The following is an 88,807-nucleotide window of genomic DNA, read 5'->3' on the forward strand; positions in this document are numbered from 1 at the left end:
GTGTCGGTCTGCTCATGCAGCCCAGCTACCACGCTGGTTTCACGAGATGAATCCCTCAAGGGATTTGTGCAACAGAGCCCCTATCCGACCAAATCATCGATGTAGCCATCGTTGAGGTGAAGACGAACATGCCGTGTACGCTGAACGGCCCTTAGTCTAACCCAGACCGAGGCAATCTTCAAAGGGTGCTTGCCGCAATCGGATGCGTGCCGCTGGATGAGATCCGCAACGTGGCTGCAGAGGTCTACAAGACAGGTGAATTTATTGGTGATGCACCTCCGATAAGAGTGCGCTTGATTGCCTTAGGTCGCGACCTCAATTCCGACCTTGAGGCAAGCCATCCCGGCGCAGCTCAGGTGACGTGGGAGCAGGCTCTAACCTTCATCGGCAATCGGTTTTATGAATTCCGTACGCACAAGAGGGACGTCAATCAATGGGACGAGCCGGGCAAGCTTCTTCATTCGCTTACGGACACCCACACTAGTCACGGTGAATTTGATCTCGACCAGTTTTTAACGTCAGCTACCGCGCATATGGGCATTCGAGAAGAGTAGCTCTCGCCATTGTCTTTACTCGTCCCAGATCCGGTCGCAGAGGCCAGCGACTTCCGGGTGGTCTGACCAGCGGTGGACGTCTATGGGGCGGGAATGCCAAGGGTCCTCAATGTTTCCCATCGCTTACCTTCCTTCTCCTCTCTCTTCTTCTGGGGGGGGAGGAACTGGGTAACTCAGGTCCGTCTATCCTCCGGTTTCTATTCATTACTTATACCTATTCCCCCTCCCCATAGAGCCCCGCTAACTGAGGTAACCTGGAGGGGGTGTCGTTAGTTCAGAAAGGAAGGGGAAAGCTCACGCTCCCGGTGCGACCCAGCTGGGGCACTAAAAGGGGGCATTCCCGTCACCGGCTCTCGACAACGGTCTTATTGCGATGTTCAGGAGTTGGTGGCTGGGATGGTAGGATTCGAACCTACGGTACACTGTACCAAAAACAGTTGCCTTACCACTTGGCTACATCCCAACACTGTCTGTGTGGGGCCTTCTAATGAGAGTTTCGGAGGGCTGCAAGTGGTTTTTCACAAAAAAGTCCCGACGCGCGAAATTTCATCAAATTTCTGAAATAAAACAGCGTACTATCCGAGGGCAAACGACCCGAACCTCACTGCGCCCGAGAGCGCTCTGCTCATAAGAAAGAGAGCCCGTAGGCTCCCCCTAAATTGCAGTGGCTGGTTGTGGCATCCAGCCGAGACTGAACTACTCCGGCACACCCGCCTCGCGCAACGCGCTGGCCCAATCCGGCCCAGACGGCGTAAAGGCGGCGGCGTGTTCTTGCATGTAACGGGACAGACTGAAATCCGGGGTCACCCGCATCAGGGACTCGACAACATCGCGGGCTTCGTCGCCCCGCCCCGACATTTGCAGCGCGATGGCCTTCGTGCGCAACGTCGAGGGATAGCTGTCATTTTCCTGCAGAGACTGATCCGCCAACTCGATCGCCCGATCGTAGTCCCGCGCAGCCAGGCTCACCGAGGCGGCCAGCGAGTCAAAGTAGTAGCGCTGCGGCCCCAGTGGAGTCAGTTTGCGCGCCGCCTCGGTGAGGCGCATGCCCTCGTCGGGATGGTTTTGCATCGCCCGCGTCGCCCCTTTCAGCAAGAGCGCCAGCGCCTCATTTGGATTGTCCTGCAACGCTTTGTCGTAGGAATACTGCGCACTGTCGAACTCGAACGTCAGGTAGCTGGAGATCATCCCCTTCAACGTATGTGCAAGGGAAAATGCCGGATCTTGCGCCAGGGCGGCGTTGGCAAGGTTTTCCGCCATCAACGTGCTTTTCCTACGATCCGCGGACAGCCCCTTCTGCACGCGCATGACCTGCCAGATCCCGGCCCAGGTCAGCACCACAGGATGGTGCATTTCACGCTCCATCAGCGTATCGAGGATCTCGTTGGACTTCTCAAACTGATCGACATGTTTGCTCTGCATCATCACGATCGACGCCATCAGCAGCGTGTGATTTGCCAGATTGGAGAGCGGGCGGAAGCTGACCAGACGCACGGCCTCGCCCACAACGGTTTGTCCGATCTGGCTGGTGGCGTCGCGCAGCGGGCCGCTCTGACCCATCAAAAGATCGGAGAGCGTGCCGCGAAACTCACGCGACCAGATCACCTTTTCCCGATGCGAGTCATGCAGGTCAATCTGGGCAATAAAATCATGTCCGTTGATGAATACGGAACCGGACACCAGATAACTCACCCCCGCAACGGAGGACACTTCGGCCGGTCGTACATCATCGAGGCTGAATTGCCGCGATGCCATGTAAGACGTTACGGAGAAGGCTTGGCTCCGCGACAGCTGTCTCGACAACTCCTCAGACAGGATTGCACCAAGCGGCGCGGTTGACCCACCGGGCGAGCGTTGAACAAAGGGCAGCACAGCGATCGAGGGCAACAACTCATCCAGAACCACGCGGCTGCGGTCCCTCGGCGCCCAGGGCGGATCAAGCGGCGCCGGCGCGGCACTGGCGGTTTGCGAACGCATTTCCGAGAGCCATTCGGCAAACACATGTTCATGCGGCAGTTCGAAGCCTTCCATGAAGGCGCCGCGCGTGGTGTCCGCCTCGACTTCGATCATACGGAGATCCAAGGTGACGCGCTCTCTGTTTGCCATCAATGCAGCGGAGGCCGAGGGGCCGATATGCTTTCGCAAGGTCGATAAGGCGGTGCGCAAACTTGCCTTGGCCTGCTCCGGCTGGGCAAAACTCCACAGGGTGTGTTCAAGGAAGGCTCGGGTCCGCACCCCTTCCTCGGCGGTAATCAGAAGCGCCAGCAGCGCCTGATGCTTCGCGCCCAGCTGAATAGGCTCGCCATCAGGTTTATAAACACCAAATGCTCCATACTGACGCACCTTCAACACTAAATCCATCGAATACCCTCACCATACAAGTTAACCATGCCACCACCTCAAAAACGCAAAAAAAATCTTGTGGCAACAACTTCACTTCCACCATTAAAGCAGCAAAACGCGGAATCAACAAACAAAAAAATCCAACAAACAAACCCAAGCAACTTCAATGCATTAAGGAATGATTAATGATGGATTTTGAATGTTAACAAAACAATCAAAAGCAACCATAGGTAGTTTTTAAAATTCAAACTTTGCAATACTCAAAAAATTAACACCGGGCATTAAGTGCTTGCAAAACATGTCATTTGACATGCTAATGACAGTTTAAGCTTCCCACGCGAACAAACGCGCCAAATTAACCAAGACTAACATGAGTAGCCTCAGGCCCGCCAATGCGACGAAGCGCCAATCTAGGTTAGGGCAGCAGATCACTGCATTGTTGCTCAAGACGTACGCGTTGACGCAGGATTTTGGTGCCATTCCCCATCGCCAAGACCAAAGCCATGACAGAATCGCCCCTCGATGACCGCCGCACGGCAAATCACATCGCGGCTTTTGTGCACAAGCACTGGGGCGACCGCATGACGCACAACCAAGGCGGTATATTGCAGCACAGCCCACAAGACCCCGCGAACAATGAGGAATTGGCTCTTGCGAGCGCCACAGCATTGACGCACTCTACGCCTCTGTCGATGTTGATTGATCCAAAGATGGTCGGGGCGACCCTCTGAAAACCTATATTATCGCCACTCTAATTCAGAGATATTGCAATCCAACTACACCGCCCCCAGTTCCACGGTCCACTCCGACAGAGAAATTAATCGCGGGCCGGATATTGCGGCTGTGCAGATGGAATTGAGCGTCCCTGTCCCTCAACCGCCTTGCCGCCGCCAACAGCACCTGAATACGAGCCTGCCACCTCAAGACTGCACCACCCTCTGCTCTCGGCGTCCAAGCGCCTGAGGCCCCTCAACGACCAGCCTCCTTCCCTGCGACATAGAACGCGCCGCTGTCCTGCGGGAGCACCTCTGCGGACGCACGGTCACACGGCTGTTGCAGAACCACGCTAGGGCAGCCGAACATTGTTCCTATCAAATGAGCCCAATCATGCTCCTAGCACCCTTTGATGCCCCCGGTTCCTTCTTCCGTGGCAACCTGCACACGCATTCAGACATGTCGGACGGCGCCCTGCCCCCCGCCGAGGTCTGCCGGCGATACAAGGCGCAAGGCTATGACTTCATCTCGCTCACCGACCACTTCGTCGGGCGATGGGGCTATCCGATCACTGATACAAGCGCCTTTCGCGACGATGAGTTCACCACCCTCCTGGGGATCGAGATGCACTCCGGAGCGCAGCAAAACGGCGAATTGTGGCATCTGCTCGCCGTTGGCGTGCCCGCAGATTTCGCCCCCTCCAACTCCCCCGACTTCCGCCCGGTTGCAGATCAGGAAAGTGGACCGGAAATCGCCGAACGGGCTCGCCAGGCGGGAGCATTTGTCGCCATCGCCCACCCGCAGTGGTCAGGCCTGACCGAAGAGGACGCACGCAGCATCAAGGCCGCGCATGCGGTGGAAGTCTACAACCATGGCTCCCATACCCTTGCGGATCGCGGCACCGGCATGCCGATCCTGGACCTGCTGCTGTCCGAGGGGCGCGCACTCTCGCTGATCGCAACCGATGACTCCCACTTCAAGGGGCCGGACGCCTTTGGCGGTTGGGTGATGGTCAAGGCAAAGGCCAACACACCGGGTGATCTTCTGACTGCGCTTAAATCCGGACAGTTCTACTCCTCGCAAGGACCGGAGATCCGCGGCATTTGGTATGAAGGGGATCGCGTGCGCGTGTCCTGCTCCGCCGCATCGCAGGTGATCGTGCAAGCGCATAATAACGCGTCTGACGTGGTCAGCGGAGACAGCCTGACCGATGCCACCATCGCGCTTGGCCGAATGACGCACAGCCCCTGGCTGCGCGTGACAGTCATTGACGCGGCGGGCAAACGGGCCTGGTCAAACCCGATCTGGCCCGCGCAGCTCTGATCCTGCCCGCAGCGAAGCCACCAAAGGCGTCGATTTTGCGGGACCGCGCCGCGCCCCTATGGGCGCGGCGCCCGGCCCAACGGGCGGAGATGCGCGCAGCGCGCGTCTTCAACGGGCGGGAGCCTCCCCTTCGCAATCTCAAACGGTCGGGATGTGCAGAACAGCTGAAAAGACGTGTCAGCCCACGTCTTCGCAGCTGCCGGAAAGGTCCTTTAGAATCGGGCAGTCGGGGCGGTTGTCCCCCGCACAGCAGGTGATCAGCTCGCTCAGCGTGGCGCGCATCGCTTCCAGATCGGCGATCTTCGCTTCAATCTTGGTCAGATGCGCCTGCGCAAGCTGCTTCACATCCGCGCTGGCGCGGCTGTCGTCCTCATAGAGCCCCAGAAGCATCCGACAATCTTCGATCGAGAACCCCAATGCCCGCGCACGCCCGAGAAAGGCCAGCTTGTGCAGGTCGCGCTCTTCAAAACAGCGATAGCCATTGGCGCTGCGGTTGGGGCGGATCAGGCCGATGTCCTCGTAGTAGCGGATCGTCTTGGCCGGAAGTCCCGACCTGGCCGCAACATCGCCGATATTCATGTCTTTCCGCCTCCCAAAGTCCCGTCCTGCCCCTCCGAAAGAGGGCTGCTGGTTTGTCACAAGATGGACCTGACGGGCGGCAATCTCAAGCCAATCCACGGAAACTTGAGCAAAGCAGTGCCCAGTGACGCAGGAAAGAACGCTTCCGTCGGTTTTGAGCGCCTTCCCGCCCTCATGTCACCGCTATAGACGGAGGAGACGCCTTGCGATCTGCGGCACGGGCTTTCGGCAGTTGCGCGCGCCCCGTGGCGTGATGTACCCCTGAGATGGCATGTGCTGGTCCCGATGGCCCCGAAGAACACGGCCGCTCTTGCGGTCCCCGCGCCGATACCCTTTGCGAACCGCCTGCCCTTGCGGGCCTCGCCATACAGGCGTAACGGTCTGAAAAGTCTGAAAAGAAGGACAAAGTGATGATCAAAACCCGCGCCGCAGTTGCCCTCGCCCCCGGCAAACCGCTCGAAATCATGGATGTGAACCTCGAAGGCCCCAAGGCGGGCGAGGTTCTGGTGGAGATCAAGGCCACCGGCCTGTGCCACACGGATGAATTCACCCGCTCCGGCGATGACCCCGAAGGCATCTTCCCGGCGATCCTCGGCCATGAGGGCGCCGGTGTGGTGATCGAAGTGGGCGAAGGCGTCAAAAGCCTGAAGCCCGGCGACCACGTGATCCCGCTCTATACCCCCGAATGCCGCGAGTGTGACTACTGCCTCAACCCCAAGACCAACCTGTGTCAGGCGATCCGCTCTACCCAAGGTCAGGGTCTCTTGCCCGACGGCACCACCCGCTTTTCGCTGGAGGACGGCACGCCGATCCACCACTACATGGGCTGCTCGACCTTCGCCAACCACACTGTGGTGCCGGAAATCGCGCTGGCGAAAATCCGGAATGACGCGCCCTTTGACAAGGTCTGCTACATCGGTTGCGGCGTCACCACAGGCATTGGTGCAGTCATCAACACCGCCAAGGTGGAAATCGGCTCCACCGCCATCGTGTTCGGCCTTGGTGGCATCGGCCTCAACGTGATCCAGGGCCTGCGCCTGGCCGGTGCGGATCAGATTGTCGGCGTCGACCTCAACCCCGGCAAAGTCGAGATGGCAGAGAAATTCGGCATGACCGATTTTGTGAACCCCTCCGAGGTGAGCGGCGATCTGGTGGCGCATCTGGTCGAGCTGACCGGCGGCGGTGCCGACTACACCTTCGACGCCACAGGCAACGTCAACGTCATGCGCACCGCGCTGGAGGCCGCGCACAAGGGCTGGGGCGAGAGCATCATCATCGGCGTCGCCCCTGCCGGAGCCGAGATCTCGACCCGTCCGTTCCAGCTGGTCACCGGCCGGTCCTGGCGCGGCACCGCCTTTGGCGGCGCAGCCGGTCGCACAGACGTGCCGAAGATCGTGGATTGGTACATGGACGGCAAGATCGAGATCGACCCGATGATCACCCACAAGCTGACGCTGGACCAGATCAACGAAGGCTTCGAGCTGATGCACGAAGGCAAGTCCATCCGGGCGGTGGTGGAATTCTGATCGCCCGACCTTCTGGTGTAAAATGACAAAACGCGGACCTCTGGCGGGGCCCGCGTTTTTTAGGTCTTCGGGGCATGGAGCGTCTTGAAGTCAGCCCCCGTCCAGATCTGTGATCTGCCTGTGCGCGCCCAAGGCGCCCGTCCAATCGTCAGCCACTCGCCGTCGTGACGGTTGAGAGTGTCACATCATACCCCCAAAGCCGCCGCAGGTGTTTCAGAACCTCGTCCCGACCGTCCTCGGCCAGTTGGATATTCTCGCGCACTGTATGGGTCAGCTTCAGCGTTCTGTCGCCCTTCAGATCCGCATCGCTCACCTGGATATCCGGCTCAATGTAGGCAAGGTCATATTGCTTGGCGAGATCGCGGCGGATCGTCTTGTACCCTGCACGATTGTGGATCTGGCTAATCACCAGCTGCGGATGGGTTTCATCATCGGTCAGGGTGAACAGCTTGAACTTGCGCATGAGATGCGGCGACAGGAATTGCTGGATGAAGCTTTCGTCCCGGTAGTTCGACCAGGCATTGCGCAGCACACTGCGCCAGTCCGGATCACCGGCAATGTCCGGAAACCACTCTCGATCCTCATCCGTGGGGTCCTCGCAGATGCGGCGAATGTCCTGCATCATCGCAAAGCCCAGCGCATAAGGGTTGATGCCGGAGTAGCGCGGGTCGTCATATTCCGGCTGCATCACCACATTGGTGTGGCTGTGCATGATCTCCATCAGCGCGCCTTGGGTGATCAGCCCCTGATCATAGAGCTTGTTGACGATGTAGTAATGCACGAACGTCGCACAGCCCTCATTCATCACCTTGGTCTGCTTCTGCGGGTAGAAATACTGCGCCAGCATCCGCACGATGCGCAGAATCTCACGTTGCCAGGGCTCCAGAACGGGGCTGTGTTTTTCAAGGAAGTAGAGGATGTTTTCCTGCGGCAGGTTCATCCGCTTGCGCCGCTCGCTGTGATCCAGATCCTCGTCCGGCGCCTCCACGTCACGTTTCAGCCCCAGTGTCGCATCCGTCCAGATATCAAGCGCGCTTTGCCCCTTCTCATAGGCCTCGCGCAATTGCTGCATCGCGCGACGTTCCTCGATTGTGGGCTTGGGCGGGCGACCGTATCGGAACACGCCCTGAGATTGCAGCGCGTGGGCCGCGTCCAGTATTTCCTCGACCGCATCGTAGCCATACCGCTCCTCGCAGGCGGCAATGTAGTTCTTGGCAAAGGCCAGGTAATCCTGGATGCCATCCGCATCGGTCCATTGCTGGAACAGATAATTGTTCTTGAAGAAGTGGTTATGCCCAAAGGCCGCATGCGCCATCACCAGCGTCTGCATCGCCATGGTGTTTTCTTCCATGTTGTAGCTGATGCAGGGATTGGAGTTGATGACGATCTCATAGGCCAGCCCCTGCCGCCCGGTGCGATAGAGCGCCTCGTCACGGGCGAAATGCTTGCCGAAGGACCAGTGGTGATACATCAACGGCAGGCCGACGCAGGAATAGGCATCCAGCATCTGCTCGGCCGAGATGATCTCGATCTGGTTCGGGTAGACGTCCAGTCCCAGATCCTCGAGCGCGATCTTCTCGATGGCGTCGCGGGCTTTTTCCAACAACTCGAACGTCCACTCCGGCCCGGTGAAAAGCGGTGTGGCGGTGGATTTTGCAGTCTGCATGTGGATCAGCCTTTCACCTTGGGCAGGAAGAACTCCCGGAAGATCGGATAGATGTGACCGGGTTCGGAGACGCGCTGCATCTCGAAATGGGCGACCTCCCCCTTGACCTGCCGGTAGTTCTGCCAGAGGTCCTCGCCCGCCTCGTTGTTGTCCAACAGCATCTGCGCTGACTCCTCGACGATCTCCACATAGGCGTAGAATTGGCAGACCGGCAGCAGTTGCTCGGTCAGGATCTTGCGGCAACGCACGGAGTCATTGCCGAAATTCTCCCCGTCCGAGGCCTGGGCGCCGTAGATGTTCCACTCGTCCGGCGGATAGCGTTCGTCGATGATCTCCTTCATCTTCTCCAGCGCGGTGGAGACGATGGTGCCGCCGGTCTCACGCGCATAAAAGAACGTCTCCTCATCGACCTCCTGCGCGTAATGGGTGTGGCGCACAAAGACGATCTCTGTGTGCTCATACCCGCGCGTCAGGAACAGATGCAGCAACAGGAAGAACCGTTTGGCCAGGTCCTTTTCGCGTTCCTGCATCGAACCCGAAACATCCATCAGGCAGAAGACCACGGCGCGGGAGTTGCGGATCTTTTCCGGCACGAAGGTATCGTAGCGCAGATCCAGCGGGTCGATGTAACCCACCACCCGGCGTTTGCGCCGGATGCCGTCGAGCTTGAGCTTCAGCTCTGCCAGCAGATCCTCCTGGCTGGGCGAGCGTGCGTCCAGCTCCTCCAACTCGGCCACCTGCGCCTCCAGATCGCGCTGGGACTTGGTGGACGGGCGCTGCAGCGCTATGCGGCGCCCCAAGGAGTTGCGCATGGTGCGCACCAGATTGAGGTTGTTGGGGGTGCCCGCGGTGGTCAGCCCGGCGCGGCGAGTGCCGATGGTTTCGGTCTCCACCGTGGCCTTTTCCACCAGATCCGGCAGTTCCAGCCCGTCGAACAGGATTTCAAGGTATTCGTCCCGCGTCAGGGTGAAGGAAAACTCGTCGTCCCCCTCGCCGTCCTCGGAGGCCTTGCGCCCGCCTTGACCGGCGCCGCCCTGTGGTCGGTCGATGGTGTCGCCGACCACAAACTCCTTGTTGCCGGGCAATACATGGCGGCGATTGCCACCGGGACCGTGATAGAGCCGCGGCTCCTTCAACCCCTTGGCAGGAATGGTGATTTTCTCGCCGTTTTCCGGAACGCTCTCGCCCTTGCCGATGGATTTTTCCCGCACCGAACGGTCGACGCGTTCCTTGATATTCTCGCGCGCGCGTCTGAGGAACCGTTGCCGGTTCCCCAAGCTTTTGCCCTTTGGATTTGCGCGCCTGTCGATGAAGTGGTGCATATAGACACCTCCCGCCTGTTAGCCCGCCTTGTTCACTCGCATGTACCATTCGACGAGGCGTCGGACCTGCCTGTCGGTGTAGCCATGCTCGCGCATGCGTTCGACGAACTCCTGGTGTTTGCCTTCGGTTTGGCTGTCTTTTTTGGACCCGAAGGAGATCACTGGCAGCAGCTCTTCCACCTGTGAGAACATGTGCTTTTCGATCACGTCGCGCAGTTTCTCGTAGGAGTTCCACGCCGGGTTCGAGCCGGTGTTGGCCCGATGTCGCAGGGCAAACTTGACCACCTCGTTGCGGAAATCCTTCGGGTTGGCGATGCCGACTGGTTTCTCGATCTTCGACAGCTCCGCGTCCAGCACCTCGCGGTCATAGAGCTGACCGGTATCGGGGTCCTTGTAGTCCTGCTCTTCGATCCAGGCATCGGCGTAGGAAATATAGCGGTCAAAGACGTTCTGACCGTATTCGGTATAGCTCTCCAGATAGGCCTTCTGGATCTCGTTGCCGATGAACTCCTCGTAGCGCGGTGCCAGTTCGGTCTTGATGAACTCCAGATACTTCTGTTCGACCTCTTGCGGGAATTGCTCGCGCTTTATCATACCTTCGAGCACATACATCAGGTGGACGGGATCGGCGGCGACCTCCTTGGTGTCGTAGTTGAACACCGAGGACAGCACCTTGAAGGCAAAGCGGGTGGAGACCCCGTTCATGCCCTCGTCAACGCCGGCGCGGTCCTGGTATTCCTGCACCGTCTTGGCCTTGGGATCGGTGTCCTTCAGGCTCTCACCATCATAGACCCGCATCTTGGAGTACAGGTTGGAGTTTTCATGCGGCTTCAGCCGGGTCAGCACCGAAAAGCGGCTGAGGATTTTCAGCGTCTCCGGTGCGCAGGGCGCCTCGCGCAGTTCCGAAAATTCTATCAGCTTTTCATAGATTTGCGCCTCGTCCGAGACCCGCAGGCAATAGGGCACTTTTACGATCGACACCCGGTCGATGAAGGCCTCGTTGTTCTTGTTGTTCTTGAAGGTCTGCCATTCGCTCTCGTTCGAATGCGCCAGGATCAGCCCATTGAAGGGGATCGCGCCGAAGCTCTCGGTCCCCATGTAGTTGCCCTCCTGCGTTGCAGTCAGCAGGGGATGCAGCATCTTGATCGGCGCCTTGAACATCTCGACGAATTCCAGCACCCCCTGGGTGGCCCGATTGAGACCCCCAGAGAAACTGTAGGCGTCGGGGTTGTCCTGGCTGAAGTGTTCCAGCTGGCGGATGTCGACCTTGCCGACGAGGGTGGAGATGTCCTGGTTGTTCTCGTCGCCCGGTTCCACCTTGGCGACACAGATGCGGCGCAGGCGGGAGGGGTGCAGCTTCACCACCGAGAACTTGTTGATATCGCCTTCGAATTCATCCAACCGCTGGACCGCCCAGGGCGACATCAGCCCCGGCAGCCGATGGGTGGCAATGCCGTATTCCTCTTGCAGGATCGGCCCCATGCGCAGCGGATCAAACAGACCCAGCGGGCTTTCGAAGATCGGCGAGATGTCATCGCCCGCCTTCAGTACATAGATCGGCTCATCCTCGACCAGCCGCTTCAGCCGCTCCGCCAGCGATGACTTGCCGCCGCCGACCGGTCCCAGCAGATAGAGGATCTGCTTGCGCTCCTCCAGACCCTGGGCCGCATGGCGGAAATAACCCACGATCCGTTCGACCGTGTCCTCCATGCCGTAGAAATCTTTGAAGGCGGCGTAGCGTTTGATCGTCCGGTTCTGGAAGATCGGCCCCAGTCGGGAGTCCTTTGAGGTGTCAACCAGTTCCTCTTCGCCGATCGCCTTCAGCATGCGTTCCGCCACATTGGCGTACATGCTGGGGTCGTCGCGACAGGCCGTGAGATAGTCCTGCAAAGACATTTCCTGCTCGCGCGTCTGGCCATAGGCCTCTGCAAAAAGCTCTGCAACTTTATTCATCGGGGTCTCGCCTCCTGGTTAACGTCGTTACCCGTCCTCCTGGGCTTCGGGATCGCACGCGAACAGAGTGGCCTGACGAGGGCCGTTGAGGTGTCCGCGTTTATCGTTGTTATTTTGAGTCTGCTCGGCGCTCTTGACCGTGATCTTGGCCAGGCGTCCCTCCATACATATGACTGTAGAGGGGTTTCCGTCTGGGCCAAGGGCTACAGCGTCGGATTTATTTACCTATATCATACACTAGATATGCCATTCATCATAACGAAGTTTGGTATATTTTCTATTAACACTCGTGAAATGGTCCGTAACTTTGCATCACAACTCGGCGACAGATCCTGTCAAAACCGGGAGCAAAGCGGCCAGAAATCGCCAGCATCGCTCCGGCTCGCACCCTCTCAGACTGCGCAAAACACCAGACTCCGGCGCCATCTCAATGTTGGTTAATGGGATATTAACCATTTTTCGTACCATTGCTGCAGACATGAGTATGAACCGGCCCGCCCGGCCAAAAAAGTGAGGTATTTGAGGCACGCTAGGCAGGCAAACAGGGCGAAGTCACCTAATCTTGGTCTGGACAGGTCAGCAAATTGGAATGCATATTGGCCCCAACAAAGCCGCAAAGACGGCACGTGGCAGACACATACAGGCAACTGAAACAGGCAGCGCGAGACCTTTACGTCGACGCGCAAAGTATAAAGTGAGCAGTTTAGCATGAGCACCGTTGCATTTATTGCCCGCAATCCGTCGGGCACCAATCAGCATGGAACCTCTGCAGAAGGGTCTCCATCTGTAATTTCCACAACTGGCGCGAAAGATATCTCGCTCAACCTCGACCCGACTGATGTTGAGAGCTACGCCCGCCGTGGGAACGATCTGCACATCACCTTGTCAGACGGCACCATCGTGGAACTGGACGGTTTCTACAACACAGCCGCAACTGGTCCGAAGAACCTGTTCCTGAGCGACGAAGGTGATTTCATCGAAGTTGTCCTCGAGGACAAGGCCGATGGAATGTTGTTCGCAAGCTACGAACCCCTTGATCTGTCAGGGAAATGGAGCGCCTACGACGATATGGTCTTTCTTGACGTTGACCGTATTGAACCCGTTGTGGCACCGCTTGCCGCACCGCTGCTTGGCGGCCTCGGCGGCCTGGGCGCCGCAGCAGCTGGCGCCGCAGTCATTGCAGGCGCAGGCGGTGGCGGCGATGGGGACGGCGGCGGCGGTGGCGGCGACGATGGCACCGGCGCGATCATTCCGACCGTGAATGATGCAGACGGCACCTATGACGTGCCAGAAGGCGACCCGGACGGCGTAACCATTTCCGGCACCGGCGAAACCGGATCAGACGTGGAAGTCACCATCGGCGATGTGGTCGTGACCACCACCGTCAATGACGATGGCACCTGGTCTGTGAATGTCCCGACCGACGATCTTCCCGATGATGGCGTTTATGAGACGGTCGTGGATGTTGTGGCCCCCGATGGCACCACCTACGACGATCTCGACGGTCCCACCATCGACATCGACAGCGAGCCTCCCACCGTCGTCATCACCGAAGGCACCCAGTCTGTCGGCGACGTGGTTGACGGCGACGAACAGGCCAGCGGCACGGTGATCACCGGCACCGGTGAGGCCGGGGCGACCGTGAGCCTGGAAATTGCAGGCGCCACTCAGACCACAACAGTGGCGGAGGATGGCACCTGGACCGTGACATTCACACCGGGCGAAATCGCAACTGGTGAATACGAGACCGGCATCACCATCGTCACCACCGACCCGCACGGCAACAGCACCACCTCCTCCGATGTGCTGGAAGTGGATACCGAAACCTCTGTCACCATCGACACCGGCCTCTCCGGGGGCGACGATATCATCACCGCCGCAGAAGCCGCCGCCGGCGTCGCGATCACCGGCACCGCCGAAGCCGGCGCGTCGGTCGAGGTCACTGTCGAGGGCGTGACTCGCACCACGACCGCCAATGGGGATGGCACTTGGTCCGTAACCTACGAGGCAGGATCCCTGCCCGACGGTGAATATGATGCCGATATCTCGGTCACATCCACCGATGCGGTCGGCAACACTGCAACGGCGACATCCACCATCGAAGTGGATACCGATGCCGGGTTTGTGCAGCTCGACGAAGCACCGATCGAGGGTGATGACATCATCAACCACGACGAGCGTGCCGATGGTGTCACCATCACGGGCACCGCAACCGCCGGTGAAACCGTCACGGTAACGCTCGGGACGGCCTCCGGCACCACTGTGGCCGACGTGAACGGCAACTGGTCCTATGACTTTGCCGCCAGCGACATTCCCGAGGGCACCGGAAACCTGGATGTCACCGCTTCGATCAGCGATGAGCTTGGCAACACCGAAAGCGACAGCGACACAGTTGCGCTGGATACCGAGGTGGTGAACTACGGCTCCGAGACGCTGCAAACAGCGGATGACGTGGTCAACACCGATGAGCTGGCCGCTGGCTTCACGCTGGCAGGTACGGTCGAAGAAGGCTCGACCGTCACGGTGGAAATCGACGGCACCGACTACCCGGCCTCCGTGGACGACGACGGCAACTGGAGCCTCACGCTTGATGGTGACGACCTCGGCACCGCATCCCGTGATGTGACGGCGACCATCACAGCGACAGACCCCGCGGGCAACGATGAAGTCATCACGCAAGACTTCAGCATCGATACAGATGTCGACACCCCGGATTTCGACGGTGTCACGATCCGTAGCGGCGAAATATCCGACATCTATCTGAACCCTACAGATGATGATCTTTCGCTGTTCTCGCTCGATGGCAGCGGCAACGCGACAGAGGCTGGCTTTACCGAGATCAACTCCGCCGTCGAGGTGCAGCTGGATCTGGACCAACCTCTCGCTGATGGCACCAATCTGGTCATTCAGGGCACCGATGACGCAGGCAACAGATCTTCGGTACTGGTGATCGACCAGCAATCCGTCAGTTCCGACCTGCTGAATTCGGTTGGCGAGCACAATATCGATACGCTCGACCTTGTGTTTGAGGACAACGGCAACGGCGCCAACGTCACGCTGACCGAAGAGATGATCAACAACATGTCCTCGAACTCGGATACTCTGGTGGTCCGCGGGGATGACAACGTCGGTCCTGGTGAGGGTGGAACTTCTCATACCGTCACCCTCACCGGAGGCGTCGCCGCCGGCACCGAGACCGTGGATGGCGAGACCTTCGATGTCTACACGATCGGGGATGGCGACACCCGCCTGCTGGTCGAAGACGATGTGAACGTCGTTATCTAAAAACGCCTGTTGCCGCCCCTCCCCTTTGCGAAGGTTCACGGGGTGGCGGCAACACAGCGATAACCCGTGGATCAACCACGGGACCATCTGAGGCACGAGGGAATTTTATGGCTCTGGCAAGACGCATTTCTGCCGTTGCACTGTTGTGCAGCCTGACGGCGTGTGGGTTGCCAATTCCAGGCCTCACCCCCGCAGATCAGGACACTACGGCGCTGCAAAGCAACTTTGCGCAGGCCGAAGACGCACCACAGTCCGAAGTCATCACAGCGTTGATGCAGCGCCAGTCGCTACTGGAGCCCGGCAGCAGCTATGACACGGTCGCAAGCGCGTCCCTGTCCGCCTCGGCACGCGCGTCGGAATCTGCACTGATCAGCGCCAAGCTGCGGGCAGAGGCCAAATCCAAGAACTGGCTCCCCTCCCTGCGCCCCAGCGTCAGCCTCAATGATCTGGGCGAGATGGTGGCCAGCATGCTGTTGGAACAAGTGCTCTTCGACAATGGACGTCGCAAGGCCGAACGCGCCTTTGCCGCCGCCGATGTGGAGGTTGCCGCCGTCACCCTCTCTGCGGATATGAACGACCGGGTCAAAACCGCGCTGTCGCTCTATGTGTCGGGGCTGCGCGGCGACGAGAAGGCCGCCTATGCCCATCGCGCCATCCGCACCATGCGCGATTTCGAACGGGTGGTTGTTGGGCGCGTGAACGGCGGTGTGTCTGATCGCTCCGACCTCAGTGTGGTTCAATCCAAGATCAGCGGCGTGCAGTCCAGCATGGCCACCGCAAATGATGCGGCCCGCACCGCGCGCGCCGAGCTTGAGGCCATGACAGGCCGCACGTTTGAGGCCTCGCCACAGCGCTTGAACCTCAGCCTGCCCCCCGATGGCAGCAGCTATCTCAGCGTTCTCAAGGCGAAATCCGAAGCCACCCGCACCATCGAGCAAGCCAAGATGGAGCGCGCCGGGCTGCTGCCGCAGGTGTCGGCCTCAGGTCAGGTCGGCAGTGAGGGCAGCGGCGGCGGGTTGCTGCTGAACCTTGCGGAACCGCTTGGTCTGGGGACACCGGCCGCGCTGAAGGCGGTCGAGGCGTCCAAACAGGCGGCCCTGCGCCGCATCGGTGAGGCAGAAGAGGACGCGCGGCGTGACTACAGCCGCGAGATCCAGCGCCTTGCCTCCTATCGCCGGCAGGAACGTGAGGCGCTGTCGCTGTCACGCGCCAGCCGCGAAACCTACAACCTGTTCAAGGCACAGTTCGAGGCCGGGCAACGTCCGGTGATGGACGTCATCCCGATCTACGAAGAACTGGTGAAGCGGGAACAGGCCTATATCGACGCAAAATATGAAGTTGTGATGATCCAGCTCGCGCTCGCCGCGTCACTGGGTCTGTTGGCGGATGGGGACAAGATTTGACGGATCGAGACAGCCATAGCCAGAATGAGCCTGCGCAAAAGCCCGCCAAACGTGGGCTGAAGCTGTCATCGATCTCCGGTGGTCTGACCTCCAAACAACGCAAAGGCAGCGACAAAGGCAAAAAGGCACCGGTGAAGATCTCGATGATCTCGCCGGTCACAGCGCCCGCGCCAGTCGCGGGCCAAGACGACAAAACCGCCAGCCCCTCGCCCCCGGCTGCGCAACCAGACGCCGCTGCCGCACCGGCGCGTTCTGTATTTGATGCGAACCAACCGCTGACCAATCTCCCCTCCGCCCCTGAAACGGACGCACCCGAAGCAAAAGACCAGGATGAGGTCGTCGCAGCAGTTGAACCGACGCCGGTGGCTCCCAGCAGCAGCCAAGACGACGAAGCCGCCCATCACGCCCGCCTGAAGGCACGCGCGCACCTGATGTGCCGCCTTGCCGCACTGCGCGGGTGCACGCTTGCCCCGCAGGATATGATCGAGCATCTGCAGACCAGCGGGCCGGCCTCTCTGCGCCCCGAGGCGATGATGAGCGCGCTGATCACCGCAGGCCTCAAGGCGCGCGTGCAGCAGGTGAAGCGCCCGACGCCGCGCCACTGGCCCGGCATCGCCATCATGCAGGGCGGGCAACCGGTTCTGGTCCTGTCGCAGGGCAAGGCAGGCGTCACGATTTACGATACCTCCTGCCCCGACAATCGCGCCGAAGTGCCGATGCAGGATTTCATGCCCTATTTTACCGGCCAAATCCTGACCACCCGTGCCACGCTCTCGCAGCTGGCCCAGCGGCACACGCCGCAGCTGGATACCTCGCATTGGTTCTGGGGTGAATTTCCGAAGTATCGCCGCCAGATGGGGGAGATCATGCTCGGCTCTCTGGTGGCCAATGTGCTGGCCGTTGCGGTCGCGTTGTTCTCGCTGCAGGTCTATGACCGCGTGGTGCCGCATCAGTCGCAGGCGACACTCTGGGTGCTGGCGATCGGCGCCCTGATGGCGATCACCATGGAAGGTGTGCTGAAGCTCGCCCGCGCCCGCATCACCGATGCTGCTGGGCGTCAGGTCGACATGGCGGTGCAGCACAAGCTGATGCGCCGCGTCATCGGCCTGCGCATGGACCAGAGCCCGCTGCCCCCCTCCGGTCTGTTTGCCGCGATGCGCGATTTTTCCTCGGTGCGGGAGTTCTTTACCTCCTCCACCCTGTCGACGCTGGCGGATGTGCCCTTCATCGCCGTCTTCCTGCTGTTGGTGGCCTCGATCGGCGGCCCGGTGGTCTATGTGATCATCATCGGCGGCGTGCTGATGCTGCTGCCCGGCTACTTCATCCAGAAGAAAATGCTGGCGATGACCCGTCAGGCACAGGGGGCCTCTGCCAAGAGCGGCCGGCTGCTGCAGGAAGTGGTCAGCGAGATGGAAACCATCAAGACCCAGCGCGGCGAGGAACGCATCCTGCGGCTCTGGGACGAGCTGAACCTTCTGTCCTCGCAAGCCTCCAACGGGCAGCGCAAGCTGTCCAGCGCCCTCACCTACTGGAGCCAGGGCGTGCAGCAGGCCACCTATATCTGCGCCGTGATCCTCGGCACCTATATGGTGTTTGCGGGCGAATTCACCGTCGGCACCATCATTGCCACCGGCATTCTGACCAGCCGCACGCTGGCGCCGCTGACGCAATTCGCTGGCACACTGGCGCGCTGGAGCAACGTGCGCGCCGCGCTTGATGCGCTCGACGTGATCGCCACCGCTCCGCAGGAGCGCGAAAAGGGCCGTGCCTATCTGCGCCGTGAAACCATCGAAGGCCGGTTTGAACTGCGCGAGGTCGTGTTTCGCTACGATCCCGATGGCGCGCCAACCGTCGATGTGCCCGCGGTCGCCACCACGCCGGGCCAACGCATTGCAATTTTGGGCGTCAATGGTTCGGGTAAATCGACACTGCTGAAGCTGCTCGCCGGTCTATACACTCCGGAACGGGGCCGCGTGATGATCGATGGCACCGACATGAGCCAGATCGAACCACGCGATCTGCGCCGCCACATCGGGTATCTCGGCCAGGAGGTAAAGCTCTTTGCCGGTACGTTGCGGGACAACCTGAACCTGTCCCTGCTGACACATAGCGATGAACGTGTGATGGAAGCGCTGGAATTCGCGGGCCTCGCCCCCTTCGTGCAGACCCACCCGCGCGGTCTGGACCTGCAAATCGGCGACGGTGGCGCGGGGCTGTCCATCGGCCAACGTCAGGCCGTGGGCTGGGCGCGCTTGCACCTGCAGAACCCTTCGGTTGTCTTGCTGGACGAACCCACAGCGGCGCTTGACCAGACGCTGGAGCGGACGCTGGTGAGCCGGCTGGACGGCTGGCTCGGCAATCGCACCGCGATTATCGCAACCCATCGCATGCCGATCCTGTCCCTGACCAACCGCACCCTGATCCTGCAGGCCGGGCGCATGGTCGTCGACGGGCCGCGAGACGAGGTTCTGGCGCATCTGAACGGCGGGAGCAAAGCGTCATGAGTATCGCAGCCGACATGGATATTCTGGAAGGCACGCATGGGGCCAGCCGCATCATCAAGCTGGTGGCGCTGGTGCTGGTGCTGTTCGTGACCTGGGCCGGGTTTGCATCCGTCGACGAGATCGTGCGCGCAGACGGGCAGATTGTCTCCTCCTCCCGCTCTCAGATCGTGCAGAACCTCGAAGGCGGCATCCTTGCAGAACTCCACGTCCGTCAGGGTGACACCGTTGAGGCCGGTCAGGTGCTGGCAAAGCTTCAGGACACCAAATTCCGCGCGGCCTCGGATGATCTGCAGGACCAGATCGACGCGCTGGAGATCAAGCAATACCGGCTCGAGGCGGAGATCGAGCGCGCCTATTCGTTCGATGTCCCCGAAACATTGGCCGAGCGCTCTCCCTCCATCCTCGCCTCGGAACGTGCATTGCTCAAGGCGCGACAGGGCGATTTCGACAGCCGCCGCAACAGCGCCGAAGAGATCCTGCTGCAGCTGAAGAACGAACTCTCGAACCTACGGTCCCTGCATGAGCAGAAGATCGTCGCCCTGCTTGAAGTCAATGAAGCCAAGAAGAAAGTCAGCGACGCGCAGGCGAAATTCGATGAGATTGGAACGCAGTCAGAGCTGGAGCTTGCGGAAGAATACTCCGACACCCTGCGTCAGCTGACCTCCCTGCGACAAGAACAGCGTCTGGCGCGGGATCAGCTGCAACGAACGGTCATCACATCGCCCATGGCGGGGATCGTCAACAGTCTGGCCGTGACCACGATCGGTGGCGTGGTGCGCCCCGGCGACGAGATTCTGGAAATCATTCCGCTCGGCGAAGAGCTGTTCGTGGAAGCGCGGGTTAAGCCTGAGGACATCGCCAATGTGCAGCGCGGGCAGGATGTGACCATCAAGCTCACGGCCTATGACTACACCATCTATGGTTCACTGCGGGGTAAAGTCGATATCGTCTCGGCGGATACGTTCGAGGATGAACGCGATCCCCGTGCTCCCCCCTACTACCGCGTCACCGTAAAGGTGGATCGCTCCAGTCTCACGGCGCGTCAGCAGCAAATCGAAATTCGTCCGGGGATGCGGGCAACTGCGGAGCTGCAGACCGGCTCCAAGACCATCCTCAGCTACTTGCTCAAACCGCTCTACAAATCACGTGAAGCGTTTCGAGAGCCCTGATCGTCTTAGCTTTGTAACCAACGTGACCTGAAACACGTCAAGCTGCTGGTCCTGTGCGCGCTAGATCCGGACGGAGCAGACAGCCATTCTGGCGTATCGCATCCGGTGGTGGCGTTGGACCCGAGAGCAGGATCAGATCGCGTTTTGCATCATTGTCCGCAACGTGCGGTCAAGAGCGGTGCCGATCGACACCCGGCGGTGCCCCATGGCTGCTTTGGACGAAATGACCGACACGATCTTGGGCGCCTGCCCCGGTCGGATTTCCAGCACCGGCGCGCCGGATGCGCCGAAATCGACCTTGCAGGACATCACCAGGGTTCGGGTGCGACGAGACAGCACTTGGCAGTTCTGCTCTCTGTTGGCCCGTGTGGCGTTCGAGTAGCTGTAGGATAGGACATCGACGTTTGCCCCGCGGTCCGCACGGGCGGACATGGAGAACGGGCGAATGTCATTGCGACTGATCGGGTTGGACAGCCGCAAAACCGCGATATCACTGCCCAGTTGCGCATTTCCACCAGCCCGGAACCGATAACCGGGGTGCACGACCGCCTTGCTGACCGAACGCGCGGCCTTGACCCGAGTGCCATCAAGCCCGGCTTCAAAACGGATGCCGCGCGGGTTCACCCGCCGTCCGGTCTGTGCGTCATAGACGCAATGCGCCGCTGTCAGCACCAAGTTTGACGCAATAAGTGTACCGGTGCACATGTATTTACCGGCTATATTCAGCCGCCCCACGGCTTCCCATCCCGGCAGGCTGCTGGCCCGACGTTCGATTGCCATAGCAGATTCGGACACACCGATAGACAGGCATGCAGCGAGCATCGCAAGCATCAGTCTCATTGTTCCACTCCATTTTCCCACCTCTTCACACTCGTTCAGGCGTGCGGCTGGAATATGGCTGGCCCCTGTTGGCCTTGGACCAAAACGTGGATTGATTGTGTCAGTCTTAACATACCTTAACACCTCAGGTCAGATGGCGTTAAGGATCGCAGAAATGCCAGCGATTACAGGCGAAAAGGTTAACAATTTGGACAAATTGAACCTAACGTACTGCAATTCAAAACAAATTGTAGTGAATTCAGCGCCGATCCCCTCGGATTGTCTCCTGATGTGAGGGTAATATCTTCATAAAATCAGGGCTTGATGGGTGAGAATCTGTCACTTTTGCCACAATCAAAGCAGTTCGCGCCTTTTCGAGAGCTGGCCTATTCGTTAAAATTTGACAGACCATCGCCTGACATGTTGCGCCCCCTCGGCCTTCAGGCGCGCCCCTCGTCACGGGGCATTCTGCCACCTCAGCCACCCGCAGATCTTCTCCGCCCCTGCCCCAGAGGCAGAGCTTGGAGCGCCGAACAGCGCGTTGGCATTTGGTTTTCGATCAGCCTACCGCCCCGCAGGAAAGCGCATTGAGGCCCGTATAGACACCTCAGTCTATATCCTCGCGCGGTCCCGTCCCTGCGGCAATCGCGCGACATCACGGGGCAAGATGTACCCCGAACGTTTGGGGACGATGATCGACGCGGATCCGGCGTCGCTTGCGTCTGTCGCAAGCTTCATGGTGCGAATGACAAACAAGCGAGGCGCGGCGGACGTGGGGATACTCTGCCGCGCTGGCTCCAACCCCTCTTTGACACTCACGACATCAGAGTAGCATCTTGCGCCAAGGCATGAAGGCAGGCGAGCAACTCGTGCTTTCTAAACGGCTTCGACAAGAAGCCATTCATTCCAATCTCGCTACAGGCTTTGACATCGCTTTTCTGAGCGTTTGCCGTCAGAGCGATAATCTTGCTCTTCGTTTGCCCGGTTGCGTCTTCATGCTGTCTGATTTTTTGAACGGTTTCCAAGCCGCCCATGACAGGCATTGAAAGGTCCATCAGTATCAAATCGTATTGGCCAGCGAGATAGGCCTCGAATGCCAAGGCGCCATTTTCCGAAAAATGGAGGTCCGCACCGGAGTCCCTCAACATTTTCTCCACGACCAGTTGATTTGTCTTATTATCCTCAGCCACGAGTATCCTCATTCCGCGCAGCTCTTCCCGCGCCTCTTCTGCCAGGGCAACCGGATCAGCGTTTGTCTTTGCTACAAGCAGAGCGGGTGAGGCCGCTTCCTCTTCCGCGAGAGCCCCGTCGTCACTCAAAGACCCAGGCGTCAAATCAAGCCGAACTGTGAAGGTAGACCCTTCGCCAAACTGCGATTTGACCGTGATATCGCCGCCCATGCGCTCGACAAGTGCTTTGGAAATCGCGAGCCCAAGTCCCGTGCCTTCCGCGCGCGTTTTTGGCGAACCATCCGCCTGCTCAAAGGCAGAGAATATGCTATGAAGTTTGCGCTCTTCAATTCCGCATCCAGTGTCCGCAACCTCAACGCAAAGCGGGCATGTCAGTGCCTGCGGGGTCTCGGAAATCGTGATCGAAACATATCCCTCATCGGTGAACTTGATCGCATTGCCTATCAGGTTCAGCAACACTTGCCGAACTTTGGTGACATCCCCGAAGAATATGGATGACACATCCTCGGGGTAGTTCACCCGAAAGTCCAACCCCTTATATGCCGCCTTGGCCGACAAGAGCACTGCGACGTCTTCAACTAAGTTACGAAGTGAGAACAATTCGGGCTGCAGTTCGATTTTTTCAGATTTTATCTGTGAAAAATCCAAAACATCATTGACGATCTTAAGTAACGCATTTGCAGAATTGAAAATTGTATTCGCAAAGAGCGACTGCTCCTGATCCAGATCTGTTTCTTGCAGCAATTCACAAATTCCCAGGATCCCATTCATTGGAGTTCTGATTTCGTGACTCATATTGGCAAGAAATCTCTCCTTGGCCTTGTTCGCTTGCTCCGCCTTCTCTTTGGCGATCCGCGTTAGTTCCAAAGCAACATCGCGTTCACGTTCAGAGGTGATGTCTTCGACGGACCCCACCAGATGAGTAAGCTTCCCCGCTTCGTCAAAAACCGGGGTCATCGTGTTACGAATATACTGCGTACCCAGAACGGCGGGCAAATTTATCTCATATGTCGTGGCCTTGGCCGTCCGCACCACATTCTGCTGCACTGCAAGGGCACGTGCACCAGTGGAGCCGCCAAATATCTCCAAAGCGGATTTCCCGAACCAGCCGCTTTCGGGAAGCTGTGCGATTTCCCGCGACCGTTTGTTGATCGCTATATATCGGGGGATCTGGTCGTCACCGACTTCCAAAACGATTACCGCCATGCCTATAGCATCCAATATGGCATAGAGTTCGTTCACTTGCAGTCGTTTCACGCGTTTGTCCCTTTGTGCAGGAGAGCACCTACCGCAGTATGCCGGGGGCAACATCTAACCGAGCATATCCTAGTACCGAGTTTCTCTAAACCAAAATTGAACATGGAGGTCTTCCGGAGGTTCAAATGCGCTGAATTGCGCAGCCTTGGGCATGACGACATCCGCCTGCATCCCTGCCAGCGCCCAGACCCTCGCGATGAGGGATGCCGTCGGCAAAGAGACAAGAACGCCGGAGGGGATTGCCTACGGCCCCTGCCAAGGTGCGACGGCGCAGATAGCGTCGGTCTGATGTACTGGCGGCACAATAAATGACATTCTCCGAGCTTTCCCGGACGGAACACCGCCCGGCCCGTCGGCCCGCCGCCAGCGAACCTGTCACCATGAGAGCCTTTCATCGCACCGACGCGACATGCTAAACTTTTGTGGACGCGAGATGTGGAGGCGCAAGATGACGACGGTGACAGGGGGCTGCCTGTGTGGAAGTGTCCAGATCACAGCAGTCGGACCGCCGTTGCGCGTTGGCATGTGCCACTGTCTCGACTGCCGCAAGCATCACGGTGCGGTCTTTTACTGCGCCGCAGTATTTTTGCAGCAAAACGTGACCGTCAGCGGTGATCTGCGCCACTATCAGGAGCGGTACTTCTGCCCTACATGTGGATCCTCCGTTTTTGCCAAAAGCGGCGATGAGATAGAAGTGCATCTGGGCGCCTTGGATAAGCCGGACATGTTTGCGCCAGAGTATGAACTCTGGGTGCAGCGGCGTGAAAGCTGGCTTCCTGCGCTCGACGGCCGCCCGCAACACGATCAAAACCGGCACCAAGAAGACTAGCGCGCAGCTATCCACATGCCTCTGTGGAAAACTTCCCTGAAGAAACCATACACCATATATTGACCATTTGCTGGATCTGCATCAATATCGTGTTGCTTTGGTTCTTGTGAGGCGACTCGCAAGCAATGAGGGAAATCGGTGAAAAACCGACGCTGCCCCCGCAACTGTAAGCGGCAAGTCCACCCTGGGCCACTGATGCGCACTACGCATTGGGAAGGCGGGATTGGGCATTTGAGCCGTGAAGCCAGGAGACCTGCCAAAGCAGACAACGACGACCGCGGCGGAGGGCCCGGACGCGTGACACGGTGCTGTTTCGGCGCCGGGTTCCGTGTCCCCTTTCGTCCAAGCAGACAAAACCTGAGGGACCCTTTGCCGATGAGCATCACCGTCTATTCCAAACCCGCCTGTGTGCAATGCACCGCCACCACCCGCGCACTCGAGGCGAAGGGGATTTCTTTCGACGTGATCGATCTGACCGAAGATGCTGCCGCAATGGAAATGGTACAGGGCCTTGGTTACCGTCAGGCCCCTGTGGTTGTCGCTGGCCAAGAGCACTGGGCCGGGTTTCGCCCCGACCTGATCGGCCGTCTGGCCTGATCCGGCGCTGATCGGATGGCCGGGCTCGTCTTTTTCTCTTCACGATCGGGCAACACGGCCCGATTGGTGGAGCGCCTCGGGCTGGAGGCTCTGCGGCTGCCGCAGGCAGGGCCGCCGCCTGAGCTGGACGCGCCTTTTGTACTGGTGTCTCCGACCTTCGCCGACGGCGAAGGGCGCGGCGCAGTGCCCAAGCCGGTCATTCGGCTTTTGAACAACACACGCAATCGCGCCTTCCTGCGGGGCGTGATCGCGGGAGGCAACCGCAACTTTGGTGCGACCTTTGCCCTTGCCGGTGAGGTCATCGCACGCAAGTGCAGCGTCCCCGTTCTCTACCGCTTTGAACTGGCGGGAACCGAAACAGACATTACCCGCATCCGCGCGGGCCTTGCCCGGTTCTGGGCAGCACAGGAGAGCCAGACATGCTTGACGCAAGCGTAACCGCCGATCTCGACTATCATGCCCTGAACGCGATGCTGAACCTCTATGATGATGAGGGGAAGATCCAGTTTGACGCCGACCGCATGGCGGCACGGCAATATTTCCTGCAGCATGTGAACCAGAACACCGTTTTCTTTCATTCGCTGGAGGAAAAGCTGTCCTATCTGGTCAAGGAAGGCTTCTATGAAGCGGCTGTGCTCGATCAATACGAGCGCAGTTTCCTCCACCAGATCTGGGACGCGGCCTTTGCCAAGAAATTCCGGTTCCCGAGCTTTCTGGGGGCGTTCAAATACTACACCTCCTACACGTTGAAGACCCGTGACGGGCAGCGCTATCTGGAGCGCTACGAAGACCGGGTGGTGATGAACGCGCTGACGCTGGCGCGCGGTGATGCTGCGCTGGCGATGCAGCTGATGGGCGAGATCATCGACGGCCGGTTCCAGCCTGCCACGCCGACCTTTCTGAATGCCGGCAAGACGGCGCGGGGCGAGTTCGTCTCCTGCTTCCTGTTGCGGCTGGAAGACAACATGGAAAGCATCGGGCGCGGCATCAACTCCGCCCTGCAGCTCAGCAAACGCGGCGGTGGCGTGGCCCTGATGCTGACCAACATTCGCGAGCATGGCGCCCCGATCAAGGGGATCGAGAACCAGTCTTCCGGGGTGATCCCGGTGATGAAACTGCTGGAAGACAGTTTCTCCTACGCCAACCAGCTGGGCGCACGTCAGGGCGCAGGCGCGGTCTATCTGAACGCCCACCACCCGGACATCCTGCGCTTCCTCGACACCAAGCGCGAGAACGCCGATGAGAAGATCCGCATCAAGACACTGAGCCTTGGCGTGGTCATTCCCGACATCACCTTCCAGCTCGCCAAGAAGAACGAGGACATGTATCTGTTCTCGCCCCACGACGTGGAAAAGGTGTATGGCAAAGCCTTCTCGGAAATCTCGGTCACCGAGAAATATCACGAGATGGTGGACAACCCGCAGATCCGCAAGAAGAAGATCAACGCCCGCGCCTTCTTCCAGACCATTGCCGAGATCCAGTTCGAATCCGGCTACCCCTACATCATGTTTGAGGACACGGTGAATTCGGCCAACCCGATCGCCGGTCGGATTTCGATGTCCAACCTCTGCTCCGAGATCCTGCAAGTGAACACCGCGTCCGAGTTCACGGATGACCTCTCCTACGCGCAGATGGGCACCGATATTTCCTGCAATCTCGGCTCCATGAACATCGCCCGCGCCATGGATGGCGGCGATCTGGCGGGCACCGTGGGCACCGCGATCCGGGCATTGAATGCGGTGTCGGAAATGTCCGCCATCGATAGTGTTCCCTCGATCCGCAAGGGCAATGACGAAGGCCATGCCATCGGTCTTGGCCAGATGAACCTGCATGGCTACCTCGCCCGCGAGCGCATCCATTACGGCTCGGCTGAGGGTATCGACTTCACCAATATCTACTTCTGCACCGTGTTGTTTCACGCGCTCAGTGCCTCCAACGCGCTGGCGCAAGAAAAAGGCACACGGTTCAAGGGCTTTGAGGACTCGACCTATGCCGATGGCAGCTTCTTTGCCAAATACGTCGACCGGGACTGGCTGCCGGAGACCGACCGCGTGCGCGAACTGTTCGAGGGCGCCGGCATCAATGTGCCGAGCCGCGAGGACTGGTCCGTCCTGTGCGACAAGGTGAAGGAGCACGGGCTCTACAACCGCAACCTGCAGGCGGTGCCGCCCACCGGGTCGATCAGCTATATCAACTATGCCACCTCCTCGATCCACCCGATCACCGCCAAGATCGAGATCCGCAAGGAAGGCAAGATCGGCCGCGTCTACTATCCCGCGCCCTATATGACCAACGAGAACCTTGAGTATTACCGCGATGCCTATGACATCGGCCCCGAGGCGATCATCGACACCTATGCGGCGGCAACGCAGCACGTCGATCAGGGGCTGTCGCTGACCCTGTTCTTCCCCGCGGAAGCCTCGACCCGAGACATCAACCGCGCGCAGATCTATGCGTGGAAGAAAGGGATCAAGACGATCTACTACATCCGTCTGCGCCAGCAGGCGCTGGAAGGCACCGAGGTCGAGGGCTGCGTGTCCTGTTCGCTGTAACCTGAGGTTGGGATTGGGGGCTCTGCCCCCGGCCACATGCGTGGCCTCCCCCGAGGTATTTTCAAAAAGATGAAGGGGCGCGGCCCCTAGCTGCTGAGATCGAGTATATGAAAGACATGACCCAACCCCGTGCCGTGCCCAAGGCGATCAACTGGAACCGTCTGCAGGACGACAAGGATCTGGAGATCTGGAACCGCCTGACAGTGAACTTCTGGCTGCCGGAGAAGGTGCCGCTGTCCAATGACATTCAGTCCTGGTCGCAGCTGACCCCGGATGAGCAGACCCTGACCATCCGGGTTTTCACCGGCCTGACCCTGTTGGACACCATCCAGAACGCGGTTGGCGCGCCAACCCTGATGCAGGATGCAATCACTCCGCATGAGGAATCAGTCCTGAGCAACATCGCTTTCATGGAAGCGGTGCATGCGCGCTCTTACTCCTCTGTGTTTTCCACCCTGTGCCAGACCACAGAAGTCGATGAAGCCTTCCGCTGGTCGGCTGAGAACGAGCACCTGCAGGCCAAGTCGCGGCTGATCCTTGATGAATATGACGCCACCGCCTCGCCGCTGCGCAAGAAGGTCGCCAGCGTGTTCCTGGAGAGTTTCCTGTTCTATTCGGGCTTCTATCTGCCGATGCACTGGTCCAGCCGCGCGCGTCTGACCAATACCGCGGACCTGATCCGCCTGATCATTCGCGACGAAGCGATCCACGGCTATTACATCGGCTACAAGTTCCAGCGCGGGCTGGAGCGGGTGAGCGAGGCAGAGCGCAAGGAAATCAAGGACTTCGCCTTCGCGCTGCTGTTCGATCTTTATGACATTGAAGCGCGCTACACCGAGCAGCTGTATGACGGGTTGGGGCTGACCGAGGACGTGAAGAACTTCCTCCATTACAATGCAAACAAGGCGCTGCAGAACCTCGGATTCGAGGCGTTGTTTCCCGATGAGAGCTGCCGCGTGAACCCCGCGATCATGGCGGCCCTGTCTCCGGGCTCGGACGAGAACCACGACTTCTTCTCCGGCTCGGGCTCCAGCTACGTGATTGGCAAGGCCGAGGCGACCGAGGACGAAGACTGGGATTTCTGAACCAAGAAAGCCGCCACCGGACACCGGATGGCGGCTTTTTTACACTCTGCTCTTTGCCTCTCTGATGGGCCTCAGTTTGCGCTCCCTCAGAGCCTCTCTCCCCGTGCCGGTGTGTGCTGGCTTTGGGACCCTCGGGCGCGGGCCGCAGATGACAGCATCCCCCAAAAGCCGTGAGCGCGTTTTGAAAACGAAAAGCTCCGCCCGATCAGGTCGGACGGAGCTATCTGGCTCAGAGCATTTGCTGTGCGCTGCCTCTTACAGGAACATCTGTGCCACGATGGCGGACCCGACGTAGGTACCGGTCATGACCAGCACTGCAACCACGGCGATCTTCCAGCCCGATGTCTTGGCGATCTCGATCTCGCGCTTGGCGATGGCGATACCGGCGTAGGCGAGACAGGGCGTTGCAAGGGTCAGGAAGTTCACGTGACCGACTTTGTCCAGCACCCAGGCGCTGCCCGGCGTCCAGGGCAAGGTGGCGACGATACCGACGAGCGATATCCACGCCACGGAGGGCAGTTTGAACGGGACAAACTCGGTCAGCAGCAGCCCGACCATGCAGATCACCCAGAGGACGATCAGCCCGAGCAGCCCCTGCGGAACGGTGTTCTCGGTCGCCACCGTGTTGCCGACCAGCGCGACAATGCTGACGACGATCAAAGCTGCCGCATGCGTGCCCAGCCCCAGCTTTGCCTCGGTGGTTGGGTCTTCGAAGGATTGCGTATCGCTCATGATTATTCTCCTGCCGCCGAGGCCGGTGCGTCCTTGCGGCCCAGCCAGTCATAGAGTTTCTCCGTCACCGGAAGCGCCACGAAGACGCACAGATACATGCCTGTTGCATAGGTCAGCACGTTGCTGGCGCCGGCCAGTGCAAGGATCTGATCCTTCATTTCGGGCACCGCGCTCACCAAGGCGCCAGAACATGCGGCCATCATGGACCCGGAGCCGATACCACATGCCATCGCCAGTGCGTCGATCGAGAACATTCCGGTCGTCGCAAGGATCGACGCCAGAATCGCAAAGATGAACGTGCCAAAGAGCGTGCCGATGACATAGACGCCCATGACGCCCGCACCTTCCTGGCTCTTCAGGCCATATTTATCCGCGATGATTGCAATGTTGGGCTCCCGCGCAACGGAGAAACACGCGCCGATGGACTCGCGCCCCATGCCCAGCACAAGCACCGCAACAGGAAAGGCCAGCACCACGGTCGCCAGATTGCCAAGCTCTTGCAGGATCAGCGCCGGGCCTGCGTCGATGATGGTCGACATCGATGGGCCGATGATTGTGCCAAACTTTGCGATAAAGGGCATGATCGCGATGACGATCATCGGTGAAGCGGCACTCACGTCCCGGTCCTTGATCCACACTTTGGCGCTGCGCACAACATTGGGGTTGATCAACAGGCCCAGAACAAACGCATAAAGCAGCGGCAACAACAAGATCGCACCGATCCCGATCGGCACCTTGATAACCCCGATCGCCTCGGCGATCACGGTGATGACCACGGCGCTCAGATGCAGCCGCCAGTCAAACAGGATGTCCTTGATATGCATGGATTTTACCTTCCGTTGGTTCCATTTGCGCCCTTCTGACGAGGGCGATTGGGATTTGCAATGGGACCAATGTGCTCACCGCCCCCATTCCGTAGATCTCAGCCCGGTGCGTAGCCGAACCCCTGCACGGGATTTTCGGCCGTTTCGACCCAAACCGATTTGGTCTGCGTGTAGGCTGCCAAGGCCTCGCGCCCCGACGACCGGCCGTAGCCGGAGCGGCCAAAACCACCAAACGGCGACATGACGTTGATCGTCTTGTAGCTGTTGATCCAGAATGTTCCGGCCCGGACCTCTGCCGCCACCCGATGTGCGCGTCCGACATCACGGGTCCAGACGGCCCCGGCAAGCCCGTAGGGCGTGGCATTGGCAAGGGTGATCGCCTCTTCCTCGTCGTCGAAGGGCAGCACGGAAACCACGGGTCCGAACACCTCTTCGCTGGCGATGGTCATCGACGGGGTGACGGCATCCAGCACGGTTGGGGCGTAAAAATATCCACCGCTCTGCGCCAGCGCTTCGGGTTTGGCACCGCCGCTGGCGATCTGCGCGCCCTGCGCCACCGCCTCCTGCACCATGCTGTCGACCTTTGACCATTGGCGCAGATTGTTGACGGGGCCAACCTGGGTGAGCGGGTCCATCGGAACGCCCACCGGAATGCGCGTAGCAGCCGTGGCCAGCTTGTCGACCACTTCGGCCTGTACCGAGCGATGCACCAGAAGGCGCGATCCCGCAACGCAGCTTTGTCCGCATGACGCAAAGATCGCGGCCTGCGCGCCGACCACCGCACGGTCGATGTCAGCATCGCCAAAGACGATGTTTGCGGATTTCCCGCCCAGTTCCAACACCGACGGAATGAGCCGTCTGGCTGCCGCTCCGGCGATCTGGCTGCCAGCCTCTGCCGAACCCACAAACACCACCAATGCGGTTTCCGGGTTGTCGATCATCGCCTGCCCGGACCCTGGCCCGTTGCCTGCGATCACGTTCACCAGCCCCTTTGGCACACCGGCCTTTTCACACAGGATTCCAACGACGATCGAGGTCAGCGGTGTCAGCTCCGAGGGTTTGATCACCACGCCATTGCCAGCACAGATCGCGGGCGCAACCTGCCAGCAGCATGTGAACAGCGGCGCGTTCCAGGGGGTGATCTGGGCAACCACACCAAGCGGTTCCTGACGCGTGTAGTTCAAATGGGTCGAGGGCACCGGGATCACGTCGCCCGTGATCTTGTCACACCAGCCCGCATAATATTCGAACATCTCCGCCATACGTGCCGGTTCGCCGCCGGTGTCACGGATCGGGCGCCCGGATGAGAGCGCCTCCAGCTCCGACAACAAAACCGCATGGGCGCGGATCTGGCGTCCAATCTCGAACAGGATCCGGCCACGTTCCGAAGCGGTCTTTGCGTACCACTCCTTCTGCGCCGCCTTCGCCGCGGTGGCAGCCCGACCCACGACCTCGGCCCCGGCATCACGGTAACGTGCAAAAACCTGCCCGGTTGCGGGATCTGTCAGCTCCAGGTCAGCGCCGGTGCCTGGCACCAGTTCGCCACCCACATAGGATTGCACATCCGCAGAGCCCGTCAGTTCGGTCAGCAGTTGCGCGACACGGCGCGCGGTATCAACAACAGCGTCGGTCATCAGTCTTTCTCCTTCCGGCTCAGACGATCCACTTTTGGGTCGCCCATCAGCATGAAATCATCCGCATCACTCAGATCGGAATTCTCTTGTGCCCATAGGGCTGCGGCGAGATCCGCGATTGGGGTAGCAACGCCGGCCTCGGCGGCCAGTTCGCGTGCCAAGCGCAGATCCTTGCGCATCAACCCCGTCGAAAACCCGCTGTCGAAACTCCTGGGCAGCACCCATGTCGGGACATGAATTTCCGAGATGGCACTGCGTCCAGTGGCTGAATTGATCACCTTGAGCATCTCTTCCGCGTCCACTCCGGCGGCTTCGCCCAGACGCAGTGCTTCCAAGGTGGTCACCATGTGATTGGCGACCAGCATGTTGTTCACAAGCTTGGCGACATTGCCCGCCCCGCTCGGCCCCACATGGATGATCTTCGCGGCCATCGCCTCCAAGGCGGGCATCGCCACGGCGACCCATTGCGCGTCCCCCCCCAGCATCACCGAGAGCTGGCCAGAGGCCGCACCAGCAGGACCGCCGCTGACCGGTGCATCAAGGAAACCATGCCCTTTGGCCGCAAGCCGTGCAGATAGCTCCCGGCTGACCGCAGCCTCGGATGTGGACGTATCAATAAGAACCTTTGGCGCAGCGCCTTTGCTCAGCAAGGCCGTCTCTTCCGCCGCGGCAACAACCGTCTCGACATGCTGAGCCGTCGGCAGCGACAGCACGATCACATCGGCTGCAAAGAACACTGCATCGGTGCAGGGAACCGCTGTGATACCGGCGTCCTCGGCCCGCTTGCACGCCGCCTCGGCCGGATCATAGCCAACCACATCGTAGCCTGCCTCCACCAGGCTAGAGGCCATACCAAAGCCCATCGCCCCCAGTCCGATCACGCCTGCCGTCTTGCTGCTCTTCGCTGCCATCTTGTGCTCTATCCCGTCGAATGACGCCCAATTCGGGGCTGTTCGACCGAACAAAGCCCAAGCACGGCGATCACAGGAAGTAGTCCATTCGGGCACGATGCGTTGCTGTCAGGGCAACACTAGTCGCGGAATGCCAACATATGCTCGGACAGGAAACTGGCGACCAGAGCGACAGACTTCGGCAGGCGGCGCCGGGCGCGCACCATGAGATGTGTGCTGACCTGCTGCAAAGATGTCTCTTCGATGTCGAGGATCGCCAGATCTCCGCGCTCCGCCTGATTGGTTGCAGAAAAGCGCGGCAGGAAACTCACCCCGACCCCGGCACAGACATAGCGCAACAGGAGCGAGATTGACGCGGTCTCAACCTGCACGCGCAACGCAAGGCCACGGTCGGCGGCAGCCTGCCCCACCAGATGCCGGATCGCATAGCCTGCATTCAGCATCGCCACCGGCTGCTCCAGCATCTCGGCGAGGGTCACACTGCTGCGCCCGGCAAGCGGCGAGTGGCTGGGCACAAGTCCACAGAGCGATTGCCGGGAATGGGCAAGTGACCTCGTCGCCTCGGTCATCAGCGGGTTATAGGCGATGCCGATATCGCACTGCCCCTCGATCACCCGGCGCTGCAACTCATCCGTTCCGGCGTGGTCGATGATAAAGCGCAAATGCGGATGGTCTCGCGTCAATGCGAGCAATCCGTTCTCCATCAGATCCGACGCGAACCCCTCACCGGTGGCAATCCGCACGATCTGGCTACGCCCGTCCTGGTAGTGGCCGATCTGATCCAGAAGGTAGGTTTGTTCATCCCGCACATGCTGCGCATGCTCTCGCATCAACTCCCCGGCTTCGGTGAGTTTCACCCCCTTGGAGCTGCGCTCGAACAGGGGCACACCCAACCGCGCTTCGGCTTCTGCGATCTTGCGCGAGATGGCGGAGGGGACGACATTGAGCCGCTCCGCCGCGCGCCGGATCGAACCTTCATGCGCGACCACGAGAAACTCGCGCAGGAACTTCGTCTCAAACGCATCCATCACGCGGCCAGGCAGTGACGGGCCAATCGCACCCAGTATTCGGCTCCGACCGGTAGCACGGCATCGTTGAAATCAAACTTTGCCGAATGCAGGCCCGGGTTCTCGCCGTCGCGCGCGGCCCCCAGCCAGAGATATGCGCCGGGCACCTCGTTCAGCATGAAGGCGAAATCCTCAGACGCCATGCTGGGGGCGGCCAATGTGGTATCAAGCCCCATCCCAGTCGCGACCTCGCGCGCGGTGGCGGCCTCGGGCGCGGCGTTTATCGTCGCGGGATAGCGCCGTTGGTAATCCACCTGCGCCGTACATCCCTGTGCTTCGGCGCTCGCCCTGGCGATACATTGCAGACGCTCTTCGATCATGTCGCCGGCTGCTGCGTCAAACCAACGCGCGGTGCCGCGCAGGACAGCCCGATCCGGACATACGTTCCAGGCCGAACCGGAGTGGATCTGCGTCACCGACACCACCCCCGGTTCCAGCGGCGACAGCGCACGGGCCGGGATTTCCTGCAATGCACCCGCCATGGCCGCCGCAGCCGCGATCACCCCGTCAGACTGCTCAGGCATGGCGCCATGCCCGCCGCGCCCCGAAATTTCGATCTCAAAGACCGCAAAGGCCGCCATCATCTTGTCATCACGTGCGACCATCCGCCCCGGCGCAAGGCCCGGCCAGTTGTGGATGCCGAACACCCGATCCACCGGAAACTCGCGAAACAAGCCCTGTTCGACCATCACCCGCGCGCCGCCGTCATTCTCTTCGGCGGGCTGGAAAATCAGCGTAACCGTCCCCGTGGTGACGCCCTCCTGCGCGATCTGGCGCGCCGCAAGCAGCAGCATTGCGGTGTGCCCATCATGTCCGCAGGCGTGCATCTTGCCCGGCGTGGCTGAGGCATAAGGCAGCCCTGTTGCCTCGTCCATCGGCAGCGCGTCGATGTCGGCCCGCAGGCCAATGACAGGGGCGCCCTGCCCCAATTGCGCCACGACGCCAGTGCCCGCGAGGCCACGATGCACCCGCCAACCCCACTCCGTCAGCAGCCCGGCAATCATGTCGGAGGTGCGATGTTCCTCAAATCCAAGTTCGGGATGGCGATGCAGGTCGTGACGCCAGGCAATGGCATCGTCGATATGGCTGTTGTCGAACATAAGTGTCTCTCAGGTCTTGGGTGTTTCACAAAAGCTCAGCAAGATGCCGCCCAACCGCGCAGGTTCGGTCAGCACCACTGTCTCAGCGATGTCTCGGTAGGCAAAACCGCCCGCCGCAAGGAACGGGCGCAGATTTGCAAGCGCGGTGCATTTGATATCGAGCGAGATCACCGAAGGCGTCCCATCCGGCGCCAGATCATCAGGCAAGGGCCCGAATACAGCGGTCGCCGACGCACGACTGACCACGCGCCAGTTGCCATTGCCGGTGGTCACTTCAAATCCCCAATCGGTGTCGCGCATCGCAGTGGCGCCATGCAGGGTCGACAGCCAATCGCGCACAGCGGGCTGATCCGCAGGTTCGGCGAGGATGGTGGCAGACGCAAAGCCATACGCGCTGTTGGGGTGGTTCATCCACTCGGGAAACTCGATCAGATCCCGGCGATGCTGCTGGCAGGCAAACATGCTCAACCGGGGCAGCCCCTCGCGGGTAAAGATCTTGAGCGTGGTCTTCGTTCGATCCGCCGTCCCGTCCTCGCGCCGCACATCCCGGCCGAACTCGACCGTGCCCTCGCAGGTTCCGCCGCGCCCGACCACAGCGGCCTCATCCGCAGCAGCATCTGTTGAATGCAACGCGGAGAGGGGCACGCCTTCGCGATCTGAGAGCCACTGCTGAATATGACGGCCAAAACAGAACGTGCCCGCCGGATAGCTGTCCAACAGGGCTTCATCCTGCACCCCGACCAGCTCCAATAGCTGATTGCGAAAGATCACCAATGCGGTGGACGTGCCCCAGGGGTGCTGGCCCGGTGGCTTCATCAGGAACCCAAGCGACCGATAGGTCTCGCGCGCCTGAACAATGTCGTGCACGCACACCAGCGGGTGATCTATTCCAAGTCCAGTCATCGCATCCCCCGCTTTATATCCTTGAGCGCCGCAAACCCGCCAAACCGCCCCGCGCCACGGTCTGTGCCGCGCGGCCCGGTCACCAGATGGCCGGCGGGGACATTACGCGTCACGATAGCGCCCGCTGCAACCGTTGCACCCGCTCCGACCTCCACCGGGCCAAGCACAAGCGCCCCTGCCCCTACAACCGCGCCACGACGCAGAATAGGGTGTCGAGCCTCGCCCATATCGACAAAATTCGATCCCAGCGTCACCCCATGCCACAGGCAAACATCGTCTTCGATGACAGCTGTCTGACCGATGACGATACCCAGCCCGTGATCGAGCCAGACGCCCCGCCCGATCTGTGCCTGGGGCCAGATCTCGACACTCAGCGCGCGCGAAAACTGGCCTTTCACTGCCAGGGCGAGCGTCTCTCGCCCCGCCAGCCAAAGCGCGCGCGTCAGGCGGTAGGACATCAACGCGTGAAACCCATGGGCAAAATGCAGAACCTGAGCCGCCCCGCCGGGTGCCTCGTCCCGCGCGGTGGTTGCAAGCAGATCATCCAGAATAAGGTCGAGCACCTGCGGTTGATCGTGCAGGACCTCAATCGCAGTGGCGCACAGTTGATCCCGTGGCGCCCCCTCGGGCAGGCATGCAGCGAGCACCGCCGCAATCAGCTCCGGCAGGGTCTCGATGCGCTCCGGGTCGTACCCGAAGAGCTGCACCAAAGCGGGCTCATTCGCGAACAAGGTCCGCGTGGCAGGCAACAGGGGATCCTGAAGGGGATGTGAGGGCATGACGATCTCGGCTGTTGGTCAGAGCAACTGTGCACTGAGATCGGTGATGCAGACAAGACGACTTTCGCGACACTTGTGTTGCCAGATCGAGAACACCAATGCGCCGCATTGGAACACAAGCCATGCGGCCAGCCTTAGATCGCATCGTTGCCAGCGCCGACCTGGGCGCGGCCCGTGATGGCCAGAGGGACGCGAGGGCATCCGTCCAGCCTTGCCTGATGAGATCCCGTAGCGCTCAACTCGCCTGCGGTTGCGGCTCCGCAGCGTGCGAAATCCCCGAGATCGCCTGGATCAGGCTGTCTTCGGTGACCTCATCTGCCCCAAAGGTGCGGGTGATCCGCCCGCCATACATGGCGATGATCCGGTCGGAAACATGCAACACCTCGGGCATTTCCGAGCTGATCACGATCACCGCATAGCCTTGTGCTGCCAGCTCTCGGATCAGATTGTGAATCTCGGATTTGGACCCAACATCGATCCCGCGCGTCGGCTCATCCACGATCAGCACCTTCGGACGCATCGACAGCCACTTTCCAATCACGATCTTCTGCTGGTTGCCGCCTGACAGGTTGCCGACAATCTGGCGCCATCCGGGTGTGCGGATATCAAGCTTGTCGCGGTATTGATCAAAGATCGCGATCTCTGCCCCTTCGGCAACAAAAGGGCCGGCCTTAAGGTCGTCCACCTGCGGCAATGTCATGTTGTCGCGGCAGTTCATGCCCAGCACCAGCCCCTGTTCCTTGCGATCCTCGGGCACCAGAGATATCCCTTTGGAAATTGCATCGGCAGGCGATTGGATCCGTGTTTCCTGACCGTCGAGCAATATGTGACCGCCAGATGGATCCCGCAGACCGAATAGCGTTTCGGCGATCTCCGTGCGGCCAGCCCCGATCAGACCGTAGAACCCCACCACCTCGCCATAGCGCACAGTGAAACTGGCATCATTGAACAACTTGCCGCAGCTGAGGTCCCGCACCTCTAATGCCACGTCGCCCAATTCATGATCGCTGGCGGCTCTCGACAGGTCCAGCTTGCGCCCGATCATCAGCTGGGTGACGTCCTCTTCGGTGGTTTCAGCCGTCTTGAGGGTTCCGCGAAACTGGCCATCCCGCAGCACGCTGATGCGATCCGTAATCTTGAAGATCTCCTCCATCCGGTGAGAGATATAGATGATCCCAACCCCCTGCGCCTGCAGGCTGGCGATCACGTCGAAGAGCACCACTTTCTCCGCATCGGTGAGAGAGGCGGTGGGCTCGTCGAAAATCACCGCCTTGGCATCTACAGTCAGCGCGCGAGCGATCTCCACCATCTGCTGGTTGGCAATCGACAGGTCGCCGACACGCGTGCGCGCATCAAAGCCGACCTTCAGGCGCTCAAGGATGGCGTCCGTCTGCGCGTAGAGCGTGGCCCAGTCCACCAACCCCAGACGCTTGCGTGGCAGCTCTCCCAGATAGATATTCTCGGCCACTGACAGCTCGCCAGCGAGGCTCAGCTCCTGGTGGATAAACACAATCCCCTTTGCCTTGGCTTCGAGGGGCAGCGCCATGACCACTGGCTGTTCGCCGACGATAATCTGTCCGGCATCTGGTTGGTGAATGCCGCCGAGCACCTTCATCAGGGTGGATTTTCCAGCGCCATTTTCCCCCATCAGGGCGTGCACCTCTCCGGGCATCACGCTGAAGGACACATTGTCGAGGGCACGCACGCCCGGAAATGTCTTTACGATCCCTTCCAGGCGCAGCGCAGGAGTTTGCTCGCTCATAGTCTCAATTCCTCTTTGCCCTTGATGTTCAACTGACGGTCCAGAAACAGGACAGCCACAAGGATCAAACCGATCACCAGGTTCACGGTCGACGTGTCAGCACCGATATGGGCCAGCCCCTTGCGCAGCAGCTGGATCGCCAACACCCCACCGAAAGTGGACAGGATCGACCCCGCGCCGCCGGTCAGCTTGGTGCCGCCAAGCACCACCGCAGTGATCACCCAGAGCTCATACAACTCACCATCGTTGGGGTTTACAGAGCCGCTTTCGGAATAGAAGACGACTGCCGACAGGGCGGCAAGAAACCCGATGATCACGAAGTTTATCATCATATGCGGCCCAACCCTGATCCCGGCATTGACGGCTGCCTCACGGTTGTTGCCGATCGCATAGGCGTTGCGGCCATGCACGGTTCGGTTCATCAGGAACCAGATCGCTGCGGTCGCCGCCAACAGGAACCAGGTCGGGGTGTGCAGTCCCAGGAACTGCGCTTCGGCAAAATCCACAAGCGTCCAGTTCAGATGCGAGGTTGGCTGCTCGCCATTGTACATGAACACCAGACCGCGATAGCCCAGCATCGACCCAAGCGTCACGATGAAGGCATCCACGCCGGTTTTCCACACGATAAGACCATTGAGCGCCCCCAGCATGGCCCCGGTCAGAAGCGCCAGCGCCCAGGACAGCGGGATCACCCAGTCGCCCAGCCCGGCAAACATCGGCCATGTCATACTGTCCAACAGGACAATCGCGCTGATGGCATAGATCGCCCCAACCGAAAGGTCGATATTGCCGTTGATCATGATGATCGTCATGCCCATGGCGATAATGCCGATGGGGGCGGATTGCTTGAACAACAACAACATGTTGTCCAGATCCATGAAGGCCTTGTCGCTGAGCGACAGGAACTCCCCGGCGATGGTGAAGAAGACCAGCTCGAACAGGATGAACCCCCAGATCGCGCCACGCTTCAGGAAAGTACTGAGTGTGCCAGGTGCCATGTGCAAACCTCCGTTACGCGATGGGGGACCAAAGCTTGCCCCGCTTGGCCGCAATGTCGAGCCAGACGGCAAGGATGATGATGATCCATGTGACGACGTATTGAACGTAGAACTGCAACCCAACGAGCAGCAGACCGTTCTGGATGAAGCCGAGGATCAGCACGCCGATCACGGTTTTGAAGATCGTACCCGCGCCCCCCATCAGGGAGGCTCCACCAAGGATAACCGCCGCCAGAACCTCCAGCTCCAGCCCCTGCCCGACGGTGTTCTGACTGCCCAGCGAGCGACTGGCCTGAATGAGCCCGGCCGTTGCCACGCAAAAGGACGAGATCAGATAGCAGCAGAACACCAGTCGCGCCCGCCGAATGCCGGAAAAGGTCGCCGCCACGCCATTGCCGCCCACGGCATAGACCTTGCGCCCAAAGGGCGTCTTTGACAGCACCGCGCCGAGGAGTGCGGCGAGCAGAACGAACAGCAGGATCGGGATCGGTATGCCCATTGCATCCCCCTGCCCGAACACGCCGAACCACGTGCCTTCCTTATCGGCGATGTCCATGTTCTTGCCGCCCGAGTAGGTCAGCGTCAGGCCATGAATGGCCGACAGCATGCCAAGGGTCACAATCAGGGAGTTCAGCCTGAGATAGCCGACAAGAAACCCGATCAACGCCCCAAGGCAAAGCGTCATGGCGAACATCGCCGGGATCGCCAACGCCGGGCCGATCTTGTCGTGCAGGTCCAGTACCACGATGGTGGAGAAGGACATCATCGACCCGACAGACAGGTCGAGATTGCCGCTGATCACCACAAACGTCACGCCAAGCGCCATGACACCAAGGATCGCCGAAGAGCGGATCACCCCCATCACGTTGTCCGGGTCGAGAAAGCGCTCGTTTGCGACGGTAAATCCGATCATGAAAATGACGAACGCCACCAGGATGCCCTGCCGCGCAAGAAGACCGGTGATGTTCAATCTGGCAAACCAACTCTCGGTCCGGCCGGACGGGCTTGCCTTGTGTTCCGCAGTTGGCGGCATTTGTTCCTCCCTCACCCGCTGGTTCTGTCTCATACCAGCGTCATGCCGCCATCGATCATCACGATCTGGCCAGTCATGTAGTCGCTGTCCTTTGATGCCAGGAATGTCGTTGTCCCGGTGATGTCTTCGGGGCGTGCCACGCGTCCACGCAGGATGGTGGCCGAAAACTCTTCCATTGCCTGACCGGGGCGATCCGCGGCGCCGATCTGCATCAGGTCCTGATCCACCTGCTCCCACATTTCCGTCGCCACCACGCCGGGGGCAAAGCCGGTGACGGTGATGTCATGCTTCGCCAGGTCCCGCGCTCCGGACTGAACCAGCGCCACCACACCCCATTTGGAGGCGCAGTAGGGCGCCACATTGTCAAAACCCTGACGGCTGGCGATGGAGGCGGTGTTCACGATCTTGCCGCCTGTCCCTTGGGCGATCATCTGCTTGGCAGCCTCCTGCATTCCGATCAGGCAGCCCAAGCCGTTGACATTCATGATGAAATGCCAATTGTCCTCGGTCACATCCAAAAAGTTCATTGGCCGGTTCACACCGGCGTTGTTGAACTTCACGTCCAGCTTGCCAAAGGCCTCCACGGTCTTTGCGATCATCTCGCGCACTTGCTGACGGTTGGTCACGTCGACTTCGGCCCAAGTCACCCGCCCGCCGTGGTCTGACGCGCGGGGCTGGTTTGCCTCTGCCACCTTGGCGGCCAGGGTGCCGTTGATGTCGGCAAAACAGACGTCTGCGCCCTCATCCAGAAGTGCCTCGCCAATGGCGCGTCCGATCCCCTGCGCCGCGCCTGTCACAATACAGGAACGCCCGGTCATACGGCCCATGATTCATGTCCAATCTGTTGTGGTCGTGAAGTCTCGCATGGCGCATCGGGCGCAGGCCGCACAGGCACGCGCCCGATGGCAGCCGGGATCAGAACACCGGCTTGTCGAACTCGCCCATGTTGTCCTGGGTGATCTTCGGCGTATCGAAGTAATTCAGGAACGGCACATCCTTGCCGCTGAGCACATCAACCGCAGTCTGCAGGGCCGCTTCGGCGTCATCGACCGGAGACTGGTAGATCGACCCCCAGTATTCGCCCCGCTCCATCGCCTCATACCCAACCGAGAAGTTGGTGGCGCCCACAAAGATGATACCGTCGCGCCCCGCCGCCTTGGCAGCATTCAGAGCGCCCACGCCCATGTTGTCATCGCCGGAATAGACACCGTCGATATCGTCATATTTGACGAGGAAGGCCTCCATCACCTTTTGTGATTTCTCACGGTTCCAGTCACCGGGCTGTGTCTCGACCAGGGTCACGTTGGGGCAAACCTCCGGCAGACGGTCCTCAAACCCCTTGGCGCGTTCGATCGCCGTGGTGTAGCCCGGTTGACCGGAAATCTGCACGATGCGAGCCTCATCCTCGATGCCGCTTGCCTTGAACTTGTCGCACATGATCTCTGCCGAACGGGACCCTTGGGTGATATTGTCCGGGCCAGAGAAAGACGCGACGAAATCAAATCCCTGTTCCGCGATGTTGGAATTGGTCACGATCACCGGGATATCGGCGTTATGCGCCTTGCGTACTGCCGGGATCACCGCCTCACCGTTGGTGGGCCAAATGATGATGGCATCGACCTCTTGCTGGATCAGATCTTCCATCTGGGCGATCTGACGCGCCACATCACCGCCGGCATCCAGCACCACTGTTTCGATATCCGGATTGGCCTCCGCCGCCGCGATAAAGGCCTTTTCATAGGTGGTCTGATAGCTGTCCACACCCACGTTGTTCTGCGTGATACCGATCTTCATCGTATCCGCGGCGACACCACCGGCGGCCGTCAGTGCCAGAACGGCGGTGGCCGAAGCGAGAGTATTGCTAAGTTTCATTTCGGGTCTCCTCCCAGATATTCCCCTGTTTCGTCCCATACCGGCGAACTCCTCCCGTTCGGTCAGCATGGCCCGCCAGTTCCGGCGGCTGCCTCAAAGAATGCCGCGTGCCGCAAAGCTGCGTGCCCGGAATTTTATCCATAATGGATTATTTTATATCCATAATGGATTTATTCGCGATCCCACCCAGTGACCAAACTGAACATCCTGCAAAGGAGCGGCGCAATGCCAGACAATGATTCATCCAATCCGGATATGTTTCCCCCGCCGGGAGTGACCTCCGAGAGAAAGGTTCAAACGCATCTCATGAACATGATGCGCGGACATAGCGAGGGCAATATGGTAACGCCCCAGGCCAAAACCGAAATGCTCCAGATGATGTCGTTTCTGGATGATTTCGCTGATGAGCTTGAGGACACCATAGAGCTGTTTGCGCCAAATCCGTTCTATCGGATGGCGCTGCATCTCGTGCGTGGGCACCTCGAAGGCAAGGTCATCACCCCGACCTCGCTGATCGGCGCCGCGCGGGTTCCCTATGCCACCGCGACCCGTCGCCTGAAGGAGATGACAGACGCAGGCTTAATAGAGAAGCGTCCCCGGACCAAGACCGGCAAGAGCTTTTCCATGCATCCAAGCGAGGCACTGCTCGACCAGTGGATGCGCCTGTCAGGACGCCTGCGCCGCATCGGAGACGCCCGCTTCGGTCGCGGCGGCGCGGCGCAGGACACCACCGATTATTACTTCGGCGGCTCCTATCTGGCGGCGCAGTCGATCCCGCCGCTACAGGTTCTGGCCGAACCGCTGAAGGCCTCTGGTGGTCTGCGGGTTCTGGTGCACGGCGACCCCACCTTCATGGTGATGGACAATCTGAAGCGCCAGTTCGAACAGGTGATAGGCACTCAAATCCACCAGCGCGCCTTTTCCATCGACCGCCTGCGCGAGGAAGCGCTGCGCAATGCGGAGCGCAAGGCCAGCCGGTACGATATCATCGCCGTGGATCTGCCCTGGGTTGGCAGCTTTGCCGCGCGGAATGTGCTGATGCCGCTGGACGACGTGATGGATATCGCCCGTCTCGACCCGGCGGATTTCCACACGGCAGGCTGGAACGCGGCCCATTGCGGCGGTCGTCCCTATGGCGTGCCCGCCCAGACAACACCAGAATTGCTGTTCTATCGCCGCGATCTTTTTGCCGAGGCAGGGCTGGAACCGCCCGCCTCGACGGACGCGCTGCTGAATGCGGCCAAGGTCCTGCATGAGCCGCAACAGGGCCGATATGGCATAGCCTGGAACGCGGCGCGCGGGACGGCGCTTGGCCACACCGTGCTGATGACGCTGGCAGATTTTGGTCAGCCTGTTCTTGACCTGCCGGCGATCGCTGGCGGCTTTGACACCTCCGGGCTGCTGGATGGCGACCTGCGTCCCACCATAGACACCCCGGCGGGGTTACTGGCAGCAGAGTATCTGCTGGAGATGCTGCAGTACTCGCCACCCGACATCCTGTCGATGTCCTGGTACGAGCGGGTGCGCCCCTATGCGGCTGGCAAGGTGGCCATGGCCTATGGCTACACCCTGCTTGCCCCCTATTTCGAACTCGACAGCTCCTCGCCTGCGCATGGACAGACCGGGTACCTGCCACACCCCTGCGGTGCAGATGCAACGCCGGTCGCCCCGGTTGGAGGCTATGTGATGGGCATTCCGGCCAATCTGCCCCCCGAACGGGTGCCGGCCGCGGTGGAGGCCCTGCTGGTTTTCACCTCACCGGAAGCACAGAAGCTTTACGTGCAGAATGGCAGCCGCACCAACCCGCGCTATTCCGTGGGCGCAGATCCCGAAGTGCGGCGGATCTCGCCCATCTTCGAGGCGGTGGATGCGATGTCCTGGCGTGACGAGCTGCAATTCTGGCCGCGTCCGCCGATGCCGGGGATCAACCGGATGATCCAGATCTGCGGCGAGGAATTCCACGACATGCTGCGCGGCATCCAGACCCCGCGCGAAACCCTGCGCCGCGCCCAATCTCGGGCCGAAGACATGCTGCGCTCGGACGAATTTACGTGACATGAGGAGGAGAGACCCATGGACCCCAATCGCCTGAACGGCAAGAATATCCTGATCACCGGTGCCGCCCGCGGCATGGGGGCTGCCAACGCCGAAGCCTTTGCCGCGCAGGGGGCCAATGTCTGCATCGGCGACCTTGATGGCGATGAAGCGCAGGAATGCGCGAGCAAGATCAATGGCGCCAGGGGCGGCAAGGCCGTGGCGGTGCGCATGGATGTCACCAAGCGTGAGGACAATGCTGCCGCCGTTGCCGCAACAGTGGATGCCTTCGGGTCGATCAACGTCGGGCTGTTCAACGCCGGGCTCAACAAGCCCCGATTCTTCATGGATATCGATGAAGACAACTGGGACATGATCATGAACGTCAACACCAAGGCGATGTGGCTCGGCATGCAGGAGACCGCGCGCCAGATGATCAAACAGGGCCCGATGGACGGCCACCCCTACAAGCTGATCAACGTCGGTTCCATCGCCTCGCGCAAGCCCCTGGTTGATGTCACAGTCTACTGTACTTCGAAATACGGCTGCCTCGCGCTGACCCATTGCGGCGCCGTGAGCCTGTCGGAGCACAACATCACCGTGAATGGCTACGCCCCCGGCGTGGTTGTGACCCCGCTCTGGGAGCAGCTCGACAAGGATCTGGTCGATATCGGGTTCAAGGAACGCGAAGGTCAAGCCTATGACGACATCGTCCGCGATGCGCTGCAAATCAAACGCGTCTCCTACCCCGATGACATCACCGGCACGGCCTCGTTCCTGGCCAGCGATGACAGCGACTACATGACCGGCCAGATGATCCACATAGATGGAGGCTGGTGCATCCAGTAACACATTAAGTCACTGAAATTAATACATAACGGGTGGGCTTCGCCGCATCCGAAAGGAGTTCCTCATGTCAGAACGTCCGGGCAATGCCCTTATGCCGAACCTGCTCACACCGCAGGATCTTGAGCCCAATTGGGAATGGCGCGAGAAGCTGCCGGCCCATGGCCACATGTCCGTAGATTTTGAACGTCGCGTTGATCACGACCGCCTGCGTCGATATCGCCTCGCTCGGACTCGTCAATCCCTGAAAAACTCAAACGCAGGCACGCTGCTTTTGTTCGATGTGAACAATATTCGGTATGTTTCAGCCACGAAGATCGGTGAATGGGAACGCGACAAGATGTGTCGCTTCTGCCTGCTGACAGGCGACGACAGCCCCTATGTGTGGGATTTCGGTTCTGCTGCGGAGCATCACAAGCGGCACTCCGACTGGCTGGAGCCAAGTCACTGCCTTGCTGGCGTTGTCGGCATGCGGGGCACCATTCCACCGGAATTCGGGTTGATGCAGAAATACGCCAAACAAATCGCCGGATTGATCCGCGATGCCGGAATGGCCGATATGCCCGTTGGTGTGGATTATGCCGAAACGGCGATGTTCCACGCCCTGAAAGAAGAAGGCCTCAACGTGGTTGATGGACAGCAGATCATGCTGGCAGCGCGTGAGATCAAAAACACCGATGAGATCCAGCTTCTGACCCAGGCCGCTGCAATGGTCGATGGCGTCTATCACATGATCTATGAAGAGCTGAAACCCGGCGTGCGCGAAAACGATATCGTCGCTCTGTCCAACAAGATGCTCTACGAGATGGGCTCCGACGATGTGGAGGCGATCAACGCCATTTCGGGCGAACGCTGTAACCCGCATCCGCACAATTTCACCGACCGTTTGATCCGTCCCGGCGATCAGGCCTTCTTTGACATTCTTCAGTCCTATCAGGGCTATCGCACCTGTTATTACCGGACGTTCAACGTCGGCCGCGCAACTCCGGCGCAAAACGATGCCTATGTGAAGGCGCGCGAATGGATCGACGCTTCCATCGCGATGATCAAGCCGGGTGTGAGTACCGACAAGGTTGCCGAAGTCTGGCCGACGGCACAATCGCTTGGCTTTGCGAACGAGGATCAGGCCTTTGGCCTGCAGTTTGGTCATGGCCTCGGCCTGGCACTGCACGAACGCCCAATCATCAGCCGTGCGGTCAGCATGGACCATCCGATGGAGATCAAGACCGGCATGGTGTTTGCGCTGGAAACCTACTGCCCGGCCACTGACGGATATTCCGCTGCACGGATCGAGGAAGAAGTCGTCGTGACCGAAACCGGTTGCGAAGTCATCAGCCTCTTCCCCGCCGAAGAACTGCCGATCGCCAACAGGTACTGAGACACCTCCCCGCCTGCCCGGCCCCGATCACTGCGGGGCCGGGATTTTTTGACCGGAGACACAACCATGAGTTCTGCCACACAGACCCAGACCAATTCAGAGGATTATCTGCGCATGTACCGCCAGATGGTCCGTATCCGCACCTTCGAGGACAACGCCAACCAGCTGTACCTCTCGGCCAAGATGCCGGGGCTGACGCATATGTATTCCGGCGAAGAAGGCGTCGCCGTAGGCATCTGCGAGGCCCTGAAGGTCAGCGACAAGATCACCTCCACCCACCGCGGCCATGGCCATTGCGTCGCCAAGGGCGCCGCCTTCAAAGAGATGTTCTGCGAGCTGCTGGGCAAGGAAGAAGGCTACTGCCGCGGCAAGGGCGGCTCGATGCATATCGCCGATCAGTCCAACGGCAACCTCGGCGCCAATGCGATCGTCGGGGGATCCATGGGCATTGCGACCGGAGCCGCCTTCAGCGCCAAACTGGCCGGGCGCGACGACGTGGCCGTGTGCTTTTTCGGTGATGGCGCGACCGCGCAGGGATTGATGTACGAGGTCATGAATATGGCCGCCCTGTGGAACCTGCCGGTGATTTATGCCTGCGAAAACAACGGCTACTCGGAATACACCAAGACCGATGAAATCGCCGCCGGCTCCATCACGGCCCGCGCCGAGGCCTTTGGCATCGAGGCGCATCAGGTGGACGGTCAGGACGTGCTGGCGGTCAATACACTGACCCAGCAGCTGGTGGAGCGTGCGCGCAAGGGCGAGGGTCCGTTTTTCATGGAGCTGATGACCTACCGCTACCACGGCCACCATGTCGGCGACATCAATCGCGAATACTACCGCTCCAAGGATGAGGAACGCGACTGGAAAGACAATCGCGACCCCATCGTGCGGTTCCGGGCCTGGCTTGTGGACGAAGGGATCGCCACCGAGGACGAGATCGAGGCGCTGAACGCAGCCGTGCGCAAAGATGCCGAAGAGGCCGTCACCTACGCGCTTGATGCGCCTTACCCCGATGGCGCGGAGGTCGACATGCATGTCTACACCGACGTCCCCCACGCGCTGGCCTGAGGAGGAAATGATGCGAGAGATTACCCTGTCACAGGCGGTAAACGAGGCTTTGGCCGAAGAAATGCGCCGCGACGAAAGCGTGTTCATCATCGGCGAGGATGTCGCCGAGGCTGGAACGCCGTTCAAGGTCCTGTCTGGTTTGGTCGAGGAATTCGGCACCGCGCGCGTCGTCGACACGCCGATCGCCGAACCCGGGTTCATGGGCATCGCCGTCGGGGCCGCCATGACCGGAAGCCGCCCGGTGGTGGACCTGATGTTCGGCGACTTCCTGTTTCTGGTCATGGACCAGCTCTGCAATCAGGCGGCCAAGACCCACTACATGTCTGGTGGCAAGCTGAATGTGCCTTTGGTCTTGCGCACGAACCTTGGCGCCACCCGCCGCTCTGCCGCGCAACACAGCCAGTCCCTGCACGCGCTGGTCGCCCATATTCCGGGGCTGAAGGTCGCAATGCCCTCCTCGGCGCTGGAGGCAAAGGGGCTGATGAAAACCGCCATCCGCGACGACAACCCGGTGGTGATTTTCGAAGACAAGCTGATGTACAACGACAAGGCCGAGGTGCCCGAAGGCGGCGATCTACTGATCCCCTTTGGCGTGGCCAACGTCAAACGCGAAGGGCGCGACATCACCCTGATCGGCACCTCCTCCATGGTGCAGGTCTGCGAGAAGGCGGCCGAACTCCTCGCCGCAGAGGGCATTTCCGCAGAGGTGATCGACCCGCGCACCATCGTGCCGCTGGATGAGGCGACCCTGGTGGCCTCGGCCAAGAAAACAAGCCGCGTGATCGTGGTGGATGAGGGGCACCAGAGCTATGGCGTCACCGGAGAGATTGCCAGCCGCATCAACGAGAAGGCGTTTTATCACCTCGACGCGCCCGCGCTGCGGATGGGGGCGATGGATGTGCCCGTCCCCTTCTCGCCCGCATTGGAGGATCTGACCGTCCCGACACCCGAGGCCGTGGCAGAGCAGGCCCGCAAACTCTGCGCCGGGGAGATGATCCATGCCGCTTGACGTCATCATGCCCGCGCTCGGCATGGCGCAGGACACCGGACGCATCGTCGCCTGGCACAAGGCATCGGGCGATGCGGTTGCCGCGGGCGACGTGCTGTTCGAGGTGGAGACCGACAAGGCCACGATGGAGGTCGAAGCACAGGAACCGGGCTACCTGACCGATGTGGCCGCCGCCGCAGGCGATGATGTCCCGGTCGGAGATGTCATCGCCCGGATCGCGGACGCCCCCGGCGACAGCGCCTCCCCCTCCCCTGCGCCGTCAGACAACGCGCCATCCCCGGCGGATGCCTTGCCCGAGGGCAACAGCGTCATCATGCCGACACTGGGCATGGCGCAAGACACCGGGCAACTGGTGGCATGGCACAAGACCCCGGGAGAGGCCGTGGCAGCGGATGATATTCTGTTCGAGGTGGAAACCGACAAGAGCACGGTTGAGGTGCCTGCCGGCTTTGAAGGCTATATCGCCGCACAACTGGCCGAGGCGGGCGAGGATGTGCCCGTCGGGGATACCATCGCCGTCATTTCCGCCGCGCCCCCGGACACGCCTGTGGTCCGGCGCCATGCCACACAGACGGTCGCGAACAACACGCCGCCTGCGGCGGAAGACGCGGACAGCAAACCAAGCCCGCCGCCCGAGCCCGAGCCGGAGCGCCGCACCAATGCGGCAGCAGCGGGAACGCCCCGTTCCGACGGGCGCATTCTGGCCTCCCCCAAAGCGCGCAGACTGGCGCGCGAACAGGGGCTGGATCTGGAGCGTTTGGTGCAGGCGGGACACCCCCAGCCCTATCATGTGCGCGATCTGGAGGTGCTGAAAGCACTGCCGACACAGGCACAGGCGATGCAGGCAAAGGCGTCACAGCCCGCCCGCCGCCTGACCGCGGAATTGACGTCTGTGGACCTTGCGGCCTTCACCGACTGGGCGGCAGAGCACGCAGATATCGGCGACCCCAGAGCGCTGCTTGCCGGTCTGGCGGGCGCCGGGCTGGAACGTGATGACGCGGTGGTCGCGGTCGAACAACCGGGCAATCTGCGTCATTTTCACGTACCGCGCGGCGCATTGGGTGGCGTCACGCCGCATGACGGTGAAGACCCCTCCCCCGACCTGATTTTGCGCGACTTGCGGCAGGCGCGGATCACGACCGTTGCCATCGGGCCCGAACATGCCCCGGTTCTGACCCTGACAACCTGCGGAGAGGGGCTTTCCCTCACCTTGGAATGCAGCGCCGAACAACTCTCCGGGCCCGCAGCGGTCACCCTTCTGTCCGAGACGGCAGGCCGACTGGAGCAGCCGCTCCGCCACCTGCTTTGACCCCATTTTGATGACCCATGGAGTATGACATGGACCACACGGATCTCTATATAAACGGCCGCTGGCAACCTGGCGCCGAGGGCGCGCGCTTTGACGTGGTGAACCCGGCGACCGAAACTGTTCTGGCCTCCGTCGCCTCGGCAGAAATCGCCGATGCAAACGCCGCGCTGGATGCCGCAGAAACCGCGATGAAGGACTGGGCCGCCCGCACGCCGCGGCAACGCTCCGAAGTGCTGCGCAAGGCCTGGGAGCTGATGACAGCGCGGCTGGACACATTTGCCCATCTGATCACGCTGGAAAATGGCAAGGCCGGGGCCGATGCCATGGGCGAGGCGACCTATGCGGCCGAGTTCTTCCGCTGGTTTGCCGAAGAGGCCGTGCGGGCAGACGGGATTTTGACCCATGCGCCTGCCTCCGGCGCGCGGATCATGGTGCAGCACAAACCTGCAGGCCTCGCGGTGCTGGTCACCCCGTGGAATTACCCCGCCGCCATGGGCACCCGCAAGATTGCGCCTGCGCTGGCGGCTGGCTGCGGTGTCATTATCAAACCTGCCTCGGAAACCCCGCTGACCATGCTGGCGCTGATGCCGCTGCTGGAAGAGGCCGGAGTGCCGCCGGGCCTGGTGAACGTGCTGCCCTCGCGGCGCACCGGCGCGTTGGTCGACCACATGCTGCATGATCCCCGCGTCCGCGTCGTGTCCTTTACCGGCTCCACCGGAGTGGGCCGCAAGCTGCTGCATTCCGCCGCCGATCAGGTCCTGAAACCCGCGATGGAACTGGGCGGCAACGCGCCCCTGATTGTCTGTCACGACGCAGATATCGAGGAGGCGGTGGCCGGCACCATGCTGGCCAAGATGCGCAACCTTGGCGAGGCCTGCACCGCCGCCAACCGCATCTACGTGCATGACAGCGTGGCGGCAGACTACACCCGTCGCCTCAGCGCGGCCATGTCGGAACTGAAAGTCGGCGATGGCAGCGATCCGTCGGTCGACGTGGGCCCGTTGGTCAATGCCGACACAAGAGACAAGGTGGCGGGCTTCGTACAGGACGCGCTCGCCAAGGGTGCCAGACTGGAATGCGGGGGCGACATCCCGGCGGGCAAGGGGTATTTCTACCCACCCACGGTGCTGTCGAACGTTCCGGAAACCGCTGATTGCGTGCATGACGAGATCTTTGGCCCGGTTGCCGCGATACAGACCTTCCAAGATGAAGACGACGCGATCACCCGGGCCAATGCTACGGAATACGGGCTGGTCGCTTATGTTTTCAGCCGCGACATGAAGCGCGCGCTGCAGCTGTGCGAACGTCTGGAATACGGCATGGTCGGCCTCAACCGTGGGCTCGTCAGTGATCCCGCCGCTCCTTTCGGTGGTGTAAAACAGTCGGGACTGGGCCGCGAGGGCGGCCATGAAGGCATGCTTGAGTTCATGGAAACCCAATATATTTCGGCCAGTTGGTAAGGGGGCACATATGTCGGATATCATCGCTTCCCCATCGGTCCGCGCATCTGCGTTGAACAAGGGCATAGACCTGGCGCAGTTGGCACAGGATCTGGGCCGCACCACCATCGGCCACGAGGATCTGACCACGACGACACGCGCGCCAGACGCGGGAGACGCGGGCGCCGCGCAGAACACTCAGTATTGGCAGGTCGACCACAGTGCCTATGGGCCCGTGACAGAAGAGCCGCTCAGCCGGTTCGCTCAGGTGGCTGCAGGTAATCTTGGTGCCGCCAATGCGCTGATCCCGCAGGTCACGCATCACGATCAGGCGGATATGACGGCGATCGAGGCGCTGCGCCAGAACTGGAAACCGGACGCGCAGGCCCGTGGCATCAAGCTGACAGCGCTGGCCTTTCACGTCATGGCGCTGGCGCGCAGCCTGCGGGAATTCCCCACGTTCAACGCCTCGCTCAGCGCAGATGGCAAGATGCTGATCCTCAAAGACTATGTTCACATCGGCATTGCCGTGGATACGGCCCATGGGTTGATGGTTCCGGTCATTCGGAATGCGGACAGAAAAGGTCTGTTGCAAATTTCAGCTGAAATCAGGGATCTGGCCGCTCGGGCGCAGTCGCGCAAGATTGCCCCCGATGAGATGGGCGGCGCCTCGATGAGTATATCGAACCTCGGCGGGATCGGTGGCTCGGCGTTTACCCCGATCGTCAACCCGCCGGAGCTGGCGATCCTCGGCATTACCCGGTCGCAGATGGTCCCCGAATGGGATGGCGAAGCCTTCAAGCCGGTGCTCAAGGCCCCGCTGGATCTGAGCTACGACCACAGGGTGATCAACGGGGCCGATGCCGCGCGCTTCATGTCCTGCCTGTGTGGGTTTCTCACAGAACCACGGCGGCTTGTGATTTGAGAGGCGCGCTAGGGACTTCACCCTATTGGCGTGTTATCCTGACGCGTGCCTGCGCAATGAAGCCAGAACCTCCTCGGTATGTTCGCCTAATTCCGGGGCTGGCAGGCGCACCTCGCAGGGGGTGCGCGACAATTTCACCGGAAAGCCCAGCATCCGGACGTCGCCTCGGTCACCGTGTGGCACATCGATAGCCATCTTCTGCGCCTGAATCTGCGGGTCCTCAAACACATCCTTGAGGGTCTGGACCTTCCCAGTCGGCACGCCAGCGCGATTCAATCGGGCAATCCAGTTTTCGCGCGTATCCGTGGCCAGCGCCGCATCGAGAATGTCGTGCAACTCCGCGCGCCGCGAAAAACGCGCATCATTGCTGGCAAAGCGCGGATCGTCCAGCAGGTTCGGCAAGCCGATTTCACCCAGCAATCGACGCAATATCTGATCATTCGATGCCGCAATAGCGATTTGCCCGTCAGCCGTATTATAGAGCCCGTAGGGCGCAACAAGCGGATGGTCGTTGCCGGTGCGCTGCGGGTTTTCTCCGGTGACGAAATGCTCTGACGCCAGATAGGCCATCATGCTCAAGACGCCGTTCACCATCGAGGTCTCAACGGCTTGCCCCACCCCGTCGCGGTTGCGCCCGTGCAGCGCCGATGCGATCCCAAACGCGGTGTACAACCCCGCCACGAGGTCCGTTACGGGCTGCGCGGCGCGAAGCGGCGGCTCTCCTGCGGGACCATTGACGCTCATGAAGCCGCTCATGGCCTGCGCAATAAAATCAAAGGCGGGACGATCCGTATAGGGGCCAGTCGAGCCAAATCCATTGACGCTGGCAACGATAAGGCGCGGATTTATGCTGTCGAGGCGATCTTGCGGGAACCCCATGCGCGCAAGAACACCGGGGCGAAAATTCTCCAGCAACACATCCGCAGTCTCAAGCAGTTGGGCCAGAGTGTCGCGTCCTTCATCGGAATAGAGATCGAGCACCACGGACTTCTTGTTGCGGTTAAAGCTCGCAAAATACCACGAGAACCCGTTCTTGTGATGCCCCTGCCCGCGCACCGGATCCCCCGCCGGGCTTTCGATTTTGATGACCTCGGCCCCCATGTCGCCCAGCAACATGGAGCAGAATGGTCCGGACAGCACGCGGGTCAGGTCGACGACGCGAATGCCATCCAGCGGCGGCTTCATCTCATTCCCGGAGATCATTCGCGACTCCCACTTGAGGACCGGACATCCTCGCGCTTGTATCTGCGCAGCCGCGGACCGGCCTTCATGACCTGCCCCGGCAAAGTCTGTCCAAGCGCCTTCTCGGTGCGTCGCGCGACCTCAATCAGCGCATCGAGATCTATGCCGGTCGCCACGCCGCTCTCCTGCAGCATGTAGACCAGATCTTCTGTACAGATGTTGCCGGTTGCGCCGGGTGCAAATGGACAACCGCCGATCCCGGCGATACTTGCCTCAAACCGGGTGATCCCTTCCTGCAGTCCGGCGTAGGCGCAGGCCAGCCCCACACCGCGCGTATTGTGGAAATGCAATGCGATATCCGCCGCAGGCACCTCGGTCGCCAAAGTCCGACACCGCTCCTGCACCAGTCGGGGCGTTGCCATGCCGGTTGTGTCGCCGAGGGTAAGCTGCGCGATACCGCAGTCGCCATAGGACTTCGCCACCTGCACAATATCCTCGATCGCGACATTGCCCTCAAAGGGGCAGCCAAACGCGGTGGCAATGGCACCATAAACCGGCACATCCGCATCCTGCCCCATACGAGCGATCTCCGCCGCTGCGGCCAGCGACTTGTCGCGGCTGCAATTCACATTGGCCCGATTGTGACTTTCCGAAGCAGACAGAAACACCACCATCGCATCGACGCCCGCCTCAATCGCGCGTTCGGCACCGCGCGCGTTCGGCACCAACGCCGTCAGCTCTGCACCCCGGCTGCGGTCAACTCCTGCCATGACCTCACGTGCATCCGCCATATTGGGCACGGCGCGCGGCGCGACAAAGGACGTCACCTCCAACTGCGGCACACCGGCAGCAATCAGCGTGTTGATCAGTTCGATCTTCACATCAGTGGACACCGGGTCTGGCCAAGCCTGCAGCCCATCACGTGCGCCCACGTCCACAATGCGCACGCGCTCGGGAAACCCGTCTAGCGGAACCTCGGTCATGAGCTCTCCTCCAAAAGCTGTTGATGTGGTCGACCGCGTTGGTATACCATTAGCGCAAGGAGGGTCAATGCGGACCATGACGAGCGACAAAGTGACAGGCAAAGAGGAGCTGCCGCGCACGGAACGCGCACTTCAGGAAATCCGTCGGGATGTCCTGTCGATGGCCTTTTCCCCCGGAGAACCTGTATCGGAACGCGCCCTGGAAGAGCGCTACGGCATGTCCCGCACCCCAATCCGCGCTGCTCTGGCAGCCCTGATCGGCGAAGGACTGATCGTCCGTGACCCACGGCGCGGATACATGATCGCGCCGATCGACCTGCAGGAAATCCACGATCTCTTCGAATTCCGTGAAGAGCTGGAAGACACCGCCGTGCGCCTCGCATGTCGGCGCGCCCGTCCCGAAGACCTCGACGCGCTGCGCCGCACCGTCGAGCGCGGGCGCACCGACTTCGAGGTCGAGGACTGGATGGCCTCCGGGCTCGACGTGCATGTGGAGCTGGCGGCGTTGTCCGGTAACCCGTTCCTGCGCGATGCGGTCCATGCAGCGGTCGGTCGCGCGCTGCGACTGCGCTGGCTACTGGCCAGCGACAAGACGCAACGCGACGCGGCATTCAAGGAACACAGCGAAATCCTCGATCTGGTTGCCGCGGGCGACGAGGACGAGGCGGCCCTCAAGATCCGGTTGCACACCCAGGCAGTGCGCGACCAGATTCTGGCGGCCGTGGAGGGCGCGCGCCGCTTTCTCGGCACGCGCGGCGTCGTGGATCAGACCAGCGCACAGGCGCGGAACGATACGGACGCTTAGCAAGACGATCCCGGAGTGGGAGTTCCGGGAAAATGGCCTTTGGGCCGAGGACTTAAGGGAGGAACCATGTCCTATACACGCAAACTACTCGCCGGCGCGATACTCGCCACCGGCCTAACCGCCACGAGCGCAATTACTGCGAGCGCGGCAGAATGTATTGCCCCTGCCGATCCCGGGGGCGGTTGGGATTTCACCTGCCGCACCGTCGGTCGCCTGCTTACCGAACTGGGTCTTGAAGAGGGTTCCGTTCAGGTCACCAACATGCCCGGCGGTGTGGGTGCCGTCGCCTTTGCCAACGTCGCAGGCAAGCGTGCGGATGACGGCGACGTTCTGGTTGCAACTTCGACCGTTGGCGTCACTCAGATCGCCCAGGGCAAGTATCCGGGTGGTATCGACGTGATGCGCTGGGTCGGCATGCTCGGCACGGATGTTGGCGTGATCGTGGTCCCCGCAGATTCGGAATATGAAACCGTCGATGACCTGCTCAATACCCTCAAGGCCGATCCAACGTCAGTGCCTGTGGCAGGATCTTCCGGCGCCGGTGGCTGGGATCACATCCGCCTTCTGATGCTCGCCGATGAAGCGGGCATGGACGATGACGCCTATAAGGCAATTCGCTGGGTACAGTTTGACGGCGGCAGCCCTGCGGTGACACAGATGCTCGGCGGTCAGGTCGGCGCGGTGTCCACGGACCTTGGTGAGATTGCGGGCTTTGTGGAATCCGGCGACATCAGAATCATTGCGGCCCTGTCCGACGACCCCATCCCGGCCTTTCCGGATGCACTGACGGCCAAGGCGCAGGGCTATGACGTAACCGGATACAACTGGCGTGGGTTCTATACCGGCGGCGATGTCTCGGACGCCGAATATCAGGCCTGGGTCGAGGAACTGAAGTCACTCTTTGACACCGCCGAGTGGAAAGAGGCCGCCGAGGCGAATGGTCTCATTACTGTGTGGCGTGGCGGTGAGGCCTTCGAAGCCTATGTCGCAGAGCAAGCCAAGCAGATGGAAGACATCTCGCGCAGCATCGGGGTCATCCAATGATCGACCGCATTGCCGGGGCCGTGATCTTTATGGTCTCGGTCTCGGCCGTCTGGGTTGCGCGCGACTACAAGGCCGGTTTCGGGGATCCCCTGGGCCCGGCGTTGTTTCCGCAGATGGTGGCCGCTGCGGCGGCCCTTCTCAGCCTCGGGCTCATCCTGCGCCCTGACCCCAATCCCGACGCACAACCGCTGCCGGCCTTTATCCGGCAGGCCTTCACGCTTGCCGTTCTTGTCGGCTATGTTCTTCTGCTGGAGCCATTGGGTTTCCCGCTGTCGACCATGCTTGGAACCGCGTGCCTCGCGCTGCTGTTTGGGGCAGAGCCCCAAAAGGCCGGAGTGACGGGCGTTGCGGTCGGCGTATCGCTCTATTTGATTTTCGACAACCTGCTGGGGCTGCCCTTGCCCCTTGCCCCTGCCACCTTCGGCTAGCGAGACTGCATGGACATCCTGAATTCCCTCATCGGCGGCATCGCCGTCGCGGTGACGCCGCTCAACCTCGCGCTGGCGGTGTTCGGCTGTTTCGCCGGTACACTGATTGGCGCGCTGCCCGGGCTTGGCCCGGTTAATGGCGTGGCGATCCTGATCCCGGTCGCCTTTGCCATGAAACTCGAACCCAGCTCCGCTCTGATCATGCTGTCCTGCATCTATTACGGCTGCATGTACGGCGGGCGGATCAGTTCCATCATGCTGAATATCCCCGGTGACGAACCTGCAATCATGACCACGCTGGATGGCTATCCCATGGCCCGGCGTGGTCAGGCGGCAAAGGCGCTTGGCATCTCCGCTGTGGCCTCATTCGTCGGCGCAACGGTTGCCACACTGGGACTGACCTTCTTCGCACCACTGCTGGCCAAGGCCGCAATCCATTTCGGCCCGGCCGACTATTTTGCGCTCTACGTCATGGCCTTTGCCACCATTGGTGGGGTCACTGGCGTGAACCCGTTCAAGACGCTGCTGGCGGCCATGATCGGCCTTCTGCTGGCCAGCGTTGGACTGGACCCCGGAACCGGCACCGCCCGCTTCACCTTTGGGTCGTTCCATCTTTACGACGGCTTTGATCCGATCGTCGCCATCGTTGGCCTGTTCGCGGTCAGTGAAATCATCATGTATTTCGAAAGCCATGCCCTCTCCGGAGCAGGGCCGGTCAAACTTGGTCGGACGCTGCCGCGATTGCGTGAGGTATTCGAGGGCTTTGGCGCATCGATCCGAGGCGCCTTGATCGGCTTTGTCTGCGGCGTCCTTCCTGGCGCAGGCGCATCACTCGGCGCATTTGTGTCCTATAGCACGGAGAAGCAGCTGAACGACAAGAACGGCACATTCGGAACCGGTGACCCCCGCGGCATCGCCGCACCCGAAGCCGGCAACAACGCAGCCTCCGGTGGCGCTCTTATTCCGATGCTGACACTGGGTGTCCCCGGCAGCGGCACGACCGCCGTGATGCTGGCGCTTTTGGTCTCACTCAACATCCAGCCGGGTCCGCTGCTGTTTGAACGCCAGCCCGACCTTGTCTGGGGGCTGATTGCAGCGCTCTATCTCGCCAATGTCGTACTGCTGCTTCTGAACATTCCAATGGTGGGCATATTCACCCGCCTGCTGTCGCTGCCCCAATGGTTCCTGATGCCGGTTGTGGTGATGGTCAGCTTTATTGGCATCTATTCGATCAGTCATTCGACCTTTGACCTGTTTGTGATGATCGGTTTTGGCCTGCTTGGATATGCGCTGCGCAAGTTCGATATCTCCCTGGTTCCGGTGGTGCTGGGCCTTTTGCTGGGGGCTGATATGGAAAACAATCTGCGACGTGCCCTGTCGATCTCCGGCGGCGATTTCAATATCCTCCTGCAAAGTCCGATCGCTCTGGCGATCTATGCCTTCACCGCACTGATGTTGGCGTTTTCCTTTGGGATCGCGATGCGTCGCCGCGGGCCACGTTCTGCAAAATGACATGCAAGCGCCCGCATTGCGGGCGCTTGCCCGTTTTCACCTGTCAGCGGAGCCACGCCGCGCTATGGTTCCCCGATGACACGCTCCTTTTTTCTCCACAAACAAACCGCCCGTCGCCTGTTTTTGGACCGACATCTGTTGCTGCAACAGAGATCCGGCACCGGCAAAGGCACGGATCTCGACCGGGTCCTTGATGATCTGGGCTTTGTCCAGATCGACAGCGTCAACACGCTCGCCCGCGCGCATGACCTCATCCTCTGGTCTCGACGCGGCCAGTATCGCCCGCGCGCATTGGAGCGTCTGGTTGCAAATGATCGCTCGGCCTTCGAGCACTGGACCCATGACGCGGCGGCTATTCCGATGCAGTTCTACCCGCAGTGGCGCCTGAAATTCGCCCGCGATGAAGCGCGCATGCAGCGGCGTTGGCAGGACGGGCGCCGCCCCGGCTGGACCTCCGAGATCGACACCGTTCTGCGCCATATCTCCGACCATGGTCCGACCTGCTCCAAGGATGTCGGAGACGGTGAAAAGAAGGGCTCATCCGGGTGGTGGGACTGGCACCCCTCCAAAACCGCGCTGGAATTCCTCTGGCGATCCGGCAGGTTGGCCATTTGTCACCGTGTGGGCTTTCGCAAATTTTACGACCTCAGCGAACGGGTCATCCCTGCTGATACCTTGAACGCACGACATTCAGAGGCCGAGATCGTCGATTGGGCCATGTCCGCCGCCCTCAATCGGCTTGGCTTTGGCACCAGTGGGGAATTGGCGGCCTTCTTCGACATCGTGACCCGCGCCGAGGCCAAACACTGGTGCGCCGCGGCATTGGCTTCGGGACAGATCGTCGAGGCCGACATCGAACAGGCCGACGGCACCTGCCGCCGGAGTTATACAACGCAGGCTCTGCTTGCGCAGGCCGCAGAGCTGCCCAGCCCATCGACACGCGTGCGCCTCCTGTCGCCCTTTGACCCGGCGCTGCGTGATCGCGCCCGCGCCGAGCGCCTTTTCGGATTTCACTACCGGATCGAGATTTTCGTCCCCGAGGCCAAGCGGCGCTACGGATATTACGTGTTTCCGGTTCTGCAGGGGGATCGCCTGATCGGCCGGATCGACTGCAAGCGCAGTGGCGAGGTGTTGCAGGTGCGTGCCTTCTGGCCGGAGGCTGGCATCGCGATGGGCAAACAGCGGCGCTCCGGGCTGATCGCAGAGCTGGACCGCGTGCAGAAACTGGCCGGAACCGAGGTTGTGCGCTTCGCCGAGGACTGGCTGCGCTGCTGAAGACGGGCTTGGGAATTCCAGTTTGCCGACAACGGTCGCCGTGTCGGGGCCATGTCGGGATGTCGCGTGACCTTGGTGCATGATAACCCCGGCCGCCGCCCGCCCTTAATGAAAGTCCCGACTTGGGAACAACCGTTTGGCCTGCTCTCTCGGGTGCCGTGCGCTGGGGCCGGTGTTCTGTTTGCGCGGCGCATCATCCGCCTGAGGTTGCGTTATGCCGACCGCATCCTCCAGCGGGTGGCCAAGCTCTGCGAGCTTGTAGGACATGTCGGCAATCTCCTGGGCGATCAGATGCACGATGATCCCCTCGCGCTGCAGGTAGCCCCGCACTTTCAGCAGCCGCCCCCCCATCACAATCCGCCGAAACCGCTCATAGACCTTTGGCCAGACGACCACATTGCTGACGCCGGTTTCATCTTCCAATGTCAGGAAAATAACCCCCGAGGCCGTCCCCGGACGTTGGCGCGTGATCACCAGACCACACACAGTGTGGCGCCCCGCTGGCACGGTCTGCAGCGCCGCATGGGGCACCAGTTCCGGAATGGAGGGGCGCAGCAGCTCCATCGGGTGGGCGCGCAATGTCATCCGGGTGGCGACGTAGTCTTCGACCACCTCCTCTCCCAGATGCATCACCGGCAGCTCCACCTCCGGCTCGCGAATGCTTTCGCCGTCGATCGGATCGTTGAACAACGGCAAAGGGCTGGGGCTGCGAATGGCTTTGACCTGCCACAGGGCATCCCTGCGGGTCAGTCCCATATCGGCGAATGCATCCGCTTCGGCCAGCCGTGTCAGCACCTCGGGCCGCAGCCCCGCGCGCAGCCAGAGCGCTTCGGGATCGGGATAACCGTTGCCGCGCGCAGCGACGATCAGGCCGGCCTCCTCCTTCTTGAACCCCTTGATCTGGCGAAACCCCAACCGCAGGGCCAGACTGCCATCCGCACGGCGTTCCAGCGCATTGTCCCATTTCGACGCATTCACGCAGATCGGACGGATCTCCACCCCGTGCTCACGCGCATCCCGCACGATCTGTGCCGGAGCATAAAACCCCATGGGCTGTGAGTTCAGCAAGGCGCAGGCAAAGATCGCCGGATAATGGCATTTCAGCCAGGCCGACACATAGGCCAGCATGGCAAAGGCAGCGGCATGGCTTTCGGGAAAACCATAATCTGCAAAGCCCTCGATCTGGGAAAAACACCGCTCCGCGACGTCCTGGGCATAGCCATTCTCCAACATGCCGGTGATGAACTTATCCCGAAACGTGCCGATGGTTCCCATCCGCCGGAACGAGGCAAGAGACCGGCGCAGGTGATCCGCCTCTTCGGCCGTGAAACCGGCACCGACAACCGCAATCTGCATGGCCTGTTCCTGAAACAGCGGCACCCCCAATGTGCGTTTCGTCACGTTCTCAAGGTCCGGCCCAAAGGGTTCCGGCTGCTCCAGACCATGCCGACGGCGGATATAGGGTTTGACCATATTCCCCTGAATGGGCCCCGGGCGCACGATGGCCACCTCGATCACCAGATCATAAAATTCGCGCGGCCTCATCCGCGGCAGGAAATTCATCTGAGCCCGGCTTTCCACCTGAAAGACGCCCACCGCATCCGCCCGGCACAACATGTCATATGTGGGCGTATCATCCTGCGGCACCTCCCCGATGGTCATCTCCCGCCCCTCGTGGACTCGCAGCAGTTCAAAGGCCTTGCGCACGCAGGTCAGCATGCCGAGCGAGAGCACATCGACCTTCAGAATGCCAAGCGCGTCGATGTCGTCCTTGTCCCATTCGATGACAGTTCGGTCCTCCATCGCGGCGTTTTCGATCGGCGACAGTTCGTCCAGCCGCCCCCGGGTGATCACAAAGCCACCGACATGCTGCGACAGATGTCTTGGGAAGCCGATCATTTCACCGATCAGGCGAATGGTCTGCATCAGACGGCGATCTTCAAGGTTGAGACCAAGTTCCTGCATACGTTTGGGATCGACACCACCGTTGCTCATGCCCCAGATCTGCCCGGACAATCCCGCCGTTACATCCTGCGACAATCCCATGACCTTGCCGACCTCGCGGATCGCGGCGCGGGATCGAAAATGGATCACCGTGGCGCATAGACCGGCATGATCCCGGCCATATTTATCATAGATCCACTGGATCACCTCTTCGCGACGCTCATGTTCGAAATCCACGTCGATATCCGGCGGCTCGCCCCGGTGTTTCGAGACAAAGCGCTCAAACACCATGGTGATCATATCCGGGCTGACGTCGGTGATGCCAAGGAGATAGCACAGGATCGAATTGGCCGCAGAGCCGCGCCCCTGACACAGAATATCCTGTGACTTCGCAAATTGAACGATGTCATGCACGGTCAGGAAATAAGCCGCGAACCCCAGATCCCCGACCAGGGCCAGTTCCTTTTGCAACAGGTTTATCGCCCGCTCGGACGGCCCCTCAGGATAGCGCCAGGTCAGCCCGTCTTGGGCGAGGCGCGCCAACCGGTCCTGCGGGGTTTCCTGCCCGACCACCTCATGGGGGTAATCATAGGAGAGTTCGCCCAGATCAAAGCTGCATTTGTCCATGATCTCCAACGTGCGGCGCAGGGCGGCCGGATAGTCGCGAAACAGCCGCGCCATATCCGCGCCCGCCTTCAAACGGCGTTCCGCATTCGGCAGCGCCCGGCTGCCAATCTCGTCGATGGTGAGATGCTCGCGCATGCAGGTCAGCACATCGGCCAGCTGCCTGCGACTGGCCCTGTGCAAGAGCACATCCCCCACCGCCACCATCGGCGCGCAGGTCTTCTGCGCCACCTCTGCGCAGCGGGCCAGATAGGCCTGATCGCTGCCATCATAGCGCGGAACCGCCCCCAGAAAGACGTGATGCGAAAACGTCTGCCGCATCTTCTGAATATCGGCAATGGCCTCTCTCAACCCCGCCTGTGGCAAGGCAATCAGGATCATCCCCCGGCAGGATGCCAACAAATCCTTGCTGTCCAGATGGCACGCCCCCTTGGGCGCCCGCCGCTTGCCCAGTGTCAAAAGGCGGGTCAGCCGCGTATAGGCCGCGTGATCGCGGGGCAAGGCGACCCAATCCACGGAGCTGTCGCGCAACACCAGCCGGCAGCCGACAATCAGCTTGGGCAGGGTGGGCACATCCGGCTTTTCAATTGGCGTCGCAACACCGACCTCTTGCCGAGAGGACGGGTCGATACGGTGCTGCGATCTGATTTGAACAGCCTCTGCCGCCTCGCGCCGCAGCGCCTTCAGGGCGCTCCAGGCCCGCACCACCCCCGCCAGGGAATTTCGATCCGTGATGGCCAGGGCCGCCAGCCCCAATTCCGCCGCGCGCGCCACCAGCTCTTCGGGGTGTGAGGCACCTGTCAGAAAGGTGAAATTGCTGGTCACACACAGCTCTGCATAACCGGGGCTCTCCGAATGCCCCCCCCGCATGGTCCGGTCAAACGTCTCAACCGGGCGGGGCGTGCGATTGACTTCGCTCATGTGAACTCCCCCTGCACAAACCATCCCGGTGCCTGCGGCGTGTGAAAGAGCCACAACCGCCGCCCCTGCTGCGTTTCGACACGCCAGTAATCCCGCAGCCCGCTGCGCCAGTTTTCATCTTCCAGCCACCATTCGGGACAAATGCGTTCAGGACCAATGGCCCGCCCCGTGGTCAGCGCCATGCGTCGCCAGCGAAACCGTTGCGGCGGATGCGGGCCACTGCCAGAGATCGGCTCCGGAGCAAACAGCAGCAACGGGCGCGGTCGGGCGGGGGCCCAGCCACTTTGAGGTTCGCAATAGGCTGCAGATGAAAGTGTGAAACTGCGCTCCGGGATATGGCTGTCGGCCGGGAGAAACCTTTGAATGTTATCCAGGCCGATGCGCGTGCCGATCCGCGTGATCAAATCCTCCAACTGGTCCTTACGCCCGGCTGAGACATGGTTCATTTGGGTTGCATGCACATCCTCGACCCGCGTCGCCTCAAGGCGCAGGCGCTCGATGCCAAACCCCGCATCGATGTCGCTGACACCGCGTTCGAACAGCGGCAGAATACGCCCCGGATCATGCAGGGGGCGGGCAAGCCGCAATTCGACCTGCTGGCTGTCATGATCCACACGATCCAGCGTCAGACAGAGGATGCGCGCACCGACCTCCTGCGCCTTGAGCTTGTGACAGAGTTGCTCCAGCAGGCGCCGTGTTCCGGCCATCACGTCATCGACCAGTCCAATAGGCTCAGGCAGGGTGATGCGGACGCCATAGTGTGGCGCCTCCGCCAGTGGCGAGATGTCTTCCGGCTGTGCGCCCAGGGCCTGATCAAGGCGCCGCAGCACCCCCGGACCAAACCGGCGCGTCAGTGGCGCACGCGCGGCCGCAGCCAGATCGGACACCCGGCGCAGCCCCAACCGTTGCAGGGCAACCGTTTCGCGCACCTCCAACCGCAGTGCCGCAACGGGCAACGGCCCTATTGCACGCAGCATATCGCCGGTCGGCGCCACCCCTGCCCCATAATGCGCCAGCGCCCAGGCCGCGCCGCGCGTATCGCCGAGACCGGCCCGCACCTCAAACCCTGCGCGTTGAAGCTTCCCGCTCATCTCCGCCAGCAGGGCCTCTTCGCCCCCAAAGAGATGCACCGACCCGGTTACATCCAGCACCAGGCCTTCTGCATCCTCCAGCCCCACCCACGGGCAATACTGCGTGGCCCAACGGCGCAGCACATGCAGAAATCGCAAATCCTCCTGCGGGTCCGCCACCCGGCTGAGCAGATCAGGGCAGAAGGCACGCGCATCGGAGTAAGGCATGCCCGCGTGCAAACCTTGGCGTTCAGCCTCTGCATTCAGGCAATAGACCCGGTTTGCATTCTTCTGTTTGAGCGTGAGGACGAACGGCCCCTCAATCGGCCTCGACCGCAATGCCCGGTCACTTGCCAGCCGGGGAAACCATAGCGAAACGACGCGACGCTGCATCCCATCGAACATACCAGACACCTAACGTTCCCGATTTGTTCTTGATAAGCTCCCACTTCAAAAGAGTCGAGTCCCGGGAGTCAAAAACCGGATCGCACCGCCATCTGGTTTCCGCAGCATTGCTGCCCATCCCTTCGGGAATAAGGGCCAGCCCGACAGCGTGTCCGTCACGCGCCGCCAACTGCAAACGCCGCCCTTCTGTCAGGCCCAAGGGCTTGCTCAGCGTCATCACGACAAGCGTCACCGCCCCCGAGCGCAAGGCCTCTTCGGCGACGGCCAGAACCTCTCTCTGGCTGTCCGCATGGCACAGCAGGAGGTCGGCAGGGTCGATAAAGTCCGCAATCCCATCCGGGTTGATCTTGCCCGTCTCCCAGGATTCGCGGATCCAAAGGCTCTGCCCGCCAAGACGGGCGGCCAGCCCAAATGCAAAGGAGAACGCAGCAGCGCCGCACACCTCATGGGCGCGACCTCTGGAAAGCGGAAAAGGCATCGAAGGAGGGGTCATGCACACACAGTTAAGAGAGCCGGAAGGTAAATCAACACCCGTGTTGATGGCACCATACTACACGGATGCAGCAGGATGCGCACCTGCCGAAACCAGCATCGTGCGTCCCTCTCCCGTCAGGATGTGTCACCTGTCGCGAACCGTGCCCGCGTGCGATTGGCAAAGGCCACCAGCGTCAGCATCACCGGAACCTCGACCAGCACCCCGACCACCGTGGCCAGCGCCGCGCCGGAGTTGAGGCCAAACAGGCTGATCGCCACCGCCACGGCCAGCTCGAAGAAGTTCGACGTGCCGATCAGCGCGCAAGGAGCCGCGATGCGATGCGGGACGCGCAGCGCATAGGCCGCACCATAGGCGAGAAAGAAGATGCCATAGCTCTGGATCAGGATCGGCACCGCGATCATCGCGATCACCACGGGGCGATCAAGGATCACCTGCCCCTGCAGGCCAAAGAGGATCACCACGGTCGCAATCAGGCCGATGACGGAGAGCGGCTTGATCCGCGCCAGAAAGGCGTCGATGCGCGCCTCGTCTCCAAGCTGGCTGCGGGTCCAGAGACCGGCCAGCAGCGGCAACAGCACAAACAGCACCGCCGACAGGACCAGCGTGCTCCAGGGCACGACGATATCGGTGACCCCCAGCAGGAACGCCACGATCGGGGCAAAGGCCACCACCATGATCAGATCATTCACCGAGACCTGCAGCAGGGTATAGCTCTCGTCGCCCTTGGTCAGCTGCGACCAGACAAAGACCATCGCGGTGCAGGGCGCGGCCCCCAGCAGGATCAGCCCGGCGATATATTGCTGCGCGTCTGCGGGCTGCAGGAAGGGGGCAAAGACCACCTCGAAGAACAACACCCCAAGCGCGGCCATGGTGAAGGGTTTGATCAGCCAGTTGACCACCAGCGTGATGGCGAGCCCCTTGGGCTGGCGGGCCACATCCCTAAGGCTGTTGGGGTTCACGCCGATCATCATCGGGTAGACCATCGCCCAGATCAGCACCGCGACCACCAGATTGACACTGGCCACCTCGGCGCGCGCGATCAGATCGACCAGCCCCGGCGCGGTGCTGCCCAGCAGGATGCCCGCGATCATGGCCAGGGCGACCCAGAGGCTCAGGTAACGCTCAAAAATATTCATGCGGCAACTTTCTCGGGGTCTGAGGGGGCGGAGGAGAGGCGACCGGCGGCCAGCGCGCTCAGCGCGATCATCACCGCAGCGGTGGCAAGACAGGCCGCAACGCCGCCCAGTTGATAGGTCAGGCCCGACAGAACCGTACCCAGAAGCCGCCCCCCCGCGTTGGCCATGTAATAAAATCCGACATCCATCGTCACCCGCTCGTCCTTGGAGAAGGCGAGGATCAGATAGGAATGCAGCGCGGAGTTCACCGCAAACAAAGCGCCAAAGACCAGCAGCCCGATCACCAGTGTGACCGTCAGCCACAGGGCCGGTCCGGCTGCAACAAGCACCGCGCCGGTCAGAACCGCAGGCACCACCGCCAGCATCCCGGCCCAGCGACGGGCCGCGGCGATCAACTCGGCCTCGCTACGCGATGGCGCCCGCAGAATGCGGGGAGCCGCGGCCTGGATCGCGCCGTAGCAGATGATCCAGATCGCCATGAAGCTGCCGATCAGGAAGAAGGCGGCGCGGTTGCCGTCTTCTGTGCCATCCGACAGGACGGCGTAGAAATAGACCGGGATGCCGACCACGAACCAGACGTCACGCGCGCCAAACAGGACCACCCGCGCCGCCGACAGCCAGTTGATATTGCTGGACTTTGAAAAGACCTCGGAGAATTTCGCTCCCTTGCGCCCGGTGGGCAGGCCTGCGGGCATGGCGATCAGCACCGCGATCAGGATCAGCCCGAGGATGATGGCCATGCCAAGGGTCGCCCAGGTAAACCCCGCCAGCGCCAGCAGTGCCGCCCCCAGCAGAAAGCCAAGGCCCTTGACCGCATTCTTCGACCCAGTCAGCACCGCAACCCAGCGGAACAGCCCGTCGCCGTCCTTTGGGGCCAGCAGTTTCACGGCGGATTTCGACGCCATCTTGGCCAGATCCTTGGCCACGCCGGACAGACCCTGCACCAGCATCACAAAGGCAACCGAGGTGGCAATCTGCCAGTTGGGATCAAGCTGCGTCAACGCCACCAACGCCACCACCTGCAAGCCAAGCCCGGCATAAAGCGTCGAGGTAAGGCCAAACCGCGCCGCGATCCAGCCCGCTGACAGGTTGGTGACCATGCCCGCGATCTCGTACAGCACAAAGAGATAGGCCAGCTGCACCGGGCTGAAGCCCAGGGTGTGAAAATGCAGCAGCACCAGCATCCTGAGGGCGCCATCGGTCAGCATGAAGGCCCAATAGGCCGCCGTCACCGCCATATAGGCAGCCAGGCCGTTTTGCGCGGGCGTGGAGGTCACAGGCTGTCACCCACCATCTTGGCCACATCCACCAGCCGGTGAGCATAGCCCATCTCGTTGTCGTACCAGGCGTAGATCTTCACCTGGGTGCCATTGACCACCATGGTCGAGGGCGCATCCACGATCGACGAGCGTGTGTCGTTGGTGTAATCGGACGAGACCAGCGGCCGTTCCTCATAGCCGAGAATGCCAGAGAGCGCGCCTTCGGCGGCCTGTTTGAACAGGGCGTTGACCTCTTCGGCAGTGGTTTCGCGCGCCACTTCAAAGACGCAATCGGTGATCGAGGCATTGAGCAGCGGCACCCGCACCGCGTGACCGTTCAGCTTTCCAGTGAGTTCCGGGTAGATCAGCGTGATCGCGGTGGCAGAGCCGGTGGTGGTCGGGATCAGGTTGGTCAGCGCCGAACGTGCGCGCCGCAGATCCTTGGCGGGTCGGTCAACAATGGTCTGGGTGTTGGTCACATCATGGATCGTGGTGATCGAGCCGTGTTTGATGCCGATATTCTCGTGCAGGACCTTCACCACCGGCGCAAGGCAGTTGGTGGTGCAGCTGGCGGCGGTCACGATGTGGTGGCGCGCGGCGTCGTAGACATCATCATTGACGCCATAGACGATATTGGCGGTCTCGCCGTCCTTGACCGGGGCGGACACTACGACTTTTTTCACACCGGCCTCGAAATAGGGCGCCAGCTTGGCCTCGCTCTTGAAGACGCCGGTGCAGTCGATCACCACATCAACGCCGGCCAGCGGCAGATCCTCGATGCGGCGGCTGGCGTGGACGGGAAGCCGGGTGCCATCAATGGTGATGCTGTCAGCGTCAGACGAAATCTCCGCCTGCCAACGGCCATGCACGGAGTCGAATTCCAGCAGATGCGCATGCATCTGCGCGTCGCCCACCGCGTCGTTGATCCAGGCAATTTCGGCACCGCTCTCCAGCAGAGGCTTCAGGGCCAGCTTGCCCATCCGGCCAAGGCCGTTCAATGCGTAAACGGTCATGATGTATCCTCGATCTATATGGTCAGGTGTTCAGGCTCAGCACAGTTCGACTGGCCAATGTCATCCACCGCACGTTGCAGCGAAACCCGGTCCAGCTCAGCAAAGGGCAGCGCGGCAAAGGCGCGAATGCGGTTCTTCAGCGTGCCGTATGCCTGCTGAAACGCGAGGCTCTGTTCGGCCTGGCTTCCTTCGGCCTTCACCGGATCCGGCATGCCCCAATGGCCCGAAATAGGCTGGCCGTCCCACGCGGGACATTCCTCATTCGCGGCCTGGTCGCACACCGTAAAGACAAAATCGAACTTGGGAGCGGTGTCGCCGATGAATTCGCTGACATTCTTGGCGCGCAGGTTGGCCGTTTCATGCCCCTTGGCACGCAGCACGTCGAGCGCAACGGGGTTCAACTCTGAAGATGGTCTTGTTCCAGCCGAATAGACGTTGAAACGGTCCCCCCCCTCACTGCGCAAAAGCGTTTCCGCAAAGATGGAGCGGGCAGAATTTCCGGTGCAGATAAAAAGGACATTATAAGTCTGTTCAGTCATGCGTTCGATCTCCGATCGCGGGTCTGTTTGGAACGGAAGACACAATTCAGGGCGCCCCCGACAGCAGTCGACAACCAGCGCATTCAGCGTCTCCGTCATGGCGGGGACGTTGGCGCGATAGTACAGCCAGGTCCCCTCACGGGCTTTGGTCACCAGCCCGACCTGCATTAAAGCAGAAAGATATGACGACAATGTACTGGGTTTCACATCCAGTGCCGCACTGATCTCACCTGCGGGAACACGATCCGGATACCGGCGCATCAGCAGCCGCAACACCGAAAGGCGTTGCGGATGGCCAAGGACGGCGAGGCGAAGGGGAATCTCTTTTTCCATACTTCGCGTTTTATCGAAATATAAAGTTTCAGCAAGCAATAACATCGCTGGTGCCCTGCGCATGTAAGGTGTGTGTCTGCCTTGAAGAGATGAAGATAGCAGTCATCCGAAGGCCCGCCCCCGGTCCTGCATGTCCCTTACGGACATTCAGACCGATTGAAATGACGCTTCGAACGCCAGCATGGGGTTTTACACCTTTGCAGACACCTGGACGGCCCGCTTAAAAGATGTTCATCTATTCTATGGATTTTTTTGAAACTCCTACGTCTCAAAGCACGTTCTGCCATAGCATCGCTTGCGCAAAATTGTTACAAATCAAAAGGTAGTCGCGCAATGCTTGCCATACGCCGAACGCGCCAACGAGCTTCCATTGCCGGTTTGGGCCCGGCATTAGGTCTTGCTTTGGCGTTCCGGCCCTCACAAGCTGAACGTGACAATAGGACACAACCCCGCGCCCCCTTCTACGTCGCATCGAAGGCCGCGCAGCATGGGGCAACAGGGTAACGCGACTGGCTTTCAAGATGACGATCACCTTTCATCTCAATGGTGAAGAGGTCTCGCTTCCAGACACCGAGCCGACCACCACGCTTCTCGACTGGTTGCGCGACGACCGCGGCCTCACCGGCACCAAGGAAGGCTGCAACGAAGGCGATTGCGGCGCCTGCACGGTCATGGTCACCGATCAGGACGGCGTCAGGGCGCTGAACGCCTGCATCCTGTTCCTGCCGCAGCTGCAGGGCAAATCCATCCGCACGGTTGAGGGCGCGGCAAGCCCCGATGGTGTCATGCACCCGGTGCAACAGGCGATGGTGGACCAGCACGGCAGCCAATGCGGCTTCTGCACCCCGGGTTTCATCATGTCGATGGTCACCGCTCATACAAATGGCGCCACCGACCACGACGACCAGCTGGCCGGCAACCTCTGCCGCTGCACCGGATACGCGCCGATCATCCGCGCCGCCGAGGCCGCACAGGCCGCCCCCGTTCCGGAGTGGATCGCGGCAGACAGGTCCTTCATCTTTTCAGAAATATCTCGGGGGGAGGTCGCAGACCGGGGGGCAGAGCCCCCCTCCCATGCACCTGCAGCTGCGCCGTCAAACACCCTGCGCCCCACGTCCTCGGACGCGCTGGCCACAGCCTATGCGGCCCGCCCCAAGGCAACGCTGATCGCCGGGGCGACCGATGTGGGCCTCTGGGTCACCAAAGAGCTGCGCGATCTTGATGACGTGATCTTCCTCGACGGCTGCACCGACCTGAAACAGATCACCGTGACCGACAGCGAAGTCCACATTGGCGCCATGGCCAATATGAACCGGGTGCGGGAGGCCCTCGCGCCGCTGCATCCCTCCTACGCCGAGATGATCCGCCGTTACGCCAGCCAGCAGGTGCGCGCGGCGGCGACCATCGGCGGCAATATCGCCAATGGCTCGCCCATCGGGGACAACCCGCCCGCGCTGATCGCCTTGCGCGCAACCCTGCACCTGCGAAAAGGCGAGGCGCGCCGCACCCTGCCGCTGCAGGATTTCTTTGTCGACTATGGCAAGCAGGACCGCGCCCCGGGAGAATTTGTCGAAGCAGTCAGCTTTGACCGCCAGCCCGATGCCTTGCGGGTCTACAAACTCTCCAAACGCTTTGATCAGGACATCTCTGCGGTGCTTGGCGCCTTCAACGTGACCGTGGTGAACGACAGCGTCACAGCCGCGGTGATCGCCTTTGGCGGTATGGCCGGCATCCCGAAACGCGCCGCTCATGTGGAGGCGGCGCTGATCGGCCAGCCCTGGACTGCGGACACGCTCCAGGCGGCACAGGCGGCCCTTGATACCGATTTCACCCCAATGAGCGACATGCGCGCCTCTGCCAGCTACCGGCAGGAGACTGCCCGCAACATGTTGATGCGCTACTTCACCGATCTGAACGGCGCCCCCGCCCATGTGCTGGAGGTGAGCCAATGAGCGTTGCACACCCCCTGCCCCATGACGCCGCCGCCCTGCATGTGACCGGTCAAGCGCGCTATGTGGATGACATCCCGACGCAAAAAGGCACGCTGCATCTGGCCTTTGGCCTGTCGCAGATTGCCAAGGGCCGGATCACCGCCATGGACCTCGAGGCGGTGCGTGCAAGCAAGGGTGTGGTTGCGGTGCTGACCGCCGACGATCTGCCGTTCGACAATGACGTCTCGCCCTCACTGCATGACGAACCGCTGTTGGCGGCCGGAGAGGTGCATTACCTCGGTCAGCCGGTGTTTCTGGTGGTGGCCACCTCGCATCGCGCCGCCCGCGTTGCCGCGCGCAAGGGCGATATTGAGTATGCCGAGGAAGAGGCGCTGCTGACACTGGAGGCCGCGCTGGCCGCAAACAGCCGGTTCGAGGACGGCCCGCGCATCTATGAAAAGGGCGATGCTGCGGCCGCCATCAACGCCGCGCGACATGTCATCGAGGACACATTCGAGCTCGGCGGGCAGGAACATTTCTATCTCGAAGGGCAAGCCGCGCTGGCGATGCCGCAGGAGGACGGCGGCATGATCGTCAACTCCTCCACCCAGCACCCGACCGAGATCCAGCACAAGGTGGCCGAGGCCATCGGCCTGCCGATGCACAGCGTCAGGGTGGAGACCCGCCGCATGGGCGGTGGTTTCGGCGGCAAGGAAAGCCAGGGCAACGCGCTGGCCGTGTCTTGCGCTGTAGCGGCGCGGCACACCGGCAAGACCTGCAAGATGCGCTATGACCGCGATGATGACATGACCATCACCGGCAAACGCCACGCGTTTCGCATCTCCTACCGGGCCGGGTTTGATGCCGAGGGGCGGATTGCGGGTATTGAATTCACCCATCTGGTGAATTGTGGCTGGGCGCAGGATCTGTCGCTGCCGGTCGCCGACCGGGCGATGCTGCATGCCGACAATGCCTATGCCATCCCGGCGATCCGCATCGAGAGCCATCGGTTAAAAACCAACCTGCAAAGCGCCACCGCCTATCGCGGCTTTGGCGGCCCGCAGGGCATGGTTGGTATCGAGCGGGTGATGGATCATGCCGCGCATGTGTTGGGGCTGGATCCGGTCGCGCTGCGGCTGCGGAACTATTATGATGCGCCTGCGGTCGGAGGCGCTGTCGCTGCTACGGATAACGGGGGCTCTGCCCCCCGGCCTGCGGCCTCCCCCCGAGATATTTCTGAAAAGATGAAGGACAATAGCACCCCATACGGCATGGAGGTGACTGACTTCGAGCTGCATGAAATGACGGCACAGTTGCTGGAGAGCTCGAGCTATGCGGCGCGGCGGGCAGAGATTGCGGACTGGAACGCAGGCAATGACCGACTGAAGCGCGGGATTGCGTTTTCGCCGGTAAAATTCGGGATTTCCTTCACCCTTACGCATCTCAATCAGGCCGGTGCGCTGGTGCATGTCTACCAGGATGGCTCGATCCATCTTAATCACGGCGGCACCGAGATGGGACAGGGGCTGTTCCAGAAGGTGGCGCAGGTGGCGGCCGCCCGTTTTGGGGTTGGTCCCGAGCGGGTCAAGATCACCGCGACCGATACCGCCAAGGTGCCCAATACCTCCGCCACGGCGGCGTCTTCCGGGTCGGACCTCAACGGGATGGCGGTGAAGGCCGCCTGTGACACCATCCGCGACCGCATGGTGGCGCATCTGGCTGAGACCTATCAACAGCCCGCCTCGGCGGTGGTCTTTGAGGGCGACATTGTGCGCATCGGCGCGGAGGAGATCTCCTTCGAGGCGGCTGCGATGCTCTGCTACACCGGGCGTGTCAGCCTGTCGGCTACGGGGTATTACAAGACGCCCTCGCTGGAGTGGGACCGGATCAAGGGCCAGGGGCGACCGTTTTTCTACTTTGCCTATGGCGCTGCGGTGACCGAGGTTGTGGTGGATCGTCTGACGGGCGAGAACCGCATTTTGCGCTGCGATATCCTGCATGATGCCGGCGCCTCGCTGAACCCAGCGCTGGATATCGGTCAGGTCGAAGGGGCCTATGTGCAGGGGGCCGGCTGGCTCACCACCGAAGAACTGGTCTGGGACGGCACCGGGCAATTGCGGACCCATGCGCCCTCCACCTACAAGATCCCCGCCTGCTCGGACCGTCCCGATGTGTTCAACGTGGCGCTTTATGATGCGCCGAACCGGGAAGAGACCATTTATCGCTCCAAGGCGGTGGGCGAGCCGCCTTTCATGCTGGGGATTTCCGCCTGGCTGGCGCTGTCGGATGCGGTCGGGACCTATGGCGCCGCCTATCCGCATCTCAATGCGCCGGCCACGGCGGAGGAAATCTGGCGCGCGATCGGACAGGTGCAGGATGGCGTTTGATCTGGAGGCCCTGAGGGACGCGGTCGCGGCCCATGCCCGCGTGACCCGTGTCGTGGTGGCTCAGGTCAAGGGCTCCTCCCCCCGCGAGGTGGGCGCGGCGATGCTGGTCTGGGATGGCGGGCAGTCGGGCACCATCGGCGGTGGCGCGCTGGAATACGAGGCGGCGGAACTGGCGCGCGGCCAGAACATGCCCCGCCGCCTGAGCACCCATGCGCTGGGGCCGGATCTGGGGCAATGCTGTGGCGGTTCCGTCACCCTGCTGAGCGAAGTCTACACTGCCGCAGACCTGCCCGATCCGGATCAGGACGTTGTGGTCCGCGCGACCGCTCCGGGATCGCAACCGCTGGCTGTGAGCCGTCTGCTCAATGCCGCCCGCAACCAAGGCCAACGCCCCGAGACACAGCTGCTGCAGGGCTGGATGGTGGAACCGGTGCATCGCCCCTGCCAATCGCTGTGGATCTGGGGTGCCGGTCATGTGGGCCGGGCCCTGGCAGAGGTGCTGGCTCCCTTGCCGGATCTGGATATCACATGGGTGGATGTGAGCGCGGAGAAGTTTCCCGACAGTATTCCCACCGGCGTCACCGCCCTGCCCGAGCGCGCCCCTGAGCGGCTCGTGCCGCATGCGGCTTCAGACGCGCAGCATCTGATCCTGACCTATTCCCATCAGCTGGATCTGGCGCTATGCCACGCCCTGCTGGGACATGGCTTCGGCTTTGCCGGGCTGATCGGGTCAAAAACCAAATGGGCGCGGTTTCGGGCGCGTCTGTCGGACCTGGGGCATTCGCAGGAGCAGATTGCCCGCCTTACCTGCCCGATCGGCCTGCCCGAACTGGGCAAACACCCTCAGGCCATCGCCATCGGCGTGGCCGCAGAACTCATGGCGCTGTCACGGCGCGCGGACCGGAATACCGAGCTGAACAAGGAGCACAGCGCGTGAGCACGCCCCCCCTATTGACCCTCGAAGGTCTCACCAAGGCCTACCCCGGCGTTGTGGCCAATGACTCCGTCTCCTTTGCCATCGGCGAGGGCGAGGTGCATGCGCTCCTCGGCGAAAATGGTGCCGGGAAATCGACGCTGGTGAAGATGATCTACGGTCTGGTGAAACCCGACAGTGGTCGGATGATCCTGCGTGGCGCGCCCTATGAGCCCGCCGAGCCGCGCCAAGCGCGGGCCGACGGCATCGCCATGGTGTTCCAGCATTTCTCGCTGTTTGACGCGCTCAACGTGGCCGAGAATATCGCGCTGGGGATGGAGAAGCCGCCCGCCCTGCGCGATCTGGCCGCCCGTATCCGCGAAGTATCAGAGGCCTATGGGCTGCCGCTTGATCCCTTCCGCACCGTCGGCGACCTGTCCGCCGGCGAGCGTCAGCGGGTGGAGATCATCCGCTGCCTGTTGCAGGATCCCAAGCTGCTGATCATGGACGAGCCGACCTCGGTGCTGACCCCGCAGGAGGTGGAGATCCTGTTCGAGACCCTGAAGAAGCTGAAAAGCGAAGGCACCTCGATCCTCTACATCAGCCACAAACTGGAGGAAATCCGCACGCTGTGCGATCACGCGACCATCCTGCGGCTGGGCAAGAACGTGGGCGAATGCACCCCCGCCGACACCTCGGCGCGTGACATGGCGGAGCTGATGGTGGGCACGGCGCTGAAGACGCCGGAGCGCAGCGCCAAGGCGTTTGGCGATGTGGCGCTGGATATCACCGGCCTGTCGGTGCCTGCGCCCTCGGCCTTTGGCACCGCGCTGAAGAACGTGCATCTGGCGGTGCGCCGGGGCGAGATCCTCGGCATCGGCGGGGTGGCGGGCAACGGCCAGGACGAGCTGCTGTCGGTAATGTCCGGCGAGGTGACCTGCGCCCGCGATGCGGTGAAGTTCGACGGCACGCCCATTGGCCATATGGGGCCTACCGCGCGGCGTGGCCTCGGGGTGCTAACTGCGCCCGAAGAGCGGCTTGGCCATGCGGCGGCACCTGACATGAGCCTGACCGAGAATGCGCTTTTGACCGGGTCGGTGCGCGAGGGGCTGGATAACAACGGGTTTCTGAAGTGGGGCGCAACCCGGAGCTTTGCCGAACGGATCATCAAGGGTTTTGACGTGCGCACGCCGGGGCCGGAGAATGCGGCCCGGTCGCTGTCGGGCGGCAACCTGCAGAAATTCGTCATTGGCCGCGAGGTGTTGCAACGGCCCGAGGTCTTGGTGGTGAACCAGCCGACCTGGGGTGTCGATGCGGCGGCGGCGGCAGCGATCCGCCAGGCGCTGCTGGATCTGGCCGCCAATGGGGCGGCGGTGATCTGTATCAGCCAGGATCTCGACGAGCTGATGGAGATTTCGGACAATTTTGCCGCCCTCAACGAAGGCCGCCTGTCCGCCCCCCGCCCCACGGCGGAGCTGACGGTAGACGAGATCGGCCTGATGATGGGCGGCGCCCATGGCATGGAAGTGGCGCATGTGTAGTGCCTCTGTCGGCCATCATGGGGGCATGGCGCCAGGGGTAGAAGCCTCCGGCGGAGGTATTTGGGAAAAGATGAAAAGGACCGGAGCACGAATTTCCGGCCAAGAGGGACAATAGGGATGATCCGGTTAGAGAAAAGACCGCAGCCGTCGCGCGCCTGGTCGCTGGCGACACCGCTGATGGCGGTGCTGGCGACCATGCTGATGGGGGGGCTGTTGTTTGCCGCCCTCGGCAAGCCTCCGGTGGAGGCGATCCGCACGATTTTCTGGGAACCGCTGTTTGGCGAGTTTGCGTTTTACTACCGCCCGCAGCTTCTGGTGAAAGGGGCGCCGCTGGTGCTGATCGCCATCGGCCTGTCACTGGGGTTCCGCGCCGGGATCTGGAACATCGGCGCCGAAGGCCAATACATCATCGGCGCGCTGACCGGCGCGGGGGTGGGGCTGGCCTTCTACCCGATGGAGAGCTGGATCATCTTTCCGCTGATGATCCTGGCCGGTGCCTTTGGCGGCTGGGCCTGGGCGATGATCCCGGCGGTTTTGAAGACACGGTTCGGCACCAACGAGATCCTTGTGTCGCTGATGCTGGTCTATGTGGCGGAGCAATTTCTGGCCTCCATGTCATTGGGATTGATGAAGAACCCCGAAGGGTTTGGCTTTCCCGGCTCGCGCAACCTGCAGCAATACGACAGTGCCCATAACGCCGAGCTGATCGCCGGAACCGGCATGCATTGGGGCGTGGTGGCGGCGCTGATCGCGGTGATCTTCTCCTACGTGCTTCTGAACCGGCACATGCTGGGCTACCACATCCGGCTGACCGGCGAGGCGCCGAGGGCGGCGCGGTTTGCCGGGGTGAAGCCGGCGCGGCTGGTGCTGTTCTGTCTGGGCGCCTCGGGCGCGCTGGCAGGGCTTGCCGGCATGTTCGAAGTCTCCGGCCCCTCGGGTCAGGTCTCGATCGATTTCAACGTCGGCTACGGCTTTACCGCGATCATCGTGGCCTTTCTGGGCCGCCTGCATCCGGTGGGCATCCTTCTGGCCGGGGGGCTGATGGCGCTGACCTATATTGGCGGTGACATTGCGCAAGGCAATCTGGGCCTTCCCTCGGCGGCCATCCAGGTGTTTCAGGGGATGTTGCTGTTCTTTCTTCTGGCACTGGACATGCTGACCAACTTTCGCATCTCAATTGGCAAGCCGGAGGTCGCGTGATGGATCTGTCTGCAATTAACCCGGTCCTTCTCATCGCCTCCTTGATGGTTGCGGCCACGCCCTTGTTGCTGGCCGCGATCGGCGAGCTGGTGGTGGAAAAATCCGGTGTCCTGAACCTCGGGGTCGAGGGCATGATGATCGTGGGCGCCATCGCGGGCTTTGCCGCGGCGGTGGAGACTGGCTCGCCGCTCATGGGGTTTGTCGCCGCCGCCGTGGCGGGCGCGGCGCTGTCGCTGCTGTTTGCGGGGCTGACGCAGCTGGCGCTGGCCAATCAAGTCGCCTCCGGTCTGGCGCTGACCCTGTTCGGGCTGGGGCTTTCGGCGCTGATGGGGCAGCGCTATGTGGGGGTGAAACCACCGCAGATGGCGCGGGTGGATCTGCCGCTGCTGTCGGATCTGCCGATCTTGGGCCGTATCCTGTTCTCCCATGACGTGGTGCTTTATTTCGGCATCGCGCTCACCGCCGCCGTCTGGGCGGTGCTGAAGTTCACGCGGGCCGGGCTGATCCTGCGCGCGGTGGGCGAAAATCACGAGGCCGCTCATGCGCTGGGCTACAAGGTGGTCAAGATCCGCACCCTGGCGATCCTGTTCGGCGGCGCCTGCGCCGGGCTTGGCGGCGCCTACATCAGCCTGATCCGGGTGCCGCAGTGGACCGAAGGCATGACCGCCGGGATCGGCTGGATCGCCCTGGCGCTGGTGGTCTTTGCCAGCTGGAAACCCTGGCGTGCACTGCTCGGCGCCTATCTTTTTGGCGGCGTCACCGTGGTTCAGCTCAATCTGCAGGCGGCGGGCGTTGCCATTCCTGTAGAGTATCTGGCAATGTCACCTTATCTGATCACCATTCTGGTGCTCGTCATCCTGTCCGCCGACAAAAGCAGCGCGCCCGCGTCGCTCGGCCGGAGTTTCCACGCCTCTCGTTGATTTCGGGGGGCGTCTCCTCGTCCGGGGCGCATTGCGGCGCGGGCGAGCACACCAAAATCCAGCTTCGGGGCGAACCGGGGCGGGTCACAACATTAGAACCAACCAGGGGGAACCCATCTCATGAAACTCACCAAACTTCTTACCGGCGCTGCTGTTGCGCTGGGTCTGGCCGCCGGTGGCGCGCTGGCCCAGGACAAGACCAAGGTCGGCTTTGTCTACGTCGGCCCCGTCGGCGATGGCGGCTGGACCTATGAACACGATCAGGCCCGCAAGGCCGTGGTCGAAGAATTCGGCGACAAGGTCGAAACCGTCTATGTGGAAAACGTCGCAGAAGGCCCCGACGCCGAGCGCGTGATCACCCAGATGGCCCTGCAGGGCGCGGACCTGATCTTCACCACCTCCTTTGGCTACATGGACCCCACCATCAACGTCGCCAAGAAATTCCCGGATGTGAAGTTCGAGCACGCCACCGGCTACAAGCGCGCCGAGAACGTCTCGACCTATTCCGCGCGGTTTTACGAGGGGCGCGCCGTACAGGGCACCATCGCGGGTCATATGACCGAGAGCAACATCGTCGGCTACATCGGCTCCTACCCGATCCCGGAAGTGATCCGCGGCATCAACTCCGCCTATATCCACGCCAAGAAGGTCAACCCGGACGTCGAGTTCAAGATCGTCTGGGCCTTCACCTGGTTTGACCCGGCCAAGGAAGCCGACGCCGCAAAAGTGCTGATCGAACAAGGCGCGGACGTGATCCTGCAGCACACCGATTCCACCGCACCGCAGGCTGCAGCGCAGGCGGCGGGAAATGTGGTCACCTTTGGTCAGGCGTCTGACATGGCGGAATATGCGCCCTTCCCGCGCGTGTCCTCGATCATTGACGACTGGGCGCCCTATTACATCGCGCGCACCAAGGCCGTGATGGATGGCACCTGGACCTCTGTGGACACCTGGGACGGCATCGGCCCAGGCATGGTCGGCATCGGCGAGATCACCGATGCGGTTCCGGCCGAGGTGAAAGCCGAAGCGCTGGCGCTGAAGGACGCGATGGCCTCGGGTGAATACCACCCCTTCACCGGCCCGCTGAAAAAGCAGGACGGTTCTGATTTCCTCGCCGAGGGTGAGATTGCAGATGACGGCACGCTGGCTGGCATGAACTTCTATGTCGAAGGCATCGAAGGCTCCATCCCGGAGTAAGCCTTTCGTGATCGCGAACTGGAGAGACCCGCCCCTTGGGGCGGGTCTTTTCTTGTCTCCGGGAGAGAACAAACGGCACCTGCGGACCGGATCAACGATCTGCATGCAAGCGCCATCAATGATGGCTTGCCCGTGCGCGGCTCCTCCCTGATCATAGCAGTCGCGCCTTTTCACGCCCAACGGGCGTGGCCGCGCGTGTCCCTCCGGGGCACGCGCGGCGGCAGCCAGCCCGGGTTCCCCGGGCTGGCTGCCCGGCCCAACGCCGAGGAAGGCTCTGATCCCGAAGGGACAGAGGACCCGAGGCGGCGGGAGCCACGCCCCGCCCTCGTACCTCTTGCGATCAATGCGCCTCAGTCGCCGAACACCTTGGCCGCAAGCAGCACACGCGACAGCGCGGTGAGGAAACAGAGCGTGCCGAACGCATAGGCCAGCGGCACAAAGGATCCCGGCAGGCAACACAGCAGCACGAAGAAACCGATGGTCTCCGCCCCCTCAAGCAGCCCGCCGGTGAAATAAAGCGTCTTCACCCCGCGCGCCCGGCTTTTCATCTCGCGCTTTTCCGCCAGCACCGCATAGCCGAGGAAGCTCGCCCCATTGGCGTAGAAACTGCACAGCAGGAAGGCTCCCGCCAGCCCGTTGGCCGCAGGCGCCAGCGCCACAAAGGCCAGCGGCACAGCGCCGTAGAAGACAAAATCGCAGACGATATCGAGATAACCGCCAAAATCGCTCGGCGTGCCTGCCCGCGCCACCGCCCCGTCGAGCCCATCCGCAAGCCGCGAGGCCAGCAGCGGTAGCAGCGCCCAGCCCACAGCCCCGCAGGCGATCAGCGCCGCCGACAGCAGCCCCAGCGCCAGCCCAAGCAGGGTGATCTGATTGGCCGTCACCCCAAGCGCGGCAAGGCGGGCCCCCTGCGCATTCAGGACCGGATCAATGAGCGGGCGTATTTTGGCGTCAAACATGACCTCGATGTAGCGGCAATGGGCTGAAACATCCATTCACGTTGCTGCGCTGGAATGTGAAAGCCCTGGGCATCGCACCGTTGCCCTCGGCCCATCTGCGTGCCACTCTCCGCCGCATGACACAGACATCTCGCCCCCCGCTCACCACTCTCGACGGTCACGATATCGGCCGTTTTGCCTTTGGTTGCATGCAGTTCGGCGGTCGCGCCGACGCGCAGGCCTCGGCCGAGATGTTCGCCGCCTGCCGCGCGTCCGGCCTGCGCCACTTCGACACCGCCTGGGTCTATACCGACGGCGCCAGCGAAGAGATCCTCGGCAAGCTGATCGCCCCGGAGCGCGAGGCGCTTTATGTGGCAACCAAGGTGGGCATCACCGGCGGTGCCAGTGCCGCCAACATGCGGGCGCAATTCGACCAGAGCCGACAGCGGCTGAACCTCGACGGGGTGGACCTGCTCTACCTGCACCGGTTTGATCCCGACACGCCGCTGGAGGACACGCTGACCTGTTTTGCCGAACTGAAGCAGCAGGGGCTGATCCGCCACGTGGGCCTGTCGAACTTCGCCGCCTGGCAGGTGATGAAGGCGGTGGCGCTGGCCGCACGGCTGGGTCTGCAGATCGACGTGCTGCAGCCGATGTATTCGCTGGTGAAACGCCAGGCGGAGGTGGAACTCCTGCCGATGTGCGCCGACCAGAACATCCTGCCGGTGCCCTATTCGCCACTGGGCGGCGGGCTTTTGACCGGCAAATACGCCCGCGGCGGCTCTGGGCGGCTGAGTGAGGACAAACGCTACGCCGCGCGCTACGGCCAGGACTGGATGCATCAGTCGGCGCGTGATCTGCTGGAAATTGCCGAGGAACTGGACATTGACGCCGCCACGCTGGCCGTGGCCTGGGCCGCCGGTCACCCGGCACGCCCTGCGCCAATCCTGTCGGCGCGCTCCGCCGCGCAACTGGCGCCCTCGCTGGCGGCAACGCAGTTCGAGATGTCGCCGGAGCTTTATGCCCGCATCGCAGCGCTCAGCCCCCGCCCGGCGCCCGCAACCGACCGGCTGGAGGAAGCATGATCGATTTCCTCGTCATTGGCGGCGGCGTCGCCGGAATTGGCGCTGCGGCGCATCTGGCGGAACTGGGCTCCGTGCTGCTGCTGGAGCGCGAAGATGCGCTGGGGTTTCATGCCTCTGGGCGGTCGGCGGCAATGTTCGAGGAGGACTACGGCCCAGCCCCGATCAAGGCGCTGTCGCAGGCCAGTCGCGCGTTTTTTGTCGCGCCCGGCGCGGCGCGCGACAGCTATCTCAGTCCGCGCGGGCTGATGCTGGTGGCGCGTGCCGACCAGCGCGCGGGCTTTGAGGCAGATCTGGCCGAGCTGGACCTGCAGGAAATCCCGGTGAGCGAAGCGCTGGCGCGGGTGCCGATCCTGAACCCCGACAGCGTGGCCTTTGCCGCCGCCCATGAGACCGCCACCGATATCGACACGGACCGGCTGATGGGCGACTGGACCAAGCTACTGCGCCAGCGCGGCGGCGAGACCCGCACCCGGCAGGAGGTCACAGCGATCACCCGGCTGGACGCGGGCTGGCGGGTGGAGACCCACAGCGACAGCTTCGAGGCGCGCCAGATCGTCAATGCCGCCGGCGCTTGGGCCGATATCATCGCCGAGATGGCCGGGGGGGCGCCACTGGGCATCCAGCCCAGACGCCGATCAATGGCGCAACTGCCGGCGCCCGGGGGGCATGACGTCAGCGACTGGCCGATGCTGATGGGCGTGCATGAGGCGTGGTATGCCAAACCGCAGGCCGGCAAGCTGCTGGTCTCGCCCGCCGATGCCGAGCCGGTGCCGCCGCAGGATGCCTGGGCCGACGACATGGTGCTGGCCGAGGGGCTTGCCCGCTACGAGGAGATGGTCACCACCCCCGTGACCCGGTTGGAAACCAGCTGGGCCGGGCTGCGCAGCTTTGCCCCCGACGGGGTGCCGGTGTTTGGCGCGGATCCACGGCAGAGCGGCTTCTGGTGGTATGCCGGACAAGGCGGCTACGGGTTCCAGAGTGCCCCGGCCTCGGCCCGGCTGCTGCGCGATCTGGTGGCGGGGCGCACGCCGGAAATTGACGCCGACATGGTTGCCGCCCTCAGCCCCGAGAGGTTCACCTGATGCCGTTTCGATCCGTACCCGGACAGGCCTCAGTGGCCGAGGAAACCGCCGGCGGCAAACTCTTTGCCCCTGCTGCCGCACGCAATCTCGCGCCGCTTCTGGCGGTGGTGGAACAGCATGCCCCCGCCACGGGTCGCGCATTGGAGATCGCCAGCGGCACCGGTCAGCATGTGGTCGGCTATGCCCGCGCCCTGCCCGGCCTCAACTGGCAGCCCAGCGACATCGATCCGAGCCGCCGCGCCAGTATCGACGCCTATATGACAGACGCAGAGGTGCAAAACGTGGAGCTGGCGGCGGCGCTGGATGCCACATCATCCGGCTGGGGCGGGCTGATCGGCCCGTTTGATCTGATCCTGCTGGCCAACCTGTTACATCTGGTCAGCGCCGATGAGGTCCGCACCCTGCTGGACGAAGCCTCTACGGCGCTGGCGCCGGGCGGGCGGATGGTGATCTACGGCCCTTTTACGCGCGACGGTCAGCTGGTCAGCGAGGGTGATCGCAATTTCCACGCCGCCCTCAGCACCCACGACCCGGAGATCGGCTACAAGGACGTGGATGACATCACCACATGGGCCGCGGCGGTAGGGCTTCAGCTGACAAAGCAGGTGGAGATGCCCGCGAACAACCTGTGCTTGATCTTGTCGCGCACATGAGATGTGCACAAATATAAAGCTTTTGTAACACCGCCCTCTCCAAAACCGTCAACTGAGCGCCTATTTCTACGATAGTAGAAGAACAAGGTCTCTCCGATGTTGCAACGTCCCCGCCCTATCGCCGCCCCTGCCGCGGCCTGTATTGTCGGGCGTGTGCTCGCAACCTCACTGATTGCAGCAACGGTTGCCGCGTCTTCGGCGCTGGCTGATCCGAGTTTCCTGCGCAGTCTCGATTTTGATGGCGACGGGGTCGTATTGGTGGATGAGGCCATTGCGTTGCGCAACCTCCAGTTTAACGAGATCGACCTGAACGGCGACGACAAAATCAGCCCCGATGAGTTCGACGCATCGCTGCGGGCTGCGCAGGCGCGCTACGCTCAGATGGGTCAGAGCTATCAGGCGCAAAACGCCAGCCCCGGCCGGATTGATGCCTTCACCTTTGCGGATACGGATGCCGATGGCTTCATTTCACGCAGGGAATACAATCGTCATTCCGCACGGCTTGCACATAGCCTTGATCGGGATAACGACGGGATCATCTCCGACGCCGATCTCTCCCATTGAACGCAATCCCTGTCGGGTCGCGATAGGTGAAAGCCTGCCATAGGACGAATGTCAGAGCACCTCGGGGGAAAACGGAGCTACGCCGGTTGGCGCTGTATCCAACCCGGCCATGGCACGGGCCAGAGCGCTTTCGAACTCCTCAGGGTCATGCACCTCAGCGGCACCGCTCTGTGCGTTCACGCCCTCGGGCAGCGTCGGCTGTACTGACCTGCAGATGTGCTGCCCCAGCTCGTAACTCTCAAAAGCGCGCCAGCCAGCCAGCCCGATCATGAATTCACTGTTGCCAAGGCGATAGAGCCGCTCTCGGGTACTGAGGATCGGTATGATTTCTCTGGCCACAGAGGCTATCAACTTGTCTGCCTGACGGTCCTGCCCCTGGTTGCGCAGCGCCATCACCCCATCCAGCCGGATCACCACCAGCCCAACCGGCGCGAGTCGCGATATCATCTCCCGGTCCTGTTCAAGACTGGCGCGGGAAAAGGCCCGGGTCAGGGGATCGCGCCCCTCATCACGGTCCAGTTTTGCGCGCAGGGACACCATCTCTCCTTCGGCGAGCCAAAGATAGGCGGAGGAAATCAAAGCCGCCGCCAGCAAGCGCCCAGCATTCCCGGCATCCCCGTGATACAGCACCACCAGTGGCACCATCACGATAAGCACCAGCCGCGCGGGCTGATACTGCGCCGGGGACGCAGCAAAGCGCAGCCCCACCAACACCGGAAACATCCAGATCGCACCAGATATACCGACATAAAAGGTTGTCAGAATAACGGTCGCTGTGAGAACCGCCACCAACACAGAGAGCGGCACACGCGCCGCGCTGTGCCGCCACAAGGCCAGCAGGTTGACAAAGATGATACCGGCAAGTGCGACCAGAAAACCAACTAGCACCCAATGTGCCAGCACCGCACTTTTTACGGCAAGCCCGAGCAAAAGCAGGACACAGAACATGCGGGTGGCACAGTCGAGGCGATGTGCCGGAATGTCCCCAAAGACGGCTAGAAGTCTACTCGTTATCACTGTCTCTTTAACCTCAGGCGGCCTCACTCCCGAACACCGCCGTAACTGCCACAATATCCCGCGATTTCCGGCGCTGACCAAGCGAGAAGCGCTCCGACCAAGTCGGAGCGCTTCTCTATGGTGGTGTCGCCGCATCACTTTCGAGAGGCGGCGCGCAGTGTCGAAGGGGATCAGCCGTCCTTGCGGATGGTTTCGTTCTTCGGATCATAGGGGCTGTCGCAGGTGACAACCGCATCCCAGAGCTTGTCCTGCATCTTGACCTTCAGCTTGATGCCTTCGACCGCCTGCTCGGGCTTCACGTAGCCCATGCCAATGGATTTCTCGAACGCAACCGAGTAGCCGCCGGAGGTCAGACGCCCCACCCGGGTGCCATCCTCGGCATAGAGCGCCTCGTGCCCCCAGGGATCGGCATCCGCCGGACCGTCGATCAACAGGGTGCAGCATTTGACGCGCACGCCGGTCTCTTCCAGCTTATCCTTGCCGTAGAACTCTTTGTTCAGGTCGACAAAGCGCGGCAGGTCGGCCTCCAGCGGGGTCGCGTCACGGCCCAGCTCGTTGCCGAAGGCGCGGTAGGATTTCTCCTGACGCAGCCAGTTCTGAGCGCGGGCCCCGACCAGCTTCATACCATGCTTCTCGCCGGCCTTTTCAAGCAGATCGAACAGGTAGTTCTGCATCTCCATCGGGTGGTGAAGTTCCCAGCCCAACTCGCCGGTATAGGCCACGCGGATCGCGTTGACCGGGCACATGCCCAGTTCGATCTGACGAGCAGACAGCCACGGGAAGCGCTTGTTCGACAGGGCGGTTTCCGGATCGGCGTCGCGGATAACCTCCTTGAGGACGTCACGGGACTTCGGACCGGCGATGGCAAAGACGCCCCATTGGGTGGTCACGTCCTGCAGCTCGATACGGCCGAAGTCGGCTTCCTTGTCGGCAATCGCCTTCATCAGATAGTCGGCATCATACTCGGTCCATGCCCCGGCGGAGACCAGATAGTACTCGTCATCCTTGAGACGGACGATGGTGTACTCGGTGCGGGTGGTGCCCGCCACGGTCAGCGCATAGGTCAGGTTGATGCGGCCCACTTTCGGCAGCTTGTTGCAGGTGAACCAGTCGAGGAAAGCCGTCGCGCCGGGACCCTTGACGATATGCTTGGTGAAGGCGGTCGCGTCGATCAGGCCGACACCTTCGCGGATCGACTTGGCCTCATCCACGGCATGCTGCCACCAGCCGCCACGTCGGAAGCTGCGGGCGTCATGGTCGAAGCTGTCCGGCGCATCCACGGGGCCGAAGTAGTTCGGCCGTTCCCAGCCGTTGACCCAGCCGAATTGTGCGCCGCGGGCCTTTTGACGATCAAATGCGGGCGCGGTGCGCAGCGGGCGGGCCGCCGGGCGTTCCTCGTCCGGGTGGTGCAGGATGTAGACGTGGTCGTAGGCTTCCTCGTTCTTGCGGGCCGCGAACTCGGTGGTCATCCAGTTGGAGGAGTAGCGTTTCGGGTCGAGCGACGCCATGTCGATCTCGGCCTCGCCCTCCACCATCATCTGCGCCAGATAATAGCCGGTGCCGCCCGCAGCGGTGATGCCGAAGGAGAAGCCCTCTGCCAGCCACATGTTGCGCAGGCCCGGTGCGGGGCCAACCAGCGGGTTGCCGTCCGGCGTGTAGCAGATCGGGCCGTTGAAGTCGTCCTTCAGGCCGCATTCCTCGCTGGAGGGCATGCGGTGGATCATCGCCATGTACTGGTCTTCGATGCGCTCCAGCGCCAGCGGGAACAGGTCGGCGCGGAAACTGTCCGGCACGCCATATTCAAAGCAGGCCGGCGCGTGTTTTTCGTAAACGCCGAGGATCCAGCCGCCGCGCTCTTCGCGCACATAGGATTGTGCGTCGGCGTCACGGATCACCGGGTGCTCCGGGTTGCCCTCGTCGCGGAACGCCTGCAGCGCCGGGTCCACATCGGTGACGATGAACTGGTGCTCGACCGGGACGGCGGGCATCTTGATGCCCAGCATCTTGGCAGTGCGCTGCGCGTGGTTGCCGGAGGCGGTGACGACATGCTCGGCGGTGATCACCACCTGCTCGTCGCTCTCCACAAGGTTGCCGCCCTTTTCAACCATCTTGGTGCAGGTGACTTCCCAATGGGTGCCGGTCCAGTGGAAGGCATCCGCCTGCAGCTTGCGCACGATCTCGGCACCGTGCTGGCGCGCGCCCTTGGCCATCGCCTGGGTCACGTCGGCGGGGTTAATATAGCCGTCCTCGGTGTGGTAGATCGCGCCCTTCAGGTCGGAGGTCTCGATCAGCGGCCAGCGTGCCTTGATCTCATCCGGGGTCAGCCATTCGTAGTTCACGCCACAGGTCTCCGCGGTGGAGGCATAGAGCATGTATTCGTCCATGCGCTCCTGCGTCTGCGCCATGCGCAGGTTGCCGACGACCGCAAAGCCCGCGTTGAGGCCGGTTTCAGCCTCCAGGGTCTTGTAGAAATCGACCGAGTATTTGTGGATATGGGTTGTCGCATAGGACATGTTGAACAGCGGCAACAGGCCGGCTGCGTGCCAGGTGGAGCCGGAGGTCAGCTCGTCACGCTCGATGAGCATGACGTCGTCCCAACCGGCCTTGGCCAGGTGATATGCGATCGAGGTCCCGATGGCACCACCACCGACAACAAGTGCTTTGACTTGGGTTTTCATGAGCCCGCTCTCCGAGTTCTCTGATTCACGATTGTATTGTTTATGACGCAGAGTTCAGCACGGACGCGAAATCAGTCCGACGCAAAAAATGATAAAACCGACTTCGGCTTATGTTTCGGATGATATCAGTGCAGGCTAACCGCGACAGGATGTTGCGCGCGCGGGCTCTGTGTCGCGTGCCGTACCCTGCCGACGCCACCGGACGGATCTTGCGAATCTTGTCAACGGTCCGCGCCAAGCAATAGCGAAACAGTTTTGCCTCAGACCGGTCCTTGGGTGCGGACTAGGTCGGCGTCTGCAGTGCGGACAAAGCCGAAACGCGATCACTCCACCGCATCAGTGAGGATTGCGTTCAGTGTGGAGCCAGTGCGTCGCAGAACCGCAAGAGACTGGAACTCGTCGGAATTCCAGAATGATGTAGCATGACTGCGGTCTGGAAACTCGATGACGAAAGCAGCATCAGGCAGCTTGCCCTCCCCTTCAAGTTGCTCCGGCTTGCCGCCACGGACCTTGAAAGCCCCGTTGTGACGTTTCACCAGGTCAGGAATCTTCGCAAAGTATTCATCCATCCAATCCCGACTGTGAATCTCCATCTGGCCAATGATGTATGCTGTCACGATGCTCTCCTTCATTGCGCATGATCAGGCTGCCCAGGCAGCTTAGAATGCATACTCTTTAGCCGCCAGCGATCGTCAGTTTCGGCATCTACGGGGTCTGAGAAGGGCTCACCGCCGACCTTCGCCGCAGCTCTCCTGAGCGGCAGGGCCGCGGACAGAGCGGAAGTCGCTGCGATGCAACTCAAGAGTGGCTTAGGTTAGCTATCGCATTTTGCAGTGTCGCGAGCCTGTCGAGGATAACACCGCGCTTCTTGTCAAGTTCCGCTCTGAGTGGAGTGACCCCACTGAAGTGGTCCACCTTTTGGGATAGGAATATCCCGTTTTCAGGAGGACGACGAGATGGCAGGCAAACGAGAGAAGCCCGAGGACATCGTGCTGAAGCTGCGACAGGTTGAGGTGCTGCAAGGGCAAGGGAGCTCGGTTCAGGAAGCCGTTCGGCAAATCGGTGTGACGGTTTAGACTTACTACCGGTGGCGCAAGCAATATGGCGGGATGAGCCGCGATCAGCTCAAGCGGCTGAAGGAGTTGGAGACCGAGAATAGCCGGCTCCGTCGCGCCGTGTCTGATCTTACCTTGGACAAGATGATCCTTGCCGAGGCCGCACGGGGAAACTTCTAAGCCCTTCCCGCCGCAGGCAATGCATTGACCATGTGCGGCAAACCTTCAGCGTATCGGAGCGCAGGGTCTGCCGCACATTGGGTCAGCATCGCTCGACGCAGCGCAAAGTGCCTTGTGGCCGACCGGATGAAGCCCGGCTGACCGAGGATATCATTGCGCTGGCCGAAGAGTATGGGCGCTATGGATACCGCATGATCACAG

General features: G+C 61.5%; 70 protein-coding genes, 1 tRNA gene, 1 pseudogene and 1 riboswitch. Of the genes and pseudogenes, 38 read left to right on the top strand and 34 right to left on the bottom strand.

Annotation, left to right across the window (positions count from 1 at the left end; all coding sequences use genetic code 11):
• Nucleotides 1-206: 206 nt before the first annotated feature.
• The gene (locus R0J92_RS16610) at nucleotides 207-554 is read left to right on the top strand and encodes a hypothetical protein (RefSeq protein ID WP_411052440.1); all 348 of its coding nucleotides are present in this window, start codon (nucleotides 207-209) and stop codon (nucleotides 552-554) included.
• 388 nt (nucleotides 555-942) lie between these two features.
• On the opposite strand, the gene R0J92_RS16615 is transcribed toward R0J92_RS16610, so the two are convergent.
• Together R0J92_RS16615 and R0J92_RS16620 are read right to left on the bottom strand one after the other, a co-directional pair.
• A tRNA-Gln gene (locus R0J92_RS16615) sits at nucleotides 943-1,017 on the bottom strand.
• A 233-nt stretch (nucleotides 1,018-1,250) separates the two neighbouring features.
• A complete protein-coding gene (locus R0J92_RS16620) occupies nucleotides 1,251-2,915 on the bottom strand; it encodes a tetratricopeptide repeat protein (protein ID WP_411052441.1) in 1,665 nt (554 codons plus the stop codon).
• Between the two features lie 485 nt (nucleotides 2,916-3,400).
• Here R0J92_RS16620 and R0J92_RS16625 point away from each other — a divergent pair, with 485 nt between their 5' ends.
• Together R0J92_RS16625 and R0J92_RS16630 are read left to right on the top strand one after the other, a co-directional pair.
• A complete protein-coding gene (locus tag R0J92_RS16625; RefSeq protein WP_411052442.1) occupies nucleotides 3,401-3,628 on the top strand; it encodes a hypothetical protein in 228 nt (75 codons plus the stop codon).
• 376 nt (nucleotides 3,629-4,004) lie between these two features.
• Entirely contained in the window at nucleotides 4,005-4,934 is a 930-nt protein-coding gene (locus R0J92_RS16630) for a PHP domain-containing protein (RefSeq protein ID WP_411052443.1), read from the top strand.
• Nucleotides 4,935-5,111: 177 nt separating this feature from the next.
• Here the strand turns inward: R0J92_RS16630 and cueR are convergent, their stop codons facing one another.
• Nucleotides 5,112-5,513: a Cu(I)-responsive transcriptional regulator gene (cueR, locus tag R0J92_RS16635; protein WP_106163193.1), complete on the bottom strand. Its 402-nt coding sequence runs from the start codon at nucleotides 5,511-5,513 to the stop codon at nucleotides 5,112-5,114.
• A 410-nt stretch (nucleotides 5,514-5,923) separates the two neighbouring features.
• Here cueR and R0J92_RS16640 point away from each other — a divergent pair, with 410 nt between their 5' ends.
• The gene (locus R0J92_RS16640; protein WP_279327875.1) at nucleotides 5,924-7,039 is read left to right on the top strand and encodes an S-(hydroxymethyl)glutathione dehydrogenase/class III alcohol dehydrogenase; all 1,116 of its coding nucleotides are present in this window, start codon (nucleotides 5,924-5,926) and stop codon (nucleotides 7,037-7,039) included.
• A gap of 148 nt (nucleotides 7,040-7,187) precedes the next feature.
• On the opposite strand, the gene R0J92_RS16645 is transcribed toward R0J92_RS16640, so the two are convergent.
• From R0J92_RS16645 to R0J92_RS16655, 3 genes are read right to left on the bottom strand one after another with little or no spacing between them, the layout of a single operon-like run.
• Complete coding sequence (locus R0J92_RS16645) at nucleotides 7,188-8,705, bottom strand: SpoVR family protein (RefSeq protein WP_411052444.1); 1,518 nt, start codon at nucleotides 8,703-8,705, stop codon at nucleotides 7,188-7,190.
• A 5-nt stretch (nucleotides 8,706-8,710) separates the two neighbouring features.
• On the bottom strand, nucleotides 8,711-10,027 hold the full coding sequence (locus R0J92_RS16650) for a YeaH/YhbH family protein (protein ID WP_411052445.1): 1,317 nt from the start codon (nucleotides 10,025-10,027) through the stop codon (nucleotides 8,711-8,713).
• Between the two features lie 18 nt (nucleotides 10,028-10,045).
• Nucleotides 10,046-11,980 carry a PrkA family serine protein kinase gene (locus R0J92_RS16655; protein WP_106163190.1) on the bottom strand — a complete coding sequence of 645 codons (1,935 nt, stop codon included), beginning with the start codon at nucleotides 11,978-11,980 and terminating at the stop codon, nucleotides 10,046-10,048.
• A 708-nt stretch (nucleotides 11,981-12,688) separates the two neighbouring features.
• Between R0J92_RS16655 and R0J92_RS16660 the strand changes: the two genes are divergently transcribed.
• From R0J92_RS16660 to R0J92_RS16675, 4 genes are all read left to right on the top strand, one after another.
• Nucleotides 12,689-15,265: an Ig-like domain-containing protein gene (locus tag R0J92_RS16660; RefSeq protein WP_106163189.1), complete on the top strand. Its 2,577-nt coding sequence runs from the start codon at nucleotides 12,689-12,691 to the stop codon at nucleotides 15,263-15,265.
• Nucleotides 15,266-15,372: 107 nt separating this feature from the next.
• Nucleotides 15,373-16,668 carry a TolC family protein gene (locus R0J92_RS16665; protein WP_106163188.1) on the top strand — a complete coding sequence of 432 codons (1,296 nt, stop codon included), beginning with the start codon at nucleotides 15,373-15,375 and terminating at the stop codon, nucleotides 16,666-16,668.
• Entirely contained in the window at nucleotides 16,665-19,172 is a 2,508-nt protein-coding gene (locus R0J92_RS16670; protein WP_411052446.1) for an ATP-binding cassette domain-containing protein, read from the top strand. Before R0J92_RS16665 ends, R0J92_RS16670 begins: the two co-directional genes overlap by 4 nt.
• Nucleotides 19,169-20,341 carry an HlyD family type I secretion periplasmic adaptor subunit gene (locus tag R0J92_RS16675; protein WP_106163186.1) on the top strand — a complete coding sequence of 391 codons (1,173 nt, stop codon included), beginning with the start codon at nucleotides 19,169-19,171 and terminating at the stop codon, nucleotides 20,339-20,341. Before R0J92_RS16670 ends, R0J92_RS16675 begins: the two co-directional genes overlap by 4 nt.
• A 132-nt stretch (nucleotides 20,342-20,473) precedes the next feature.
• Here R0J92_RS16675 and R0J92_RS16680 read toward each other — a convergent pair whose 3' ends face one another.
• Both R0J92_RS16680 and R0J92_RS16685 read right to left on the bottom strand, forming a co-directional pair.
• Entirely contained in the window at nucleotides 20,474-21,181 is a 708-nt protein-coding gene (locus R0J92_RS16680; protein ID WP_106163185.1) for a trypsin-like serine peptidase, read from the bottom strand.
• Nucleotides 21,182-21,975: 794 nt separating this feature from the next.
• Nucleotides 21,976-23,607 (bottom strand): ATP-binding protein, encoded by a 1,632-nt coding sequence (locus tag R0J92_RS16685; RefSeq protein ID WP_411052447.1) that lies wholly within the window; start codon nucleotides 23,605-23,607, stop codon nucleotides 21,976-21,978.
• Between the two features lie 448 nt (nucleotides 23,608-24,055).
• Here R0J92_RS16685 and R0J92_RS16690 point away from each other — a divergent pair, with 448 nt between their 5' ends.
• From R0J92_RS16690 to nrdF, 5 genes are all read left to right on the top strand, one after another.
• Nucleotides 24,056-24,436 carry a GFA family protein gene (locus R0J92_RS16690; protein ID WP_411052448.1) on the top strand — a complete coding sequence of 127 codons (381 nt, stop codon included), beginning with the start codon at nucleotides 24,056-24,058 and terminating at the stop codon, nucleotides 24,434-24,436.
• 81 nt (nucleotides 24,437-24,517) lie between these two features.
• Nucleotides 24,518-24,712: riboswitch (cobalamin riboswitch) on the top strand.
• 99 nt (nucleotides 24,713-24,811) lie between these two features.
• A complete protein-coding gene (nrdH, locus tag R0J92_RS16695) occupies nucleotides 24,812-25,033 on the top strand; it encodes a glutaredoxin-like protein NrdH (protein WP_106163182.1) in 222 nt (73 codons plus the stop codon).
• A 15-nt stretch (nucleotides 25,034-25,048) separates the two neighbouring features.
• Complete coding sequence (gene nrdI, locus R0J92_RS16700) at nucleotides 25,049-25,471, top strand: class Ib ribonucleoside-diphosphate reductase assembly flavoprotein NrdI (protein WP_411052449.1); 423 nt, start codon at nucleotides 25,049-25,051, stop codon at nucleotides 25,469-25,471.
• Nucleotides 25,453-27,585, top strand: a complete 2,133-nt coding sequence (nrdE, locus tag R0J92_RS16705; RefSeq protein WP_411052450.1) for a class 1b ribonucleoside-diphosphate reductase subunit alpha — start codon at nucleotides 25,453-25,455, stop codon at nucleotides 27,583-27,585. The genes nrdI and nrdE overlap by 19 nt, the downstream gene beginning before the upstream one ends.
• Before the next feature lie 107 nt (nucleotides 27,586-27,692).
• Nucleotides 27,693-28,670, top strand: a complete 978-nt coding sequence (nrdF, locus tag R0J92_RS16710) for a class 1b ribonucleoside-diphosphate reductase subunit beta (protein WP_317385657.1) — start codon at nucleotides 27,693-27,695, stop codon at nucleotides 28,668-28,670.
• Nucleotides 28,671-28,925: 255 nt separating this feature from the next.
• On the opposite strand, the gene R0J92_RS16715 is transcribed toward nrdF, so the two are convergent.
• The 13 genes from R0J92_RS16715 to R0J92_RS16775 form a co-directional block, all read right to left on the bottom strand.
• Nucleotides 28,926-29,402, bottom strand: a complete 477-nt coding sequence (locus R0J92_RS16715) for a hypothetical protein (protein WP_106163178.1) — start codon at nucleotides 29,400-29,402, stop codon at nucleotides 28,926-28,928.
• Between the two features lie 2 nt (nucleotides 29,403-29,404).
• Nucleotides 29,405-30,226: a DUF3100 domain-containing protein gene (locus tag R0J92_RS16720; protein WP_106163177.1), complete on the bottom strand. Its 822-nt coding sequence runs from the start codon at nucleotides 30,224-30,226 to the stop codon at nucleotides 29,405-29,407.
• Nucleotides 30,227-30,324: 98 nt separating this feature from the next.
• Nucleotides 30,325-31,860 carry an aldehyde dehydrogenase family protein gene (locus R0J92_RS16725; RefSeq protein ID WP_411052451.1) on the bottom strand — a complete coding sequence of 512 codons (1,536 nt, stop codon included), beginning with the start codon at nucleotides 31,858-31,860 and terminating at the stop codon, nucleotides 30,325-30,327.
• The gene (locus R0J92_RS16730; protein ID WP_411052452.1) at nucleotides 31,860-32,771 is read right to left on the bottom strand and encodes an NAD(P)-dependent oxidoreductase; all 912 of its coding nucleotides are present in this window, start codon (nucleotides 32,769-32,771) and stop codon (nucleotides 31,860-31,862) included. Before R0J92_RS16730 ends, R0J92_RS16725 begins: the two co-directional genes overlap by 1 nt.
• Before the next feature lie 119 nt (nucleotides 32,772-32,890).
• A complete protein-coding gene (locus R0J92_RS16735; RefSeq protein WP_106163174.1) occupies nucleotides 32,891-33,799 on the bottom strand; it encodes a LysR family transcriptional regulator in 909 nt (302 codons plus the stop codon).
• Nucleotides 33,799-34,938: a M20 aminoacylase family protein gene (locus R0J92_RS16740; RefSeq protein WP_411052453.1), complete on the bottom strand. Its 1,140-nt coding sequence runs from the start codon at nucleotides 34,936-34,938 to the stop codon at nucleotides 33,799-33,801. Before R0J92_RS16740 ends, R0J92_RS16735 begins: the two co-directional genes overlap by 1 nt.
• A gap of 9 nt (nucleotides 34,939-34,947) precedes the next feature.
• A complete protein-coding gene (locus R0J92_RS16745) occupies nucleotides 34,948-35,841 on the bottom strand; it encodes a VOC family protein (protein WP_411052454.1) in 894 nt (297 codons plus the stop codon).
• Nucleotides 35,838-36,620 (bottom strand): serine O-acetyltransferase, encoded by a 783-nt coding sequence (locus tag R0J92_RS16750; RefSeq protein ID WP_411052455.1) that lies wholly within the window; start codon nucleotides 36,618-36,620, stop codon nucleotides 35,838-35,840. The genes R0J92_RS16745 and R0J92_RS16750 overlap by 4 nt, the downstream gene beginning before the upstream one ends.
• 235 nt (nucleotides 36,621-36,855) lie before the next feature.
• A complete protein-coding gene (locus tag R0J92_RS16755) occupies nucleotides 36,856-38,382 on the bottom strand; it encodes a sugar ABC transporter ATP-binding protein (protein WP_317385650.1) in 1,527 nt (508 codons plus the stop codon).
• Nucleotides 38,379-39,380, bottom strand: coding sequence for an ABC transporter permease (locus R0J92_RS16760; protein ID WP_106163168.1), 1,002 nt, complete (start codon nucleotides 39,378-39,380; stop codon nucleotides 38,379-38,381). Before R0J92_RS16760 ends, R0J92_RS16755 begins: the two co-directional genes overlap by 4 nt.
• Before the next feature lie 13 nt (nucleotides 39,381-39,393).
• Entirely contained in the window at nucleotides 39,394-40,293 is a 900-nt protein-coding gene (locus R0J92_RS16765) for an ABC transporter permease (RefSeq protein WP_317386925.1), read from the bottom strand.
• A gap of 149 nt (nucleotides 40,294-40,442) precedes the next feature.
• Nucleotides 40,443-41,240, bottom strand: a complete 798-nt coding sequence (locus R0J92_RS16770) for an SDR family NAD(P)-dependent oxidoreductase (RefSeq protein ID WP_411052456.1) — start codon at nucleotides 41,238-41,240, stop codon at nucleotides 40,443-40,445.
• A gap of 88 nt (nucleotides 41,241-41,328) precedes the next feature.
• Nucleotides 41,329-42,285: a sugar ABC transporter substrate-binding protein gene (locus R0J92_RS16775; protein ID WP_411052457.1), complete on the bottom strand. Its 957-nt coding sequence runs from the start codon at nucleotides 42,283-42,285 to the stop codon at nucleotides 41,329-41,331.
• 306 nt (nucleotides 42,286-42,591) lie between these two features.
• Here R0J92_RS16775 and R0J92_RS16780 point away from each other — a divergent pair, with 306 nt between their 5' ends.
• From R0J92_RS16780 to R0J92_RS16815, 8 genes are all read left to right on the top strand, one after another.
• Nucleotides 42,592-44,340, top strand: a complete 1,749-nt coding sequence (locus R0J92_RS16780) for an ABC transporter substrate-binding protein (RefSeq protein WP_411052458.1) — start codon at nucleotides 42,592-42,594, stop codon at nucleotides 44,338-44,340.
• 18 nt (nucleotides 44,341-44,358) lie between these two features.
• Nucleotides 44,359-45,168: an SDR family NAD(P)-dependent oxidoreductase gene (locus R0J92_RS16785; protein ID WP_411052459.1), complete on the top strand. Its 810-nt coding sequence runs from the start codon at nucleotides 44,359-44,361 to the stop codon at nucleotides 45,166-45,168.
• Between the two features lie 64 nt (nucleotides 45,169-45,232).
• Complete coding sequence (locus tag R0J92_RS16790; protein WP_106163162.1) at nucleotides 45,233-46,543, top strand: M24 family metallopeptidase; 1,311 nt, start codon at nucleotides 45,233-45,235, stop codon at nucleotides 46,541-46,543.
• 66 nt (nucleotides 46,544-46,609) lie between these two features.
• Nucleotides 46,610-47,614 (top strand): thiamine pyrophosphate-dependent dehydrogenase E1 component subunit alpha, encoded by a 1,005-nt coding sequence (locus R0J92_RS16795; protein ID WP_411052460.1) that lies wholly within the window; start codon nucleotides 46,610-46,612, stop codon nucleotides 47,612-47,614.
• A gap of 10 nt (nucleotides 47,615-47,624) precedes the next feature.
• Nucleotides 47,625-48,623, top strand: coding sequence for an alpha-ketoacid dehydrogenase subunit beta (locus R0J92_RS16800; protein ID WP_106163160.1), 999 nt, complete (start codon nucleotides 47,625-47,627; stop codon nucleotides 48,621-48,623).
• Nucleotides 48,613-49,932 (top strand): biotin/lipoyl-containing protein, encoded by a 1,320-nt coding sequence (locus R0J92_RS16805; RefSeq protein WP_411052461.1) that lies wholly within the window; start codon nucleotides 48,613-48,615, stop codon nucleotides 49,930-49,932. Before R0J92_RS16800 ends, R0J92_RS16805 begins: the two co-directional genes overlap by 11 nt.
• Nucleotides 49,933-49,961: 29 nt before the next feature.
• Complete coding sequence (locus tag R0J92_RS16810; protein WP_411052462.1) at nucleotides 49,962-51,392, top strand: NAD-dependent succinate-semialdehyde dehydrogenase; 1,431 nt, start codon at nucleotides 49,962-49,964, stop codon at nucleotides 51,390-51,392.
• A 10-nt stretch (nucleotides 51,393-51,402) separates the two neighbouring features.
• Complete coding sequence (locus R0J92_RS16815; protein ID WP_411052463.1) at nucleotides 51,403-52,296, top strand: 2-oxo acid dehydrogenase subunit E2; 894 nt, start codon at nucleotides 51,403-51,405, stop codon at nucleotides 52,294-52,296.
• 33 nt (nucleotides 52,297-52,329) lie between these two features.
• Here R0J92_RS16815 and R0J92_RS16820 read toward each other — a convergent pair whose 3' ends face one another.
• Complete coding sequence (locus tag R0J92_RS16820; protein ID WP_106163156.1) at nucleotides 52,330-53,499, bottom strand: CaiB/BaiF CoA transferase family protein; 1,170 nt, start codon at nucleotides 53,497-53,499, stop codon at nucleotides 52,330-52,332.
• Nucleotides 53,496-54,461: a hydroxymethylglutaryl-CoA lyase gene (locus R0J92_RS16825; protein ID WP_411052464.1), complete on the bottom strand. Its 966-nt coding sequence runs from the start codon at nucleotides 54,459-54,461 to the stop codon at nucleotides 53,496-53,498. The genes R0J92_RS16820 and R0J92_RS16825 overlap by 4 nt, the downstream gene beginning before the upstream one ends.
• Nucleotides 54,462-54,528: 67 nt before the next feature.
• Here R0J92_RS16825 and R0J92_RS16830 point away from each other — a divergent pair, with 67 nt between their 5' ends.
• The 5 genes from R0J92_RS16830 to R0J92_RS16850 all read left to right on the top strand — a co-directional run bounded on the left by R0J92_RS16830 (nucleotide 54,529) and on the right by R0J92_RS16850 (nucleotide 59,525).
• A complete protein-coding gene (locus R0J92_RS16830) occupies nucleotides 54,529-55,266 on the top strand; it encodes a GntR family transcriptional regulator (RefSeq protein ID WP_411052465.1) in 738 nt (245 codons plus the stop codon).
• Nucleotides 55,267-55,332: 66 nt separating this feature from the next.
• Entirely contained in the window at nucleotides 55,333-56,310 is a 978-nt protein-coding gene (locus R0J92_RS16835) for a Bug family tripartite tricarboxylate transporter substrate binding protein (protein WP_411052466.1), read from the top strand.
• A complete protein-coding gene (locus R0J92_RS16840) occupies nucleotides 56,307-56,738 on the top strand; it encodes a tripartite tricarboxylate transporter TctB family protein (protein WP_411052467.1) in 432 nt (143 codons plus the stop codon). The genes R0J92_RS16835 and R0J92_RS16840 overlap by 4 nt, the downstream gene beginning before the upstream one ends.
• Before the next feature lie 9 nt (nucleotides 56,739-56,747).
• Nucleotides 56,748-58,250, top strand: coding sequence for a tripartite tricarboxylate transporter permease (locus tag R0J92_RS16845; RefSeq protein WP_106163151.1), 1,503 nt, complete (start codon nucleotides 56,748-56,750; stop codon nucleotides 58,248-58,250).
• 75 nt (nucleotides 58,251-58,325) lie between these two features.
• Nucleotides 58,326-59,525, top strand: coding sequence for a winged helix-turn-helix domain-containing protein (locus tag R0J92_RS16850; protein WP_411052468.1), 1,200 nt, complete (start codon nucleotides 58,326-58,328; stop codon nucleotides 59,523-59,525).
• Nucleotides 59,526-59,630: 105 nt separating this feature from the next.
• Here R0J92_RS16850 and R0J92_RS16855 read toward each other — a convergent pair whose 3' ends face one another.
• The 7 genes from R0J92_RS16855 to R0J92_RS16885 all read right to left on the bottom strand — a co-directional run bounded on the left by R0J92_RS16855 (nucleotide 59,631) and on the right by R0J92_RS16885 (nucleotide 69,265).
• Nucleotides 59,631-63,014, bottom strand: a complete 3,384-nt coding sequence (locus R0J92_RS16855) for an error-prone DNA polymerase (protein WP_411052469.1) — start codon at nucleotides 63,012-63,014, stop codon at nucleotides 59,631-59,633.
• A complete protein-coding gene (locus R0J92_RS16860; protein ID WP_411052470.1) occupies nucleotides 63,011-64,489 on the bottom strand; it encodes a Y-family DNA polymerase in 1,479 nt (492 codons plus the stop codon). Before R0J92_RS16860 ends, R0J92_RS16855 begins: the two co-directional genes overlap by 4 nt.
• On the bottom strand, nucleotides 64,431-64,982 hold the full coding sequence (locus R0J92_RS16865) for an ImuA family protein (RefSeq protein ID WP_411052471.1): 552 nt from the start codon (nucleotides 64,980-64,982) through the stop codon (nucleotides 64,431-64,433). The genes R0J92_RS16860 and R0J92_RS16865 overlap by 59 nt, the downstream gene beginning before the upstream one ends.
• A 116-nt stretch (nucleotides 64,983-65,098) precedes the next feature.
• A complete protein-coding gene (gene arsB / locus R0J92_RS16870) occupies nucleotides 65,099-66,121 on the bottom strand; it encodes an ACR3 family arsenite efflux transporter (RefSeq protein ID WP_411052472.1) in 1,023 nt (340 codons plus the stop codon).
• Nucleotides 66,118-67,359: an organoarsenical effux MFS transporter ArsJ gene (arsJ, locus tag R0J92_RS16875; protein WP_411052486.1), complete on the bottom strand. Its 1,242-nt coding sequence runs from the start codon at nucleotides 67,357-67,359 to the stop codon at nucleotides 66,118-66,120. The genes arsB and arsJ overlap by 4 nt, the downstream gene beginning before the upstream one ends.
• Nucleotides 67,360-67,394: 35 nt before the next feature.
• Nucleotides 67,395-68,393, bottom strand: a complete 999-nt coding sequence (locus R0J92_RS16880; protein WP_411052473.1) for an ArsJ-associated glyceraldehyde-3-phosphate dehydrogenase — start codon at nucleotides 68,391-68,393, stop codon at nucleotides 67,395-67,397.
• Between the two features lie 14 nt (nucleotides 68,394-68,407).
• Nucleotides 68,408-69,265: a metalloregulator ArsR/SmtB family transcription factor gene (locus tag R0J92_RS16885; protein ID WP_411052487.1), complete on the bottom strand. Its 858-nt coding sequence runs from the start codon at nucleotides 69,263-69,265 to the stop codon at nucleotides 68,408-68,410.
• A 521-nt stretch (nucleotides 69,266-69,786) separates the two neighbouring features.
• Here R0J92_RS16885 and xdhA point away from each other — a divergent pair.
• The 7 genes from xdhA to R0J92_RS16920 all read left to right on the top strand — a co-directional run bounded on the left by xdhA (nucleotide 69,787) and on the right by R0J92_RS16920 (nucleotide 79,354).
• Nucleotides 69,787-71,217 carry a xanthine dehydrogenase small subunit gene (gene xdhA / locus R0J92_RS16890; RefSeq protein ID WP_411052474.1) on the top strand — a complete coding sequence of 477 codons (1,431 nt, stop codon included), beginning with the start codon at nucleotides 69,787-69,789 and terminating at the stop codon, nucleotides 71,215-71,217.
• Complete coding sequence (gene xdhB / locus R0J92_RS16895) at nucleotides 71,214-73,583, top strand: xanthine dehydrogenase molybdopterin binding subunit (RefSeq protein WP_411052475.1); 2,370 nt, start codon at nucleotides 71,214-71,216, stop codon at nucleotides 73,581-73,583. Before xdhA ends, xdhB begins: the two co-directional genes overlap by 4 nt.
• The gene (gene xdhC, locus R0J92_RS16900; RefSeq protein ID WP_411052476.1) at nucleotides 73,573-74,520 is read left to right on the top strand and encodes a xanthine dehydrogenase accessory protein XdhC; all 948 of its coding nucleotides are present in this window, start codon (nucleotides 73,573-73,575) and stop codon (nucleotides 74,518-74,520) included. Before xdhB ends, xdhC begins: the two co-directional genes overlap by 11 nt.
• The gene (locus R0J92_RS16905) at nucleotides 74,517-76,037 is read left to right on the top strand and encodes an ABC transporter ATP-binding protein (RefSeq protein WP_411052477.1); all 1,521 of its coding nucleotides are present in this window, start codon (nucleotides 74,517-74,519) and stop codon (nucleotides 76,035-76,037) included. Before xdhC ends, R0J92_RS16905 begins: the two co-directional genes overlap by 4 nt.
• Nucleotides 76,038-76,154: 117 nt before the next feature.
• The gene (locus tag R0J92_RS16910; protein WP_317385627.1) at nucleotides 76,155-77,237 is read left to right on the top strand and encodes an ABC transporter permease; all 1,083 of its coding nucleotides are present in this window, start codon (nucleotides 76,155-76,157) and stop codon (nucleotides 77,235-77,237) included.
• Nucleotides 77,237-78,157 (top strand): ABC transporter permease, encoded by a 921-nt coding sequence (locus R0J92_RS16915; RefSeq protein ID WP_106163137.1) that lies wholly within the window; start codon nucleotides 77,237-77,239, stop codon nucleotides 78,155-78,157. The genes R0J92_RS16910 and R0J92_RS16915 overlap by 1 nt, the downstream gene beginning before the upstream one ends.
• Nucleotides 78,158-78,277: 120 nt before the next feature.
• Nucleotides 78,278-79,354 (top strand): BMP family ABC transporter substrate-binding protein, encoded by a 1,077-nt coding sequence (locus R0J92_RS16920; protein ID WP_411052478.1) that lies wholly within the window; start codon nucleotides 78,278-78,280, stop codon nucleotides 79,352-79,354.
• 350 nt (nucleotides 79,355-79,704) lie between these two features.
• Here the strand turns inward: R0J92_RS16920 and R0J92_RS16925 are convergent, their stop codons facing one another.
• Nucleotides 79,705-80,313 carry a CDP-alcohol phosphatidyltransferase family protein gene (locus R0J92_RS16925; protein WP_411052488.1) on the bottom strand — a complete coding sequence of 203 codons (609 nt, stop codon included), beginning with the start codon at nucleotides 80,311-80,313 and terminating at the stop codon, nucleotides 79,705-79,707.
• 116 nt (nucleotides 80,314-80,429) lie between these two features.
• Here R0J92_RS16925 and R0J92_RS16930 point away from each other — a divergent pair, with 116 nt between their 5' ends.
• The 4 genes from R0J92_RS16930 to R0J92_RS16945 all read left to right on the top strand — a co-directional run bounded on the left by R0J92_RS16930 (nucleotide 80,430) and on the right by R0J92_RS16945 (nucleotide 83,676).
• Nucleotides 80,430-81,377 (top strand): aldo/keto reductase, encoded by a 948-nt coding sequence (locus tag R0J92_RS16930; protein ID WP_411052479.1) that lies wholly within the window; start codon nucleotides 80,430-80,432, stop codon nucleotides 81,375-81,377.
• Nucleotides 81,374-82,459, top strand: coding sequence for an NAD(P)/FAD-dependent oxidoreductase (locus R0J92_RS16935; RefSeq protein ID WP_411052480.1), 1,086 nt, complete (start codon nucleotides 81,374-81,376; stop codon nucleotides 82,457-82,459). Before R0J92_RS16930 ends, R0J92_RS16935 begins: the two co-directional genes overlap by 4 nt.
• Nucleotides 82,459-83,112, top strand: coding sequence for a DUF938 domain-containing protein (locus R0J92_RS16940; protein WP_411052481.1), 654 nt, complete (start codon nucleotides 82,459-82,461; stop codon nucleotides 83,110-83,112). Before R0J92_RS16935 ends, R0J92_RS16940 begins: the two co-directional genes overlap by 1 nt.
• A gap of 96 nt (nucleotides 83,113-83,208) precedes the next feature.
• Complete coding sequence (locus tag R0J92_RS16945) at nucleotides 83,209-83,676, top strand: calcium sensor EFh (protein WP_411052482.1); 468 nt, start codon at nucleotides 83,209-83,211, stop codon at nucleotides 83,674-83,676.
• Between the two features lie 51 nt (nucleotides 83,677-83,727).
• On the opposite strand, the gene R0J92_RS16950 is transcribed toward R0J92_RS16945, so the two are convergent.
• From R0J92_RS16950 to R0J92_RS16960, 3 genes are all read right to left on the bottom strand, one after another.
• Nucleotides 83,728-84,693 carry a GGDEF domain-containing protein gene (locus R0J92_RS16950; protein ID WP_411052483.1) on the bottom strand — a complete coding sequence of 322 codons (966 nt, stop codon included), beginning with the start codon at nucleotides 84,691-84,693 and terminating at the stop codon, nucleotides 83,728-83,730.
• 170 nt (nucleotides 84,694-84,863) lie between these two features.
• Complete coding sequence (locus R0J92_RS16955; protein ID WP_411052484.1) at nucleotides 84,864-87,371, bottom strand: GcvT family protein; 2,508 nt, start codon at nucleotides 87,369-87,371, stop codon at nucleotides 84,864-84,866.
• Nucleotides 87,372-87,694: 323 nt separating this feature from the next.
• The gene (locus R0J92_RS16960) at nucleotides 87,695-87,988 is read right to left on the bottom strand and encodes a DUF1330 domain-containing protein (protein ID WP_411052485.1); all 294 of its coding nucleotides are present in this window, start codon (nucleotides 87,986-87,988) and stop codon (nucleotides 87,695-87,697) included.
• A gap of 339 nt (nucleotides 87,989-88,327) precedes the next feature.
• Between R0J92_RS16960 and R0J92_RS16965 the strand changes: the two are divergent.
• A pseudogene (locus tag R0J92_RS16965) lies at nucleotides 88,328-88,807 on the top strand (transposase); the annotation flags it as partial.

The sequence above is a fragment of the Tritonibacter sp. SIMBA_163 genome, from assembly GCF_046535935.1.
GTDB classification, from domain to species: domain Bacteria; phylum Pseudomonadota; class Alphaproteobacteria; order Rhodobacterales; family Rhodobacteraceae; genus Epibacterium; species Epibacterium scottomollicae.

Bases quoted from the DNA above. Each gene is read 5' to 3' on its own strand.
- R0J92_RS16930 (WP_411052479.1), top strand. From the start codon at position 80,430: ATGACACAGACATCTCGCCCCCCGCTCACCACTCTCGACGGTCACGAT.
- R0J92_RS16750 (WP_411052455.1), bottom strand. From the start codon at position 36,620: ATGCCCTCACATCCCCTTCAGGATCCCCTGTTGCCTGCCACGCGGACC.
- R0J92_RS16760 (WP_106163168.1), bottom strand. From the start codon at position 39,380: ATGGCACCTGGCACACTCAGTACTTTCCTGAAGCGTGGCGCGATCTGG.
- xdhA (WP_411052474.1), top strand. From the start codon at position 69,787: ATGACGATCACCTTTCATCTCAATGGTGAAGAGGTCTCGCTTCCAGAC.
- R0J92_RS16860 (WP_411052470.1), bottom strand. From the start codon at position 64,489: ATGTTCGATGGGATGCAGCGTCGCGTCGTTTCGCTATGGTTTCCCCGG.
- R0J92_RS16740 (WP_411052453.1), bottom strand. From the start codon at position 34,938: ATGTTCGACAACAGCCATATCGACGATGCCATTGCCTGGCGTCACGAC.
- xdhC (WP_411052476.1), top strand. From the start codon at position 73,573: ATGGCGTTTGATCTGGAGGCCCTGAGGGACGCGGTCGCGGCCCATGCC.
- R0J92_RS16665 (WP_106163188.1), top strand. From the start codon at position 15,373: ATGGCTCTGGCAAGACGCATTTCTGCCGTTGCACTGTTGTGCAGCCTG.
- R0J92_RS16630 (WP_411052443.1), top strand. From the start codon at position 4,005: ATGCTCCTAGCACCCTTTGATGCCCCCGGTTCCTTCTTCCGTGGCAAC.
- nrdI (WP_411052449.1), top strand. From the start codon at position 25,049: ATGGCCGGGCTCGTCTTTTTCTCTTCACGATCGGGCAACACGGCCCGA.
- R0J92_RS16945 (WP_411052482.1), top strand. From the start codon at position 83,209: ATGTTGCAACGTCCCCGCCCTATCGCCGCCCCTGCCGCGGCCTGTATT.
- R0J92_RS16880 (WP_411052473.1), bottom strand. From the start codon at position 68,393: ATGACCGTTTACGCATTGAACGGCCTTGGCCGGATGGGCAAGCTGGCC.
- R0J92_RS16845 (WP_106163151.1), top strand. From the start codon at position 56,748: ATGGACATCCTGAATTCCCTCATCGGCGGCATCGCCGTCGCGGTGACG.
- R0J92_RS16785 (WP_411052459.1), top strand. From the start codon at position 44,359: ATGGACCCCAATCGCCTGAACGGCAAGAATATCCTGATCACCGGTGCC.
- R0J92_RS16800 (WP_106163160.1), top strand. From the start codon at position 47,625: ATGCGAGAGATTACCCTGTCACAGGCGGTAAACGAGGCTTTGGCCGAA.
- R0J92_RS16910 (WP_317385627.1), top strand. From the start codon at position 76,155: ATGATCCGGTTAGAGAAAAGACCGCAGCCGTCGCGCGCCTGGTCGCTG.
- R0J92_RS16745 (WP_411052454.1), bottom strand. From the start codon at position 35,841: ATGACTGGACTTGGAATAGATCACCCGCTGGTGTGCGTGCACGACATT.
- R0J92_RS16935 (WP_411052480.1), top strand. From the start codon at position 81,374: ATGATCGATTTCCTCGTCATTGGCGGCGGCGTCGCCGGAATTGGCGCT.
- R0J92_RS16650 (WP_411052445.1), bottom strand. From the start codon at position 10,027: ATGCACCACTTCATCGACAGGCGCGCAAATCCAAAGGGCAAAAGCTTG.
- R0J92_RS16625 (WP_411052442.1), top strand. From the start codon at position 3,401: ATGACAGAATCGCCCCTCGATGACCGCCGCACGGCAAATCACATCGCG.
- R0J92_RS16940 (WP_411052481.1), top strand. From the start codon at position 82,459: ATGCCGTTTCGATCCGTACCCGGACAGGCCTCAGTGGCCGAGGAAACC.
- R0J92_RS16815 (WP_411052463.1), top strand. From the start codon at position 51,403: ATGTCGGATATCATCGCTTCCCCATCGGTCCGCGCATCTGCGTTGAAC.
- R0J92_RS16885 (WP_411052487.1), bottom strand. From the start codon at position 69,265: ATGGAAAAAGAGATTCCCCTTCGCCTCGCCGTCCTTGGCCATCCGCAA.
- R0J92_RS16805 (WP_411052461.1), top strand. From the start codon at position 48,613: ATGCCGCTTGACGTCATCATGCCCGCGCTCGGCATGGCGCAGGACACC.
- R0J92_RS16825 (WP_411052464.1), bottom strand. From the start codon at position 54,461: ATGACCGAGGTTCCGCTAGACGGGTTTCCCGAGCGCGTGCGCATTGTG.
- R0J92_RS16810 (WP_411052462.1), top strand. From the start codon at position 49,962: ATGGACCACACGGATCTCTATATAAACGGCCGCTGGCAACCTGGCGCC.
- R0J92_RS16955 (WP_411052484.1), bottom strand. From the start codon at position 87,371: ATGAAAACCCAAGTCAAAGCACTTGTTGTCGGTGGTGGTGCCATCGGG.
- R0J92_RS16645 (WP_411052444.1), bottom strand. From the start codon at position 8,705: ATGCAGACTGCAAAATCCACCGCCACACCGCTTTTCACCGGGCCGGAG.
- R0J92_RS16790 (WP_106163162.1), top strand. From the start codon at position 45,233: ATGTCAGAACGTCCGGGCAATGCCCTTATGCCGAACCTGCTCACACCG.
- R0J92_RS16920 (WP_411052478.1), top strand. From the start codon at position 78,278: ATGAAACTCACCAAACTTCTTACCGGCGCTGCTGTTGCGCTGGGTCTG.
- R0J92_RS16620 (WP_411052441.1), bottom strand. From the start codon at position 2,915: ATGGATTTAGTGTTGAAGGTGCGTCAGTATGGAGCATTTGGTGTTTAT.
- R0J92_RS16690 (WP_411052448.1), top strand. From the start codon at position 24,056: ATGACGACGGTGACAGGGGGCTGCCTGTGTGGAAGTGTCCAGATCACA.
- R0J92_RS16855 (WP_411052469.1), bottom strand. From the start codon at position 63,014: ATGAGCGAAGTCAATCGCACGCCCCGCCCGGTTGAGACGTTTGACCGG.
- R0J92_RS16795 (WP_411052460.1), top strand. From the start codon at position 46,610: ATGAGTTCTGCCACACAGACCCAGACCAATTCAGAGGATTATCTGCGC.
- R0J92_RS16735 (WP_106163174.1), bottom strand. From the start codon at position 33,799: ATGGATGCGTTTGAGACGAAGTTCCTGCGCGAGTTTCTCGTGGTCGCG.
- R0J92_RS16725 (WP_411052451.1), bottom strand. From the start codon at position 31,860: ATGACCGACGCTGTTGTTGATACCGCGCGCCGTGTCGCGCAACTGCTG.
- R0J92_RS16655 (WP_106163190.1), bottom strand. From the start codon at position 11,980: ATGAATAAAGTTGCAGAGCTTTTTGCAGAGGCCTATGGCCAGACGCGC.
- R0J92_RS16865 (WP_411052471.1), bottom strand. From the start codon at position 64,982: ATGACCCCTCCTTCGATGCCTTTTCCGCTTTCCAGAGGTCGCGCCCAT.
- xdhB (WP_411052475.1), top strand. From the start codon at position 71,214: ATGAGCGTTGCACACCCCCTGCCCCATGACGCCGCCGCCCTGCATGTG.
- nrdE (WP_411052450.1), top strand. From the start codon at position 25,453: ATGCTTGACGCAAGCGTAACCGCCGATCTCGACTATCATGCCCTGAAC.
- R0J92_RS16640 (WP_279327875.1), top strand. From the start codon at position 5,924: ATGATCAAAACCCGCGCCGCAGTTGCCCTCGCCCCCGGCAAACCGCTC.
- nrdH (WP_106163182.1), top strand. From the start codon at position 24,812: ATGAGCATCACCGTCTATTCCAAACCCGCCTGTGTGCAATGCACCGCC.
- R0J92_RS16660 (WP_106163189.1), top strand. From the start codon at position 12,689: ATGAGCACCGTTGCATTTATTGCCCGCAATCCGTCGGGCACCAATCAG.
- R0J92_RS16680 (WP_106163185.1), bottom strand. From the start codon at position 21,181: ATGAGACTGATGCTTGCGATGCTCGCTGCATGCCTGTCTATCGGTGTG.
- R0J92_RS16780 (WP_411052458.1), top strand. From the start codon at position 42,592: ATGAACATGATGCGCGGACATAGCGAGGGCAATATGGTAACGCCCCAG.
- R0J92_RS16730 (WP_411052452.1), bottom strand. From the start codon at position 32,771: ATGGCAGCGAAGAGCAGCAAGACGGCAGGCGTGATCGGACTGGGGGCG.
- R0J92_RS16720 (WP_106163177.1), bottom strand. From the start codon at position 30,226: ATGCATATCAAGGACATCCTGTTTGACTGGCGGCTGCATCTGAGCGCC.
- R0J92_RS16915 (WP_106163137.1), top strand. From the start codon at position 77,237: ATGGATCTGTCTGCAATTAACCCGGTCCTTCTCATCGCCTCCTTGATG.
- nrdF (WP_317385657.1), top strand. From the start codon at position 27,693: ATGAAAGACATGACCCAACCCCGTGCCGTGCCCAAGGCGATCAACTGG.
- R0J92_RS16835 (WP_411052466.1), top strand. From the start codon at position 55,333: ATGTCCTATACACGCAAACTACTCGCCGGCGCGATACTCGCCACCGGC.
- arsJ (WP_411052486.1), bottom strand. From the start codon at position 67,359: ATGGCGGTGACGGCGGCCTATTGGGCCTTCATGCTGACCGATGGCGCC.
- R0J92_RS16775 (WP_411052457.1), bottom strand. From the start codon at position 42,285: ATGAAACTTAGCAATACTCTCGCTTCGGCCACCGCCGTTCTGGCACTG.
- R0J92_RS16840 (WP_411052467.1), top strand. From the start codon at position 56,307: ATGATCGACCGCATTGCCGGGGCCGTGATCTTTATGGTCTCGGTCTCG.
- R0J92_RS16675 (WP_106163186.1), top strand. From the start codon at position 19,169: ATGAGTATCGCAGCCGACATGGATATTCTGGAAGGCACGCATGGGGCC.
- R0J92_RS16765 (WP_317386925.1), bottom strand. From the start codon at position 40,293: ATGATCGGATTTACCGTCGCAAACGAGCGCTTTCTCGACCCGGACAAC.
- R0J92_RS16770 (WP_411052456.1), bottom strand. From the start codon at position 41,240: ATGGGCCGTATGACCGGGCGTTCCTGTATTGTGACAGGCGCGGCGCAG.
- R0J92_RS16850 (WP_411052468.1), top strand. From the start codon at position 58,326: ATGACACGCTCCTTTTTTCTCCACAAACAAACCGCCCGTCGCCTGTTT.
- R0J92_RS16755 (WP_317385650.1), bottom strand. From the start codon at position 38,382: ATGAGCGAGCAAACTCCTGCGCTGCGCCTGGAAGGGATCGTAAAGACA.
- R0J92_RS16820 (WP_106163156.1), bottom strand. From the start codon at position 53,499: ATGATCTCCGGGAATGAGATGAAGCCGCCGCTGGATGGCATTCGCGTC.
- arsB (WP_411052472.1), bottom strand. From the start codon at position 66,121: ATGAATATTTTTGAGCGTTACCTGAGCCTCTGGGTCGCCCTGGCCATG.
- R0J92_RS16715 (WP_106163178.1), bottom strand. From the start codon at position 29,402: ATGAGCGATACGCAATCCTTCGAAGACCCAACCACCGAGGCAAAGCTG.
- cueR (WP_106163193.1), bottom strand. From the start codon at position 5,513: ATGAATATCGGCGATGTTGCGGCCAGGTCGGGACTTCCGGCCAAGACG.
- R0J92_RS16830 (WP_411052465.1), top strand. From the start codon at position 54,529: ATGCGGACCATGACGAGCGACAAAGTGACAGGCAAAGAGGAGCTGCCG.
- R0J92_RS16925 (WP_411052488.1), bottom strand. From the start codon at position 80,313: ATGTTTGACGCCAAAATACGCCCGCTCATTGATCCGGTCCTGAATGCG.